The organism is Corynebacterium sp. MSK073 (assembly GCF_030232085.1).
Classification (GTDB): domain Bacteria; phylum Actinomycetota; class Actinomycetes; order Mycobacteriales; family Mycobacteriaceae; genus Corynebacterium.
In genome coordinates this window covers 1-109,883 of record NZ_JASPIY010000009.1, presented here as the reverse complement: position 1 = coordinate 109,883, position 109,883 = coordinate 1, and the positions used below count along the sequence as shown (strand labels likewise).

Annotated in this window: 98 protein-coding genes, 2 tRNA genes and 1 other RNA gene; 34 read left to right on the top strand and 67 right to left on the bottom strand. The window is 59.1% G+C overall.

The genetic code is table 11. The features are described 5' to 3' along the window. Nucleotides 1-231 precede the first annotated feature (231 nt). The 3 genes from QP970_RS07720 to ileS form a co-directional block, all read right to left on the bottom strand. A complete protein-coding gene (locus tag QP970_RS07720; protein WP_239269920.1) occupies nucleotides 232-942 on the bottom strand; it encodes a hypothetical protein in 711 nt (236 codons plus the stop codon). 142 nt (nucleotides 943-1,084) lie between these two features. Continuing rightward, nucleotides 1,085-1,594 (bottom strand): hypothetical protein, encoded by a 510-nt coding sequence (locus tag QP970_RS07715; protein WP_239269921.1) that lies wholly within the window; start codon nucleotides 1,592-1,594, stop codon nucleotides 1,085-1,087. A gap of 439 nt (nucleotides 1,595-2,033) precedes the next feature. Continuing rightward, nucleotides 2,034-5,198, bottom strand: a complete 3,165-nt coding sequence (gene ileS, locus QP970_RS07710; RefSeq protein ID WP_284869841.1) for an isoleucine--tRNA ligase — start codon at nucleotides 5,196-5,198, stop codon at nucleotides 2,034-2,036. A gap of 285 nt (nucleotides 5,199-5,483) precedes the next feature. Here ileS and QP970_RS07705 point away from each other — a divergent pair, with 285 nt between their 5' ends. Beyond that, entirely contained in the window at nucleotides 5,484-6,482 is a 999-nt protein-coding gene (locus QP970_RS07705) for an HNH endonuclease signature motif containing protein (protein WP_239269923.1), read from the top strand. A gap of 336 nt (nucleotides 6,483-6,818) precedes the next feature. On the opposite strand, the gene QP970_RS07700 is transcribed toward QP970_RS07705, so the two are convergent. The 21 genes from QP970_RS07700 to QP970_RS07600 form a co-directional block, all read right to left on the bottom strand. After that, nucleotides 6,819-7,025: a hypothetical protein gene (locus tag QP970_RS07700; RefSeq protein ID WP_005278448.1), complete on the bottom strand. Its 207-nt coding sequence runs from the start codon at nucleotides 7,023-7,025 to the stop codon at nucleotides 6,819-6,821. 139 nt (nucleotides 7,026-7,164) lie between these two features. After that, nucleotides 7,165-8,361, bottom strand: coding sequence for a DivIVA domain-containing protein (locus QP970_RS07695; protein ID WP_239269924.1), 1,197 nt, complete (start codon nucleotides 8,359-8,361; stop codon nucleotides 7,165-7,167). Between the two features lie 208 nt (nucleotides 8,362-8,569). Continuing rightward, entirely contained in the window at nucleotides 8,570-8,860 is a 291-nt protein-coding gene (locus QP970_RS07690; protein ID WP_005278444.1) for a YggT family protein, read from the bottom strand. A 94-nt stretch (nucleotides 8,861-8,954) separates the two neighbouring features. Continuing rightward, the gene (locus QP970_RS07685; RefSeq protein ID WP_239269925.1) at nucleotides 8,955-9,428 is read right to left on the bottom strand and encodes a cell division protein SepF; all 474 of its coding nucleotides are present in this window, start codon (nucleotides 9,426-9,428) and stop codon (nucleotides 8,955-8,957) included. Between the two features lie 102 nt (nucleotides 9,429-9,530). Next, entirely contained in the window at nucleotides 9,531-10,229 is a 699-nt protein-coding gene (locus QP970_RS07680; RefSeq protein WP_239269926.1) for a YggS family pyridoxal phosphate-dependent enzyme, read from the bottom strand. Next, the gene (gene pgeF / locus QP970_RS07675; protein ID WP_239269927.1) at nucleotides 10,222-10,959 is read right to left on the bottom strand and encodes a peptidoglycan editing factor PgeF; all 738 of its coding nucleotides are present in this window, start codon (nucleotides 10,957-10,959) and stop codon (nucleotides 10,222-10,224) included. Before pgeF ends, QP970_RS07680 begins: the two co-directional genes overlap by 8 nt. Before the next feature lie 24 nt (nucleotides 10,960-10,983). Then, nucleotides 10,984-12,336: a cell division protein FtsZ gene (gene ftsZ, locus QP970_RS07670; RefSeq protein WP_239269928.1), complete on the bottom strand. Its 1,353-nt coding sequence runs from the start codon at nucleotides 12,334-12,336 to the stop codon at nucleotides 10,984-10,986. A gap of 310 nt (nucleotides 12,337-12,646) precedes the next feature. After that, the gene (locus tag QP970_RS07665) at nucleotides 12,647-13,318 is read right to left on the bottom strand and encodes a cell division protein FtsQ/DivIB (RefSeq protein WP_349819903.1); all 672 of its coding nucleotides are present in this window, start codon (nucleotides 13,316-13,318) and stop codon (nucleotides 12,647-12,649) included. Beyond that, nucleotides 13,318-14,781: a UDP-N-acetylmuramate--L-alanine ligase gene (murC, locus tag QP970_RS07660; RefSeq protein WP_284869840.1), complete on the bottom strand. Its 1,464-nt coding sequence runs from the start codon at nucleotides 14,779-14,781 to the stop codon at nucleotides 13,318-13,320. Before murC ends, QP970_RS07665 begins: the two co-directional genes overlap by 1 nt. Next, nucleotides 14,782-15,891 carry an undecaprenyldiphospho-muramoylpentapeptide beta-N-acetylglucosaminyltransferase gene (gene murG / locus QP970_RS07655; RefSeq protein WP_239269931.1) on the bottom strand — a complete coding sequence of 370 codons (1,110 nt, stop codon included), beginning with the start codon at nucleotides 15,889-15,891 and terminating at the stop codon, nucleotides 14,782-14,784. A 20-nt stretch (nucleotides 15,892-15,911) separates the two neighbouring features. Continuing rightward, the gene (locus QP970_RS07650) at nucleotides 15,912-17,315 is read right to left on the bottom strand and encodes an FtsW/RodA/SpoVE family cell cycle protein (RefSeq protein WP_239269932.1); all 1,404 of its coding nucleotides are present in this window, start codon (nucleotides 17,313-17,315) and stop codon (nucleotides 15,912-15,914) included. Nucleotides 17,316-17,339: 24 nt separating this feature from the next. After that, on the bottom strand, nucleotides 17,340-18,737 hold the full coding sequence (murD, locus tag QP970_RS07645) for a UDP-N-acetylmuramoyl-L-alanine--D-glutamate ligase (protein WP_284849663.1): 1,398 nt from the start codon (nucleotides 18,735-18,737) through the stop codon (nucleotides 17,340-17,342). Between the two features lie 39 nt (nucleotides 18,738-18,776). Then, on the bottom strand, nucleotides 18,777-19,889 hold the full coding sequence (mraY, locus tag QP970_RS07640; RefSeq protein ID WP_284869839.1) for a phospho-N-acetylmuramoyl-pentapeptide-transferase: 1,113 nt from the start codon (nucleotides 19,887-19,889) through the stop codon (nucleotides 18,777-18,779). A 30-nt stretch (nucleotides 19,890-19,919) separates the two neighbouring features. Then, complete coding sequence (locus QP970_RS07635; protein WP_284869838.1) at nucleotides 19,920-21,449, bottom strand: UDP-N-acetylmuramoyl-tripeptide--D-alanyl-D-alanine ligase; 1,530 nt, start codon at nucleotides 21,447-21,449, stop codon at nucleotides 19,920-19,922. Nucleotides 21,450-21,451: 2 nt separating this feature from the next. Next, nucleotides 21,452-22,987: a UDP-N-acetylmuramoyl-L-alanyl-D-glutamate--2,6-diaminopimelate ligase gene (locus QP970_RS07630; protein WP_239269936.1), complete on the bottom strand. Its 1,536-nt coding sequence runs from the start codon at nucleotides 22,985-22,987 to the stop codon at nucleotides 21,452-21,454. A 9-nt stretch (nucleotides 22,988-22,996) separates the two neighbouring features. Then, entirely contained in the window at nucleotides 22,997-24,865 is a 1,869-nt protein-coding gene (locus tag QP970_RS07625; RefSeq protein WP_239269955.1) for a peptidoglycan D,D-transpeptidase FtsI family protein, read from the bottom strand. A 211-nt stretch (nucleotides 24,866-25,076) separates the two neighbouring features. Then, nucleotides 25,077-25,907 carry a cell division protein FtsL gene (gene ftsL / locus QP970_RS07620; RefSeq protein ID WP_239269937.1) on the bottom strand — a complete coding sequence of 277 codons (831 nt, stop codon included), beginning with the start codon at nucleotides 25,905-25,907 and terminating at the stop codon, nucleotides 25,077-25,079. Next, a complete protein-coding gene (gene rsmH, locus QP970_RS07615) occupies nucleotides 25,904-26,944 on the bottom strand; it encodes a 16S rRNA (cytosine(1402)-N(4))-methyltransferase RsmH (protein WP_239269938.1) in 1,041 nt (346 codons plus the stop codon). Before rsmH ends, ftsL begins: the two co-directional genes overlap by 4 nt. Before the next feature lie 168 nt (nucleotides 26,945-27,112). After that, complete coding sequence (gene mraZ, locus QP970_RS07610) at nucleotides 27,113-27,547, bottom strand: division/cell wall cluster transcriptional repressor MraZ (RefSeq protein WP_034654127.1); 435 nt, start codon at nucleotides 27,545-27,547, stop codon at nucleotides 27,113-27,115. A 440-nt stretch (nucleotides 27,548-27,987) separates the two neighbouring features. After that, nucleotides 27,988-28,389 carry a DUF3040 domain-containing protein gene (locus QP970_RS07605; protein ID WP_239269939.1) on the bottom strand — a complete coding sequence of 134 codons (402 nt, stop codon included), beginning with the start codon at nucleotides 28,387-28,389 and terminating at the stop codon, nucleotides 27,988-27,990. A gap of 130 nt (nucleotides 28,390-28,519) precedes the next feature. Then, on the bottom strand, nucleotides 28,520-28,963 hold the full coding sequence (locus QP970_RS07600) for an SAV_6107 family HEPN domain-containing protein (protein ID WP_239269940.1): 444 nt from the start codon (nucleotides 28,961-28,963) through the stop codon (nucleotides 28,520-28,522). 235 nt (nucleotides 28,964-29,198) lie between these two features. Between QP970_RS07600 and QP970_RS07595 the strand changes: the two genes are divergently transcribed. The 3 genes from QP970_RS07595 to QP970_RS07585 are packed head-to-tail and all read left to right on the top strand — an operon-like array spanning nucleotide 29,199 to nucleotide 32,416. Further along, nucleotides 29,199-29,753 (top strand): GNAT family N-acetyltransferase, encoded by a 555-nt coding sequence (locus QP970_RS07595; RefSeq protein ID WP_239269941.1) that lies wholly within the window; start codon nucleotides 29,199-29,201, stop codon nucleotides 29,751-29,753. Between the two features lie 51 nt (nucleotides 29,754-29,804). After that, the gene (locus tag QP970_RS07590) at nucleotides 29,805-30,884 is read left to right on the top strand and encodes a polyprenyl synthetase family protein (RefSeq protein WP_239269942.1); all 1,080 of its coding nucleotides are present in this window, start codon (nucleotides 29,805-29,807) and stop codon (nucleotides 30,882-30,884) included. Nucleotides 30,885-30,892: 8 nt separating this feature from the next. Continuing rightward, nucleotides 30,893-32,416 carry an alpha-(1->6)-mannopyranosyltransferase A gene (locus QP970_RS07585; protein WP_239269943.1) on the top strand — a complete coding sequence of 508 codons (1,524 nt, stop codon included), beginning with the start codon at nucleotides 30,893-30,895 and terminating at the stop codon, nucleotides 32,414-32,416. On the opposite strand, the gene QP970_RS07580 is transcribed toward QP970_RS07585, so the two are convergent. Beyond that, nucleotides 32,385-32,789: an Rv2175c family DNA-binding protein gene (locus QP970_RS07580; protein WP_284772040.1), complete on the bottom strand. Its 405-nt coding sequence runs from the start codon at nucleotides 32,787-32,789 to the stop codon at nucleotides 32,385-32,387. The two genes, QP970_RS07585 and QP970_RS07580, sit on opposite strands and share 32 nt — an antisense overlap. Before the next feature lie 10 nt (nucleotides 32,790-32,799). Here QP970_RS07580 and QP970_RS07575 point away from each other — a divergent pair, with 10 nt between their 5' ends. After that, a complete protein-coding gene (locus QP970_RS07575; protein ID WP_284772039.1) occupies nucleotides 32,800-34,155 on the top strand; it encodes a protein kinase domain-containing protein in 1,356 nt (451 codons plus the stop codon). An 8-nt stretch (nucleotides 34,156-34,163) separates the two neighbouring features. Here QP970_RS07575 and QP970_RS07570 read toward each other — a convergent pair whose 3' ends face one another. Together QP970_RS07570 and QP970_RS07565 are read right to left on the bottom strand one after the other, a co-directional pair. Then, nucleotides 34,164-35,552: a class II 3-deoxy-7-phosphoheptulonate synthase gene (locus QP970_RS07570; RefSeq protein ID WP_239269946.1), complete on the bottom strand. Its 1,389-nt coding sequence runs from the start codon at nucleotides 35,550-35,552 to the stop codon at nucleotides 34,164-34,166. A 44-nt stretch (nucleotides 35,553-35,596) separates the two neighbouring features. Continuing rightward, complete coding sequence (locus tag QP970_RS07565; RefSeq protein ID WP_239269947.1) at nucleotides 35,597-36,106, bottom strand: polyadenylate-specific 3'-exoribonuclease AS; 510 nt, start codon at nucleotides 36,104-36,106, stop codon at nucleotides 35,597-35,599. Nucleotides 36,107-36,181: 75 nt separating this feature from the next. On the opposite strand from QP970_RS07565, the gene QP970_RS07560 reads away from it, so the two are divergent. After that, nucleotides 36,182-37,369, top strand: a complete 1,188-nt coding sequence (locus QP970_RS07560) for a glycosyltransferase 87 family protein (protein WP_284869837.1) — start codon at nucleotides 36,182-36,184, stop codon at nucleotides 37,367-37,369. On the opposite strand, the gene QP970_RS07555 is transcribed toward QP970_RS07560, so the two are convergent. The 12 genes from QP970_RS07555 to ctaC form a co-directional block, all read right to left on the bottom strand. Further along, entirely contained in the window at nucleotides 37,275-38,369 is a 1,095-nt protein-coding gene (locus tag QP970_RS07555) for an acyltransferase family protein (RefSeq protein ID WP_239269949.1), read from the bottom strand. The genes QP970_RS07560 and QP970_RS07555 overlap by 95 nt on opposite strands. A gap of 62 nt (nucleotides 38,370-38,431) precedes the next feature. Further along, nucleotides 38,432-39,172 (bottom strand): lysophospholipid acyltransferase family protein, encoded by a 741-nt coding sequence (locus QP970_RS07550; protein WP_239269950.1) that lies wholly within the window; start codon nucleotides 39,170-39,172, stop codon nucleotides 38,432-38,434. 23 nt (nucleotides 39,173-39,195) lie between these two features. Then, nucleotides 39,196-40,128, bottom strand: a complete 933-nt coding sequence (locus tag QP970_RS07545) for an ROK family protein (RefSeq protein ID WP_239269951.1) — start codon at nucleotides 40,126-40,128, stop codon at nucleotides 39,196-39,198. A 38-nt stretch (nucleotides 40,129-40,166) separates the two neighbouring features. After that, on the bottom strand, nucleotides 40,167-41,270 hold the full coding sequence (locus QP970_RS07540) for a glycosyltransferase family 4 protein (protein ID WP_239269952.1): 1,104 nt from the start codon (nucleotides 41,268-41,270) through the stop codon (nucleotides 40,167-40,169). Continuing rightward, nucleotides 41,271-42,314 (bottom strand): C40 family peptidase, encoded by a 1,044-nt coding sequence (locus tag QP970_RS07535; RefSeq protein WP_284869836.1) that lies wholly within the window; start codon nucleotides 42,312-42,314, stop codon nucleotides 41,271-41,273. A gap of 121 nt (nucleotides 42,315-42,435) precedes the next feature. Further along, complete coding sequence (locus QP970_RS07530; RefSeq protein WP_239269954.1) at nucleotides 42,436-43,065, bottom strand: C40 family peptidase; 630 nt, start codon at nucleotides 43,063-43,065, stop codon at nucleotides 42,436-42,438. A 1,632-nt stretch (nucleotides 43,066-44,697) separates the two neighbouring features. After that, nucleotides 44,698-46,320 (bottom strand): cytochrome bc1 complex cytochrome b subunit, encoded by a 1,623-nt coding sequence (gene qcrB / locus QP970_RS07525; RefSeq protein WP_005278357.1) that lies wholly within the window; start codon nucleotides 46,318-46,320, stop codon nucleotides 44,698-44,700. After that, nucleotides 46,320-47,540 carry a cytochrome bc1 complex Rieske iron-sulfur subunit gene (qcrA, locus tag QP970_RS07520; RefSeq protein WP_239269748.1) on the bottom strand — a complete coding sequence of 407 codons (1,221 nt, stop codon included), beginning with the start codon at nucleotides 47,538-47,540 and terminating at the stop codon, nucleotides 46,320-46,322. Before qcrA ends, qcrB begins: the two co-directional genes overlap by 1 nt. After that, nucleotides 47,537-48,424 carry a cytochrome bc1 complex diheme cytochrome c subunit gene (qcrC, locus tag QP970_RS07515; RefSeq protein WP_239269747.1) on the bottom strand — a complete coding sequence of 296 codons (888 nt, stop codon included), beginning with the start codon at nucleotides 48,422-48,424 and terminating at the stop codon, nucleotides 47,537-47,539. The genes qcrA and qcrC overlap by 4 nt, the downstream gene beginning before the upstream one ends. A 56-nt stretch (nucleotides 48,425-48,480) precedes the next feature. Next, complete coding sequence (ctaE, locus tag QP970_RS07510; protein ID WP_502870063.1) at nucleotides 48,481-49,092, bottom strand: aa3-type cytochrome oxidase subunit III; 612 nt, start codon at nucleotides 49,090-49,092, stop codon at nucleotides 48,481-48,483. 539 nt (nucleotides 49,093-49,631) lie between these two features. Then, the gene (gene ctaF, locus QP970_RS07505) at nucleotides 49,632-50,063 is read right to left on the bottom strand and encodes an aa3-type cytochrome oxidase subunit IV (protein WP_023023132.1); all 432 of its coding nucleotides are present in this window, start codon (nucleotides 50,061-50,063) and stop codon (nucleotides 49,632-49,634) included. A 19-nt stretch (nucleotides 50,064-50,082) separates the two neighbouring features. Beyond that, the gene (gene ctaC, locus QP970_RS07500; RefSeq protein WP_239269746.1) at nucleotides 50,083-51,156 is read right to left on the bottom strand and encodes an aa3-type cytochrome oxidase subunit II; all 1,074 of its coding nucleotides are present in this window, start codon (nucleotides 51,154-51,156) and stop codon (nucleotides 50,083-50,085) included. A 388-nt stretch (nucleotides 51,157-51,544) separates the two neighbouring features. Here ctaC and asnB point away from each other — a divergent pair, with 388 nt between their 5' ends. Further along, a complete protein-coding gene (gene asnB / locus QP970_RS07495) occupies nucleotides 51,545-53,467 on the top strand; it encodes an asparagine synthase (glutamine-hydrolyzing) (RefSeq protein WP_284772037.1) in 1,923 nt (640 codons plus the stop codon). Nucleotides 53,468-53,559: 92 nt separating this feature from the next. Here the strand turns inward: asnB and QP970_RS07490 are convergent, their stop codons facing one another. Beyond that, nucleotides 53,560-53,904 carry a HesB/IscA family protein gene (locus QP970_RS07490; protein ID WP_005283948.1) on the bottom strand — a complete coding sequence of 115 codons (345 nt, stop codon included), beginning with the start codon at nucleotides 53,902-53,904 and terminating at the stop codon, nucleotides 53,560-53,562. 142 nt (nucleotides 53,905-54,046) lie between these two features. On the opposite strand from QP970_RS07490, the gene QP970_RS07485 reads away from it, so the two are divergent. Continuing rightward, nucleotides 54,047-54,727 carry a DUF3043 domain-containing protein gene (locus QP970_RS07485; RefSeq protein ID WP_239269744.1) on the top strand — a complete coding sequence of 227 codons (681 nt, stop codon included), beginning with the start codon at nucleotides 54,047-54,049 and terminating at the stop codon, nucleotides 54,725-54,727. Nucleotides 54,728-54,739: 12 nt separating this feature from the next. Beyond that, a complete protein-coding gene (locus QP970_RS07480; protein ID WP_284869835.1) occupies nucleotides 54,740-55,516 on the top strand; it encodes a nicotinate-nucleotide--dimethylbenzimidazole phosphoribosyltransferase in 777 nt (258 codons plus the stop codon). 45 nt (nucleotides 55,517-55,561) lie between these two features. Here QP970_RS07480 and QP970_RS07475 read toward each other — a convergent pair whose 3' ends face one another. Continuing rightward, nucleotides 55,562-56,656, bottom strand: a complete 1,095-nt coding sequence (locus QP970_RS07475) for a branched-chain amino acid aminotransferase (protein ID WP_239269742.1) — start codon at nucleotides 56,654-56,656, stop codon at nucleotides 55,562-55,564. A gap of 105 nt (nucleotides 56,657-56,761) precedes the next feature. On the opposite strand from QP970_RS07475, the gene QP970_RS07470 reads away from it, so the two are divergent. Next, nucleotides 56,762-58,258 carry a leucyl aminopeptidase gene (locus QP970_RS07470; RefSeq protein ID WP_239269741.1) on the top strand — a complete coding sequence of 499 codons (1,497 nt, stop codon included), beginning with the start codon at nucleotides 56,762-56,764 and terminating at the stop codon, nucleotides 58,256-58,258. 38 nt (nucleotides 58,259-58,296) lie between these two features. Beyond that, complete coding sequence (locus QP970_RS07465; RefSeq protein ID WP_239269740.1) at nucleotides 58,297-58,833, top strand: isochorismatase family protein; 537 nt, start codon at nucleotides 58,297-58,299, stop codon at nucleotides 58,831-58,833. A gap of 5 nt (nucleotides 58,834-58,838) precedes the next feature. Here QP970_RS07465 and QP970_RS07460 read toward each other — a convergent pair whose 3' ends face one another. Further along, the gene (locus QP970_RS07460) at nucleotides 58,839-59,249 is read right to left on the bottom strand and encodes a hypothetical protein (RefSeq protein WP_005283964.1); all 411 of its coding nucleotides are present in this window, start codon (nucleotides 59,247-59,249) and stop codon (nucleotides 58,839-58,841) included. 125 nt (nucleotides 59,250-59,374) lie between these two features. On the opposite strand from QP970_RS07460, the gene sucB reads away from it, so the two are divergent. From sucB to QP970_RS07425, 7 genes are all read left to right on the top strand, one after another. Continuing rightward, nucleotides 59,375-61,099, top strand: coding sequence for a 2-oxoglutarate dehydrogenase, E2 component, dihydrolipoamide succinyltransferase (gene sucB, locus QP970_RS07455; protein ID WP_239269739.1), 1,725 nt, complete (start codon nucleotides 59,375-59,377; stop codon nucleotides 61,097-61,099). A gap of 297 nt (nucleotides 61,100-61,396) precedes the next feature. Then, nucleotides 61,397-64,240, top strand: a complete 2,844-nt coding sequence (gene gcvP, locus QP970_RS07450; RefSeq protein WP_284869834.1) for an aminomethyl-transferring glycine dehydrogenase — start codon at nucleotides 61,397-61,399, stop codon at nucleotides 64,238-64,240. Nucleotides 64,241-64,242: 2 nt separating this feature from the next. Then, the gene (gcvT, locus tag QP970_RS07445; protein WP_284869833.1) at nucleotides 64,243-65,355 is read left to right on the top strand and encodes a glycine cleavage system aminomethyltransferase GcvT; all 1,113 of its coding nucleotides are present in this window, start codon (nucleotides 64,243-64,245) and stop codon (nucleotides 65,353-65,355) included. Between the two features lie 45 nt (nucleotides 65,356-65,400). Continuing rightward, nucleotides 65,401-65,793, top strand: coding sequence for a glycine cleavage system protein GcvH (gene gcvH / locus QP970_RS07440; RefSeq protein ID WP_284869832.1), 393 nt, complete (start codon nucleotides 65,401-65,403; stop codon nucleotides 65,791-65,793). 118 nt (nucleotides 65,794-65,911) lie between these two features. Next, nucleotides 65,912-66,715 carry a lipoyl(octanoyl) transferase LipB gene (gene lipB, locus QP970_RS07435; protein WP_239269735.1) on the top strand — a complete coding sequence of 268 codons (804 nt, stop codon included), beginning with the start codon at nucleotides 65,912-65,914 and terminating at the stop codon, nucleotides 66,713-66,715. A 136-nt stretch (nucleotides 66,716-66,851) separates the two neighbouring features. Continuing rightward, nucleotides 66,852-67,916: a lipoyl synthase gene (gene lipA, locus QP970_RS07430; RefSeq protein ID WP_023023160.1), complete on the top strand. Its 1,065-nt coding sequence runs from the start codon at nucleotides 66,852-66,854 to the stop codon at nucleotides 67,914-67,916. A gap of 83 nt (nucleotides 67,917-67,999) precedes the next feature. Continuing rightward, the gene (locus tag QP970_RS07425) at nucleotides 68,000-68,785 is read left to right on the top strand and encodes a DUF4191 domain-containing protein (RefSeq protein ID WP_023023162.1); all 786 of its coding nucleotides are present in this window, start codon (nucleotides 68,000-68,002) and stop codon (nucleotides 68,783-68,785) included. 153 nt (nucleotides 68,786-68,938) lie between these two features. Here the strand turns inward: QP970_RS07425 and QP970_RS07420 are convergent, their stop codons facing one another. Continuing rightward, entirely contained in the window at nucleotides 68,939-69,412 is a 474-nt protein-coding gene (locus QP970_RS07420; protein WP_023023164.1) for an RDD family protein, read from the bottom strand. Nucleotides 69,413-69,530: 118 nt separating this feature from the next. Here QP970_RS07420 and glnA point away from each other — a divergent pair, with 118 nt between their 5' ends. From glnA to QP970_RS07400, 4 genes are all read left to right on the top strand, one after another. Continuing rightward, entirely contained in the window at nucleotides 69,531-70,964 is a 1,434-nt protein-coding gene (gene glnA, locus QP970_RS07415; protein ID WP_284869831.1) for a type I glutamate--ammonia ligase, read from the top strand. A 57-nt stretch (nucleotides 70,965-71,021) separates the two neighbouring features. Continuing rightward, nucleotides 71,022-71,780, top strand: coding sequence for a hypothetical protein (locus tag QP970_RS07410; RefSeq protein ID WP_284869830.1), 759 nt, complete (start codon nucleotides 71,022-71,024; stop codon nucleotides 71,778-71,780). 150 nt (nucleotides 71,781-71,930) lie between these two features. Then, nucleotides 71,931-72,875, top strand: a complete 945-nt coding sequence (locus QP970_RS07405) for an SLAC1 family transporter (RefSeq protein WP_284869829.1) — start codon at nucleotides 71,931-71,933, stop codon at nucleotides 72,873-72,875. A 30-nt stretch (nucleotides 72,876-72,905) separates the two neighbouring features. Beyond that, nucleotides 72,906-73,280 (top strand): hypothetical protein, encoded by a 375-nt coding sequence (locus tag QP970_RS07400; RefSeq protein ID WP_284869828.1) that lies wholly within the window; start codon nucleotides 72,906-72,908, stop codon nucleotides 73,278-73,280. Here the strand turns inward: QP970_RS07400 and QP970_RS07395 are convergent. Genes QP970_RS07395 through thrC form a run of 4 tightly spaced genes read right to left on the bottom strand, consistent with a single transcriptional unit; the run spans nucleotide 73,277 to nucleotide 76,269 of the window. After that, entirely contained in the window at nucleotides 73,277-73,822 is a 546-nt protein-coding gene (locus QP970_RS07395; protein ID WP_284769471.1) for an NUDIX hydrolase, read from the bottom strand. The genes QP970_RS07400 and QP970_RS07395 overlap by 4 nt on opposite strands. A gap of 30 nt (nucleotides 73,823-73,852) precedes the next feature. After that, complete coding sequence (locus tag QP970_RS07390; RefSeq protein ID WP_284849667.1) at nucleotides 73,853-74,647, bottom strand: trypsin-like serine protease; 795 nt, start codon at nucleotides 74,645-74,647, stop codon at nucleotides 73,853-73,855. A 25-nt stretch (nucleotides 74,648-74,672) separates the two neighbouring features. Then, on the bottom strand, nucleotides 74,673-74,819 hold the full coding sequence (locus tag QP970_RS07385; protein WP_005278279.1) for a hypothetical protein: 147 nt from the start codon (nucleotides 74,817-74,819) through the stop codon (nucleotides 74,673-74,675). A gap of 7 nt (nucleotides 74,820-74,826) precedes the next feature. Then, on the bottom strand, nucleotides 74,827-76,269 hold the full coding sequence (gene thrC / locus QP970_RS07380; RefSeq protein ID WP_239269727.1) for a threonine synthase: 1,443 nt from the start codon (nucleotides 76,267-76,269) through the stop codon (nucleotides 74,827-74,829). Between the two features lie 38 nt (nucleotides 76,270-76,307). On the opposite strand from thrC, the gene QP970_RS07375 reads away from it, so the two are divergent. Then, on the top strand, nucleotides 76,308-77,615 hold the full coding sequence (locus QP970_RS07375; protein WP_284869827.1) for an MFS transporter: 1,308 nt from the start codon (nucleotides 76,308-76,310) through the stop codon (nucleotides 77,613-77,615). A gap of 6 nt (nucleotides 77,616-77,621) precedes the next feature. Here the strand turns inward: QP970_RS07375 and QP970_RS07370 are convergent, their stop codons facing one another. The 5 genes from QP970_RS07370 to QP970_RS07350 all read right to left on the bottom strand — a co-directional run bounded on the left by QP970_RS07370 (nucleotide 77,622) and on the right by QP970_RS07350 (nucleotide 84,134). Further along, a complete protein-coding gene (locus QP970_RS07370) occupies nucleotides 77,622-78,398 on the bottom strand; it encodes an AAA family ATPase (RefSeq protein ID WP_284869826.1) in 777 nt (258 codons plus the stop codon). Nucleotides 78,399-78,800: 402 nt separating this feature from the next. Then, nucleotides 78,801-79,268: a hypothetical protein gene (locus tag QP970_RS07365; protein WP_284869825.1), complete on the bottom strand. Its 468-nt coding sequence runs from the start codon at nucleotides 79,266-79,268 to the stop codon at nucleotides 78,801-78,803. Next, the gene (locus tag QP970_RS07360) at nucleotides 79,261-79,632 is read right to left on the bottom strand and encodes a Cgl2226 family protein (RefSeq protein ID WP_284869824.1); all 372 of its coding nucleotides are present in this window, start codon (nucleotides 79,630-79,632) and stop codon (nucleotides 79,261-79,263) included. The genes QP970_RS07365 and QP970_RS07360 overlap by 8 nt, the downstream gene beginning before the upstream one ends. Nucleotides 79,633-79,729: 97 nt before the next feature. Beyond that, nucleotides 79,730-82,789 carry a bifunctional [glutamine synthetase] adenylyltransferase/[glutamine synthetase]-adenylyl-L-tyrosine phosphorylase gene (locus tag QP970_RS07355; RefSeq protein WP_284869823.1) on the bottom strand — a complete coding sequence of 1,020 codons (3,060 nt, stop codon included), beginning with the start codon at nucleotides 82,787-82,789 and terminating at the stop codon, nucleotides 79,730-79,732. 7 nt (nucleotides 82,790-82,796) lie between these two features. Next, the gene (locus QP970_RS07350) at nucleotides 82,797-84,134 is read right to left on the bottom strand and encodes a glutamine synthetase family protein (protein WP_284869822.1); all 1,338 of its coding nucleotides are present in this window, start codon (nucleotides 84,132-84,134) and stop codon (nucleotides 82,797-82,799) included. Nucleotides 84,135-84,329: 195 nt separating this feature from the next. Here QP970_RS07350 and QP970_RS07345 point away from each other — a divergent pair, with 195 nt between their 5' ends. Next, nucleotides 84,330-85,370 carry a DUF2786 domain-containing protein gene (locus QP970_RS07345; protein WP_284869821.1) on the top strand — a complete coding sequence of 347 codons (1,041 nt, stop codon included), beginning with the start codon at nucleotides 84,330-84,332 and terminating at the stop codon, nucleotides 85,368-85,370. 174 nt (nucleotides 85,371-85,544) lie between these two features. Continuing rightward, entirely contained in the window at nucleotides 85,545-87,308 is a 1,764-nt protein-coding gene (locus tag QP970_RS07340; RefSeq protein WP_284869820.1) for a CYTH and CHAD domain-containing protein, read from the top strand. Between the two features lie 72 nt (nucleotides 87,309-87,380). Here the strand turns inward: QP970_RS07340 and QP970_RS07335 are convergent, their stop codons facing one another. Then, on the bottom strand, nucleotides 87,381-87,575 hold the full coding sequence (locus tag QP970_RS07335) for a hypothetical protein (RefSeq protein ID WP_023023202.1): 195 nt from the start codon (nucleotides 87,573-87,575) through the stop codon (nucleotides 87,381-87,383). 251 nt (nucleotides 87,576-87,826) lie between these two features. Here QP970_RS07335 and QP970_RS07330 point away from each other — a divergent pair, with 251 nt between their 5' ends. Next, nucleotides 87,827-89,101: a galactokinase family protein gene (locus QP970_RS07330; protein ID WP_284869819.1), complete on the top strand. Its 1,275-nt coding sequence runs from the start codon at nucleotides 87,827-87,829 to the stop codon at nucleotides 89,099-89,101. Between the two features lie 3 nt (nucleotides 89,102-89,104). Here the strand turns inward: QP970_RS07330 and rnpB are convergent. The 4 genes from rnpB to QP970_RS07310 form a co-directional block, all read right to left on the bottom strand. Then, nucleotides 89,105-89,558, bottom strand: an RNA gene (rnpB, locus tag QP970_RS07325) — RNase P RNA component class A. A gap of 15 nt (nucleotides 89,559-89,573) precedes the next feature. Beyond that, nucleotides 89,574-90,734 carry a bifunctional RNase H/acid phosphatase gene (locus QP970_RS07320; protein WP_284869842.1) on the bottom strand — a complete coding sequence of 387 codons (1,161 nt, stop codon included), beginning with the start codon at nucleotides 90,732-90,734 and terminating at the stop codon, nucleotides 89,574-89,576. Next, nucleotides 90,731-91,450: a zinc ribbon domain-containing protein gene (locus tag QP970_RS07315; protein WP_284869818.1), complete on the bottom strand. Its 720-nt coding sequence runs from the start codon at nucleotides 91,448-91,450 to the stop codon at nucleotides 90,731-90,733. Before QP970_RS07315 ends, QP970_RS07320 begins: the two co-directional genes overlap by 4 nt. Then, nucleotides 91,451-92,593, bottom strand: a complete 1,143-nt coding sequence (locus QP970_RS07310; protein WP_284869817.1) for a Nif3-like dinuclear metal center hexameric protein — start codon at nucleotides 92,591-92,593, stop codon at nucleotides 91,451-91,453. It abuts the gene before it with no gap. A 93-nt stretch (nucleotides 92,594-92,686) separates the two neighbouring features. Here QP970_RS07310 and QP970_RS07305 point away from each other — a divergent pair, with 93 nt between their 5' ends. After that, nucleotides 92,687-93,178 carry a low molecular weight protein-tyrosine-phosphatase gene (locus QP970_RS07305; protein ID WP_284869816.1) on the top strand — a complete coding sequence of 164 codons (492 nt, stop codon included), beginning with the start codon at nucleotides 92,687-92,689 and terminating at the stop codon, nucleotides 93,176-93,178. Between the two features lie 10 nt (nucleotides 93,179-93,188). After that, the gene (locus QP970_RS07300) at nucleotides 93,189-94,148 is read left to right on the top strand and encodes an SURF1 family cytochrome oxidase biogenesis protein (RefSeq protein ID WP_284869815.1); all 960 of its coding nucleotides are present in this window, start codon (nucleotides 93,189-93,191) and stop codon (nucleotides 94,146-94,148) included. Here the strand turns inward: QP970_RS07300 and QP970_RS07295 are convergent. From QP970_RS07295 to QP970_RS07280, 4 genes are all read right to left on the bottom strand, one after another. Further along, nucleotides 94,145-94,513, bottom strand: coding sequence for a hypothetical protein (locus tag QP970_RS07295; RefSeq protein WP_284869814.1), 369 nt, complete (start codon nucleotides 94,511-94,513; stop codon nucleotides 94,145-94,147). The genes QP970_RS07300 and QP970_RS07295 overlap by 4 nt on opposite strands. 95 nt (nucleotides 94,514-94,608) lie before the next feature. Beyond that, the gene (locus tag QP970_RS07290) at nucleotides 94,609-94,938 is read right to left on the bottom strand and encodes a hypothetical protein (RefSeq protein ID WP_284869813.1); all 330 of its coding nucleotides are present in this window, start codon (nucleotides 94,936-94,938) and stop codon (nucleotides 94,609-94,611) included. Nucleotides 94,939-95,248: 310 nt separating this feature from the next. After that, nucleotides 95,249-95,324 (bottom strand) — tRNA-Val (locus QP970_RS07285). 67 nt (nucleotides 95,325-95,391) lie between these two features. Continuing rightward, nucleotides 95,392-95,790 (bottom strand): DUF3052 domain-containing protein, encoded by a 399-nt coding sequence (locus QP970_RS07280; RefSeq protein WP_023029051.1) that lies wholly within the window; start codon nucleotides 95,788-95,790, stop codon nucleotides 95,392-95,394. Between the two features lie 360 nt (nucleotides 95,791-96,150). Between QP970_RS07280 and aceE the strand changes: the two genes are divergently transcribed. From aceE to QP970_RS07265, 3 genes are all read left to right on the top strand, one after another. After that, on the top strand, nucleotides 96,151-98,895 hold the full coding sequence (aceE, locus tag QP970_RS07275; protein WP_284869812.1) for a pyruvate dehydrogenase (acetyl-transferring), homodimeric type: 2,745 nt from the start codon (nucleotides 96,151-96,153) through the stop codon (nucleotides 98,893-98,895). Nucleotides 98,896-99,048: 153 nt separating this feature from the next. Then, the gene (locus QP970_RS07270) at nucleotides 99,049-99,348 is read left to right on the top strand and encodes an acyl carrier protein (RefSeq protein WP_284869811.1); all 300 of its coding nucleotides are present in this window, start codon (nucleotides 99,049-99,051) and stop codon (nucleotides 99,346-99,348) included. Further along, nucleotides 99,345-100,133, top strand: coding sequence for an HAD-IIA family hydrolase (locus tag QP970_RS07265; RefSeq protein WP_239269712.1), 789 nt, complete (start codon nucleotides 99,345-99,347; stop codon nucleotides 100,131-100,133). The genes QP970_RS07270 and QP970_RS07265 overlap by 4 nt, the downstream gene beginning before the upstream one ends. Nucleotides 100,134-100,211: 78 nt before the next feature. Here QP970_RS07265 and QP970_RS07260 read toward each other — a convergent pair whose 3' ends face one another. Both QP970_RS07260 and QP970_RS07255 read right to left on the bottom strand, forming a co-directional pair. Next, on the bottom strand, nucleotides 100,212-100,628 hold the full coding sequence (locus tag QP970_RS07260) for a hypothetical protein (RefSeq protein ID WP_284869810.1): 417 nt from the start codon (nucleotides 100,626-100,628) through the stop codon (nucleotides 100,212-100,214). A gap of 804 nt (nucleotides 100,629-101,432) precedes the next feature. Then, nucleotides 101,433-102,227: a serine hydrolase domain-containing protein gene (locus tag QP970_RS07255; RefSeq protein WP_284869809.1), complete on the bottom strand. Its 795-nt coding sequence runs from the start codon at nucleotides 102,225-102,227 to the stop codon at nucleotides 101,433-101,435. 145 nt (nucleotides 102,228-102,372) lie between these two features. Between QP970_RS07255 and QP970_RS07250 the strand changes: the two genes are divergently transcribed. After that, complete coding sequence (locus QP970_RS07250; protein ID WP_284869808.1) at nucleotides 102,373-104,073, top strand: alkaline phosphatase D family protein; 1,701 nt, start codon at nucleotides 102,373-102,375, stop codon at nucleotides 104,071-104,073. A 125-nt stretch (nucleotides 104,074-104,198) separates the two neighbouring features. Here the strand turns inward: QP970_RS07250 and QP970_RS07245 are convergent, their stop codons facing one another. Continuing rightward, nucleotides 104,199-105,287 carry an alkene reductase gene (locus QP970_RS07245; protein WP_284869807.1) on the bottom strand — a complete coding sequence of 363 codons (1,089 nt, stop codon included), beginning with the start codon at nucleotides 105,285-105,287 and terminating at the stop codon, nucleotides 104,199-104,201. A gap of 155 nt (nucleotides 105,288-105,442) precedes the next feature. Here QP970_RS07245 and QP970_RS07240 point away from each other — a divergent pair, with 155 nt between their 5' ends. After that, on the top strand, nucleotides 105,443-106,030 hold the full coding sequence (locus QP970_RS07240) for a hypothetical protein (RefSeq protein WP_284869806.1): 588 nt from the start codon (nucleotides 105,443-105,445) through the stop codon (nucleotides 106,028-106,030). Between the two features lie 3 nt (nucleotides 106,031-106,033). Here the strand turns inward: QP970_RS07240 and QP970_RS07235 are convergent, their stop codons facing one another. Together QP970_RS07235 and QP970_RS07230 are read right to left on the bottom strand one after the other, a co-directional pair. After that, the gene (locus QP970_RS07235; protein WP_284869805.1) at nucleotides 106,034-107,632 is read right to left on the bottom strand and encodes a mechanosensitive ion channel family protein; all 1,599 of its coding nucleotides are present in this window, start codon (nucleotides 107,630-107,632) and stop codon (nucleotides 106,034-106,036) included. Between the two features lie 101 nt (nucleotides 107,633-107,733). Further along, nucleotides 107,734-108,789 carry a trimeric intracellular cation channel family protein gene (locus tag QP970_RS07230; RefSeq protein WP_284869804.1) on the bottom strand — a complete coding sequence of 352 codons (1,056 nt, stop codon included), beginning with the start codon at nucleotides 108,787-108,789 and terminating at the stop codon, nucleotides 107,734-107,736. Between the two features lie 112 nt (nucleotides 108,790-108,901). On the opposite strand from QP970_RS07230, the gene QP970_RS07225 reads away from it, so the two are divergent. Continuing rightward, nucleotides 108,902-109,294, top strand: a complete 393-nt coding sequence (locus QP970_RS07225) for a hypothetical protein (protein WP_284869803.1) — start codon at nucleotides 108,902-108,904, stop codon at nucleotides 109,292-109,294. 200 nt (nucleotides 109,295-109,494) lie between these two features. Here QP970_RS07225 and QP970_RS07220 read toward each other — a convergent pair. Then, nucleotides 109,495-109,568 (bottom strand) — tRNA-Ile (locus QP970_RS07220). Between the last annotated feature and the right edge of the window lie 315 nt (nucleotides 109,569-109,883).

Here is a 109,883-nt window from a genome sequence, read left to right as displayed (position 1 = left end):
AAACCGGCTACCGGGCGGCTACCGCCACCCCGGTACCTGGTACCGCCTTACCGGTCCCTAAAACAAGCCCGCGTCACACCTGCCCGGCCCAGTGCGCTAGGCCAAGTCCCGCAACATTTGGCCAGACAACACAGAAACCGGAGCACCTCCTCATGGAGGGCTCCGGTTCAGTCACTGTCGGTAGCCTAGTCCGCGCATCAAGCCCGCACTAATCCACTAACTCAGACGAGATTAGAACTTAAACAGTGAGAAGAAGTTACGCAGCGGTTGCAAGAGGCGAGCGAGGCCTGAGTTCTTGTTGAAGAACTTGGCAACACCTTCCACCAAAGCACCCAAACCAGGAATTACTTCAAAGACCTTGCCAAACTTAGAGCTGCCTTCTCCAGCACCAGGGCTATCATCAGCGCCCGGAACCGATGGCTGTGCCGGCTTTGTGGAACCGCTGCCTCCCTCTTTGCCCTTGCCATTACCGTTACCAGAGGTCTGGTCGGGTTGCGACTCGCTGCCCTTATCAGCAGCCTTCACAATGAGCCCTACGCTGTTGCTTTCACCGGTTTTCGGATCCGTGACATGAGGGATCGGAGAAACGGATACCTTGTCACCTGCCATTAACTTGACGTCTGCAGGTACATCGATTTCAAACGGGACAAACTCACCTTCAGGAACTTGGCCCTTCTGTGCAGACTTTTTCTCCAGCTTCACGACGGTTGTCTGAATCCTTCCGCCGGGGAAATAAGCCTCAATTTCCACCTCTTGGCCTGGGTACAAACGAACCTTACCGGTAACCTTTTTGTCTCCTGCCTTGATGTCATTTACTTCCGCGGAAACAGCGAACGGGAATTCGCCTTCAGAGTCCCCAGAATCTGGGCCTTCCTCCTCGGCCACATCCGCAGGTTTAACAACTACTGGTATGGCTTTGCTCTTGCTATCGTCCGGAGCCAAGGAATCATATAGCGAACTAAAGAGTAGTGTTTCACCTGCCTTTAGGTTAATCCCTTCAGGAACGTCGAATTTAAAGGTGACAGCTTTACCATTAGAGGCTCCACCTTCCTCAGCAGATTTTCCTTAAGATGTAGGTCCGTAGTTAATGCCCTGAAGTTTGGGAAAGTAACTTGAACTGTCTTCTTTTGACCTGGGAGCAAAACACCGAGCCAGTGATTTCCCTGTCCCCTGCTTTGACATCATTCACCATTAGAGGAGCCTCTGACTGCTGTCCGCCTTCAGCAGGACCCTTGCCATCATCGTCGGAAGAAATGCCATTGATCCGCGCTTCCCTGACAACCTCAGAATGTGACAAACGCTTCAACTCTTCTTCAGAATAAAGAGGCGTGTTGTCTTTCCCCAAGAGTTCCCTAGCTGTCTGTGCCATTTCGCTAACACTTAGCTCAGTGATCTGACCCACACTCAACTTGCAGTTACGCTGCAGATGCTCCGCAACGTTGGCATTGATGCCAGCATCGAAATCGACGCCGGCTCGGAAGTTCTGTGCACAGTTAAGATGCTCACCAGTAGCCCAAGCAACTGGGGTAACTGCGGTAGCCACGAGAGATGCAGAGATAGCTGCAGAAGCGAGAACACGCTTATTGAGTTTCATACGAACCTTCCAAGGGGTACTTCGAACTACGGGCCCTGTATGCCACGATGTGCTTTCAAAAATGTAAAGCGCGGGCGGACACCGCAGAAAGCGGAATAACACGATCTCTATCGTGCTATTTACGTTTTTAAACGCAAGATTAGTAAACCATATTGCTTTTTACCCAAAAGTGTATACCCGAAAAAGTGTGCGAGATCACTTAATGAACACGGCTTTCGTACATGATGTCAAGGCTGACAATGGCGTCCTCGCTAAACAGAGACCACCGATTACTTCAGCTTCTCCAGCAAGCCCCACAACAAAGTCCACATCCCCATTTCTTCTTTTATTTTAATTCTTACGCATATTGAACCCACCGATTGATAAGTGCGCAAAGCGGCCCAGTCGAACGCTGTAGATAGCATCCGGCCGGGCCGCTTAACGTTTAGCCTGTGTGCTCTTAGTTCTTGGCTACGGTGGCGGTGACTCCGGTGAGGATATCGTGGGCATCGGCAAGCTGCTCGGTGACTACGGAGAACTCCGTAGCCAGCACCTCGCCAGCGATGGTGTCAGCGTGACGCAGCGCCCACTCCTTCTTTTCTTCGGGCACGGAAAGGACCACGGAGATGCGGTCAGATACGTCGAAGCCGGAGTTCTTGCGGGCATCCTGCAAGCCACGGATGACATCGGCGGCCCAGCCTTCGGCCTCGAGCTCTTCGGTAACCTCGGTATCCAGGACGACGAGGCCATCCAGGCCCTCGATGCGGGCCGTGGAGTCCGGGTTCGCCGCCTGCAAACGCTCGGTGTATTCCTCAGGGCTCAAGACGATGTCCCCGTCAACCACGACCTCATCGCCGCGACGCTCGTAGTTGCCCGCCTTAAGATTCTTGATGGCCCGCTGGACATCCTTGCCCAAGCGCGGGCCGGCAACCTTGGCGTTGCAGACCACCTGGAAGGTACCGACGGAATCGACATCGTCAGTAAGCTCAACCTCTTTGACATTGACCTCGTCGCGGATGATGTCGGCGAAGTCCGCTAGGCTCTGCGAACCCGCGAAGGCCACGGTGAGCTTCGGCAGCGGCAGGCGGTTGCGCAGCTTATTGGCCTTGCGCACCGAGGACGCAGCCGATGCCACCGCGCGGGTAGCGTCCATGGCAGACACCAGGTCCGCATCCGCGGGGTAGTCCTCGGCCTTGGGGAAATCAGCCAGGTGGACGGAGCGCTCACCGGTCAGGCCGCGGTAGATGACCTCGGCGACGTGCGGAAGCAACGGGGCAACCACGCACGTGGTGGTCTCCAACACGGTGTAGAGGGTATTGAAGGCCTCCGGGTTGGCATCCTCGCCGCCCCAGAAGCGATCGCGGGAGCGGCGGACGTACCAGTTGGTCAGCACGTCAGCGAAAAGGCGCACCTCTTCGGTGGCGGTGGCGATATCGGTCCCCGCCAGCGCTGCATCGACGTTGGCCACAAGGTCGTGGGTCTTAGCCAGGATGTAGCGGTCGAGCACGTGCGTGGAGCTCGTATCGAACTTCGCCTCCTGCTCGGCGTAGAGCTGCAGGAAGGTGTACGCATTCCAGATGGGAAGCAGCGCCTGGCGCACGCCCTCGCGGATACCCTGCTCGGTAACGATGAGGTTGCCGCCGCGCAGGATGGGCGAGGACATCAGGAACCAGCGCATGGCATCGGAACCATCGCGGTCAAAGACCTCGTTGACATCCGGGTAGTTGCCCTTGGACTTGGACATCTTAAGCCCGTCATTGCCCAAGACGATGCCGTGGGCCACGACCTTCTTGAATGCCGGGCGATCAAAGAGCGCAGTGGACAGCACGTGCAGCAGGTAGAACCAACCGCGGGTTTGCCCGGAGTACTCCACGATGAAGTCCGCCGGCGAGTGGGTTTCAAACCACTCCTTATTTTCAAACGGGTAGTGCTTTTGCGCAAACGGCATGGAGCCGGATTCGAACCAGCAGTCCAGCACGTCCGGCACGCGGCGCATCGTGGACTTACCGGTGGGATCATCCGGGTTGGGGCGGGTCAGCTCATCGATGTGCGGGCGGTGCAGCGACTCCGGGCGCTTGCCGAAGTCCCTCTCCAGCTCATCCAAAGAGCCGTAGACGTCCATGCGCGGGTACTCGTCATTATCGGACATCCACACTGGGATGGGCGCGCCCCAGTAGCGGGTGCGGGAGATATTCCAGTCGCGGGCGCCTTCCAGCCACTTGCCAAATTGGCCATCGCGGATGTGCTCCGGCAGCCACTCGATCTTGTTGTGGTTAAGCTCCACCATGCGATCGCGGAATTCGGTGACCTTCACAAACCATGCGGGCAGCGCCATGTAGATAAGCGGCTCGCCCGAGCGCCAAGAGTGCGGGTAGGAGTGCTCGATGGTGACGTGGCGCACCACTCGCCCAGCGGCCTTGAGGTCCTTGATGATGGACTTATTCGCATCGAAGACCAGCTGACCCTCGTACGGCGGCACCTGGGAGGTGAACTTACCGTCCTCATCCACTGGGACCACCAACTCGATGTCGTACTCGTTGGTGGTATTCATATCGTCTTCACCAAAGGCGGGCGACTGGTGGACAACACCCGTACCGTCTTCGGTGGTGACGTAGTCCGCCAACAGTACCTGGTAGGCATTGCGCAGGTCTGGGAAAAATCCGAAGCTCGGCTCGTACTTAAAGCCCTCAAGCTGCGCGCCGGTGAAGGTGCCCAGCACCTGCGCCTCACCCAGCTCCTTTTCCAGGGTACCCAGCAGGTTTTCAGCCATGATGAACGTGCGGCCAGCGAATTCGCCGTCGGTGGCCTTAAATAGTGCGTAAGAGACCTCCGGGTGAACCGCCAGCGCCTCGTTGGACGGCAGGGTCCAGGGGGTGGTGGTCCAGGCGAGGAAGGAGGCATCGGCAAGCGCGGGGTAATCCGCCAATGTCTTCTCCGCCGCGGTGCCCTCGCGAGCACCTGCGACCGGGAAAGTCACAGTCAAGGTGGGATCCTGGCGCATCTTATAGGAATCATCCAAGCGCGTTTCCTGGTTGGACAAGGAGGTATGCTCCGCCCAAGAGTAAGGCAGAACGCGGAAGCCCTTGTAGATTAGGCCCTTGTCATACAGCTCCTTGAAGGCCCACATGACCGATTCCATGAAGTTGATATCCATGGTCTTGTAGCCATTATCAAAGTCCACCCAGCGCGCCTGGCGGTTAACGTAATCTTCCCACTCATCGGTGTATTCCAGCACCGACTTAGCGCAGTACTCGTTGAACTTGTCCAGGCCCATGTCCTCGATCTGGGCTTTATCGGTGATCCCGAGCTGCTTTTCTGCCTCCAGCTCCGCGGGCAAGCCGTGGGTATCCCAGCCGAAGACGCGGGGGACGTAATTTCCGGCCATCGTGCGGTAACGCGGCACGATATCCTTCACGTATCCGGTCAACAGGTGGCCGTAGTGCGGCAGGCCATTGGCAAAGGGAGGGCCGTCATAAAAGATGTATTCGGGGCAGTCCTTGGTCTTTTCCAAAGAAGCCTGGAACGTATCGTCCTGCTTCCAGTACTTCTGGACTTCTTCTTCCATGTCCGGGAAGCGGCTCGAGCCGCCGGTCATATCGACCTTGGGGTAAATCTTTTTCACCATTGTCTTCCTTCACGCTATAACTTGATGCAGGGACGGGCCAGTGGCTCGCGGTACCACCCTGCTTGAGCTGAAAGCTCCGCTTCATTTCGGTGAAGGAGATAACGGTCCCACCCGTTCAGTTCTACTGAGCCTTATGACCGTTCTTCTGAATTGCTCCCCCGGTGATGGCCGGATCATCGCATGTGCCCGCCAGTATAGCGCCACACGAACGCTGTGCACAAAAGTTATCCACAGGTAGAAATTTTCCTGTTGTACGCGGTTGTGCGTGGCCATAGATTATGAAGCATGACCGCGCTCGAGAATTACTTAGCAGCTATGGCCCCGGGGATGGATATTGTCGCCGGGTGCACTGGCCTGTCTGAGGACGATCTGCGGGCGCATGGCGCGCCGGAGCACACGGCGCGGGAGCTTATCCTGCTCAAAGAGGCTTATTGCGGAAACACCAAATTCACCGGCCGGCGCCGGCGAGCCATGGACGGTGCCCGGCGCAATGGCCATTCCATCGTGGCGTTGTCCATCATCGAAAAGTATGCCCGCAAGATGCCCACGCTTTTCGATGCCTGGCTTCTCCGCGAGCAGCTCTGCACCACCAACGCCGGCACGGCGGATCTAGAAAAACTGGCAAAATCCAAGCTACCTGCGAAAAAGAAGAAGGTTAAGCCTGGGGTGCGCATCATTCGCCGCAAGAACGCGCCGTGGACCCTGGCCATCGATGCGCGTTCCTCGCTTATTGCGGATCTTCATGCCGCGCTAAAAGAGAGCGGCAAGGAGCCGCTCGAGGCAGTGGAACAGACCTTTTTCGGCGGCGGCTCCGCCGTAAAGACCACGGTGATGACCAATGTCCTGGTCAACCTGGATGACTACGTGCGCATCATCAACGGCGATGGCGAGGAAATCCAGCTCCAAATGACCAATGGCGCTACTCTTACCGGCGCCGAGTACCTCGAGCGCGCGCTGAAGGAACGCGGGCTGATTACCCTCATTAGTCCCTATGAGGGAGCGGTGAACCTGTACCGCACGGAGCGCTTCGCCAATGCGAAACAACGCCTGATGGCCGCGGCAGAAAACCCAATCTGCCCGTGGCCGCGGTGCAACAAGCCCGCAGACGAATGTCAGATTCATCATTTGGAGCCGTGGTTGCACGGTGGGTTGACCAACATAGGTAACTTATCCACAGCCTGCGCCTACCACAACGGGGTCAACGACGATGACCCCAATGCCCCGCCACTGCGCGGGCACCTCGTTCGCCGGAATGGGACGATCAGGTGGGAGCCCCCAGATTAGTTAGATCTTTTACGGGGGTTCGTGGCGGGTCCCCGGAGGGGACCGCCGCAGGAACGGGATTCAGGAACCGGACGCGGGTTCCGAGGGATCCGAGGAAACCGCGATCCGGTAAACCGCAGATGGTGCGGATGATTGCGGGCGGTGCGGGCAGTTGGGGTGGTGCGGTTAGTGCGGCTGGCACTGGCGTTGGACCCCACCGGCTAGACGAGGCGCCGCCGTGCGCCTAATTTGGCATGCCGCAATGGCGGGAGCTGATACTTCTGACGGAACATGGCCGAATCTACCCCAGCCTGACCCAGCCGGATCAAGGCTGAGCGATCCTGGACGGCTCTGGGCCTAGTTCTGTTTCCAGCCTTGGGACAGGTCTTCTTCAAGGGCGTTATTATCCGCACGGTACTTGCGCGCCCAGTCGATAATAAACAACACGATGCCGGAGCCCGCTGCGATGAAGACAAGGTACAACGCCCAATCGGCGGTGTTTAAGACATACATCACCAAAGCCACGAAGGCCACAAGGGCAAGGACGAGGGCAGCAACGAGCATGTCAGTTCCTCTCAGAGGGGGTAAAAGTAGCTATGGGAACAATCATAGCGAGGTGGATAAAACCACAATAGCGCCCACTCCCCTAGAGGCGTGGGCGCTACGGGTAACTATTTTGGCTTAGTTACTGCCAACCGGCTACTTAGTTCTTGCCGGCATCGCCGTTTGGTGCGGCGGTTCCGCGGGTCTCGAGCTCTTCCAGCTGGGACTCGAGGAGGGTCTTCAAGCGGGTACGGTACTCGCGCTCGAAGGTGCGCAGCTCGGAGATGCGCGCCTCCAAGGCGGTCTGCTGCTGCTTGACGGTGTTCATGACTTCGGTGTGCTTCTTCTCGGCATCGGCCTGCAGCGATGCGGCCTTCTCCTCCGCCTGGCGAATCTGCGCCTCGGCGCGGGAGGAAGCATCGGACTCGGTCTGCTGAGCCTTCTCCTCTGCCTCAGAAACCAGCTTCTTGGAGCGGGTTTCTGCATCCTGCACCTGAGCGTCGTACTTCTTCTGCGCCTCGGCAAGCTGTGCCTTAGAACGAGAGTCGGCATCAGAAAGCTGCTTTTCTGCGGCCGTGCGGGCCTCGGTCAGCATGGACTCAGACTCGGCGCGAGCCTCAGAGGTCAGGCGATCCGCCATCTCCTGGGCCAAGCCCAGCACACGCGCTGCCTGCATGTGGGTATCAGGGGTAGCCAGGCCGTCTGCACCCTGTGCTGCACCAGCACCTGCGGCGGCCGCTGCGGCGCTGGAGGCGGCCGAGTTGGAGGAACCAGCGGCAGAAGCGGACTTCTTCAGGTTCTCATTCTCGCGCTGGGAAGACTCCAGCTTCTCCTTGGCCTGCTTAGCCTCTGCGCGAGCCTCCTCGGCTTCCTTCTTGGCCTTTGCTGCCTCGTCGCGAGCAGCCTTAAGCTCGGCGGTATTAGCGGCGGCGGTAGCACCCGCTGCGGTGGCATCGGCACCGCTTTCCTTGACCTTTGCGGCCTCGGCCTGGGCGGCCTTTACCTGCTCCTGGGCCTTCTTGGTTTCTTCCTTAGCGCGAGAGACCTCGGACTTGGAATCTGCCAACTTGGTTTCATATTCAGCACGCAGCTTGGCCTCAATCTCCTTGCGCAGAGCTTCTTCATCTGCACCGGAGGTTGCGGCGGCTGCGGCACCAGCCCCTGCTCCGCCGGCCTTGGCGCCTGAGCTAAGATCGCTCACCTGCGCCTGCAGGTCTTCGTTCTCATCCTGCAGTTGGGCAAGGGCGTCCTCAACGAGGTCGAGGAACTGATCTACCTCATCCTCGTTGTAGCCACGCTTGCCAATCGGCGGCTTGCTGAACGCGACGTTGTGTACATCAGCTGGTGACAGTGGCATGACTTGTCTTCCCCTTCGAGTTGATAGAACCCCGGAGGTTCCAGGGCCTTAGGAGCTGCGGTTCCAGTTTATCTAAACCTTCCCCACAAAGTTATATGTGGTTCATGATACGGATTATCGCATTTTATTGTAACCGAAAGTCCACAATAATGGACGTAACGCTGACTCTCAATGTCTACCACAGGTTACGGGGTGATGCGGGGTCGTCCTACAAGAAAATTACCTGCAGGAAAAGCGTCAGGAACGACAGGATGAAAAACAGCACTAAGACGGAAACATCTAGCGCGATTCCACCCATCTGCAGCGGAGGAATGACCCGGCGCAGCGCCTTGACCGGCGGATCCGTGATGGCGAAAAGGGGCTCAGCGATGATCATGAACCAGCGCGGCGGGTTGAATTGCCGCGAGAAAGATTGAATCATCTCAATAATAATCCGGGCGATCAATACCCATGTATAAACCCTCACCAAGAAGATGAGAATAATTCCAATTTCAGTCACGATTACTCAGCCTATCGAATAGTCCCCCGCACGTGCGCATTGCGCACCGTACGGGGGTTAATGGGATGTGCGTCGTTTTACCTAGCCCGCGAACCTAGCGCAGACCGGCGGCGCGCTCTAGTTCAGGCTTGGCAATATCAGCGGACTTAGGCACGACGGCGAATACCTTGCGCTGGGTGTCCATGCCCTTCGACAGGTTGAGCATGCGGCCTTCCAGGCCGAAGCAGAGGCCTGCGGCGAAGTCGATGAAGCGCTTGGCGGTTCCGCGCTCGGCATCGGTAAGCTCAAAGACCACTGCATCGCCATCGCGGAAGGGTTCGCCCACCTTGGCGGCATCGTTGAACGAGGTCAAGGAGATTGCCACGATAGTCGGAACGAACTTCTCCTCGACGGGCGCAGGCGCTGGGGTTGGCTCATAGGCCTGCGGGGCGCGGCGTGGGGCGTAGGCCGCAGAAGTGGCAGCTCCGTTGCCCGCGTAACGCGGCTCGTCGTTGTAGTAGGCGTCGTCTTCTTCGAAATCCATCGGACCAAGCCCGAAGAAATTCTTCGTCCTATCAATGAATGACATTTTGGGTCTCCCTCTGACCTAAATTTGTTCAAGTTCAAGCGCGCAAATGTGAATGATGTGACTCATGTGATTTACGCTGTGAAATGCGCTTTTGCGATATTTTTAACCTACTGGGCGCTTTCCCATGATGCTGGTTCCGACACGCACAATATCGGTGCCCGCAGCAATCGCCGCATCCATATCTGCACTCATCCCGGCTGATAGTTTGAGCTGCCGGCCAAGGCGTTCGGACAGGCGATCCACGTCTGCGCGCACCGTGGAAAATACTTCCCGCGCATCGGCATCGAGAGGAGGAACCACCATGAGCCCGGCGAATTCTAGGTGCTCCGCCGCCTCGACGGACTCGATCACCTCATCCAATTCCTCGCGGATTACTCCCCCGCGCGACGTATCGCCATCGGCAGAAACCTGAATGAATATTGGGAGGTTGTTCTCTCGCTGGCCGCGTTCTTTTGCCAGGCTCACGCCGCGGTCCAGCGCGTTGGCCAGCTTCACCGAATCCACCGAATGCACACTAGTAGCCCACCGCGCGACGTGGTTGGCCTTCTTGGTTTGAATCTGGCCAATCATGTGAAAGCGCAGCTGCTCTAGCTCCTGTGCCTTTGCCCGGGCTTCTTGCTCGCGGTTTTCCGCGACGTCTTCCACCCCGAGCTCAGCCAAAAGGGCGATGTCCTCTGCGGGATGGAACTTGGTCACGACCAGCAATTGCGGTGCCGGGCGCTCATGCTCGGCGGCGATGGCGCTAATGTGTTCCTTTGTTGCGGCGAGGTTATCTGCCAGTTCTTGTTTCCGGTTACTCATGATTAGCCTCCAACCAAATCACACCGGCCTGGCGGCCAGTGGTTCCTTCGCGGCGATAAGAAAAGAAATCCGTGTCCTCAATGGTGCAGCGCGGATCAGAATCGATATTGGTAATGCCCAGGCCCATCAATTGGCGGATAAGCCCAGCGCGCACGTCGATGCCCCACGTCCCTTTCGAGGTCTTGCACTTCGAGCCGGGAAGGCGCCGTTCGACATCGTTGGCCATTTCTTCCGGAACCTCGTAGCTTTTCCCAGATGCGGCCGGGCCCATGACCACCTGGATTCGCTCCGGCTGAGCGCCTAGTTTCTGCATCTCGCGCACGGTATTGACCACGATGCCGTTGCGGGCGCCGAGCCGGCCGGCGTGCACGGCGGCGATGACGCCGGCGGGGACATCGACAAGCAGCACGGGCGTGCAATCGGCGACGAGGACGCCGAGGCCAAGCCGGCGCTGCGTGGTCACCACCGCATCCGTGGCTGGAACCGGGGTATCGCGCGGGCCGTCGATGACGGTGACCGTATTGGTGTGGAGCTGTTCCATCCACACGATATTCTCGAGCCCGGTCACGCGCAGGAGGCGCTCGCGGTTGGCCGCGACGTTGGCTGGTTCGTCGCCGACGTGCCCGCCAAGATTGAAAGACTCATATGGATATGCAGACGCCCCGCCTGCACGGCTGGTAAAAACCATGCGGACGGGGCGGCTGGTGCGATGTTCCTCGTTTACTGGCATGCACACCAGCGTAGCGGTTTGCGCTTAGCGCATGAAGGACGGCACATCGAGATCATCATCGCCATCATCATCGCGGCGCTGACTTGGCCGAGACAGGCGGTAGTCTTCGCGACGCTCCTCGCGGAAGCGATCGGAGTTGGTGAACAGGCCGCCAGACTCGCTGCGGCGCTCCTCGGGGCGGCGTTCTTCCACGCGGCGGTCGTCGTAGCGGCGATCGTCCACGCGGCGCTCATCAGCGCGGCGTTCTTCTACGCCACGGTCCTGGCCGGCGCGCGGCTCATAGGAGTGGCGCGGTGCGTAGTCATCGGCGGCGGGTTGGGTAGGTGCCGGGGTGGCGGAGTTGCCGGACTCGCGGTCGCGGTTATCAAAGAGCGAGCCGGGCTTGCGCTGCTCGGGAGCACGCTGTGAAGATGCTGCCTGGGCGGCATTGGCCTCGGCATCGAAACCGGTGGCGATGATGGTGATGCGGATTTCATCGCCCAAGGTGTCATCGATGATGGTGCCGAAGATGAGGTTGACGTCTTCGTCGGCACGCTCTTCGACCATGGAGGCCGCGGAGTTAACCTCGTGCAGGCCCAGGTCAGAGCCGCCGGCGATGGACAGCAGCACGCCCTTGGCGCCTTCCATCGTGGATTCCAATAGCGGCGAATTGATGGCCTGCTCGGCGGCAGTCATGGCGCGGTTATCGCCCCGTGCGGAGCCGATGCCCATCAGGGCGGAGCCGGCATCAGACATGACGGAGCGAACGTCAGCAAAGTCGACGTTGATCATGCCCGGGATGGTGATCAGGTTGGTAATACCCTGGACACCATTGTGCAGAACCTCATCGGCCGCGCGGAAGGCTTCCACGATGGAAAGCTCTTCCCCACCGAGCTGCATCAGGCGGTCATTTGGAATAACGATGAGGGTATCGCAAACCTCGCGCAGCTCCTCGATGCCGGCCATGGCCTGGCGGGTACGGCGCGCGCCCTCGAACTTGAAGGGGCGGGTGACAACGCCCACGGTCAGCGCGCCCATCTTCTTCGCGATGGAAGCGACTACGGGTGCAGCGCCCGTACCGGTGCCGCCGCCCTCGCCGGCGGTAACGAAGACCATATCGGAGCCCTGCAAGGCGTCCTCGATTTCGGACTTGTGGTCTTCCGCGGAGGTCTTGCCCACCTCAGGGTTAGCGCCTGCGCCCAATCCGCGGGTGGCCTCGCGGCCGATGTCGAGCTTGGTATCGGCATCGGAGAAAATCAGCGCCTGGGAGTCGGTGTTTATGGCGACGAATTGGACGCCCTTTAAGCCTTCTTCGATCATGCGGTTCACGGCGTTGACGCCGCCACCGCCGACGCCGACGACCTTGATATCCGCGAGATTGTTGTTGGAAGAGATCATGTGAGCAGGTCTCACCTTTCGCTACTTTAAGTCTGCACGTGCATTAAACGAGGATTGTATGCGCTTCACGAGCGTGAATCGCGTTCCCCTCCATCTTTAACGACACACCTGTAATTTTCATGCTCATTTTACGCGTGTCGGGACTCTCAAGTACCACTTTAGGGTTGTTGGCCTGCGGTTTTGTCCGCCACTTCCACACCATTGACACCACCTAAAAGAGAAAATAAAAGACCCTGCAGCGCATACGCTTCGGGCGCGGCGCGGCAGGGGATTTTTCGGGTCTATCGAGGCCTCCGCCTAGGTATCTACCCTATCCGCGGGTAGTGACCAGTTCGGGGTTAGAGATATTCCATTCTCGGCCCTCCATCTTCAGCACGGTGGCGAAGGCGCGGGCCTTATCGTCGTTATTTTTATCGCTCGCACCCCAGAAAATGCGGCGATCATCCTTCATGGTGAACTGCAGTGAGTAGGAATCGGTGACTTCGAGGGTGGCGACTTGGTGGCGCACGTCATCGGAAAGCGCGGCGATGGCAGCTACCGCGTCTTGGGCCTCGGTGGAGCCACTGTCGATGTCCCCGGTAAGTTCCACCGCACCTTCGGGCGGCTCGGCGGAGGTAAATTCCTCGCCCTTGTCATCGATGAGGTAGGTGGTGTCATCTCGCTTCACGAAGGCGACGGGTTTATGTTCCTGCACAGAGATGGTCAAGGTCGATGGCAGGTCGCGCGAAACCGTCACCGAATCCGCCCAGTCCAGGCTGGCAACGCCACTGGCGGCCTCGTGTGCATCCACCCGCAAGAGGTTTTCGCCCTCGGGCACGCCCGCGGCCTCCTGGACCTGGGCGGAATCGAGCTGGTGCACGCCCTCGACCTCAAAGTTTTTCACCTTGAAAATGGGCAACGCCCATACCGCGGCGCCCACCACCAGCACGAGGGCGAGCAGGCCGCCAACGATGCCGAAAATGAGCTTCTTCGACACCCGCACTAGTGGGCCCGCAATTCATCGAGGATTTCCGCGGCAACAAGGGTGATGGAACCGGCGCCGATGGTCAAGATGATATCGCCCGGCTGTGCGATGGAGACCACGTCCTTGGCCGCGGCGGAAAAGTCTGGTTCAAAGATAACCTCCATCTCCTCCGGCATCTTATTGGTGATAATGCGGGAGGTAATGCCTTCCACGGGTTGCTCGCGGGCACCGTAGATGTCGAGTACAACGGCGGCATCGGCAAGCGCAAGCGCCTGCGCGAACTCGGCGTCGAATTCCATGGTGCGCGAGTACAGGTGCGGCTGGAAACAGGCGATAACACGCCCGCCATTGCCTTCGGCAGCAACCTTGGCGCGCGCGGCCCGCAGCACCGCGGCGACCTCGGTGGGATGGTGGGCATAATCGTCGAAGACACGGACGCTGCCGCCCTGCCAGTCCACGCTGCCCCGGTACTCAAAGCGGCGGCGCACGCCGCTGAAATCCGCAAGGCCCTCCGCGATGGTGCTGGGATCGCCGCCCGATAGCACGCCGGCGATTAGCGCCGCCATGGAGTTGAGCACCATGTGGTGGCCGGGAATCTGCAGCTGGTAGCTCACGGATTCCTCCACGCCGGGCAGGGACAGCTGCACGGTACACGCCATGCCAGCGGCGGTGGTCTCCTCCGCGGTCAGCGTCGCGGCGAGCGGAACGGAGGTGGTGCGGGCCTTCTCTGCGCCGCCATAGCCGATGACGTTGATGCCGCGGCTGAGCGCCTGCTCACCGATCTCAGCCGCGTGCTCGTCCTCCGCGCACACAACGAGGTAGCCGGTATCCGGGGTGACCAGGTCCGCGAAGTCCGCAAAGACCTTGAAGTAGGCGTCCGCGGAGTGGAAATAGTCAAGGTGGTCCGGCTCCGCGTTGGTGATGACGGCGATATCGGGGCTATAGCGCAAGAGCGAGGCATCGGACTCATCGGCCTCGGCAACGAAGGCCTCACCGGTGCCGCCATGCGCGTTGGTGCCGGCGCGGTTGAGTTGGCCGCCGATGGCAAAGGAGGGATCCAGGCCTGCGTGCTGCATGGCGCTCACGGCCATCGAGGTTGTCGAGGTCTTGCCGTGCGTGCCCGCCAGCAGCACCTGGGTGTGGCCCTCCATCAGCGCGGCGAGCAGATCCGAGCGGCGAATGAGCGGAATATTATTCTCCCGCGCGGCGACGAGCTCCGGGTTATCTTGCGGAATCGCCGCGAAGGAGGTGACGACGGTGGTGGGCAGCTCGCCGGAAAGCTTGAGGTTGTCCGCAGCGTGGCCGATGGCCACCTTGGCACCCATCGAGCGCAAAACCTCCACCGGGGTGGAGTCCTTCACATCGGAGCCGGTAACGACGGCGCCGCGTGCGGCGAGGATGCGGGCAAGACCCGACATCCCGGAACCACCGATGCCAATGAGGTGGACGCGGCTGAGATCGTACTGTGCGGGATCGGTCATTTACTTATCCTTCTTTCCGGCCTGCAATTCTGCGTCCTGCACGCGGGTGGCGATGCGGTCAGCGATGATATTCGCCGCATCCCCCGCCTTAGACTGGGCGGCGGCCTGCGTCATGGATTTCAGGCGCTCTGGATCATCAAGAATGGCGCGGACCTCTTCGATGAGGCGATCGGAGCCCAATTCGGCATCGGGAATCTGCACCGCAGCACCGGCTTCTACCAATTCGCGCGAGTTCAGCGCTTGCTCGCCATTGCCGTGTGGCAACGGGACGTAGATGGCGGGAAGGCCCGCGGCGGAAACCTCTGCCACCGTCATCGCGCCCGAACGGCACACCACGAGGTCCGCCGCGGCGAGCGCACCGGCCATGTCGTCGATATACGGCAGAGCGGCGTAGTTGGGATACGGCTTGGGCGAATCGTTTTTCTTGCCATAGGCGTGCAAGAGCTGGAAGTCCTTAGTGAGGTCCTCCGCTGCGCCCGCTACGGCGCCGTTGATGCTGGCCGCTCCTTGGGAGCCGCCGGTAATGAGGATGGTGGGCAGCTGCGCTAAATCCCACTTCGTGCGGGCATCCGCAGCGGTATTCCCGTCCTTATCCCCGGCAGCCGCGGCCAGGCTGGGGCGCACTGGGATGCCGATGACCTCGCCCTCCATGCCGGAATTGGCGTGGGCATTAAGGCCGATGCCGCCGAGCTTCACGCCCAGCTTATTGGCCATACCTGCCAAGGCATTGGTCTCGAGGACGTAAAACGGAATACCTAAGGTCTTCGCCGCTATATAGGCGGGCCCAGAGACGTATCCGCCGGTGCCGAAGACGACATCGGCCTCCACGTCCTTTAAGACCTTCCGCGCCTGGCGGACGGACCGCGCAAGCTTGACGGGTAACTTGGCCAGGTTGGTGCTCACCTTGCGGGGAATCGGCACGGGCGTAATTAGGCGCAGGTCCACGCCGCGGGCGGGAATAATATCGCTTTCCAGCCCCTTTTCGGTCCCTAATGCGGTAATCCTGGCGCCGTAGCGCTCGCGTAAAGCTTCACCGACGGCAAGGGCGGGCTCAATATGTCCTGCAGTGCCGCCACCTGCAAGGACGACGGAAAATGGCGTGGAATTCATAGCCTAAAGGCTACCAGCGCCTACCGCCTCGGGCGGTGCTCGGCGCGCGGATACCTCCGCCCACTTCCGGTCACCGGCCGGCCGTAGCGCTCGTCGCGCACCCGCGGACGGGTCTCCTGCGGCTGGGCGTGCCGGCCCCGCTTTTTCTGCTTCCTCGCCGTCAGCGGTTGCGGCTCGCCAATGAAAAAGAGGCGATCAAATAGCGGGCGCCCAAAGTTCTGCATGGCAGAAATCTGCATCGGCTCGTGGCGGGCCACGTTGCACAAAATGCCCATCGAGCCAATCGTAATAATCGCGGCCGTACCACCCGCGGAAATCATCGGCAGCTGAATACCGGTCACCGGCAGCAAGCCGACGACATAGGCGATATTGATAAACGCCTGGGTCACCACGCCAATGGTCAGCGTCGCGGCCAGCAGGGATTGGTACTGGTTCTGCGCGCGGGTTGCGGTGCGCAGCCCCACATAGCCCAAGGCTGCAAACAGGAAAATCACCAGCGCGCCGCCCCACAGGCCGAGCTCCTCACCCACGATGGCGAAGATGAAGTCATTCTTGGCTTCTGGCAGGTAGAACCACTTGGCACGCGATTGGCCGAGGCCAACGCCCCAGAAGCCGCCATCGGCAAGCGAGAGAAAGCCCTGGTAAGACTGGAAACCCGTGCCCTGGGTATCGGAGATATTGCCAAAGAGGGCATCGAAATAGGTGTGGAAACGGTGGGAGCGGAAGCCGCCGATGAGGAAGACAGCGACCAGGCCCAGCGCACAGAGGATGCCGATGATGATGGGCACGCGCCTGTTAACGCCGGCGAAAAAGAGCGTGAAGACCACAACGAGGGCAAAGGACAGGGCCATGCCCAAGTCACCCTGCCCCACGATGAGCAGGAACATGAGGCCCGCGATGAGCGAGTACATCATGAACGGGTCCGAGAGCTTGAGGGAATGGTGTTCCTTATCCGCGAGCACCGAGGCACCGAACATGCCCACCGTGATGCGTGCTAGCTCGGAAGGCTGCAGGGAAATCGGGCCAATGTAGATCCACGACTGGGAGCCCACCTCCTCGCGGCCGGTACCGATGCCGGGGATGAGCACCGCGATCAACAGCAAAATGGAAAGGGCCAATAGCCACGGGATGAATTTGCGCAGCGTGTGCGGGGAAACTTTGAGGCCGAGCCAGAATGCACCCAAGCCGATAATAACCATCGCGGTTTGCCGCAGCGCCTGATTCCACACGCCACCATCTTCTGTCAGCGACGTAGCCATGGACGAGGAAAAGACCATGACCACGCCAATACCAATGAGCGAGAAGATAATCAGGCGCAGCAGCTGATAATCTAGCCCGGCTTGCTGGCGGGCTTGTTCGCGCACATCACGAATGCGCTCGCGCATGCTCTTTGCGCGGGGGCGCTGCGGGGAGGTGGCCGTCATGAAGTCTCCTAGATTGAAAAAGGTCTAATGCGCGCGGGCGATATCCCGCGCCGCCGCGGCAAAAAGGTCGCCGCGTTGGGCCATTCCGGTGTACATATCCAACGATGCCGCAGCCGGTGCCAAGAGGACGGTATCGCCCGCTTCGGCGTGTTGCACGGCGGTGCGCACTGCAGCGTCCATCGCCACCTGTGGGTCGGTATCCTCGATGAGCTCAACCGGGGTTTGCGGGGCGCGGCGGGCCAAGGCTTCGGCGATGATGCTCTTGTCGATGCCCACCAGCACCGCCGCCTTCAACCGCGCGGCGTGGGTGGCGATGAGCTCATCCACGTCCGCTCCCTTGAGCTGGCCGCCGGCGACCCAGACCACCGAATCGAAGCCTTCTAGAGCGGCATCGGCCGCGTGCGGGTTGGTGGCCTTGGAGTTATCGATATAGGAAATCCCGCCGTGCTCGTGCACCACGGCGCCGCGGTGACCGGCCACCGCGTAGGCGGCTAGGCCTTCCTGTATGGCGGCGGGGCTGGCACCTGCCAAGCGGGCCACGCTCGCGGCCGCCGCCGCGTCGAGGACTCCCGCAAGGCCCGCCGGCTCGATGCCCTCGGCGGGGGCGAGATCTATGGCGTCCTCCCCGTCCAGCCTGGAGACCAAGCGCCCGGCGCTCACCCCTACCTCACCAGTGGCCGGCTCGCCGGCGGTAAAGCCATACACGCCGTCGATTCCCTCAGCGTAGCAGCCCGCCGCGGCATCGTCCTTGCCCACCACGGCGCGCGTGCCGTGCAGGGCCTTGGCCTTGGCGCGGGCATAAGCGTCAAAGGAACCGTGCCAATCCAGGTGGTCTTCGGCCACGTTGAGCAGCACGCCTACATCGGGGCGAAGCTCGCTGGACCAGTGCAATTGGAAGGACGAGAGTTCGGCGCACAGGACGTCGACCCGCGGGGAGGCGGTCAGGGCATCAAATAGCGAGACGCCAATATTGCCCACGGCTTGCGCGCGCAGACCGCTGCGAGCGGTATCGGCCTGCATGATTTTGGTCAGCATTCCCGTGGTGGTGGTCTTACCGTTCGTGCCGGTGACAACCAGCCAAGTCCGCTGCGGGCCGAAGACCTCGGCGCGGTCGAGGCGATAGGCCAGCTCGACATCGCCGATGACCTCCACGCCGGCGGCCTGGAAGGAATCTAAGAGGGCGGAATTGGGCCGCCACCCCGGCGAGGTCACCACCAGGTCATACTCGCCCGGTGCTGGGTCGTCTGTCGAAACCGTCGCCACGCCGAACTCTTCCGCCAGGGCCGCTAGGGCCGCGGCGTTGGAATCGGCGACGGTGGTATCCACGCCGAGGCGCGCGAGCATCGCCACGCACCCGCGGCCAGAGACGCCGGCTCCTGCGACGAGGACGCGCCCGCGCAGAAAAGGTGGTAGCTCAGCCATGATGAGTGCCTCAATCCTTAAGTATCTAGTGCCAAAACTTTATTGCAGGTTTCCAAAGCTGGCTGCAGAGAGCCAATCGCCGTAGAAGATGCAGATGCCCGCCATCGCGGCCATCGCGCTTAATAGCCAGAAACGCGTGACAACCGCGGTTTCGGCCCAGCCGCCGTTTTCAAAGTGGTGGTGGATGGGCGCCATGCGGAAAAAGCGCTTGCCCGTCGTGCGGAAGACCACGATCTGGATGACCACGGAGACCGTTTCAATGACGAAGATGGCGCCGATGACGATCATCAGCAGCTCGGTGCGGGTGGTCACAGAAAGGCCGGCGACGAGGCCGCCAAGCGCGAGCGATCCGGTATCGCCCATGAAGATCTTCGCCGGTGCGGCATTCCACCACAGGAAGCCGAGGCAGCCGCCCAGGCCCGCGGCTGCGAGCACTGCGAGATCCAAGGGATCGCGGACCTCGTAGCAGCCGGCGGCCGGGGAAATCGAGCACGAGTTGCGGAACTGCCAGAAGCTAATGAGCGTATAGGCACCCATCACCATGGCGGTGGTACCGGCGGCGAGGCCGTCCAGCCCATCGGTCAGGTTGACCGCATTCGACCACGCGGCGATGAGCAGGTATAAAAAGACCAAGAAAATGATCGTGCCAATCACGGCGCCGCCAACGGCGATATCGAACGTATCGAAATCGCGGACGAAGGACAGGTTGGTCAAGGCAGGGGTTAGCCCATTGGCATCCGGGAATTGTAGGGCGAGGATGCCGAAGATGAGCGCGATGGCCAGCTGGCCTACCAGCTTGGCTGTTTTATTAAGGCCGAGGTTGCGCTTTTTGAACAGCTTGATGAAGTCATCGGCAAAACCCAGGCCGCCGAGTCCCATGGTCAAGAAGTAGACCAATAACCCCGAGGGGCTAAATCCACCGTTGCCGGTTGCGCGGGCATAGATGCCCACGATGAGGTAGGCCACCGTGATGGCCAGCAAGATCGCCAGACCGCCCATCGTCGGGGTGCCCCGCTTGCGCAGGTGAAGCTGCGGGCCGTCTTCGCGGATTTCTTGGCCTTTTCCGACGCCAGAAAAATACCGAACCAAAACTGGGGTGGTAAAAATCGCGACGAGGAAACTAACGACGCCCGCGATAATGATCTGAGTCATTGCTAGAGATCTTTCTCCTTGAGATAGGGACTAACGGCGATTGAGCTGTTCTGCCACGCGCCACAAGCGCTGGGCATTCGAGGATTTCACGAGGACGACGTCCTTGGCCGCGCGCGTGGACCAGTCCTCCACCCCGGCAGGGGCTACCCGCAGGATATTTTCTACGGCCGTCGTCGCGGCCTCAATATCGGGGCAAAGTTCGGTCTGGATGCCGTGCGCGTGCGCGGCCTCCACCATGGCTACGGTATGCGCGCCTTCTCCTACCGCAACGAGGTGATCCACGTGGTATTTCGAGAGCACCGATCCTAGGATGCGGTGAGCTTCGACGGCTTCGCCGCCAAGCTCGCCCATCTCCCCCAGCACCGCGATGGAGCGGGCATCCGGGCGGGCCGCGGAGGTATAGGCCAAGGCGGCAATCGCCGCGTGCATCGAATCCGGGTTGGCATTATAGGAGTCATCGATGACGGTGACGCCATCGCGGCGGGTGCGCACGTCCATGCGGTGCGCCGAGCTCGTCTGGTGTCCGCTGAGCGCCCGCGCGGCAACGGCGGGTTCCACGCCCGATTCGATGGCCGCTGCGGCCGCGGCCAGGGCATTAGAGACCTGGTGCTTGCCAAAGACCTGTAGCTTAATGCTCATCGGCTCGACGCCGGGGGCGTGGAAGGTAAAGGACGGGCGGGCGACATCGTCAAGCTCAATATCGGTGGCATAGTACTGCGCATCCGCGGCCTGCGGGCGGTTGGCGGAATAATAGACCACCTTAGCCTGCGTGCGCGGTGCCATCGAGGCGACGAAGGGATCGTCCGCATTCAGGACCGCTACCCCGCCGTCTGCCGCGGCGGGCAGGGACTCGATAAGCTCGCCCTTGGCCTGGGCGATATTCTCCCGCGAGCCAAACTCGCCTAGGTGGGCGGTGCCCACGTTGAGCACCACGCCCACCGTCGGGGCCGTGATCTCGGTCAGGTGGCGAATATGGCCGATGCCGCGCGCGGACATTTCCGCCACGAGGAAGCGGGTGTGCTCATCGCAGCGCAGGGCGGTATAGGGAAGGCCTACCTCGTTATTGAAGGAGCCGGGCGGGGCGACGGTTTCGCCCTCGGCGCGGAAAATGGTAGCCAGCAAATCCTTGGTAGAAGTCTTGCCCGCAGAGCCAGTAACGCCGACGATATCCAAGCCCTGTTCCGCGGCGAGGCGGGAGGTCACCTCGCGCGCGAGATCGGATAATGCCCCGATCACAGCGGCGGCGGAGCCATCCTCATCGTTGGCATAAATATCGGCATTGGCGGCGTTACCGGTCACGCGGCCTTGGGGCTTGACGATGATCGCCGGTACCCCCACCGGCCGAGCGGCCAGCACGGCCACGGCGCCTTGCTCTATGGCTTTTTCTGCAAAATCATGGCCATCGACGCGGGCACCGGGCAGGACTACGAACAAGCTGCCGGTGGTGACCTTGCGCGAATCAAACTCCACGAAGCCGGTCACGCGTTCATCGGGATCATCAACGCCATCCAGGCTACCGCCGGTTATCGCGGCGATATCTCCAATAGAAAGTGGAATCATTACTACTCCTTCGTATCCCTAAGAGTATCGCGATGCGCCGTTCCTGCCAGCTTTTCCTCAATGGCGCGCGCCATTTCCTCTCGGTCATCAAAGTGCAGCGTGCGCTCGCCGACGAGCTGGCCTACCTCATGGCCCTTGCCGACGACGATGATGGCATCGCCCGGCTCCGCCCAATCCACCACTTCATCGATGGCGTGTGCGCGCGAGCCCTGCTCCCGAATATCGGCGTCCGGTGCGGCCTGGCGAGCGCCCTCAATGACCGCTGCGCGAATCGCGGCTGGGTCCTCGGTGCGCGGATTATCATCGGTCACCACCGTGAGATCCGCCCGGGTGGCCGCAGCCTCTCCCATAATCGGGCGCTTGGTGCTATCGCGGTCACCGCCGGCGCCCACGACGACGCCGACGCGACCGGTAGTGCCCTCCAATTGCAGGCGCAGGGTATCGAGCACCGCCGCGATGGCCGCGGGCTTGTGGGCATAATCCACCACGGCCACGAAGTCCTGACCGCGGTCGATCCTTTCCATGCGCCCCGGAACGGCGACGTTTTCCACGCCGGTCAAAAAGACCTGCGGGTCTTCGCCCACCGCAGTAGCCATCCCTAGGGCGAGCGCAGCATTGGCGATATTGAATTCGCCGGGCAGCGGTAGCCGGAAGGAATAGTCGGTGCCGTCTAGGTTGAGGTCAACCTCCTGTGCACCGGTCGCCTCGGTAGCCGTCTGCCGGGCGGAGATCGTGGCATCGCCTGTACGCGTTGCCACCGTCGTAACCGGAGAACCGGCGTCTTCTATCTTTCCGCGGAGGCGCTCGCCCCACTCATCATCAACACAGATGACCGCGCGCTGGGCGGCCTGCTCCCCTAGGAATAGCCGGGACTTGGCCGAAAAGTACTCCTCCATCGTGGGATGGAAATCCAAGTGGTCTTGGCTGAGGTTGCTGAACCCGGCCACAGCAAAGTTGGTTCCGCGCACGCGGCCGAGCTCCAAAGCATGGGAGGAGACCTCCATGACCACGTGAGTCACGCCCTCGTCCTTCATGCGGGCGAAAAGTTCTTGCAGCCGTGGGGCTTCCGGCGTGGTCAAAGAGGTGGGCACCGGCGTGCGATTGATGCGGGTGCCGGTGGTTCCGATAAGGCCGACGGAGTGCCCGGCCTGCAAGAGGCCAGCCTCCAGCAAGTAACTAGTCGTGGTCTTGCCGGAGGTGCCGGTAATACCCAAGACCGTGAGATCGCGGGTGGGGTGTCCGTAGATTTCTGCTGCAATCGGACCTAGGACTGCGCGGATATCTTCTACCACGATGATCGGCCGGGTTTCGTTAGCCTGGCGAAGGTGATCGAGCCCGGGGGCATCGGTAAGCACCGCGCCCGCCTTGGTATCGCCGACGAACTGGGCGCCGTGCACGCGCGTGCCCGGAAGGGCGGCAAATAATGCGCCTTCGGGAAGGCTCGCGGAATCCAAGCCGCACGCGCTGACCTCAACGGTGCCATCACCGATGACGCGTCCGTGCGAAAGCTGCGCAAGTTTTTCTAAGGAAACAGACATTTCAAGCTCCTATTGTTCCCGCAGGGTCATCCGCGGCGCTGGTGTCGAGGTAGGAATATTATCGCGGTTAAGCAGCCAGGAAGAGATATCCCGGAAGATTGGGGCCGCAGACTGGCCGCCGCCGCCATTGTCTTCCACGCCGGATTTGGGCTCATCGAGCATGACTGCGACGACGAATCGTGGGTCATCGGCAGGCGCAATGCCCGCAAAGGTGATCCAGTAGGCAGAATTAGAATACGCCCCGGAATTCGGGTCCACCTTCTGCGCGGTACCGGTCTTACCGGAGAGCTGGTAGCCATCCAATTGGGCGTTGGCGGCCGTACCGTTTTGCACCCCGGCATCGTCATCTTGGAAGACGGCGCGGAACATATCCACCGCAGTCTTGGCGGTTTCCTTGTCCACTACCTGGGTCTTCTTAGGCTCGGGTAGCTTTTCCGTCTCGCCATCGGGGTCTTTGATCTCGTCGATGATGCGCGGTTCGATGCGCTCGCCGCCGTTGGCCAATGCTTGATACACGCTAGCCATCTGCAGCGTCGTCCACGCCTGGCCCTGGCCGATGGGCAAGTTGGCAAAGGTGCCGCCGGACCATTGCTCTTGGTCTGGCACCGTGCCGGCGGATTCATTCGGAAGCTCAACGCCCGTGTTAGCGCCCAAGCCAAACTTCTTCAGGTACTCGGCATATTTCTCGGGGCCAAGCTTATCCGCGATCATCAAGGTGCCCACGTTGGAGGACTTACCAAAGATGCCGGTGGTGGTATACGGCTCGGTGCCGTGATTCCAGGCATCGTTGACGGTCACGCCAGCCATGTCGATGGAGCCCGGAACCTGGTGCACCTCATCCGGAGTGGTAATACCCTCCTGCAATGCGGCTGCCGCCGTCACTATCTTGGCAACGGAACCCGGCTCATAGGGGTGGGAGATGCTACGGTTCTCGAAGTCCTTGCCCTCTTTAAGCTGGTCTTCGATATTCTTATTCGGATCCACCGTGTCGGTATTAGCCATGGCGAGCACCTGGCCCGTCGCGGCATCAAGCACAACGGCCTCGGCACCCTCCGCCTGGGAATTGGCCTTGGCCTTTTCCAGCTTTTGCTGGACGTAAGTCTGCAGGTCCAAATCCAGGGTGAGGGTGACATCGCGACCATCGACGGCATCCACAACATCGCGCAGCGTGCCGGGGATGACCTGCCCATCGGCGGAGACATCCTCCGTTGACTGCCCATCAATGCCGGTCAGCTCGGTATCGCGGGCCGCCTCAAAGCCGAATTGGCCGTGGCCATCCATAGAGACCTTGCCCACAGCGTTTTCTGCAATCGCCCCATTTGGGTACTGGCGGATATCTTGCCGGTCGGCCGCCACGCCGTGGTACTTATTGGAAATCTCTACGGCGACATCTGGGTCCACATTGCGGACCAAGACCTCGTACTGGGTATCGGCCTTGAGCTTGTTTTTAATATCGCTCGCATCAACCTTGGAGGCAGAGGCACCCGAATCCTCAATCATCTTCGGGATGCCCTCAGCCATCTCCTTGAGCTTGTCTTCCATTTGTTTGGTGAGGTACTCGTCCTTCTTGCCCTCATCCATGCCCTCGAGTTTTCCCTCGGAGGTGGCTTCCATCTTGGCCTGCTCTTTGAGCTCATCGCGCAGGCGCGTGGGAGAGACAGTCAAGGAACGAGACTTCATTGTATAGGCCAAACGCTGGCCATCCCGGTCCAGGATCTCTCCCCGGCGGGCCGGGTCGATATAGACGCGTTCGCGCTGGGTAACAGCCTTTGCCGCAAGATCTGGGCCCCAGACCAATTGGACCCACGCAAGGCGCCCGCCCAAGGCGACGGTGGCGACGACAACACAGGTCAAAATGATGCGCAGGCGCTGGCGCATGATCGCTTTTTGGGGCACAACAGAGCTAGCGGTGCGGCGCGGCCGCGGACGGTATCCACGGTTGCCACCATTATTCGGTGCAGTCACGGTGCTCAGTCACCTTCCCTTCGCCGCCACAGGTTCTTGCGTGTATCGATTGTGCCCTACAAGATGGGCAGTGCCCGCGCTACCACGCGCGAGCACAGAGAATTTCACCACTTATTCTGTCCGTTTAATCGGCCTGGCTGGTGTACGGCGCGCGGGCGGGAAGGTTGGGGCGATTATCGCTGGCGTCATCGCGATTATCGTCGTTATCGCTGCCGCGGTGCTCATCCCGATCCTCGTCCGCATCATTACCGCGCGCATGTTGCTGCTGCCCGCGCGGCACAGCGTTAAGGGAATCAGACATTCCCTCCGTATCCTTCGGGTCGCTCGAGGCTTGGCCCGGGCGGATGGGTTCACCGTTAACATCGATAAGCTTTTCCGTATCAGGAGTGCCTTCGCGCTTGGCGATGATCTCGCCATCCCCGCCGACCTCAGTCACGCCGGGTTGCTTGGGTACGGCCAAGCCCAGCTCATCCGCGCGGCGGGCAATATCCGCCGAGGAGCTTAAGTTCTCTGCATCACGGTTCAGCGACTCAATCTGATTATCCAACTGCGATTCCTGCACCGTTAGCTGCTGGATCTTAAACGTCTGCGAGGTGGACAAACCAGATAGCCACATGGCCAGCACTACCCCGCCAATCAGCAAGGTAACGGCTAAGACAGCAACGCGGGTAAAAGCATTATTCTGCTTCGTCTGCTGTTGCACCCGCCGGCCGCGGAAGCTGACGACCTGCTTCGAACCAAGCCGCTTCGCCCCGCGGTGCGGAACCCGGGTACGGCTAGGAGCCGTCCGGCGCGCCGTTTTCCCGGTAACCCTAGGGGCGGTGCGCTCGCGCACAGCGGTAGGCACTCCGGTGTCGATTCCGGTGGTGAAGTCTCGGCTGGCGCCCATGCTGCGAGTGGCCTCTCTGTCGCGGCTGTCCGTCAAGTGCTGGTTTCGGCGTGGGATGGTGCTCATTTCTTGCCTCCCGGGGGTAAAAATTCTGGCGTGCCTTCGAGCCGTTCTAGAGCCCGCACGCGCACCGACGCGGCGCGGGAATTTTCTTCTACTTCCGCCGCAGATGCTTTTTCGGCCCCACGGGTAACCGTGGCGAATTCCGGTGCGGTGCCCGGCAGGTCCATCGGTAGACCGACAGGCGTGGTGGACGTAGATAGCTCCTTGAATGCTGCCTTTACGAGGCGGTCCTCTAAGGACTGGTAGCTCATAAAGACCGCGCGCGCCCCAATGGAAAGCGCACTGGTGATTACGGGAAGCACATTTTCAATGGCCTCCAACTCGCGGTTGACCTCTACTCGCAGCGCCTGGAACGTGCGCTTTGCGGGATGCCCACCCGTGCGGCGCGTTGCCGCAGGGATGGTCGAGTATAGAAGCTCAACCAAGCGGCCCGAGGTGCTAAACGGTTCCTTCTCGCGCTCCTTGAGCACAGCGGAGGCAATCTTGCCCGCAAAGCGCTCGTCACCATAGGTCTTGAGAATCCGCGCCAGGTCCCCGTGCGAATACGTATTGAGCACGTCAGCGGCGGTAAGCCCGTGGCTCGGATCCATCCGCATATCCAGCGGTGCGTCCGTCTTATAGGCAAAGCCGCGCTCTGCCTGATCCAGCTGCATGGAAGAAACGCCCAAATCGAAGAGGGCTCCCGCGATTCCGTGGGCGCGGGCAGCATCAAAGATATCACCCTCGCCCTGGGCAATGGCGGTACCCAACTCATCGAAGCGAGCATTAACCGCGCAAAAACGCGGGCCGAAGGGCTCTAGCCTGGCCGAAGCATTGCGCAATGCCTGCTCATCGCGGTCCACACCGATAACGCGTGCCTGCGGGAAGGTCTGGAGGAAGTACTCGCTGTGGCCGCCGGCACCCAAGGTGGCATCGACAAGCACAGCCTGCGAGCCCGCAGCCTCCACTCCGGGGCGCAGGAGCTCTGCCATGCGCTCGCGCATGACCGGCACATGGCCGTGGTTATCCGCCACATTGTAATTAAGGTCAGTTGTAGCCATTACTCCCCGCGTCCCCCTTTCTTATTTCCGCTGTGCAGGACTTCCTATCGTGGAAAGCACGACGAGTGCATATAGGGCCCTGTCCGAGGCAGGTTTCTGATATCGGGGAAGTACACCAGAATCATCCGCCTCGGACAGAGTCCTTACACGCACTCGAGATGCGGGCTTTTACAGCAAGCCCGCAAGTACGTCATCGGCATCTGCTGCCGAATAAGCATCTTCAGTTTGCGATTGATACTCAGCCCACGCGGCTGCATCCCAAATTTCGAGGAAATCTACTGAGCCAACCACCACGCACTCTTTGGACAAGCCCGCGTACTCACGGTGGCCTGCGGACAAGGTGATGCGACCATGCCCGTCGGGCCGCTGTTCGTCCGCACTTGCCGCCAAGTTACGAATGAAAGCGCGCGCTTCCGGGTTGGTTCGAGAAACCGCCGCAGCCTTCCGTGCGCGTTCGGCGAACTCTTCGCGCGGGTACACGGCCAAAGAATGGTCCTGCCCCTTGGTAACCATCAGGCCACCGGCGAGCTCGTCGCGAAATTTTGCAGGAAGCGTTAAGCGCCCTTTGTCATCAAGCTTCGGAGTGTAGGTTCCGAGAAACATCCCGGCGTCCACCTTCCTCACTCGACAACTCCGGATTCCCTCACGTCAGAAGAGAGTTTTTCAACCCCATTCCTCCGCTGCGCCCCACTCTACCCCACGTTCCCCCACATACCCCACTTAAATCGCCATATTCTTAATAACTCAAAAAATATGTGCAGTTAAAAGGGTATTTTTACGGTGGGGAGAAATCCCGCGCCCCACCTTGACAACCCCGAAAATCCACCCCTTTAGCCCCATTTACAACATCGAGATCGCCCCACCTCATACACCACTTACAGCGCAATGCCTGCATATCCGACCTGCTACCACCCTCTGCCACCCACAAGCCCCCACCGCGCCGCGGTTTTGGTCAGAAGGTGGGGCAAAGTGGGAAATTTTGGTAAGGCGTAAAAAATCCCCAGCCACCCTTCTTGGTGACTGGGGAAATGAAGAGTTCGCAGCTAGCTTTCCTCAAAGCGCCGACGGAAGTTTTCTTCCAACTTGCTGCCTACCCCACTGTTACGAGACGAGGCTGCTTTCTTTGACCGCCCATTGGTGGACTTTTTCTTTCCTGCACTAGCGGGCTGGTCGCCGCGGAGCATCCACACGCCAGCGGCGAACATGACGAGGAATCCGGCGATGGAGAGCGCAATAAACCACAAGCTTTGCTGCGCCAAGGCCACGCCGCCAACAAGCATGCACAAACCAACCACGATGAGCGCGACCCCACGTAGGGTAACTGCGCCGCCGGATCCGCCGATCGAGGTAGATTCAGACACAGAAGCGCCAAATTTAGGATCGTCCGCTAATAACGATTCCTCTATTTCACGGAGCGTGCGTTGCTCCTGCTCAGAAAGAGACACTTTTCCTCCAACTAGGGACTGGGCTTCGGCCGATATATCTTCTACCAATACTAACGCCCAGAGTAACCAGTATGTTCCCCAAAAGGTAGTTATTCCCCTCAACAGTGATTATGGCGCCGCAATGCTGCTGCTATGCCGCAAAGGATCCCAGAATCGTCTCGGTTTCACTCTCATCTAAAAATTGCGCCGCCTGCTCCATTAGCCCGTAGACATACTCCTCATCCGGAGTTGCATCCAAGCCAGATCCCACCCGGGCGCGAGTACGAGAATAGGTCTTAAAAGCTTCCGCCCACTGCTTTTCTTCGGCCCCGACCAGAGCCAAGCGGTCCCACGCGCTCGTTGGCAGGCGCCGGCGGCGAGAGACCACCGACACGGCTACTCGCGCACCCGCCGTACGCAATGCGGACTGATAAGCCACCTCTAGCGCTTGGTCAAAGCGACCATCCGCCGCGTAGCTTCTGGCCTGATCTAGAAGCTCGCGGGCCTGGAAAAGAAAGTGGGCCCGCTTTGCGCCCTGCTTGCCAGCGAAGCGACCGGTAGAGCGGGACTGCGTTGCCGAAATAATCTGTGCCATTGTTTTTCTCCTGTACTGCGCTAATAACTAACCGTGTTCGATTGCCGTTGACTTTAAGTAGCCAACCGGACATCTACCCCCTATTCTAGTTCACCTGTTCGAATTACTCAAGAGTTTTACCAGCCATAAATCGATGCATATCGAACAACGTTCGATAGTTTTCTTTGTTCGACTGAATAACCCCGCCCCCACCCTCGTCCGCCGGTAGCCACACGTATCTGGTGTGATAGATACCGTGAGTTTCGAAATCCGCCGCTTAACCCCGCAAGAGTTCTCTATGCTGGCTCCCCAACTCGTGGAGATCTACATCGAGGCCATGGGATATGACCCGGTCACGTTTTCGCGCAGCGTGGACAATTGGCAGTCGGATTCCATGCGGCCCGGGTTTACAGCGCTTATCGCTGCGCATGACAACGGCGTCGTGGGAGTGGCCTATGGATTTTTAGGCTCACCAGATACTTGGTGGGATTCCGAACTGCGCCGCGCCCTGCGCCGCAATGGCGGGATAACTGAGTCCGAATGGGGCATGCTGCGCAGCTACTTTGAGGTGGCCGAAGTACACGTGCTGCCTTCCTTTCAAGGACACGGTTTAGGCAGGCAGCTACTAAAAGGGCTGCTGTGGAATATCCCTGCCCAATATGCTTTATTATCAACGCCGGAATCGCCACGGGAAGCCAACGGGGCTTTTCGCCTCTACCGGTCTGTGGGCTTCTTTGATGTCGTGCGCCACCATCGCTACCCGGCGGATCCCCGGCCCTTTGCCATTTTAGGAGTGGGCCTGCCGCTATAAACCTGCGTTATTTCTTCTCGGCTCTAGGCGGTATCGTGTGAAAGTGTGACTATGACGAATATTCCTGAGCTTGCGGATATCCCCGGCGCGGTGCGCGAAAAACTGGCCATCTTCTTGGATCAGCGCCGGGAACACGTGGCAGAAATCGGTGCCCCGGTCAGTACCGCCATGAGCTTTTTGGAATCATTCGTCCTCGATGGCGGGAAAAGGGTGCGCCCCATGTACGCGTGGGCGGGTTACCTTGCCGCCGGGCGCGGTTCGGAATCCCCAGAGGCGATGCTGCGCGCGGCATCCTCGCTGGAGTTCATCCAAGCCTGCGCGCTTATCCACGATGACATCATTGACGCGTCGAATACGAGGCGCGGGAAACCGACGGTGCATCGGGAAGCAGAGCGCCTTCACCGGGAGTCCGATTTCTTAGGGGATCCGGAATTCTTTGGCACGTCCGTGGCCATCTTGGTGGGCGATTTTGCGCTGGTCTACGCCGAGGATATGTTTCAGGATTCTGGGCTCAGCCCAGAGGCTTTGCAGCGTGCGCGCGAGCCCTGGCGGGGAATGCGCACCGAGGTTTTGGGCGGCCAATTGCTCGATATTTCCCTCGAGGCAGCCGGTTCGGAATCGGTGGCGCTGAGCAATTCCGTCAATCGCTATAAAACCGCCGCCTATACCATCGAGCGGCCCCTGCATTTGGGCGCTGCCATCGCGGGAGCAAGCGAAGAATTAATCTCGGCTTTCCGCGGCTATGGGCACGATATCGGCATCGCGTATCAGCTCCGCGATGACCAACTGGGGGTCTTTGGGGACCCCGAAATTACGGGCAAGCCCGCCGGCGACGATCTGCGAGAGGGCAAGCGCACGGAGCTTCTTGCCTTAGCGCTACAGCGCGCCGATGAACGCGACCCCAGTGCCGCCGCTACCCTGCGGAAATTCATCGGCCGCACCTCCGATACGCAGGACTTGCTGCGCCTGTCCCAAATCATTGCGGATTCCGGCGCCCCGGATGAGATTGAGCGCCGCATTACCGCGTTGACGGAATCCGGGTTAGCCCATCTGCGTGCGGCGAACGTGGATCCGCAGATCACGGAAACGCTAGAGCACTTGGCCATTCAGGCGACGACGCGCCAAAAGTAGGTATCACCGTGGCCAAAACCTACTCCTTGCCAGTCCCCCGCGCGCTCCCGCTGGGCCTCGTGGCCTCGTGTGTGCTCCTTTTCTCGTCCTTTTCCGGCGGCTCGACCCGCAATCGCGGCGGCGTGCTCGAAGCGCTCAATATCGGCTTCTTCTCCTATGGTCACGGGCGCAACCTTGGGTTGGTGCTGTATTGGGTGGGCATTTTCCTCCTCGCCGCCGCCTGGGTGCTTGCCGGGCGCATGATTATCCGCCGGCAGCTTAAAAACCCGCGCCCAGAGGGAGGGGTGCGCGAGCTACGACGCATCCTTATCGCTTGGGTCACCCCACTGCTTTTCGCCGGCCCCATGGCTTCTAGGGACGTGTATTCCTACCTCATGCAGGGCGCCATGGTCCGCGATGGGTTCGACCCTTATACCGAGGGCGCCGCCATCAACCCCGGCCCCTTCCTGCTGGAGGTCTCCCAAGACTGGCGCAATACCACCACCCCGTACGGTCCGCTGCACCTGTGGATAGGCAAGATCGTGACCACCGTTGTGGGCGATAACGTCACCGCCGGGATCATCATCTATAAGCTGCTTTCGCTCTCGGGCTTTGTCCTCATTGCGTGGACGGTCCCGCGCATCGCCAGAAAGCTCGGCGCGGACCCGGCGGTCGCGCTGTGGATTGGCGTTGCCAACCCGGTCATCATCTTGCACCTCATTGGCGGCATGCATAATGAATCCCTCATGGTCGGCCTGGTGTCCTTGGGGCTTTTGGCCGCGCTGCACCAGCGCTTCCACGCCGCGCTACTGCTAGTCGGCACGGCGGTGGCGATGAAGGCTACCGCGATCTTTGCAGCCCCCTTCATCGTCTGGCTGATGCTGCACCGCTACGCGCCCAAGGGTTCTACCGCGGCGCGCACGGCGGTAGTTTTCGTCTGCTCAGGGCTCATCGCTGCCGTGGAAATCATCGCCTCCGTGGCGCTTATTACCTGGGCCTCCGGCACCTCATGGGGCTGGCTATCCCAGGTCAGCGGAAATTCTAAGGTGATTAACCCCTTGGCGGGCCCGACATTGGCCGCAGACATCATCGTCCCAGCGGTCCACATTTTTGACCCGGACGCATCCTATAACGCCATCCTGGGCGTCCTGCGCACCATCGCGATGGTGTGCATGCTCATCGGGCTGGTCATCGTGTGGTGGCTAAGCCGGCACACGGCCCGCGATGCGATTATGGGCACCGCGGCGGCCTACCAGGTTGCCTTCGTCTTCAACTCGGTGACCCTGCCGTGGTACTACGCCTCCATCTTTACGCTCATGGGCACCTTCCGCCCGCCGCTGTGGCTGCTGAAGTTTACCTCTGGCGTAGCGCTATTTATCAGCTTGAGCTTTTCCGGCGATGGCAACCACCAGCTCTATAACTGGTTCTGGGTCATTGGCGTCATCGTTTTGTCCTGGTCCGCAACGCAGTGGATGTTCGATGGCGTGAGCCAAAAAGGCCCTCAACTCCCCAAGCGCTGGGCTAAAAAGCAGACGCCTGAGCCCGCCGAATGACCTCGCGCGCCAGGTGCCCGTGCAGGGCGTCGATTGGCCGGCCAGGCAGGGAATCATCTGCGGTAAAAAGGTGGCGCAGGATTTCTTCGTCGTCATAGCCGCCATCGGTAAGCACGGTGATAACGCCAGTGATATGCTTGGCGATGCTCCCCTTGTCATTGAAAAATGCGAGCGGCACGCGCTTGCCTTCGGGCGAGTCCCAGACAATGAATTTGCGGTCCTGGAGCAGGTCATAGGCGCGCGTGATGGGAAGGCCTAGCTTGTCTGCCACCTGCTGCATGCTGAGCAGCTCTTCGCCGGCCAATAAGGAATTCAGGGAGTTTTCTGCGTTAGTCACGCCACCTACTTTAACGCGGCCTAGGGGATCGGCCATACTGGGAGGTATGACTAGGTTGGAAATTGGTGACGTGTTGGAAGACCGTTACCGCATCGATCGCCCCATCGCCCGCGGCGGTATGTCTACCGTCTATCGCTGCGTGGATATGCGCTTGGGCCGCCAAGTGGCCGCAAAGGTCATGGATGAGCGCTATGACGATGACCCGGTTTTTATCAAGCGTTTTTCCCGCGAGGCCCGCGCGATGGCGCGTTTGCAGCACCCCAACCTCGTGGCCATTCATGATTTTTCCGCCGATGGCGAGCCCATTTACCTCATCATGGAGCTTATCGATGGCGGCACTTTGCGGGAGCTGCTTGCCGAAGGCGGCCCGCTTACCGTTCCTGCCGCATTATCGACGCTGCGCAGCGTGCTCCAAGGCTTAACCGAGGTGCACTCCACGGGGCTTATCCACCGCGATATTAAGCCGGATAACGTGCTCATTACCTCGCATCACCGGGTGAAATTGGGCGATTTCGGCTTGGTCCGTGCGACGAATGCGCAGGCCACCTCGAATATGATCGTCGGCACCGTCTCGTACTTGGCACCGGAACAGGTCACCGGCGAGGATATAACCCCCGCTACCGACGTGTATTCGGCCGGCATCGTGCTTTTTGAGCTCCTGACCGGAACCGTGCCCTTCTCCGGGGATACCCCGATCGCGCACGCCACCGCGCGCCTCTACGATGATGTTCCCGCCCCATCCACGCGCGCTGAGGGCGTGCCCAAGCTTGTCGATGCCCTCGTGGCCACCGCCACCGCCCGCGATCCCCGCGAGCGCTTTGCCGATGCCGGGGAGTTCCTCGATGCCATCGAAGATATTTGCCGGGAGTTGGATCTGCCCACGGTGACCATCCCGGTTCCCCGCAATGCGGCCGCCGCGCGCACCGCGCAAACGCCGACGGATTATTCCGGCATCGGCGCCACGGATGTATTTGAGCCCACGCGGACCATCCCGCAAGGCGCTACCGAGCATTTAGACGGCGGGCCCACCGAGGTCATTCCCCCTGAGCCCGAGCCGGATCCGCCGCAGCCAGACTTTGAAACGCGCCTCGATGTCCCCCAGGCGCCCGCCGACGATTCCCCCGAGCCGCCGCTGGCTCCTGCTCCAGCACCAGCGCCGGCCCCGGCTCCTGTCCCCGCCCCAGCACCCGCTGCGGGCGTGGGTGCAGCAGCACATTCTCCCGCGCAGCCGCCGGCACAGGCGGCAGAAGAAGAACCCGCCGAGCGGCCCCTGACCAATCGCCATCCCGCCTCACTGCTGGTCTTTCTCCTCGCAGTGGCGGTGGCTACCGGTGCGGTCGCTATCAGCGGGTGGTGGTTTGGTTCCTCCTACTACGAAGGAACCCCTTCCCTCTGGGTCTAGGTGGTGCCCTAGTTCCGCAGCATCTCAGCGATGAGGAACGAGAGCTCGAGGGACTGCTGCGTATTCAGGCGCGGATCCACGGCGGATTCATAGCGGCCCGGCAGGTCCAGGTCGGTGATGTCCTCGGCGCCACCGAGGCATTCCGTCACGTCTTCGCCGGTGAACTCGAGGTGCACGCCGCCCGGGTGGGTGCCCAAATCGCGGTGTACCTCGAAAAAGCCCTGCACCTCGTCGACGATCTTGTCGAAGTGGCGGGTCTTGTACCCGTTGGACGAGGTAAAGGTATTGCCGTGCATGGGGTCGGACTGCCAGACCACGGTGTGCCCAGAATCTTCGACGGCCTTGATGATGGGCGGCAAGACGCTACGAACCTTGTCGTGGCCCATGCGGGAGATGATGGTCAGGCGGCCAGGCTCGCGGTTGGGATCTAGCTTTTCGGCGTATTCCACGGCCTGCTCAGGCGTGGCTCCAGGTCCGAGCTTGATGCCCACTGGGTTGCCGATCATGGCGGCGAAATTAACGTGGAAGTCATCCAGCCCACGGGTGCGCTCACCAATCCACACCTGGTGCGCGGAGAGGTCATAGAGCTTGGTATCGCCATTATCATCTTGGCCCAAGCGCAGCATGGAACGCTCATAATCCTTGAGCAGCGCCTCGTGCGAGCAGTAAATATCCGCCGAGTGCAGGGTGGAGTCCTGCACGCCGCACGCATTCATGAACTTCAAGCCATTTTCAATCTCGCGGGCCAAGTCTTGGTAGCGGGCACCGGCGCGCGATTTCCGGACGAACTCGCGGTTCCATTCGTGCAGGCGGTAGAGATCCGCGGTGCCGGAGGAGGTCAAAGAGCGCACCAAGTTCATGGCGGCAGAAGAGTTAGCGTAAGCACGGATCATGCGGGCAGGATCGTGGCGGCGATCCTCATCGGTGGGGTCCACGCCATTGACGATGTCCCCGCGGTAATTCAACAGGCCATTCGCGTCCGTATCCGAGGAACGCGGCTTGGCGTACTGCCCAGCAATGCGCCCCAGCTTCACCACTGGAACGGACGCGCCATAGGTCAATACGACGGCCATCTGCAGCAGGGTCTTAACGTTGCCGCGAATATGCGGTTCGGTATTCGATTCAAAGGTCTCGGCGCAATCGCCGCCTTGCAACAGGAAGGCGTTGCCTAGTGCGACATCGGCAAGCTGCAGCTTGAGCTTCTCAATCTCTGGGGCAACCACGATGGGTGGCACCGACTCGAGAATCTTGCGCACGTTATCGGCTTGGGTGGGATCCCAACTGGGCTGTTGCTTTGCATCGCGCTTGATGACGTCCTGGAAGACCTCCTCAATGCCCTCAGGCAAGGGCGGAAGATCAGGCAGAACACTTTGGGGAATATCTACTGTCCAACTCACTCTTCCATTTAACCATTTAATGCCTGTCGCTTGGTAGTTAACTGCTAGAAATTGATTCTATTACCCTTGGACAAGGGCAAGACCTCGGTGCAGGCGCGGAATTTGACGAGGTTATGGCGGGCATCGACAAGCGCATCGTGGTTGCCCTTAGGCACGGCCGGCAAGCTAGGACGCCCGGCGAACTCCCACAGCTGCTTTAGCTCGCGAGTATAGCGCGGCAGGCGCTTGGGAAAACTCGCCATGTCGCCCCACAGCTGCGCCAATACCACGTGGTCATACGCGCCGACCCACGCCCACAATTCAATGGGCGTAGAGCTGCGCGTTAGAAACTCCAGGATTTCCGTGCGGATGGTGCTCGCCGGCTTCCATGCGGAATCCTGGGGACTGGGCAGTTTGGCCAAGACGTTTTCCTTAACCCAAGAGTTGGCCTTGGACGGGTCAAAATCCGTGGATACGGCATAATATTCACTTCCGTTCTCACCGACGATGCCGATGGAGACCAATTCAATGGTCTTGCCATCCTCGATAAATTCGGTGTCATAGAAGTAACGCACGTTGTACAAGCCTAGCGCTGCGGCGATGGGCGCGGGAAATTGGCCCCACGATCGCGCCGCTGTAAAATTTTGCAGGTGAGCCGAACCGATAATAAATCCCTGTGGACCACCGCCCTCCCCCTAATCCTGTCAGCGCTTGCCGCCCTGTGGTGGATTATCGATATTCCTGCCTTATTCTCCGGTGATTTTCGCGCCTTTTACCACATTGACCTCGATGTTTACCGCGAAGGCGGGGCCGGATTCGGCAGCGACCTTTATAACCGCGACTATTTCGTAGGCACCGACCGCAACGTCTCTCTCCCATTTACCTACCCACCGTTTGCGGCCCTGCTCTTCGCCCCGCTCCAGTGGATCCCCCTCACCGCTGCCGCCGTGGTGATCACGGTCCTCTCCGTGCTCGCCTTGTGGGGCTGCATTGCGCTGGTATTGCGTACCCTCAACTGCCAACAATGGGCGGCGTGGTGGCTTTTTGCCGCCATGCTGGCCGAGCCAATTACGCAGACCTTTAGCTTTGGCCAAATCAATATCCTGCTCACCGCACTCGTGGTCATTGATTTGCTATGGGTGAAAAAGACCCGCGGCATCCTGACCGGCATCGCCATCGCCATCAAGCTCACCCCGGCGGTCTTTTTGGCTGTCTTCTTCGTCCGACGCGAATGGAAGGCCTTCTTTACCACCCTGGGTTCCTTCGTGGCCGCCGGCCTCATCGCCTTTGTTGCCAATCCACATAGCTCGATTGAGTATTGGACCTCTACCCTGCGCGATTCCGAGCGCATCGGCGGCCTAGCCTATAGCGCCAACCAATCCTTGCGCGGCTTGTTTACCCGCCTCAGCCCCAATAACGCAGAAACCCTGTGGCTCGTTGGCGTCATCGTCGTCATCGCGATCGTGTGGTTTGCCATGGAGCGCCTGTCTCACGGTAACCAGGTTGTGCTCATGCTCCTGGCAGCCTCCGTATCGCTGCTGTGCTCCCCCGTATCGTGGTCGCACCACTTCACCTGGCTGGTTTTAGTGGGCATCTACCTAGTGGCCAGCCGCCGCTGGATTCTCGCCGCTCTCACCTGGCTGGCGCTTTTCGCCCGCGGCCACTGGCAGGTTCCGCATACCGAGGACCAAGAGCTGGATTGGACGTGGTGGCAGCACATCGTTGGCAATGACTACGTCATCATCACCGTGTTGTTGGTTGCTTGTTCGCTACCATTGGCTCTACGGCGGGGCGGCGCCTACCGATCCGCGGCGGAACCAGCGTCCAGCCAAGGATAGGGACCTTCCCCAGCGCCCACAGCGCCAGGGAAGAAATGGCCGTAAAGATAAAGCACATGGCGATCCAGAACCACGTATTTTCCAGCGGCCACGACCCGGCCAAAGACACAGCATAGTCATGATGCGCCATGTAGTACCCATAGCCCACGGTCAAGCCGATGGGGTGCGAGAGATAAATCGGCAGCGTGTGCCGGCCGACGAACTTCACGCCTTCTGCAATCCACGGAATGTGGCTAATGAGCACGGCCCCAATAATGCCCGCGGGCACCTCTAGCACCTGTTCCACAAAGCGCACTAATAGGTTTATATCTCCCCAACCCAAAAAGTCCGCGCCCAGCAGGGGCCAGTTAAAAGCAATGTCTGCTTCGTTGCCGTCCCACGCGTGGCGCAGGGCCAGGCCTGCACAATAAGCGCCGATGGCCGCGGCATACGCTCCAACACTGCGCACGGTCCACGAGCCGTGGAATACTTCTTCTGCCGCGGCCGCAAAACGGGTAATCGGTTCGCGAAGGTAGGCGGCGCCTACAAAGATGGGAAGGAACATAATGGCCTTGCCAATAAACTGAAACTGTTCCTGCCAGGCAATAAAAATAACGGGGGTAAAGCTCAGCCCGATGCCCGCCCACGCAGGCAATTTGCGCACGCACCACAGAAATAGGTTGAACAAAATGAGCGCGTGGATAAACCACGCCATCGTATGGCCAAGTAAAAGATTTTGCAGCATCTCGGTCATACCCATGGAGGAGTCACCGAAAACCCACTGGTATTCCAGCTGTTTGGTCATATGCTCCACGGACATCCACACCAAATAAGGAATGAGGAAAAACCAGAGCCGGCGGGTAAATAACTCCGCGAAACTGTAACGAAAGACTTTATAAGAGAAGTAGCCGGAGACCAGAAAGAACAGGGGAAGGCGCAGGGGGTCGAGATAGGTATTGAGACTTGCTAGCCACGTTTGTTCGGCTCCTGGCACCTTCAGCGTGATGTGTAGGAGCACCACGCCGATGATAGAAATTCCTTTTGCGGTATCCGGCCACGCTAAGCGGGCCTGAGGAATTGTAATTACCTCCCTTTAATCTCCGCACCGGCGGGGTACCCGTGGCCGGCCTTTAATGATTCCTTTACATCAGCCGCATAGACATCCACATAGGGGTTGCCGGAGAGCTCGGCTAATGTCCCCATGACCATGTCCGTGAACGCGCGTATGGTCTCGTGCTGCTGCGGATCCAGGCCGTGTTCGCGCGCCCAGTCATGCGGGTAAATGGGGTCTCCCACTCGCACTCCCACCTTGGCGGGGCGGACAATCCACGAACCGATCGGGTTAGCCTTGCGGGAATTGATCATAGCGATGGGATAGACCGGCTGATTGGTCTCCATGGCAATGCGCCCCATCCCGGTACGCCCCTTGTACACACGTCCATCTGGGGACCGAGTGCCCTCTGGGTAGATACCAAAGAGATCACCGCGCCCCAAAATCTTTCGCGCGGTCTCGAGCATGGCCTGGCTGGCTGATTCATGATCCCGTTCAATGGGAACTTGCCCGACGGAGCTAAAAAACCATTTCTGCATGCCGCCCACGAGGCCGGGGGTGGTGAAGTACTCTGACTTGGCCAAAAAAGTAATTTGGCGCGGGCACAGCAGGGGGAAGAAGAAGGAATCCATCACCGCTTGATGGTTGGATACCAAAATCGCGGGACCTTCAGCAGGGATTTTTTCCATTCCTTCTGACCAAGGGCGGTTCCATACACGCAGGGCGGGCCCGAAAAAGATGTGCTTAAACGCCCAGTACCATTTGTTTTTCATCTCCAGCTCGTCCTTCGCTCATTCTAGTGGCCGCGGCGGGCCAGGTCAGCTACGCCAATCATACCTGCTGCCGAACCCAATTCCGCGGTTGCAACGCGAGCAAGGGGGCGATGTCCAGCGCCGACTATATCCCGGCCCATGGCAGCGGTGGCTTCCTCTAAGTACATATCCGCATCTTGGGACACCCCGCCGCCAATGACAATGAGCTCCGGATCGAGCACATCAGACACGATGGATAAGCCTTGGCCCAACCACTGTCCAAAGTTCTCCATTACCGCAATACCGAGTGGGTCTCCCCCACGTGCCGCGCGTGCAACCTGCTCACCGGTGGGATACGGCGGCAAGGAGGTCTCATAGTCTGGCCGCAGTTCGCGCGCGGTATCCGGCAGGGCCGTGCCTGAGGCATAGCGCTCCAAGCAGCCTCGTTTGCCGCACGAGCACTGCCTGCCATTCGGCACCACGACGATATGACCAAATTCCGGAGCAGTGCCAAAGGCGCCTCGGTAGATGGTGTCGTGAGTCATCAAGGTAGCGCCAATGCCGGTGCCAACGGCAAAAAACACCCAATCCTTCGCGCCGCGCCCCGCGCCAAAGCGCCATTCTCCCCAAGCAGCGGAGTTGGCATCATGCTCCAGCCGGACATGCAGCCCCAAGCGTTCCGCGAGGTTTCTCCGGACCGGGGCATTCCGCCACGGCAGGTGCGGGGCGAAGCGGACTGTCTCACACTCTGGGTCTAAAAATCCCGCCACGGCAAGGCCCACCGCGCCCACGGGGTAGTCCGCGCGCAGCTCCTCGACGATCGCTACCAGGTCATCATTAAGCTGGCGCGGATCCCCCGAGGTTGGCATGGTGCGACTCGCAAGGATTTCCCCGTCTCGAGTGATTACTCCACCGCGCACATTGGTGCCACCGACATCGAAGCCGATAGTAAGATCGGCGGAGTTGTTTTCAAGCATGGATATCAGAATATACCGACAACCGGGCCAGGGTCACATCAAGCCATAAGCTTTCTCAGCCGCTGCCCCATGATCTCCCAGCTCCAGTGCTTTTCAACGTCCCTGCGCCCCGCCTGCCCCATACGATCACGCATTTCTGGCGAGCGCAAGAGCTGCTTCAAGGCCTCCACGAGCTCATCGACGGACGCGCCCTTGACGACGATCCCCGTCTCTTCCGTAATGGTCTCCGGCGCTCCCCCAGAATCACCGGCAACGACCGGCAGCCCGCAGGCTTGTGCTTCCAGATAGACGATGCCCAGGCCTTCCACATCCAAGCCGCCGCCCCGGGTGCGGGCCGGCATGGCAAAAATATCTGCGGCATGAAGCGCGGTCTCAATGCTGGGGGCAGGCTGAATCACTGCATCGGGACAGTACACCTCTGCCAATTCTTGCAGTACGTCGTGATAGCGCCCGCGACCAATCAACATTAGCTGCGCATCGGGGAATTCTTCTCTGACCTGCGGCATCGCCCGCAATAATTGGTCTTGCCCCTTGCGCGGGACCAACCTGGAAATACAGACGATGGTTGGCCCGCTCACCTCGAACTCCGCTTTCGCGGCCGCGCGCTGCGCAGGGGTTGCGGGGGAAAGTGAATCTAGGCTGACCCCAGAAGGCAGGTGAGCCCACTCCGGGTGCGGACCAAACGGCCCGCGCAGGCGCCGTAGAGTGTAATCCGAGATATACGTAATGACATCGGCGTTATTGCCAATCAGCCGCAGGCATTGCCGGGCCAGTGGAACCATAGACCACCCCACCTCGTGGCCATGCGTCGTTGCCACCACGCGGCGCGCCCCCGCCTGCCGCGCGGCTTTTCCCATCAGCGCCAGCGGTGCCGCTGCACCAAACCACACAACCTCAATGGCCTCTTGCCGGATGATTTCCTGCATGCGGCGCATGGTGGCCGGGGTGGGCAGCATCACGCGGTGTGGCCACCGAATGACTTTGTAGGCGACAGAGGCGTCATAGTCCTCAGGTGGCTCTTGGGTCGAAGCGAATACTACGACATCGTCTGGGTTGAGCGCTTCTAGGTAGTCCCGCAGGTAGGACTGGATTCCTCCGACTTTGGGAGGAAAGTCATTCGTTACCAGCAGTATGCGGGCCACTTAGAATCGCGCAGTCCCCGAAATAGGCATCGAGTTGAGTGGCACGACCTGAACTGGCACGCCATAGGTCGAGGCGTGTACTACCTGGCCGTTGCCAATGTACATTCCGACGTGGGTAACTCCTGGGTAGTAGCCCACGATATCGCCGGGCTGCAGCTGATCCACCGGCACGGACGTGCCACCTGCAATTTGTGCTTGCGAGGTACGCGGAATGGTCTTTCCAATCTGCTGGTATGCCCAGTACATCAGGCCAGAGCAGTCGAACTGGTTCGGACCGGCAGAACCCCAGCCGTAGGGCGAACCCAACTTGGACAGAGCCGCAGAGCTAGCGCCATCGGCGATCTCTCCCAAGTCGAAATCCAGCTTATCCGTGCCGCCGAATTGTCCTTCCCAAGCTTCGCGCTGCTCATCGCTCAGCGCATCCACCTGAGCTTCGATATCTGCCTGCTGCTCTTCCAGCGCATCCTTTTGCTTTACCAGTTCATCGCGCTGCTTTTCGAGGTCCTTCTTTTCCTCGCGGACCTTTTTCGCAGCGTCAGCGGCTTCTTGCTGAACCGCTTCAGCCATTGAGGCTGCATCTGCCTTGGCATCGAGGGTGCGTTGCGCCTTGCGCGAAAGCGCGCCCAAGTATCCCATGCGCTCTACGGCGTCTGCTGGGTCTTCCGCAGCCAGCGCACCCGAAACGGCGGAACGGGAGTCTCCCCGGTAGCGAGACTGTGCCAAGTCGTCCACGCGGCCTTGCTGCGTGGAGACATCGCCCTGCGCGTCATGTACGCGTTTTTGGGCCTCTGCGGAGTCTTGCTCCGCTTGAGCGACCTCTTCTTCCTTGGCCGCGAGCTTATCTTCTAGCTCTTTGACTTCCTCATTCTTCGCCGAGACCTTTCGAGCAACCTCTCCGACGCGATCGACCAGATCATCGACGTTTTCAGAAACAGACTCTTGGTTCGGTTCCGCCTCCTGCGCAATAACTTGCGGGAGGCCAGAAAGTGAAGTGACAGCGAGGACTGCGGTTAATGCGGCAGCTGGGAGCACACGTTTAGACACGAAAAGACCTTCAACTCAAAATTTTCAAAAATCGAATTTACTATAGCGGGTTTTAGCCGCCGTTGCACAACAAAACCCTTCCCTTTTTCACAAAGGGAAGGGCATGTCATATCACTGCCAATTAGAAGCGCACGGCATTGTTAATCGGCATGTAGTTCAAGTCGCGCTCCTGCACAGGGGTGCCGGAGTTAAGCGCGTCAATGATGGTCCCGTTGCCGGTGTAGATACCGACGTGGGAAGCGCCACCGTAGTAGGAAATGATGTCACCAGGCTGGAGCTGGTCCAAGGAAACAGGGGTACCGCCAGCAGCCTGAGCCTGGGAGGTACGCGGAATCTGAACGCCAGCCTGGGAGTAAGCCCAGCTGGTCAAACCGGAGCAGTCGAAAGCGTTCGGGCCAGCAGCGCCATAAACGTACGGCGAGCCAAGGACGGAGCGTGCAGCTTCCAGAGCCTTCTGACCAACGGTGGACGGGGCCGGAGCAGCCTGCTGCTCTGCAGCAGCGACGAAGTCGTCGCCACCCTGGTTGGAAACCTGGCCCAAGGACGGGACGTACTTGTCAATGTTTGGGACCTGGTCAATGTTCGGGACGTTTTCCAGACCGGCAACCTCGAAACGGTAGTCGGTATTAGGAACAACGACCTCGGCAGCCTGAGCGACGCCCGGGGCGGCGACAGCTGCGGTTGCAGCGATAGCTGCAGTAGATGCGATACGACGGGTATTTACAGTGCCCTGACGACGGTGCTTTGCCACGAGAAAAACTCCAAATCTTCCTACGCGTCTACTTTCCTTGTAGAAAAGGTCTGACCCTAGGGCCTAGTGTTCATTAGAAGACCGTTCCTTTAGGCCTTCCTCCACTCGGCCCCTCACTAGGAGGAGCCAGATGCGACGCTTTAAATTTTCATTTCCTATTGAGCACCTTTCGGGCGGTAACTCAATGTCTCGAATAGGTTACGAAATCATCACAATCAATGTCCATTCACTACCCCGGATCTAGCTTTGTTACACGTTCGTTATCTTATTTTGACCAAGCCGAGACAAACCGGACCTGTCGAAGATTCAATAAAGCTATTACTGATTTTTAAGGCCCCTACACTGGGACAATAGCCTAGGCGTACCCCACCTCCGGCGGTTACTCGTTCCATAAACGAGGGCTTCAACAAGTTCAAAAATTATATTTGGTGACTTTCGACACATACTATGTGTGACAATCACTTTCGTACCATCAGCCCCGTCCTTTAACGCCCTCTGATCGCGTAAAACCGGCCGCCCTATGCAGCGGTACCCCCTCCGGGGTTTTACTGAACCCGCGAGCCTATTGCGCGTTAAACCTAGGGGCCCATCCCCCGGCTTGTTGCCAAGCACTGGGCCCTGTTAGGTAACGCCGCTTCCACTACCCACCGGGCAAAGGAGGATGAGTCTAGCCCGGTCCCTCGCTTTACGGCGTGCGCCCCTATAGAAAGGCCTTGGTCCGCCTAGTCATTGCAGCGGCCGGCAATACTTGTTTTAAAGGTCCGGCACGAACGAAAACCTCACTGCAGTATCTAAGGGCGGAGAATAACGCCTACTCTTCGCGCTCCGAGGAACGGTCGCCTGCCGGCTCCCGACGAGTCTCAAGCCAAGTGTCTGCACAGAGCACGGTGCTCTTAAATTACCCAGGCGAAATGGCGAAGAGGATACGAACGTGGATCCTGCGACTGCTCATGGAGACGATACGCTCGAAGAGTCCTGGCATCGGCAAAAAGCTGTAGCAAAGGACCTAGGTAAGTCTCACGCTTCTAGTGGTGATGACTACAGCAGAAAAGCTGCCAATAAGAACTGTGCTAACTGTGTCCAAAAGTGAAGCAACGGGAAAAGAACACATGAGGGCTGGAGGGTGTGCAATAGCTATTCCGAAGCCCTGAAGACCACGTTTAAAGGCAAATGCCGGCTATGGACTCGTTTGAAGGCCCTCATTACGGAAATCTTCCATCCCAGGCTCAGTGGCAACCTCATGCTCCTAGGACGGCTACCCTACTGCTAACTAACAGGGCTGGCGCTATTGCCCACCGCTAGACAAGGCGTTTCCGCGTGAGCCGGCGTTTGTCGGTACTTCCATTCCCGTATGTGAAGGACGACGAAGTTCTTACCTCCTAGGTTGACCCCGCGTTTGTGCGAGGCCATCTACCAAGTTATTTCAGGCAAATATCCGGTTTTCGCCCAAAAGAGACAGTCCCAGGATGTCTGCATTATGTGCCGACTCCTAGCTCGATAGCCCAGCAACAGTAAGCCGCGATTCCTTAAAAAGCGACGGTCCCAAAACTGAAACGAGCCCGCTTACCACCAAGTATTGGTGGCTTAGCGGGCTCGTTTAGTGAGCGTGTATCGAGCTAACCCAAGGAAAGGTTAGATGCGACCGTTTTCCTCGTCATCACGGCGGTTGGCCTCGTTGAGGCGACGGAACATCTCCGCTTCCTCTTCGTGGTTCTCCTCGTGAATCTCGTGAACGCGGCGCATGAGTTCCGGATCGTCCGGGCTGAAGGTGCCCTGAATCTCGGAGTCAGCGTAACCGAGGTGGTTAAGCTGCTTCGGCACCTGAGCGCCTGCGTACTCAAGCGGTACTGCGTGGCCGTGCTCATCAACCGGGCCGAGCGGCTGGTGGACCTCAATGAAGGCACCGTTAGGCAGCTGCTTGATGACACCGGTAGCAATACCGTGCTCGAGCACCTCGCGGTCAGAGCGCTGGAGACCAACGCAAATGCGGTAGGTCATAAAGTAAGCAATCGGCGGCAGGACAATCAGGCCGATACGTCCGACCCAGGTCATCGCATTCAACGAAATCTGGAAGAAGTGCGCAACGTGGTCGTTACCACCGGAGAGAGTAACCAGCAGGAAGAACACGATTGCTGCTGCACCGATTGCAGAACGCGTAGGAACGTCACGCGGTCGCTGCAGAAGGTTGTGGTGCGCATCGTCACCAGTGAACTTCTTCTCCAGGAACGGGTAGGTGATAAGCAGCACGACCATCAGGCCACACAACAGCGCGACCCAGAAGGCGGAAGGAATCGTGTAGTTACCCAGGTACAGCTCCCAAGCAGGCATGACACGAGCCACACCGTCTGTCCAGAGCATGTAGATATCGGGCTGAGAACCTGCAGAAACCTGAGATGGGTTGTACGGACCAAGCAACCAGATGGCGTTGATGGTCAGCACACCGGACATCAGAGCCAGGACACCAGCGACCATCATGCCCATACCAATTGCCTTGGTGGCGAAGACCGGCATAATGCGGACGCCGACAACGTTATTCTCTGCGCGACCCGGTCCAGGGAACTGGGTGTGCTTCTGGAACCAAACCATGATCAAGTGGGCTGCAATGAGGCCCAGGATGATGCCTGGGATAACCAGAACGTGGAGGATGTAGAAGCGGTCCAGCATCAGGTCGGACGGGAAGTCGCCGTTGAAGATGGCCCAGTGCAGCCAGGTACCGATAATCGGCAGACCCAGGATGATGGCGGACATAATGCGCAGACCGACACCGGAAAGCAGGTCATCCGGCAGGGAGTAACCGAGGAAGCCCTCGATCATGCCCAGCAGGATAAGGGTGCAACCAATAATCCAGTTGGCTTCGCGCGGGCGACGGAAAGCACCGGTGAAGAAGATGCGCAGCATGTGCGCAACCATCGACATCATGAACAGCAGGGCTGCCCAGTGGTGCATCTGGCGAACAAAGAGACCGCCACGCACCTCGAAGGAAATATCGAGTGCGGTTGCATAGGCGCGCGACATCTCAACACCGTTCAGCGGTGCGTAGGTGCCGTCGTAGATGACCTTCGTAATGGAAGGATCGAAGAAAAGCGCTAGGTATGTACCGGTTAGTAGAAGAATGATGAAGCTGTACAGCGCCATCTCACCGAGCATGAAGGACCAGTGGGTCGGAAAGACCTTGTTTAGCTGCGTCCTTAGCACGCCGGCGGCGCTGTAGCGCTCGTCCATGTTGTTGCCCATTTGGGCGAGTTTATTGCTCATTATGACTTACGCTCCCAGAATGCCGGACCGACAGGCTCAATGAAGTTGCCCTCTGCAACAAGGTAGCCCTCATCGTCCACCGTGATAGGCAGCTGTGGCAGAGCACGGGCGGCCGGGCCGAAGACCGGCTTACCGTAGTGCAATGCGTCGAACTGCGACTGGTGGCAGGGGCACAGGATTCGGTTGGTTTGTGCCTCGTACAAGGAAGTTGGGCAACCAATGTGAGTACAAATCTTGGAGTAGGCGTAGTAATCGCCGTGGTGGAAGTCTTCCTGTCCCTCACGCTCGATTGCCTTCTGCGCATCGGAGTGGCGCAGACGAATCAACATCACCGCGTTGCGGTTGCCGTGGATGGAGTGCATGTGGTGTTCGTACACGTCGCGCTTAGCGTCGTACTGGTCACCGTCGTTGACGTCTTCTTCCGCAAGCGGGAAGACGGTCTCCATGCCACCGGCGGCCAAGTCCTCAGGGCGAACGCGCACAAGGCGGGTAACGCCTTCGGTGGTGTAGTGCTCTCCGGACTCACCAGAGTGCTTCTCAGCGATGGTGCCGGTGTCACGAGCGAGGTAAAGCTTTACGCCCTTCTCGTACATGGTCCAACCGGAGGTCCACAGCGTGCCGTCACCGGCGTAGTTCACCTCGTGGCGAACCTTCCATGGATTACGGATTGCGCCGCCCAGCGGAGCAATAACAGTCAAGCCGAAGAGTACGCCCGCACCACCGAGCAGACCTTGGATGGTCTTACGGCGGCCAAGAGTGGAGGTCTTCCACGAGTCGTTCAAGAGAGCGGTAAGAGTACGACGGTCAACTTCTTCCGAAGGGCCATCGTGGCGACGCTGCACGGAAATCTCTTCCGGCAGAATCTTTTTGACGTACTGCACGATGGCAAAGCCGAGTCCAAAAATGGACAGTGCGGCGGTAATGCCAAGCAGCGGGGTGTAGAGAGTATGCCAAACAAGGCCGTCCTCCCCTAGCTGCTTGTACTGCCAAGGCCAGAAGAGGTAAACAGCCAAGAAGCCCAATCCGCCGATAGCGGAGATTGCCAACCAGATGGCGACATTGCGCCCCGCGCGCTTATCTGCGGGGTCACCTTCAACCGGGTAGCGCTCCTTGCGGAACGCTACGGTGACATCATCGAGCTCGGTACCAAGTGCAGCAAGTTCATCATTGCTCATCTTATCGAGCTCTGCGTCAGTGTAATTCTTTTTCACATTGCTCATGAGCGCGATCCAATCCACATAGCAGCGGCGCACAGGGCGCTGATACCGATAATCCACATTGCCAGGCCTTCAGCCACTGGGCCGAGACCGCCAAGATCCCAACCGGCAGGAGACGGAGTCTCTTCCGCAGACTTCAAGTAGGCGATGATGTCCTTCTTTTCGTCTGCAGTCAGCTGGCGGTCAGAGAACTTTGGCATGTTCTGCGGACCGGTCAACATTGCCTGGTAGATCTCCTGCTCGTTAGCGGGCGCGAGCTCAGGAGCGTATTTACCGGAGGACAGCGCGCCGCCCTGGCCGGTGAAGTTGTGGCAGGATGCACAGTTCATGCGGAACAGCTCGGAGCCCTTAGCAACGTCTTCGGCCTGAATCTGACCATTGTAGTTAGCGCCACGAAGGGATTCCTGAGCAATGCTTCCATCATCGTTGTAGACGATGTCCGAGCCGCCGCCGTTAGCTGCAACATAAGCGGCCAGCGCCAAGGTCTGCTGCTCGGTGTAACGAGGAGCCTTGCGCTCTGCCTGAGCGTCGTTGGACATCATCGGCATACGCCCAGAGTGAACTTGGAAGTACACAGAGCCGGCTCCGATACCTACGAGAGAGGGGCCACGGCCTTCGATGCCCTGCAGATTGGCACCGTGGCAGGTGATACAAGCGGTGTCGTAGATGTCCTTACCCTCTTGCACGAGGGCTTGATCATCTTTTTCCGCCGTAGCGACCTGAGCGTCGGGCGTCAAGGCAGAGGCCAAGACGCCAGCGCCAGTCAAACCGATGGCCAAAGCAAAGCCACCTGCAAGGGTGCGCTTCGCCTTGCGGCGACGGCGGGTCTTCTTAGCCGCGACAGTGGTCTGCTCCACTGACTCGGACTGCGAATTGTTATCCATCATTTTCCTTTAGATAACTCGAACACGGGAGGACTGTTTTGGGGAGAGGTTCGCCGACACTACTGAATCAAGTAGATAACGGTGAACACACCGATCCACACAACGTCAACGAAGTGCCAGTAGTAGGACACTGCCATGGCGGCAGTTGCCTGTGCCGGCGTGAATTTAGATTTAGCGATACGGGCCAGGATGATTGCAAAGGAAATCAAACCGGCGGTTACGTGCGCAGCGTGGAAGCCGGTGATGATGTAGAACACCGAACCAAAGACGCTGGACTGTACCGTCACGCCTGCGTGAATCAACTCAGCCCACTCAAACGCCATGATGCCCAAGAAGACAACACCCAATACCAGCGTGATGGTGTACCAGAGTCGAAGCTTGTAAACGTCACCCCTTTCTGCGGCAAACAAGCCGAACTGCGAGGTCACGGAGGAAGAAATCAACACTGCAGTAATGAGAAAACCCATTGGCAGGTTGATATGGGCAGTGTGCTCCGCCCAATCGCCTTCCTGGCCGTTCGCTCGCGAGGTGAACCACATCGCGAACAGTCCGGCAAAGAACATCAATTCCTGAGACAGGAACACGATGGTGCCCACGCTGACCATATTGGGTCGGTTCAGCGAGGCAACACGTGGTGCTGTCATACCTTGGTTAGAAACTACGCTCGTCACAGTGGTAATTATGGCCGTTCCGGACCCTAAAGTCACTTCAATTCCCCCCGCCTTCGCTAATCGTTTTTTACCGAATTGCCAGCCACCAATAAGGAAGCGTGTGGAACTCGCTATTAATAATTACCTGGGAACTTTTTCTATTCTCATCCGACGAGACATCAATGCAGGTGACGCCTGCAAACTTGAAGTTCTGTCACAATCCACTCCGCTGTAGCCGTCTCGGCCGCGACGGTTCAGCTCTCGTCCGCAACCGGTTTCGGCAATTTTCTTAGAGAGATAAATCACATGGTGGTTTTCGGGAAAAATGGCCCATTTGCAACTTTCGGTTGACCCCCACAGAAATAGCCGTTTACGTGCTGGTATGCACTTTTGCTGCCCACTTAAAACCTGGGCACAACCCCTCTCCCCCTCCTCTAAAAAAATTGGGCACCGCGGGAACTTTGCCCGTCGATTTCCGACGCAGATCGCCAAAGCCCTCCCCACCGAGGAATGGTGAGGAGGGCTGAGAAGTTTAGGCAGTGGCTGCGACTAGATGATTTCTAGTGCTTTTCCTTAGGCAGACCGTATTGCAAGGACAGGCCGGCGCAGGCAGCAATCAAGCACACGGCACCCAAGGCGATGAGCCAGTAGTACAGGAAGATGACGCCGAGGCCCAAGAAGCCGATGGAGCCTGCCATGGCCAGTGGCCAGATGGAGCTTGGGGAGAAGAAGCCCAAGATACCGGCGGAGTCCTCGGTCTCTGCTTCTTCCCAGTCTTCCGGCAGAACGTCGCTGCGGTTATCGGTGAAGTGCAGGTAGCCGCCCAGCATGAGGCAGAGCACGACGGAGAGAAACATACCCACGATGCCCACCCACTCGGCGCCGTAGAGGTAACCATCATCCTTCACGAGGGTGACGCCAAAGATATAAACAATCAGCGAGACGAAAAGGTAGGTCGCGATTGAGTAAAAGACTTTCGATGTTGCACGCATTGTGTAATGTCCTTATCTCTTATGCCGCGGTCTTAACGTAGTTGTCACCATCGGCGGTGTCACGCTCACCGGAGAACGGGTGGGTGGTAACTGCGTACGGATCCTGGCCGATTTCCTTCAGCGCCTCGGCGTTGGTGGCGTTCGGGTTCTTCTCACGGAAGTCCATGTAGGCATTGAAGTCCTCTGGGGACACAACGCGAACCTCGAAGTTCATCATGGAGTGGTAGGTACCGCACATCTCAGCACAGCGGCCGACAAAGGCGCCTTGCTTATCAATCGATTCGATCTGGAAGCTGCGTTCCTGGGCGTTGGCCTCAGGGTGTGCATAGACGTCGCGCTTGAACAAGAACTCCGGCACCCAGAACGCGTGAGAAACGTCAGCGGAAGCCAAACGGAACTCGATTGCGGTATCGGAAGGAAGTACCAGAACCGGAACCTCTTCGGTGGAGCCTACGGTCTCAATCTTGTTGTAGTTGAGGTAGGAAAGGTCACCCTTGGACTTACCGTGAATTGGGTTGGGATTGTCCACACCCTCAGGGTCATGGGCGGTCTTTTCCGCTTCAGCCTGACGTGCTTCGTCCGCACCGTTGTAGTTCTCACCGTTGACGTGGTTCTCGGCGTAGCCGAACTTCCAGTTCCACTGGAATGCCGTGACATCAACGGTGACCTTTGGATCCTTATCCAATGCGGTGACCTTCTGCTGGGTCTGCACCGTGAAGAAGAACAAGGTCATGATGATCAGGATTGGAACGATGGTCAATACCATTTCCAATGGCACGTTGTACTGCGTCTGGCGCGGGAATTCACCCTTTCCATCACGCTTTGCCTTCTTCGCGCTCCAGCGGAAAATTGCAGTAAGGAATAGGCCCCACATGATGAAGCCGACAATCCAAGCTGCAACCCAGACCCAGATCCAGAAGTTGTACATTGCTTCAGCCTCAGGGGTAACACCCTTTGGCCAACCGAATCCCAGGAGGTTCTCTACAGCAGTTGGCGCCTGAACGTCACAACCAGCCAGGGCGAGACCGCCTAGGGCAAGTGCGCCAGCTACGCCCGCCTTACGGGCGAAGGTGCGCTTATTACGCTGTCCCACGTGTGTTCTGCCTTTCTGTCCACACAAACTTCTCGAATACTCACAGAGCACCCTTACCCAATCAGAATAATGGATAAATGCTTGGTTCCCAGCCATTTTGAAACTTTAAAAGAAACCCAGCGCGCTCAATTTATATCCACGTTTCAGTAGGTTACCGCCCCACCTGCCTAATGTTCCAACCGTACCCCCAGTCTGCGCTTTCACCATGTGCCTTAACTCACAAGGAACTATTCCGACCATCATACGAAAGTTCGCACCCTTACGGGGAAGCTTAATTTAAGCTTTTCTGCAGCTTCCTCCAAGCCGTGGCGCTTTCTGGTTTCCACCCCACGCACCGTAAAGTAGAACAACGAGCACCAGTCGCTTAATTAAAAGGAGCTATCTTTACATGTGCGGACTTCTTGGCATGCTCGCGGCCACCGGTGACGTGGACAAATATGTCGACGCGTTGGAGCGGTCGCTTCCTTGCATGCACCACCGCGGACCGGACGCAGCCGGTACTTGGCATGATGGCGACGCCGCCTTCGGCTTTAACCGCCTGTCCATTATTGACTTGGAACATTCCCACCAGCCCCTGCGCTGGGGCCCTGAGGACGAGCCAGAGCGGTATGCCCTTACCTTTAACGGCGAGATCTACAACTACGTTGAGCTCCGCGAAGAACTCAAGGCCTTGGGCTATACCTTCTATACGGAAGGCGATGGCGAACCCATTGCGGTGGGCTACCACCACTGGGGCAAGGACGTTGTCGAGCACCTCCGCGGCATGTTTGGCATCGTCATTTGGGATACCAAGACCAAGACCATGTTTGCCGCGCGCGACCATTTTGGCATCAAGCCGCTTTACTATGCCACCACGGACGCCGGCACGGTCTTTGCCTCCGAGATGAAGTGCATCTTGGACATGGCCGAGGACATTGGTCTAGAACTCAACCTTGACCGCCGCGCCATCGAGCACTACGTGGACCTGCAATACGTGCCGGAACCGGAATCTTTGCACGCCAATATTCGGCGCGTGGAATCCGGCTGCACGGTGACCTTGAAGCCGGGCGAGGAGGTCGTATCCGAGCGCTACTTCAAGCCGCGTTTCCCGGTCCAGCAGGTTCCAGAAGGCGAGGAACAACAGCTCTTTGACCGGATTGCAGAAGCGCTGGAGGATTCCGTCGCTAAGCACATGCGTGCCGATGTCACCGTGGGTTCCTTCCTCTCTGGTGGCATCGACTCCACCGCCATCGCTACCCTGGCCAAGCGCCACAACCCAGATCTGCTGACCTTTACTACTGGCTTCGAGCGCGAAGGCTATTCCGAGGTGGACGTGGCCGCGGAATCGGCGGCCGCCATCGGCGTGGAGCACATCGTCAAGATCGTCTCGCCGGAAGAATACGCCGAGTCGATTCCTAAAATCATGTGGTACCTGGATAACCCGGTGGCCGATCCTTCCCTCGTGCCGCTGTACTTCGTGGCCCAAGAAGCCCGCAAGCACGTCAAGGTGGTCTTGTCCGGTGAGGGTGCCGATGAGCTCTTCGGTGGCTACACCATCTATAAGGAACCGCTGTCCCTCGCGCCATTTGAGAAGATCCCTTCTCCCCTGCGCCAAGGCCTGGGCAAGCTCTCCCGCGTGCTGCCGGATGGTATGAAGGGTAAGTCCCTGCTTAACCGCGGCTCCATGACCATGGAGGAGCGCTACTACGGCAACGCACGCTCCTTTAACTTTGAACAGATGCAGCGCGTTATCCCATGGGCCAAGCGCGAATGGGATCACCGCGAGGTCACCGCGCCCATCTATGCGCAGTCGGAAGACTTTGACCCAGTAGCCCGCATGCAGCACCTTGACCTATTTACCTGGATGCGCGGTGACATCCTAGTCAAGGCCGATAAGATCAACATGGCCAACTCCTTGGAGCTGCGCGTGCCATTCCTAGATAAGGAAGTATTCAAGGTCGCAGAATCCATCCCGCATAACCTGAAAATCTCCCACGGCACCACTAAGTATGCGCTGCGCAAGGCCATGGAACAGATCGTTCCCGCGCACGTGCTCAACCGCAAGAAGCTGGGCTTTCCGGTTCCCATGCGCCACTGGCTGGCCGGCGACGAGCTCTACGGCTGGGCACAAGACACCATCAAGGATTCCCAGACCGAGGACATCTTCAATAAGAAGGAAGTCCTGGAGATGCTCAAGGAGCACCGCGATGGCGTCTCCGATCACTCCCGCCGCCTATGGACCGTGCTTTCAGTTATGATCTGGCACGGTATCTTTGTGGAAAAGCGCATCGACCCGCAGATCGAGCAGCGCGACTACCCGGTCAAGCTTTAAGCCGAACTGGGCAAAGTTCCACGCTGAGCTTTAAAGACATAAAAAGAGGGTGAGCGCCGCGAAGCGCTCACCCTCTTTCTTTATCCTTCTGTTTAGTTGAAGGAATCGCCACACGCGCAGGAGCCGGTAGCGTTCGGGTTATCGATGGTAAATCCCTGAGACTCGATGGTGTCAGCAAAGTCGATCTTGGCGCCGGTAAGGTATGGCACGGACATCTTGTCCACGACGAGCTTGATGCCACCCACCTCGTCGACCTTGTCGCCATCAAGGCTGCGGTCATCGAAGTAGAGCTGGTAGCGCAGGCCAGCGCAGCCGCCGGGCTGTACTGCGATGCGCAGGGAGAGATCGTCGCGGCCTTCCTGATCAAGCAGGCCCTTTGCCTTTGCGGCTGCGGCCTCGGTCAGAATGACGCCGGTTTCGGAAACTGGAGCGGTCATCACTTCTCCTCAAATGTGTCTTGGTTGCGTAGCCACTACCCTACCCGCATCTACAAGGAGGGAAAAGGTAGCCCATAGTAATAACAACGCCGTGGGCGGGCCTATTCCCCTCTTGGGGCCGAAACCTTGTAGTCTGATCAGCGTGAAACTTCCGTGGCAAAAAGATGACAAGACCTCCCCTGAACCCGCTCCCGTGCAGGAAGAAGTTCAGGAAAATACCCACCGCAAGGGGTATACCCCGCCGAAGGGTCGTCCCACGCCAAAGCGCCAGGAACAAGAAATCGCGCGCGGTGTGAAGCGCGATCCACATGGGGTATCCGATGCGCAGCGCTATAAGCGCCGCAAGGAACTCAAAAAGTCCATGAGCAAGGACGAATGGAAAGAATATAAAAAGCAAGAGCGCAAGGAGCGCAACCAGCGCAACCGCGAAAGCCAAGAGCGCATGGCCGAAGGCGATCCACGCTTCCTCCCAGCCCGCGATCAGGGCGAAGAGCGCGCCTACGTGCGCGATTGGATCGATGCCCGCCGTACGCTTTCGGAATGGGTAATGCCGATGGCGCTTGCCCTTATCGTCGTGGTCTTTGTGACCTATGCAGCTCCAAGCATCGCCGGCCTCATCAATGCTATTGCCATGGTGGTTATCCTCATCTTCGCCATCGACGGCATCTGGCTGGGTCGCCGCGCTAATAATGCTGTCCGCAAGAAGTTCCCCGGAACCACCGCCACCGGTTTTGGCCTGGGATTCTACGCGTTTTCCCGCGCCAGCCAGCCCCGCAAGTGGCGCATTCCTCGCCCGCGCGTAGAGCGCGGGGCCGACGTTTAAGGAAGCACACTGATGGCTGATTCCCTGCAGCTTTATCCCTATGGCCGGCTAAGCGATGCCGCACAGTGGCTCGCCGCCTGCCAAGATCGATCCCCCGCTTCCGAGCCACAGCGGGTGCGGGCCGTAATTTTCGCCGAGGACGGTGAAGGGATCCCCCTGGCCACGGAGACCGCGGCGCGGCGGGTTGGGGCCAGCATTAATTCTGTCACGGTGACGGATTGCTCCACCGCCTATGACTTAGGAGTGCAGGCGGCGGATGCGGAAATCGATGGCGGTGCGGATCTGCTTATTCCGGGCGGCATCGACAGCACGCAGGTTGCCGCAGCCGTCATGGGTGTCTTGGCTCAGGAGGAGCCGGTGGTGGTCGTCGGCAAGCAGCCGAGCGTCGAGGACTGGAAGACGAAGGTTGCGGCCATTCGCGATTCCATGTTTCGGATGCGCGATCTGACTGGGCGGGAGCTCATTAAGGCCTGCGGCTCCCCCGTATTGGCCGCGCTGGTGGGCTTTATGTCCCAGGCGGCTAGGCGGCGCACGCCCCTGCTTGTCGATGCCCCCTTAACCGCCACCGCCGCCGTATCCGCCGCCGCAGACACGCGGATCCATGACTGGCTCCTAGCTACCAACATCTCGCCGCAGCCGGCTCACCGGTTGGCCTTAAAGAAGCTGCGGCTGGATCCCCTGCTGGCTCTGCAGATGGAGCCGGTGCCGGCGCTTGGCGCCTTGGCTGCCCTACCCCTTTTATTGCTGGGCGTAGAAATTACTGCGGACGCCGCGCAGGCAGAGGCCTAACTGCGCGGCGCAGGTCCTCCTCGCGCCGCGTTACACCGTGGCGTGCTAGACCAAAGTCTGCAACCAGCCGTGGGCATCCTCCACAGCACCGCGCTGGATACCGGTCAGGCGCTCGCGCAAGGCCATGGAGACCTCGCCGGCCTCGTTATTATTGACACTGAAGTCGATATCCTCACCAAGCACGCGCCCCACCGGCGTAATGACTGCGGCGGTACCGCAGGCAAAGGCCTCGGTCATCTTCCCTGATTCCACATCTCGCTGCCATTCTTCGGCGGTGATGCGCCGCTCGATTACCTTGTACCCCATGTCTTCGGCGACCTGCAGCAGGGACTGGCGGGTAATGCCGGGCAAAAGGGAGCCGGACAGCGCCGGGGTAACGATCTCGGCGTCGTCGCCGGTGCCGTAGACGAACATGAGGTTCATCCCGCCCATCTCTTCGATGTAGCGGCGTTCGATGGCATCCAGCCAGACCACTTGGTCACAGCCCTTTTCTTCGGCCTGGGCCTGCGCCAATAAAGAGCCGGCGTAATTGCCAGCGAATTTCGCGGCACCGGTTCCGCCCGGCGCGGAGCGGACATAGTCGGTAGACAGCCACACCGAAACAGGCTTAATGCCGCCACTGAAATACGCACCGGCGGGCGAGGCCAAGAGAATGAAACGATACGCATTAGCCGGGTGAACTCCTAGTGATACCTCGGTAGAAATCATAAAGGGGCGCAGGTAGAGCGATGCTTCCCCGCCGGCCTCTGGAACCCAGCTCTTATCGATGTCCACCAGCTGGCGCAGCGCCTCGATGAACTCTTCTTGCGGTAGCTCGGGCATCGCCAAGCGCTGCGCCGAATTAATAAAGCGTTGCGCGTTTTGATCGGGGCGGAAGGTCACGATGGAGTCATCGGGCTGGCGGTAGGCCTTAATGCCCTCGAATACGGCCTGGCCGTAGTGGAAGACGTTGCTCGCCGGGTCCATCGTGAGTGGGCCGTAGGGGCGGACTTGCGCGTCGTGCCAGCCCTTGTCCGTGGACCAATCAATGGTAACCATGTGGTCCGTAAAGTGCTGGCCAAAGCCGGGATTGGCCAGGATTTTATCTAAATCTGCTGCCGCCGTTGGTTGATTCGTACGGGTAATCGTGTAATCAAGCATGACCACAATCTACTCCTTTTATCTATAGCTGGGTAGGAATATGTTCACTTTAGCGCGGTATCATGGGCAGAAGTTTCATTAGTACCAATTAAAAAGGAGGATTTTATGTCTCAGCACGATGGACCCGCACGTGGGGCGTTTCCGGAACTTAAGCTAGAAAAGAAGGCCCCGAAGAATGCCCAGGCGCTACTCATCGCGGCATTCGAAGGTGAAGACAACATTGAACTTCCAGGGACTTCGCTGCTCAAGCCGGCCGCGCTGCGCGAAGCATACGAGTCCTTCATTGCCGTGGGGGCAACCGGTAAGGCCAATGAGGTCACCCGCATCCCGGCGCCTGAGAAGGCAGAGGTCGATTCCATCATCGCCGTCGGCCTAGGCGATGCCGAGGACCTCGATGCAGAAACCTTGCGCCGCGCCGCCGGCAGCGCCGCACGTTCGATTTCCAAGCTGGAAAAGGTGGCCACCTCCTTGGGCGATTTTGGCATCGCACCCACGGTAGAGGGCCTTACCTTGGGCGGCTACAAGTTCAAGGGGCTTCGTTCTAAGTCCGGCAAGGATTCCGAGCAGCCCGCCGCCTTTACCGTGGTGGCAGAAAAGTCCGCCCGCGAGGAGTTCGAGGCGGCCAAGATCACAGCGGAGTCCGTGGTGATTGCCCGCGATCTGGTCAATACCCCGTCCAACCTGCTGTACCCAGAGTCTTATGCAGACTTCCTCTCCGACCAGGCTAAAGAGGTTGGCCTCGAGGTAGAAATCCTGGATGAAAAGGCGCTGCAGAAGCAGGGCTTTGGCGGCATTACCGCCGTTGGCCGCGGTTCCGCTCGCCCGCCGCGCCTGGTGCGCCTGAGCTGGAACCCGAAGAAAGCGAAGAAGCACGTGGCGCTCGTGGGCAAGGGCATTACCTTCGATACCGGCGGCATTTCCTTGAAGCCGGGTTCTGGCATGTGGGACATGATTTCCGATATGGGCGGTTCCGCCGCCATGGCCGCCTCCATCATCGCTGCGGCCAAGCTCAACCTGCCGGTGAAGATCACCGCTACCCTGCCGCTGGCAGAAAACATGCCGGGCGATAACGCCACCCGCCCGGGCGATGTCATCACCCACTACGGCGGCATCACCTCTGAGGTTCTCAATACCGATGCGGAGGGCCGCCTCGTGCTTGCCGATGCCATCGCGCGCGCCAGCGAGGATAAGCCCGACTTCCTCATCGAAACCGCCACGCTAACCGGCGCCCAGATGGTCGCCCTAGGCGAGCGCACCGCCGGCGTCATGGGTTCAGAAGACTTCCGCGACCGGATGGCGGGCATCGGCCGCGAGGTCGGCGAAAATGCCTGGGCCATGCCGCTATTGGAAGAGCACGAAGAATCCGTGAAATCCGCCAGCGCCGATATCCGCAATATCAACGCCAAGCGCGAGGGAGGCATGGAATACGCCGGCACCTACTTAAAGCAGTTCGTGGGCGAGGGCATCGAATGGGCACATATCGATGTCGCTGGGCCTTCCTTCAATACCACCGGCGCTTATGGCTATACGCCAAAGATGGGTACGGGCGTTCCCACCCGCACCGTCATTGCTGCCCTGCGCGAGATTGCTGAATCAAAGTAATACCCCGCGCAGCCGCCTGAGCATAAAATGGCGGAGTTATGAACACTGCTTTAATCATCGTTGATGTCCAACACGATTTTTGCCCAGGCGGCGCGCTTGGCACCGATCGCGGCAACGAGGTTGCAGAGAAGATCTCTTCTTTGCAGACCGAGTATGACACCGTCGTTGCCACGCAGGACTGGCACATCGATCCGGGTTCCCACTTTGCTAAGGACCCGGATTTTATCGATTCTTGGCCGGTGCACTGCGTCGCCGATTCCTATGGGGCGCAGATGCACGAGACGATCGGTCCTGCGCAAGCATATTTCCGAAAGGGCGAATACACCGCCGCGTATTCCGGATTCGAGGGCGCGGCACACGGCGTTTTGCTGGCGGAGTGGCTGCGCGAGCACGATATCGACGCAGTAGATATCGTCGGCATTGCCACGGATCACTGCGTGCAGGCAACCGCGGCGGATGCTTTAAAGGAAGGCTTTTCCGTCCGCGTCTTAAGCGAGTATTGCTCTCCCGTTGATCCGGACCGCGGGGATGCCGCCTTGGCTAAGTTAGAAAAGGCCGGCGCCACCATCGTCTAGGCCGATTAACTTAAGTCCTGCCCCGAATCAGGGTTTTCGCCGCGCTCAAAGCGCGCGCGGCGAAGGCGCTGTTCTTCCCTTTTACGCAAGATACGTTGGCGTTCCATGCGCTCGCGCATGCGTTGGGGGTACCCGGTTTCTTCGACATCAAAAACGTCGCACTGCAATAGTTTTCCTACCGCGTCAATCCCCTTCGGCCCGCCGATGCGTCGGCGAATAAACTCACCCTTTTCATCCACAACGACCACGGACATTTCATTGACCACGGTCTCTGGCTCGATAAATGCCTCAATAAAAGCCTTATCGGCGGCCCACATTTTGAGTTCTTGTTCGTCTTCTGGGCGGATAGTTTCTCCCGGACCGCGGGGCGGTCGCAGTGGCGATCGGGACTTATTGCGGCGGAAGAGGTTGAACATAACCCACTAGTTTACCCGCATGGAGGGTATTACTAACCCCACTACTGCACGATGACGGTCATCACGCTGTAAGATTGTGCGGTAGCGATAGAATACTTCCAACTTTTCGAGGAGTCTTAAAACTCATGGCGAACTCCGTTGAGATGCCCGAGCTGGGCGAGTCCGTAACCGAAGGCACCATTACCCAGTGGCTTAAGTCCGTCGGCGACACCGTCGAGGTGGACGAGCCTTTGCTCGAGGTCTCCACCGACAAGGTCGACACCGAAATCCCCTCCCCCGTTGCAGGCACCATCCTAGAAATCAAGGCCGAAGAAGACGACACCATCGAGGTCGGCGAGGTCATCGCACTCATCGGTGATGAAGACGAGGCTGATTCCTCTTCCGATGACTCTGACGACTCCGACGATGACAAGTCCGAAGACAAGGAAGAATCCAAGTCCGAGGAGAAGGAAGACAAGGACGAGAAGAAGTCCGGCTCCAGCTCCAAGGCTTCCGGCGAGACCACCGATGTCGAAATGCCAGAGCTCGGCGAATCCGTCACCGAAGGCACCATCACCCAGTGGCTCAAGTCCGTCGGCGACACCGTCGAGGTAGACGAACCACTACTCGAAGTCTCCACCGACAAGGTCGACACCGAAATTCCTTCCCCCGTTGCCGGCACCCTGGTAGAAATCCTCGCCGAAGAAGACGAAACCATCGAGGTCGGCGAAGCCATCGCCCGCGTCGGCGACGAAAACGCCGCACCATCCTCCGACGACTCTGACGACTCCGACGATGACAAGTCCGAAGACAAGGAAGAAACCAAGTCCGAGGACAAGAAGGAAGAGTCCAAGTCTGACGAGAAGAAGGAAGAGCCGAAGCAGGATTCTTCCCTGAACACCTCCGCCAAGGTCAACAACGGCGATAACGTTCCATACGTCACCCCGTTGGTGCGCAAGCTGGCTGATAAGCACGGCGTGGACCTCAACTCCATTGAGGGCACCGGTGTAGGCGGACGCATCCGCAAGCAGGACGTCTTGGCCGCTGCTGGCGAGGGCGATGCGAAGGCATCGGAAGGCGACGATAAGAAGGCTGCTGACTCCCCACGCGCACGCTGGTCCACCAAGTCCGTAGATCCGGAAAAGCAGGAGCTTATCGGCACCACCAAGAAGGTCAATCGCATCCGCGAAATCACCGCTACCAAGATGGTGGAAGCGCTGCAGATTTCCGCACAGCTTACCCACGTGCAGGAAGTCGACATGACTCCTATCTGGGATATGCGCAAGAAGAGCAAGCAGGCGTTCATTGATAAGTACGGCGCCAACCTGTCCTTCCTGCCGTTCATTGTGAAGGCCACCACTGAGGCTCTGGTTTCCCACCCGAACGTCAACGCCTCCTATGACCCAGAGACCAAGGAGATGACCTACCACGAGGATGTCAACGTCGCCATCGCCGTAGACACCCCGAAGGGTCTGCTCACCCCGGTCATCCACAAGGCACAGAACCTGTCCTTGCCGGAAATCGCGCAGCAGATTGCGGAGCTGGCTGATAAGGCCCGCAATAACAAGCTGAAGCCGAATGACCTGACCGGTGCCACCTTCACCGTGACCAATATCGGTTCCGAGGGCGCCCTGCTCGATACCCCGATCCTGGTTCCGCCACAGGCCGGAATCCTGGGTACCGCGGCTATCCAGAAGCGCGCCGTCGTGGTCAACGAGAACGGCCAGGATGCCATCGCCATCCGCCAGATGTGCTTCCTGCCATTCACCTACGACCACCAGGTCATCGATGGTGCAGACGCTGGTCGCTTCATCACCACCATCAAGGACCGCCTGGAGACTGCAGACTTCGAGGCTGACCTCGATATCTAAAGCAGTTAGCTAACTGGCATACCTCCCGCTCCTTCCACGCGAAGGGGACGGGAGGTTTTGTCGTGCCTGGGGTACTCCGCGGGGGTGTAGCGGGAGAACTTCCGGCACAAATATCAGAGGAGTTTTATCCCGGCACTACAGGACATATTTCACTAAGTGGGAGGTAAGCAGGCTACAACACATTTTCATCGGTGAGTTACTGCATAAAAGTTTGTCAAGGGCGCTGTTTTTACCGGTTATTAAACATATACTTAGGGGCGGTTAAGACCATTGCACCCGATGAAGGAGACCTCACAGATGGATTACATCTCCCGCCACCTAGGGCCGGATTCTGCCGAGCAGTCCGCCATGCTCGGGACGGTGGGCTACGACAGCGTGCAAGCGCTTGTCGATGCCGCCATTCCACCCAAGATCCGCGCTAAGGAACTTCCCCACCTGCCAGAAGCGCTCTCTGAAGACGGGGCACAGGCCGCTTTGCGGGAGTTCGCCAACCAAAACACTGTACTGAAGCCCTTCTATGGCCAGGGCTACTCGGACACCCTGACCCCGGCCGTCATCCGCCGCGGCCTGCTTGAGGATGCCGGCTGGTATACCGCGTATACCCCCTACCAGCCCGAGATTTCCCAGGGCCGCTTGGAGGCCTTGCTCAACTTCCAGACCATGATCGAGTCTTTGACGGGGCTGCCCATCGCGAATGCTTCCTTATTGGATGAGGCTTCCGCCACCGCCGAGGCGGTCGGTTTGATGTCGCGCGCGGTAAAGAAGGGCCGCCGCGTCGTGCTGGACTCCCGCCTCCACCCGCAGGTGCTTACCGTTGCCGCTGAGCGCGCCCGCGCCATTGACCTCGAAGTAGAGATCGTGGACGTGCGCGAGGGCTTGGTGGGCGAAGACCTCATCGGTGCTGTCATCGCCTACACCGGCACCGAAGGCGAGATTTTAGATCCCTCTGCCCTGATTGAAGAGCTGCACACCCGCGGCGCGCTGGCCTCCGTGGTCACTGACCCGCTGTCCCTGCTGCTTCTGGAAGGCCCCGGAAACTTGGGTGCCGATATCGTCTTGGGCTCGTCCCAGCGCTTTGGTGTGCCCCTCTTCTTCGGCGGCCCGCACGCTGCCTACATGGCGGTAACGGATAAGCTCAAGCGCCAGATGCCGGGACGCATCGTCGGCGTCTCCAAGGATGCAGACGGCCGCCCGGCCTACCGCTTGGCGCTGCAGACCCGCGAGCAGCACATCCGCCGCGAGCGCGCGACCTCCAATATCTGTACTGCACAGGCACTTTTGGCCAATGTGGCCTCGATGTACGCCGTTTACCACGGGCCGAAGGGCCTGAAGGACATCGCCGATCGCGTGCACGGCTTGGCCTCTTCCTTCGCCCAGTCCATCGTGGATGCTGGCCTGGAGATTACGGCACGGGACTTCTTCGATACCGTTACCGTCAGCGGCGTTGACGCACAGAAGATCAAGGCCGACTTGCAGGATGCGGGCTACTTGGTGCGCGCAATTGGCACCGACAAGGTATCCGTATCCTTCGGTGAATCCGCCACGCAGCGCGATGTCGCGCACCTGGCAGAGGCCTTCGGCGCCAGCCCGGCTGAAGCGAACTTTGACCTGCCGGAGAATCTGCAGCGCGCCGAGGAACCGCTGGAGCACGAGATTTTCCACTCCATCCATTCTGAGACCCAGATGCTGCGCTACCTGCGCAAGCTCGCGGACAAGGACTTGGCGCTGGACCGCTCCATGATTCCGCTGGGTTCGTGCACCATGAAGCTCAACCCCACCGCGGCTATGGAGCCCATCTCCTGGCCAGAATTTGCCGGCATCCACCCATATGCCCCGGAAGAAACCACGACGGGCTGGCGCGCACTGGTGGAAGAAATCGAAGGCTGGCTCGCCGAGCTTACCGGCTATGCCAAGGTCTCCATCCAGCCCAATGCCGGCTCCCAGGGCGAGTTGGCGGGCTTGCTGGCCATCCGCCGCTACCACGTGGCCAATGGCGATAATGAGCGCGATGTCGTGCTCATCCCGGCCTCCGCGCACGGCACCAACGCTGCCTCTGCGACCCTCGCAAACCTGCGCGTCGCCGTAGTCAAGACCGCCGAGGACGGCTCCATTGACGTCGCGGACCTGGAAGAAAAGATCGAAAAGCACGGCAACCACATCGCCGGCATCATGGTCACCTACCCCTCCACCCACGGCGTCTTCGACCCCGAGGTGCGCGATGTCTGCGATAAGGTGCACGCGGTCGGCGGCCAAGTCTACATCGATGGTGCCAACATGAACGCGCTGACCGGCTGGGCACGCCCGGGCGATTTCGGCGGCGATGTCTCCCACCTCAACCTGCACAAGACCTTCACCATTCCCCACGGTGGCGGCGGCCCGGGCGTTGGCCCGGTAGCGGTGGCAGAGCACCTCATCCCGTTCCTGCCCAGCGATGCCGCATCCCCTGAGCTGGACGCCACCGCGGAAACCCCGGTGAGCCAGGGCGTTCCCATTACCGGTAGCAAGTACGGCTCCGCCGGCGTCCTTCCCATTTCGTGGGCCTACCTGGCCATGACTGGCGCCGAGGGCCTTGCCGCCGCATCCGGCCACGCCGTATTGGGCGCTAACTACCTGGCAGCCTCGCTCAACGAGTACTTCCCCGTCCTCTACACCGGCAACGAGGGCTTGGTGGCGCACGAGTGCATCATCGATTTGCGCGAGCTTACCGATGCCTCCGGGGTCACCGCCGCCGATGTGGCCAAGCGCCTCATCGACTTCGGCTTCCACGCCCCCACCCTGGCCTTCCCTGTGGCCGGCACCTTGATGATTGAGCCCACCGAGTCTGAAGACAAGGGCGAGCTGGATCGCTTCGTCGAAGCCATGCGCACCATCCGCGCCGAAATCCAGGAGATCATCGACGGTGAGGTGGCCTACGAGGACTCCGTTATCCACCACGCACCGTTTACGGCTGAGTCGGTAGCAACCGATAACTGGGAGTACTCCTTCGGCCGCGACAAGGCCGCGTGGCCAGTCAAGTCCCTATTGCATAGCTACAAGTATTTCCCACCGGTTCGCCGCCTCGATGAGGCTTACGGTGACCGCAACCTGGTGTGCAGCTGCCCGCCGCCAGAAGCATTCGAGATCGACGATTCCGAGGAGTAACAATGACCGAACTTCTAACCTCCCCGCTCAATGCCAAGCACGAGGAACTCGGCGCTACCTTCACGGCCTTTGGGCCGTGGAATATGCCGCTGAAGTACAACAGCGAACTGGAAGAACACCGCGCCGTTCGCACCAGCGCCGGCCTGTTTGATCTCTCCCATATGGGAGAAATCTGGGTCAATGGACCCGATGCCGGCAAGTTCTTGTCCTACTCCTTCATCTCTAATCTAGATTCGCTGAAGGTGGGCAAGGCCAAGTACTCCATGATCACCGCTGAAGACGGCGGTATCATCGATGACCTGATTTCCTATCGCTTCGAGGAGAAAAAGTTCCTCGTTGTGCCCAATGCTGGCAATGCCGATACCGTCTGGGACGAGCTCAATAAGCATGCCGAGGGTTTTGACGTTGAGCTCAAAAACGAGTCCCGCGACGTCGCCATGATCGCCGTGCAGGGCCCCAAGGCCGCGGAAATCCTCGTCCCGCTGGTAGAGGACAATAAGCAAGACACCGTCTACGAGCTGGGCTACTACGCCGCCACGATGGGCAAGGTGGCGCGCACCTTCGCCATCATCGCGCGCACCGGTTATACCGGTGAGGACGGCTTCGAGCTCATCATCTATAACTCCGATGCCCCGCAGCTGTGGGAAGAATTGCTCAAGGCGGGCGCGGAATATGACATCAAGCCGTGCGGCCTAGCCGCGCGCGATTCGCTGCGATTGGAGGCTGGCATGCCGCTCTACGGCAACGAGCTCTCCCGCGATATCACCCCGGTAGAGGCGGGCATGTCGCGCGCCTTTGCTAAGAAGGAAGCGGACTTCGTCGGCGCAGAGGTCATCCGCAAGCGCGCCGAGGAGGGCCCACAGGTCGTTATCTCCGGGCTCACCTCGGATCAGCGCCGCGCCGCGCGCGCCGGCGCCGAGGTTTTCCTCAATGACACCAAGGTCGGCACCGTCACCTCTGGCCAGCCCTCCCCCACGCTCGGCCACCCGGTGGCGATCGCGCTGCTCGATACCAGCGCGGATCTCGAACCGGGCACCGCAGTCGAGGTAGAAATCCGCGGCAAGCGTTATCCTTTTGAGGTAACCGCGTTGCCGTTCTACAAGCGCGATAAGTAAACCATCCGCACACCCTAAATATTCAGCCCGAAAGGACTACATACTATGTCTAACCTGCCCCAAGACTTTTCCTACTCCGAAGACCACGAATGGGTAAACGCCGCCAAGGACGCCGTAGAAGGCAAGACCGTTCGCATCGGTATCACCTCCGTTGCCGCAGACCGCCTGGGTGAGGTCGTCTTCGCAGAGCTGCCTGAGGTTGGCGATACCATCACCGCCGGCGATTCCTGTGGCGAGGTCGAATCCACCAAGTCCGTATCTGACCTGTTCTCCCCGGTCACCGGCACCGTGAAGGCCGTCAACGATGCCGTACACGATGACTACGCCGTCATCAACAACGACCCCTTCGGCGAAGGCTGGCTCATCGAAGTCGAGGTGGATGAAGCAGGCGAGCTCATGGAGGCAGAGGAATACGCCTCCGCGAACGGCCTCGACTAAAGGCGTCTAATTCGAGACCCCCTCGAGCATAAAATTGGCGGGAGGATGCTATGGCATTCTCCCGCTTTACTTTTCCTCGCTTTGCTTTTCCCTACCAAAGAAGACGACACTAGAGATTATGACTGCACCACGCGATCCTTTCTTTCCCGCTGAACGCTCCATTCGCGCCTCGGACAATCCCCTTGAAATACGCCACTTGGGCCGCATGGATTACCAAGAGGCGTGGGATTATCAGGCGGAGGTGGCGGCGGCGCGCGCGCAGGGCACGCAGGACGATGTGGTCTTAGTGGTCGAACACCCCAATATCTATACTGCGGGCAAGCGCACGCAGCCGGAGGATATGCCGGATAACGATCTGCCGGTTATCACCGTGGACCGCGGCGGGCGCATCACCTGGCACGGGGAAGGGCAGTTGGTGCTCTACCCCATCATCAAGCTGGCGGAGCCTGTCGATGTCGTCGATTATGTCCGCCGCCTCGAGGAGGCCACCATCCAGGCGGTGCGCGAGCTGGGCGTGACTACCGCAGGCCGCATCGATGGTCGCTCTGGGGTATGGGTTCCCTCTACCACCCAGGCCAAAGATCCTTCCGCCTCGCAGCGCGATCGCAAGATTGCCGCGCTGGGGATCCGCATCACCCGCGGGGTGACCATGCACGGCCTAGCGCTTAACTGCAGCAATACGCTGGAGTACTACGACCACATCGTGGCCTGTGGCATCGATGATGCTGATATCACCACGCTTTCGCTGGAACTCGGCCGCGAGGTCACGATGGAAGAAGCCTCACAGCCGCTATTACGGGCGCTTGATGATGCCCTCTCCGGCCGCCTCATCGTCGCCGATCACAGTTTCGGTTCCGCACCCGATCCCACAAAGATTGCGAATGAGAAGGCGCGGGAGCGGCGTCGGCAAGCGCAGGCTTAAGCCCCGTGGCCCTAGTTTGGGGCTAGCGTGGAATAGTTGTGTGCCCGCGCGCCTTGAAGCTAGAAGAGCTATTAGCCATCACCATCTTTGATCGATAAAGTGAGTATTTGTGACTGTAAAGCCTGAAGGACGCAAGATGCTCCGCATTGAGAAGAAAAATGCGGAGTCGCCCATCGAACAAAAGCCGCGGTGGATCCGCAACCAGGTACGCACCGGACCGGGCTATGAGGACATGAAGTCCCGCGTGGCCGGCGCCTCCCTGCACACCGTCTGCCAAGAAGCCGGTTGTCCGAATATCCACGAATGCTGGGAATCCCGCGAGGCAACCTTCCTCATCGGCGGCGATAAGTGCACGCGCCGTTGCGACTTCTGCGATATCGCTACCGGCAAGCCGGAGCCGCTCGACCGCGACGAGCCGCGCCGCGTGGCCGAAAACATCCAGGAAATGGACCTCAACTACACCACCATTACCGGTGTGACCCGCGATGACCTCCCGGATGAGGGCGCATGGCTGTATGCGGAGATCGTGCGCAAGATCCACGAGCTCAACCCGCACACCGGCGTAGAGAACCTCACCCCAGATTTCTCTGGCAAGCCGGACCTGCTCGAAGAGGTCTTCGAGGCGCAGCCCGAGGTCTTCGCCCACAACCTGGAGACCGTGCCGCGCATCTTCAAGCGCATCCGCCCGGCCTTCCGCTACGAGCGCTCCCTCGATGTTATCCGCCAGGCCCACGACTACGGCCTTATTACCAAGTCCAACCTGATTTTGGGCATGGGCGAGACCGAGGACGAGGTCGAGGAAGCATTGCGCGACCTGCGCGAGGCTGGCTGCGACATCATCACCATCACCCAGTACCTGCGCCCCGGCCCGCGCTTCCACCCCATCGAGCGCTGGGTGCGCCCGGAGGAATTCGTGGCTCACTCCAAGCTGGCTAAGGAACTGGGCTTCGGCGGCGTCATGTCCGGCCCGCTGGTTCGCTCTTCCTACCGCGCCGGCCGCCTGTACGTGCAGGCCATGGAAAAGCGCGGCCTGGAGCTGCCGGAGAACCTCAAGCACCTTAAGGAGACCTCCCAGGGCGCTACCGCTCAAGAGGCATCCACCTTGCTGGATAAGTACGGTCCTTCGGAAGAAACCCCGGTAACCACCCGCATGGCCAAGACTCCGGCCAATGCTAATTCGGTCGCGGCAACCGTGCGCTAAAATCCCGGAATATTCTTACTCGGCCCTCGCCATCTGCGGGGGCCGTTTAACATTTTTGTCACCTGACCCTTAAAGTAGGAACTATGGCGAAAGATGACAAAGCAGCCATGAAAGCTGCCAAGAAGCAAGAACGCGCGGCCAAGCGCCAAAAGCGTAAGCAAACCTGGTCACAGTTGTGGCAGGCCTTCAATTTGCAACGCAAGCAGGATAAGGCGCTCATTCCTATCATGCTGGCCGCCTTCCTCGGCGTCGGCCTTTTGTTCTTCCTCATTGGTACGCTCTTTAACGGTCAATGGTTCATGCTGATTATCGGCCTGGGCTTGGGCGCGCTTTTGGCGATGTTCCTTTTTACCCGCCGCCTAGAACGCGATATGTACAAGCGCGTCGAAGACCAACCCGGCGCCGCCGGTTGGGCCTTGGAGCAGCAGCTGCGCAATACCGTCGGCATCGTATGGTCCGTAAAATCTGGCATCGCCGCTACCCGCCAGCAGGACCTTATCCACAGGGTCATCGGTAATGCGGGCGTCATCTTCGTGTGCGAGGGCAATAAGAACCGCCTTCGCCCCTCCCTTAACCAGCTAAAGAAACGCGTGGACAAGATTGCCGGCGGCGTGCCGGTCTATGAGGTCTACGTCGGCACCGGCGAGGACGAGGTGCCGGTTTCCAAGCTGCGCAACCACCTCATGAAGCTGCCGCGCAACTACAATAAGAACGCTACCTACGAAAATATCCGCCGCATTGAGGCCATGGACTCCATGCCGGGAACAATGCCCGGCATGCCTAAGGGCCCAATGCCGCAACAGGCGCAGAACATGTCCGGTATGAACCGCCGCATGCGCCGCGCGCAACAGCGCAAAGGCAAGGGCTAAATACTGCTTTAGCCACTCACCCCGGCTAGGCTTTCGGCTCTCGCCTTGCTCTTAAGCAGAAACAGTCCCTGCAACCACCCGATTGGGAAAGGTTGCAGGGACTGTCGTGGTTTTCGTAATTTTACGGTGCGCGGGACTTATCCCCGCGCGCCGCTAAGAGTTAATAACGATGGTGCCAGTTGCGCGGTCGTGCATGCCGCGGCCGTCCGCGTCCACCATGGCGGCGGGAAAGATGACGCCGGTAAGCAACGTGCGCACTGCCGCGCGCCACAGGCCCACCTGCGCGCCAGGCACATCTAGGCGGGCCACGCCCATGCCGAGGATGAGCATGCCCGGGGTGCGTGCGAATAGCCAGCCGCACACGATGCCCATTAACGCCCAGAGCGCGTAGCCTAAAAAGGATACGCCTCCGAGCTGCGTGGTGAACATGTGGATGAGATTGGCCAGCAGCATGCAAATGATCCAGTCAATGGCTACGGCGCCTGCGCGGCGGCCTACCGACGCCATGGACCCAGGCCCAGATTCCGGCAAGCCCAAGTTTTCACCTGGCCACCGGCCGGGGGTTCCTGCATCGTCATATTCGCCCGGAATATTGGGCCCATCGAGCCACGTGCGCTTGTCTGCCATGCTCACCAATTTAGTTGCCCCTCACCCAGAAGTGAAACGAGGCCAATGGCCATGCCGGGTGGATAAAACTAGTAGGCTATAGGCAGATAATTCATCGGCCAACAAACAGGAGGCAATCTTGTCTTTCGAGACAGTGCAGGACATCGTCCAATTTATTCAGGATGAGGACGTAAAGTTCGTGGATGTCCGCTTTACGGACGTCCCCGGCACCGAGCACCACTTTTCCATCCCTGCCAGCGAATTTACTGAAGAAGATGCCGAAAATGGCTTGGCCTTTGATGGTTCTTCCATTCGTGGTTTTACCACCATCGAAGAATCCGATATGACGCTGCTGCCGGATCCGGCAACCGCGCATATCGATCCCTTCCGTTCGGCGAAGACCCTGAATATCAAGTTCTTCGTCCACGATCCCTTTACCTTTGAGCCATTTACCCGTGACTCCCGCAATATTGCCCGCAAGGCCGAGGAATACTTGCAGTCCACGGGCATCGCCGATACCTGTAACTTCGGCGCCGAGGCCGAGTTCTACCTCTTCGATTCCGTGCGCTATGGCACCGATATGCAGCACGGTTTCTATGAGGTGGACTCCGATGAAGGCTGGTGGAACCGCGATAACGAGACCAACCTGGACGGCACTCCCAATACCGGTTACAAGACCCGCGTGAAGGGTGGCTACTTCCCCACCCCGCCGTACGATAAGCACAGCGAAGTCCGCGATGACATCGTGGCCAACCTGCAGGAAGTCGGCTTCCAGATCGAGCGCTTCCACCACGAGGTGGGCGCAGCGCAAAACGAGATCAACTACCGCTTCAACTCCTTGCTGCATGCCGGCGATGACATTCAGACCTTCAAGTACGTGGTCAAGCGCACCGCCCAGGAGTGGGGCAAGGCCGCGACCTTCATGCCTAAGCCGCTGGCTGGCGATAATGGTTCTGGCATGCACGCCCACATGTCCCTGTGGAAGGACGGCGAGCCTCTCTTCCACGATGAGGCTGGCTACGCAGGGCTTTCCGATATCGCCCGCTACTTCATCGGCGGTATCCTGCACCACGCCGGCGCCGTGCTTGCCTTTACCAACCCAACGCTGAATTCCTACCACCGCTTGGTTCCTGGCTTCGAGGCGCCGATCAACCTGGTGTACTCCCAGCGCAACCGTTCGGCCGCGATCCGCATCCCGATTACTGGTTCCAACCCGAAGGCTAAGCGCATCGAGTTCCGCGCACCGGACCCATCCAGCAACCCATACCTGGCCTTTGCCGCCATGATGATGGCCGGTGTGGATGGCGTGAAGAACCGCATCGAGCCGCACGCCCCAGTGGATAAGGACCTCTATGAGCTGCCGCCAGCAGAGGCCGAGTCCATCCCGCAGGCACCAACCTCCCTGGAGGCTTCCCTGGAGGCGTTGAAGGAAGACATGGACTTCCTGACCGAGGGTGATGTCTTTACCGAGGATCTCCTCGAGACCTACATCAACTACAAGTACGAAAACGAGATCAACCCAGCGCGCCTGCGTCCTACCCCGCAGGAGTTCGAGCTCTACTTCGATTGCTAAGGAGACGCTAGCTCTCAGCTAGCTTCCGTTACAGGCAGCCACCTAAACAATGCTTAGGTGGCTGCTTTCTTTTGCTTGGCGCTATTTCCCCTTCATCCCTTTTCAAGCCAGCCACTCTCTCTATCGAAAGACAACACAATGAAAAAGCTATTCCCTGTTCTGGCGGCAGTCCTTATTCTTACTGGGTGCTCCACTAACACTGAGGAGGCGGCTCCCACCGAGAACACTACTTCTGAATCCACCTCCAGCGCTGACTCCTCGACTTCAAGCAGCACAGCACAATCAAGTGATAGGCCCTCGTCCGAAGAAACCGTCAGTGCCGAGTCACAATCACCCGTTAGCGCAGATCAGCTAACGGTGACACAGCAAAATATCAACGGCCACGGTGTCTACCTCAATCCAGACAATGGCAGTTACTACTATTGCAATACCACGCAGGCCACCTGGGGAAATGTGGCCCCAGGCGTGTGCGACGGACCCTACGATTACAACGGCGCCAACCAAAAATTCCGGGCAGTTACTGAAGAGTGGTATTCCCAAGCAGCCGAAGAATTAGGAATGGAAGACACCACACCACCTACCGGTAATGCCACCACTAACGGTTACCCAGATTCTCCCGAGGGCGCCGTTTTCAACTCGTGCTGGGAAAATGGCTTTGCCCAATTCACCGACGGAAGCGTTCGCCCGTACCCGGATTGTGCCTTAAAGCAGCCAGAGGCACGCACACCCTCGCCATGGGTGCAGGGACAGATTGATTGGCACAATTGTATTGAGTCTGGAAAATCAGAGGAAGAATGCCGGGCTGAGCTAAGCTAACCTCGTGTTTGCAAAACCAAATGAGGGCTCCGTCATATCCACTGCCCACTTTGAGGGCGGACGCTCCCCAGCGCGCACATGAGGGTTTTCACCAGGTAAAAAGCGGCTCGGTCTTAGTATGCGGCTTCGGGTGAAATTAGACTCTGAGTAGTGACTGATAAATTCCGCCACCTTCCCCCGCCTGGTCCGGCTTGGGCCGGCAGCCTTATGGGTACCTCCATCATCTCGCGCATGTTGGTTGAAGAAGACATGTTTGTTGCCGCTGGTGTATTCGCGGCACTTGCGTGCACCATTTTCGTCGTGTTGACCGCCGGTTACGCCCGCTACCGCAGTCCGCGGTTTGAGCGGACCACTATGGCGGAGTGGTCCATGTTTTTCATCGGCGTCCTCGCGCTTGGGGCGGCATTATCAGGGTTGACGGGCATTGGAATATTCCGCCTCGTCGGCTTTTGGGTGGGTGGCCCCGTCACCGTCATTACGTGGGGTATTCAGCTCACCCGCTTCGATGGAGAGCCGCGCTTTACCTGGGGTCTTCCTTTGGTGGGGCCGATGATTTCGGCATCGGTGGCTGGATGGCTTGCCCTCGATTACGGGCAGATCTACCACATCATGGGCACCGTGCTCTTCGCTATGTCCTTGCTGACGGCAGTCCCGGTATTTGTCTACGTCTACTGGGCAGCCTGGCACGGCAAAGTGGATTTTAGTGGTGGAAAATCCGCCACCGCGTGGGTGCCATTAGGCGTGGTAGGGCAATCTACTACCGCAATGCAGGTCCTCTACCCCGGCAGTATCTCCGTGTACTACGGGCTTATAGCCCTAGCTATTGCCATCCCGCTATCGCTTTATGCAATGGTGACTTTTTATCCGCGAGCTGCCCGCTGGGTCCCCTACTCTCCCGCGTGGTGGGCGTGCACCTTCCCGCCTGGCACCGTGAGCATGGGCGGGCATCAAACGGCATTGGTCAATGGATCGCAATGGCTTGACGTTATCGCGCTGAGCATTCCCTTGCTCCTTGTTGCGCACTGGTGCCTGTGTTCGGCGCGGTTCTTAGGCTGGCTCTGGGAAGGCCGCACGCGCAAAGAATTGATTCACTAGGAGATGTCTTCCCTCATCTATCATCGGGCCATGAGCTCTTCTCCTATTACCTTCATCGCCTGGGATGCTGCGCACCTCGCTGGGGTGCGGGAGGTGCTCGCCGGCTTGCGTCGCGACGGAGTCTACTTATGCCGAGCAGGCCTAACGCTTGAAACTTCTTGGCTTGGCGATGGCGCCCGGGATTTCTATGGCACCGCCTGGGAATGGGGACCAGAAGATAGCGAGTTATTTTTTGAGCTGGCGCGGCGGGGCAAGCTGCTGATAACGATCGATGCCACGGTCATATGCTGCGGATCCGATAAAGACGCGGCGGAGGCTCAGGAGTGTATTGCCCAAGAGTTGGTCGTAGCGAACAGCGCGGAGGAGCTACAACTTCTGCTCATCGACGCGCAGGAAACGCGCTAGAGGCCGGGCTGCTCGCTGCGCTTCATCCAGCCCATGCGGGGAGAAAAGCCTTGCGGGTGCTTGAGATGCGCCACGGCATCCGCGATCATCAGGCGATGGCGGCGCGACAAGCTATCCGGAAGGTGTGCCACCGAGAACCACTGCGCTTCGGTGTTTTCTTCATCGCTGATGACGGGCTCAGCACCGTCGGCGACAGACAGGCGAAGTGCGGTGCCCATGAACATGCATTCATCGCCATTGGGATAGGTCACTGGGCCGGACTGGCCAACGCCGAGGAGCGCTTCCACCTTGGCATCGAGGCCTACCTCTTCCTTGACCTCGCGCAAGGCGGTGGTCGTAATCTCCTCGCCCGGCTCACAGATGCCTTCCACAGGGGTCCACACGGCATTATCAGCGCGCTTTACTAAAAGTACGGACGGCACCTCCCACAAGGCCGCACCGGTAGGTACATCGCGGAGAATGATGGCACTGCACGCGGGGACGAAGATCTGATCGTGGCCGATAGATTCACGCAGCTTCACAATATAATCAGGCGTTGGCATACCACCTAGCGTAGCCAATCTTGGCTGGTCTTATGCCACGGGGCCGAGGACCTTCAGCGCCAGTTCCTGGATATCCGGTGCGGTGGTAAAGGCCACGTCGATGTTTTGTTGCGTGTCTTCACAGCTATGCCCCTCGTCCAAGGGCTCGGTGATTCCAGAGACCAGCCCCACGATGGTCTGCCGGCCGTCTACATCGCCGTAGACGGGCCCGCCGGAATCCCCGACCGCGCTGCACATCTCCGCCAGGGCCGCATTGGAATCATGTTCTAGACCCTGGTAATTTAGTTGTGTGGAATCCACCGCGTTTTTCACGTTCCCACAGGTCACAATGGTGGAACTGCCCAGCTTGCATACCGCATCCGGCAGCTTGTCCAGCTGCGTCGCTACGGTGGTGGCTACCTCGCCTGGGGTGTAGTAGTCCGCGTCGCGGTACAGCTCGATGAAGGCAACGTCCAAGTGATTAGTCTCCTCGGCAAAGAAATCCGAATAGATCACCTCGCCTACCGGATCGGCTGGGTATACAAAATCGCCCTCTTGGGTTCCGGCCCAGACCTTATCGCCAGGTTTGCCGCAATGGGAGGCCGTCACGGCGATGGTGCGGCCATCGGCAAGCGCGAAGGACCACGCCGCCGTGCAGGACTGGAAGTTAAAGTACTCGCCCGGCTGTGGGTCGCTCGTGGTTAAGTTCAGCGCGGCGCCTGGGGGCACCGGCACCACCGCGGGCTCATAAAACTCGTTCGGCGGCGCCGGCGGTGGCGTGTCGGTGGATTGCGCAACCACCCCATCCTGCTGCTGGGTGGCATCGGTGCTACACGATGCCACCATAAACAGCCCTGCTGCTGCCAGCAGACTACTGGCTATCCGTACCCGCGTCACCTGCAGAGTCCTTGTCCTGTTCTTCCTTATCCGCCTCTGCTTGTGCTTTTAAGTCGCGGATGAATTTTTCCGGATCGAATTCGGTATAGTGCTCCGGCCCTGCGAAGTTTTCTAATGCCATGTGTTTGCTACACCTCCGTGTTCTTGATGCTCGAGGTAATAAAGTCCTTGACCGCTGCGGCATCGTTGGGCAGATCCGCCACGTGGCGCTCCGCGTTCAAGATGTCAGCAAACCGCTCCGGTGGCTGCGGCGCGCTCCCGATGGCCTCGGTGATGGTTTCGCTGAACTTTACCGGCAGTGCCGTCTCCAAGCAGACGATAGGCGTCGTCACGCCCTCTTTTTGGGCCGCACGCGCCACCTTGATGCCATCGGCCGTGTGCGGATCCGCCAGGTAACCATAACGCTCGTTCACGTCCTTGATGGTGGCGAGGCGGTCTTCATGGGTGGAGGAACCGGACAAGAAACCGTAGTCTTCACGCGCGGCCGTAATGAGATCTTCTTCAAGGTTAAACCCGCCTTCTTTGACCTTGGTGCCAAAGAGATCCGCAACGCGGGTGACATCGCGGCCTAAAAGATCAAAGGCGAAGCGCTCGAAGTTGGAGGCGCGGGAAATATCCATAGACGGCGACGAGGTGGCCATGGTTTCCGCGGCCGGACGCGGGCGGTAGTTGCCGGTGCGGAAGAACTCATCCAATACGTTATTCTCGTTCGTCGCCACGATGAGGCGATCGATGGGAAGGCCCATGCTGCGCGCGATATGCCCGGCGCAGATATCGCCAAAGTTACCGGTGGGAACGCTAAAGGATACCTTTTGTTCGTTATTATCGGTGACCTTGATCCAGCAGGAAATATAGTAAACCACTTGGGCCAACAGGCGGGCCCAGTTAATGGAGTTGACCGCACCGATGCGGTAGTTGGCCTTAAATTCCGCATCGCTGGAGACGGCCTTTACCACGTCCTGGCAATCATCAAAGACACCATCGAGGGCGATATTGAAAATATTCGGATCATCCAAGCCGAACATTTGCGCCTGTTGGAAGGCGGTCATGCGCCCAGCCGGAGTCAACATGAAAACGCGGATGCCATCGCGCCCGCGCATGGCGTACTCAGCAGAAGAGCCGGTATCGCCAGAGGTAGCGCCCAAAATATTCAGCGTCTCCCCGCGGCGGGCGAGCTCGTATTCAAAAAGCTCGCCCAAAAGCTGCATGGCCATGTCTTTAAATGCAGCGGTGGGGCCCTCGGAAAGGTGGCCTATAAAGAGGTCATCGCCAAGCTCAGTGACCGGGACGATCTCAGGGGAGGCAAACTTCGGGCTGGTATATGCTCGGGCGGCGATTTTATCCAGATCTTCCTCTGGAATATCATCGATAAACAGCTTGATTACCTCAGCCGCAAGGGCGGCATAGCCGTCAGTTTTGACCACTGTGCGCCACGTATCCAGCGTGGCGGAGTCCAGTTGCGGGTAGGTTTCAGGCAGGTATAGGCCACCATCGGGCGCTAGCCCTCCTAAGAGGATATCCGTAAAGGATGCGGGCTGGCCGGTGGTATCACGGGTCGAAATATACTTCACAAGATGAATCCTAGTAGTTAACGCGTAAGGTATCAGCCATGTCGCAGCCAAATCCAAGAGAAGTTATCACAACCCAGGCGTTAATGATTTGGGTCGCGGCCATGGCGGTCTATCTCGTAGCCATTACCGGGCGGTCTTCCTTCGGCGTAGCCGGCCTCGATGCCATCGAGCGCTTCGGCGTCGATGCCGGGCGCATCGCGGTATTTACCTCCGTGCAATTGGGCGTCTATGCCATCGCACAAATCCCCACCGGCATGCTGATCGATAAATTTGGCCCCCGCATCCTGCTCGTCGTGGGCGCGGTCATTATGGGCGTCGGCCAGGTCATACTCGGCTTTACCAGCAATTACGGGGTAGCCATCTTCGCGCGCGTGCTCATCGGCGCCGGCGATGCCACGGGATTCTTATCGGTAATGCGCATCCTGCCCTACTGGTTCCCGCTGCACCGCACACCGATGTTTACCCAGGTGACCTCCTCCATTGGCCAGATGGGTCAATTCATTTCCGCCGTCCCGTTCCTCTGGTTACTAGGAACAGCCGGATGGACCGCGGCATTCGTGACCTTGGGTGCAGGGGGCATCCTCGTCGCCATTGCCGCCGCAGTCGCGGTCGCTGACTCCCCAGAAAAGCTCGGGGTTATTCCGCTGGAGAAGGAACCACCAAACTCCCAGGGCAGCAGCATCGGCGCGCGCTTAAAGGCGGTCTTTACCTCGCCTATTGCCTGGCAGGCATACTTTATCCACTACAGCGGCATGTTGCCGCTGATTGTCTTTGTCATGCTGTGGGGCATGCCCATGATGACCCAAGGCATGGAGTTGTCCAAGGGCAAGGCCAGCCTCGTACTGACCCTCTTGGCCGTGTTTTTGGTTCTGGTCGGGCCCCTGCACGGCCGGATTTCTTCCCGCGCGCAGAATATCCGCCCCTGGGTCGCGCTCGGGTTCGTCAGCCTGCACGTGCTGACTTGGGTGCTATTCTTCGCCTTCGGCACCGGCGGGGGCCTCGCTGCCATCACCGCGGTCTCCTTCATCCTGGCGCTGTGCACGCCGACGTCAAATTATGGCTTCGACATCATCCGCGAGAACATGGACCGCTCTGTCGTCGCTACCGCCACCGGCTTGGGCAATATGGGCGGGTTTACCTCCGGCATGTTGGGCGCGCAATTATTCGGCATGGTCTTGGACCACTCTGCCGATGCCCCCAATTACTCCATGCCCGATTTCACCTCCGCCTCCCTCGCTGTCTTGGCCGTATGGTTGTGCGGCATGGTCGGAGTCGTCATCACCCACATCCTGCGCCGACGCGGTGGCTACGCGGGGCCCTCCGTGAGGATCGTGGAGGTAACCTAACGCTGCTTATTCGGTCCTTTCGGCCTCATCGACAGCCGCTATCTCCGTGGCTTCCGTCTCTTCTTCCGCTTCTTCTGCCTTTGGATCCAAGATAAAGTTGATGGTTCCCTCTGGATCCGCGAGGAACTCCTTGGTCGCTGCCACGGCTTCGGCCTCATCAAAGGAAATGCGCTGGAAGCCGGTGTCATTTAATTCCACGATATCGGCATTGGGGCAGCCCAGCAAGATCGGTGAATGCGTGGCGATAAATACCTGTGCACCGCGGTCAACGGCTTGGGCGATTTCCGCTATCAATGCCAATTGCCGGACGACGGACAAGCCCGATTCTGGTTCATCCAGAATATAGACCCCAGCGCCATCGACTCGCTCATAGAGCACATCGAAAACGGACTCGCCGTGCGAGCGGGCCTGCACATCCACCTGCGTGGGCAGGGTGGAACGCCCGCCGGTTTCCTCGGGGGATTGCTCGCGCGATAGCAGGTATTCGTGGGTTTCCGCCCTCAGGAAATAAGCGCGCTGGATAAGCTCCGTGCACTCGCAGGCCACCGGGCTTACTGGCAAGATTGCTTCCGGATCCCCCATCCGGCCGCCCTTGGGAGAGCACCCAAGATCCGTTGCCATGGCGGCCAAGAGGCTGGATTTTCCTATGCCGTTATCGCCGACGAAAATCGTCACCGGGCGGGTAAAGGAAAATCTCCTTAAATCTGCTAGGTAATCGAAGGCAGGCAGGCTGCGGCGATAATCTCGCGGCAGGGACTTCAGGCGAATGGCATCAACCAACATGCCTGGCACTTTAGCAGCAGCGGCGCTTGGATGGGGTCTTCACGTTATCGCCACGCTATTGCTGCTGCTACCTCGAGTACGGACTTGAGGTGCAGGATTAAAGGATCCCCGGTTGCTGCTTGGGCAATGGTCTCTGCTGGCACCGCATTTACCGCAAACGCTATCGCCAATCCCCCGCTAATAGGAAATACTATGGCTGCGGCCACCGCCAAGGTTGTAGATAACTTATTCTTGATTGTCATCGTCTCCTCCATTCCCTCGGTAACGCACACCTTTATTCGTTACCGTTTCGTTATGGGATAACTCTAGGGAGACGAGCTGTTAAGGCCATGCCGTCAGTCTGCCGGTTTCCTGAAACTTCGCGGGGACCATTCGCAGGCAATCCGGGGCCACGGCACTGGTCTAATTCGCCGGGGTGCTTTCAGCCACGATGCCATCGCTGGCTGGGATGACAATCCCTTTCTCAAAGGCACCAATGATGGCCTTTTCATCGTCTTCATCCAGCTCACCAGAGGCCACGGCGCTCTTTAACTCGCGCTCTAGATACTGCCGGACATCAGACTTTCCGGATTTATTCTGGGTAATATCGCGCGGCACCGATTCCAAGGGAATCCCCAACGCCTTCGCCAGCGACATCACGCGATTGGCCTCTGAGGACGCATCGCCTCCCACTGCACCATTAACCTGGGCGGGCGCTTCTTCCTGCACCACTCCCCCGGCTACGGCATCACCCACGGTCATCGTCCCTTTAGGCGGGTGATGGCGGTTGGTTGCCCACGTGCCAACAACGACGGCGATTAAGGCCGCCACGGCGATACAGCCCCAGAGGTAGATAAGCTTTCTGCGGTGGGCTCCCGGTGATTTAGCCATGGTAATCCGAACTTCCCCCGAAGAATCCGTATCCATTACCGCGCGAGGAATTGCCAGTGCCGCGTTCATTCAAGATATCGATGAGCGAGCGGATCGTGGCCTCCCCAATGCGGTCGCCGCGCCCGCGCGAGCGGGAGTCCGTGCCGCCCTCGCGGCCAAGGTCGTCTTGGTGATGCGGCGCATCAACGTTCTGCCCGGCGCGGGACGCGCCCGTCTGTGGGGCCGAGACCTCAATGGTCAAGGTGGTGCCATCTAACTCTAGGACGTCATCATCACGGACCCCAGCCGCGCGAGCGGCAGAAAGCAACGCGGCCAATTCTCCAACCGTGGCGGAGTCCACATCGAGCTGCAGCTGAAATGACATAACCAAAGATCCTTTCTCTAACTTGTTCCTACTTTAGAGTCCGATACTTTAAAAGTTAAGGGAATTAGCGCTGCATAGACCAAGTTATGCGGCAACTTTAAGAATGCTCGAAGGATTCCTCCTCTCCCCAAAAGACTTCATCGACCACCTTGCGCGCGTGCCGGGTCAATTTCAGGTACGTATCTAAGAAATCCTGGTTATTCTCCGGCGTCCAGCCGGCCGCACCGGCCACCTGTGCCAGTTGCGGTCCGGGCCCAGGCAATTGATCCACGCGCTTGCCGCGCACCAGCACCAACGCATTGCGGGCATCCGTTGCCATCAACCACGCATCTCGCAGGTCACCGGTTTGATCGGCGCTTAATATTCCGCTTTCTTCCAGCGCATCCAATACCGGCAAGGTCCCTGGCTGCCGCAGCTTGGGATGTTCGTGCCCGTGCATCATAATCAGCAGCTGCACCGTCCACTCAATATCGGTCAGGGCGCCGCGCCCCAACTTCGTGTGAGTGGTGCGGTCAGCTCCCCGCGGCAAGCGCTCGTTATCCACCCGAGCCTTCATGCGCCGGATGGCGCGAATGGTGGACTGGCTCGCGCCGCTATCCGGGTAGCGGTATTCATCGATCATCTCCATAAAGCGCTGGCCCACTTCCTCGTCCCCAGCGATGAAGGCCGCGCGCAGCAGCGCCTGCATTTCCCAGGCCTCGCCCCACTCGCGGTAATAGCGCTTGTAGGAGGCAATGCTGCGCACCACCGCACCAGATCGCCCTTCCGGGCGCAGGCCCAGGTCGACGTCCAAGGGCGGATCCCCAGAGGGCTTGGCAAGGCGGCGTCGCAGCTTATCGACGATCCCGATGGCCCACCGCATGGCCTCGCCTTCATCGTCTGCAGCCTCAGGCTCTGCCACAAAAAGAACATCTGCATCGGAGCCGAACCCAAGCTCACGGCCACCGAGCCGGCCCATACCAATAACCGCAATGCGCGCCGGCGGTTCCGCATCCTCGTGGTCATTCCGCCAGGCCCGTACCTCCGCGCGGAGGGCGGCTTCCAATACCGCGTTCCAGATAGTCGACAGCTCTTGGCATACCTGCTCAACGGGGATAATCCCTAAGAGATCGCCACTGGCGATGCGCGCCAGCTCCACCCTGCGCAGCGAGCGCGCGACCGCCACCGCCTTATCCGGGTGCGCATGGCGCTTGCTGGAATTAACCAGCGCCTTAGACACCTGCTCCGGCTTAGTTTCGAGCAACTTGGGACCGGTCGCGCCATCGGAAAGCTGCTTCACCGAATCCGGGGCGCTGATGATAAGGTCCGCGGTAAATGGCGAGGTTCCCAGAATATGCATCAAGCGCTGGCCGACGATCCCCTCATCCCGCAGGATGCGCAGGAACCACGACTTATCCCGGGCGGCCTCAGATAGCTTGCGGTAATTGAGCAACCCCATATCTGGATCGGCGGTGTCTGCCAGCCATTCCATCAAGGTCGGCAGCAAGATGGCTTGAATGCGTGCCTTGCGGGAGGTACCGGATGCCAAAGAGGTCAGGTGCTCGAAGGCACGTACCGGCGAGCTATACCCCAATGCCGCAAGCTGCAGCTTTGCCGCCTCCGGCGAAAGTTTGAGCTCATCGGCGGACATGGTCACCACGGAATTGAGCAGCGGGCGATAAAACAGGCGCGAGTGCAACTCAGAAATGCGCATTCTGATGCGCCGCAAATGCGCAAGCATGCCCTGCACTGCAGACTTAGTGCCCTGCGGGGAAAACCCTGAAATTACCGCGAGCCAGTTCAGGCCCGCTTCATCATCGTCTGCCGGCAGCGTGTGCGTGCGGCGGAAGCGCTCCAATTGCAGGCGGTGTTCTAAAAGGCGCAAGAATTCATAAGCCTCAATGAGCTGCGTGCCGTCTTCGCGGCCCACGTAGCCGGCGGAGATAAGCGCGTCGAGGGCATCCACTGTCGACAGCGCGCGCAGAGATTCATCGGAACGCCCGTGCACCAATTGGAGCAATTGCACCGCGAATTCAATATCGCGCAGCCCACCGACGCCCAACTTGAGCTCGCGATGTTTGAGCTCATCCGGCACATTATCCAATACGCGCCGGCGCATGGCTTGGACGTCTTCCACGAAGGAATCGCGCTGCGAGGCCGTCCAGACCATCGGCCGGATTTGCTCCAAGTAATCCTCTCCCAGCGGCAGGTAACCGGTCATCGCCCGCGCCTTGAGCAGCGCCTGGAATTCCCAGGTTTCTGCCCACCGGCGGTAGTAGGTCACGTGCGAATCCAACGTGCGCACCAGCGCCCCAGACTTACCCTCTGGCCGCAGGTTCGCATCGACATCAAAAAATGTCGTCGACCCAATCCGGTTAAACTCCGCGGCGAGCCGGGTGGCCTTGGGAGTTGCCTCGCTGCCGACGAAGATGACGTCCACGTCGGAGATATAGTTCAGCTCCCCGGCACCGCACTTGCCCATCGCCATTACCGCAAGCTGTGCATCGAGCGGATCGTCGCCGTAGATCTTGCGCACCGCAACGGCAAGGGAGGCCGTGAGGGCGGCATCGGCAAGCGCCGTAGTCAGCGTGGTGACCTGCCGGAAGCTTACCTCCGGCTGCGGGCGGGATTGCCCCTTGCGGGAGTGGAAGGTACCCGCCACATCGTGCGCGGCAAGCCGCATCATCAGCGTGCGGTACTGGGTCCGCATCTCCTTTTTATGCTCGCCCTCGCTCGCGCGGTACGTACCCGGCGCGCTGAGATCGTCCCTCGCTGGATCCGGAGCATCGAGCTCTGCGGCAAACGTTGCCGGCTGCGCCCCCACCGTTTCAAGCAAGCTGGTGAGCATCTCTTCTGGCTCCGGGAGCGGCTTTTTCAGCTCCTCCCACAGCTCCGGGTGGGCGGCAAGGTGATCCCCAAACGCCGTCGACGCACCCAAGAGGGCGAGGAGGCGCACCCTCACTTGCTCATTGCTGCGGATTTCCGCATCGAGCTCCGGGGCCTGTTCGTAAATGCGCACGAGGTTATTAAGGGCCAAATCTGGATCACCGACCGCAGCCAGCGTCCATAAAAGGTCAACGGACTCCGGGGTATTCCATCCCAGTTGTTCTAAGTCTTGTGCGGCATGGGACCGGCTAAGGCCCAGCGACGCCGGCGAAGGCACCGTGGCAGGACGCATTATTCTCCTAGAAGTTCAGGTTGTTGCGCAGCTCGACTGTCGTAATTTGGCGCTGGTAATCGCGCCATTCTTCCCATTTGGCGCGCAAGAAGAACTCGAAGACATGCTCTCCCAAGACCTCCGCCATAAATTCGGACTTTTCAAACTCGCGCAGGGCCTGATCCATGCTGGAGGGCAGATCCTTATACCCCATGGCGCGGCGTTCCCGGTGGGTGAGCTGGTGGACATCGTCTTCTGCAGGCTCGTCTAATTCATAACCCTCCCGGATGCCCCGCAGCCCTGCGGCAAGGATGACGGCATAGCCCAGGTATGGGTTCATGGAGGCATCGATGGAGCGGATTTCCACCCGGCGCGATTCTTCCTTGGTCAGGCGGTATGTAGGCACGCGCACCAGGGCGGAACGGTTCTGCACGCCCCACGTGACCGAGCCCGGCGCCTCATTGCCAAACATCAGCCGCTTATAGGAGTTGGGCCACTGGTTGATAATGGGGCTCATCTCCGTAGAGTGCTCCAAAATCCCGGAAATAAACTGCTTGGCGGTGTGCGAGAGCGAAAATTCATCGTCCGGATCGTGGAAGGCGTTGGACTGGCCTTCAAACAGGCTAAAGTGCGTGTGCATTCCTGAGCCCGGGAGATCCTCAAAGGGCTTGGGCATAAACGTTGCCCGCACATTGGAATCCGTGGCCACCTGCTTAATAACCCGCCGGAAGGTCATAATATTATCCGCCATGGTCAGCACGTCGGCGTGGCGGAGATCGATTTCCTGCTGGCCCGGCGCGGTTTCGTGGTGGCTAAATTCGGTGGCGATGCCGAGTGATTCCAGCGCCAGCATAGCGCGGCGGCGAAATAGCGGCGCGGTATCGTGCGTCGCTTGGTCGAAATACCCGCCATTATCGGTGGGGACCAGGTCTGTCAGTTCCTTGCTGTGCTCCAGCAGGTAGAACTCAATTTCTGGCGAGGCCATGCAGGTAAATCCATCATTGGCGGCCTCGGTGACCTGGCGGCGCAGGATATGGCGCGGATCTACCACGGAGGGCTGGCCGTCTGGCTGCGCAATATCGCAGAACATGCGCGCCGTTTGCAGGTCCGGCTCGTTGTCATCAAAGGGCAGGATTTGGAAGGTGGAGGGATCCGGCAGCGCAATGGTGTCTGATTCAGAGATGCGGGAAAATCCCTCTACCGACGAGCCATCAAAGCCAATCCCCTCCTCAAAGGCGGATTCGAGTTCGGAGGGGCTCATCACTACGGATTTGAGGGCGCCCATGATATCCGTAAACCACAAGCGGATAAAGCGGATATCGCGTTCCTCAACGGTGCGTAAGACGAATTCGTGTTGGCTATTCATGCCCTAAACCTTACCGGCTCACCGCTAGCCAGTGTGCAGTTCATTAGTCAATTTCCACATGGTCAGATTCGCAGGTCGGCAGAGTATTCAGGGGGTAGCAAGCGGGGGTTAATGCAGCAGGTACGGCTTCGTGCACGTGCTTTGCTAGTGGGGCAAGCGAACACCTGTACAAGCTTTCTGAAGGAAGAAACTAGTATGACCTCCCACGTTGATGAACTTTCTGCCAGCGTTATCGATGCCGTAGTTACTGCCGCCCAATACGGGTGGTCCCCGGACGATTTACGCCACGTCCTGGGCGCTTATTCCTATCCCCTCATCTACCGCGCTAGCCCGCACGTACCTGCCCGCATCACCTCACCCGCGCTGCGCAAAGCGTGGCTGCAATTAGAAGCACCGCAAGAAAATTTCATTCCCCGCGATAAGCTGCGCGCCATCGTGAAAGAGCTGGTGCACCTGCCGCGTTTGCGCGATACCGAGCTTTTGGCCGGCGGCGAGCTCAGTCAAGCCGATGGCTCTAGCGACAAGCAGGATAAAATCCGCCACAAGGTCTTGGGGCTATTGCGCAAGGCCGAATCCACGACCTTTGCAGAAGAGGCAGAGGTGCTTATTTCTAAGGCCCAGTCGCTGCAGCAGAAATACCGCATCGAGGATCTCTTAACCGTGGACCAGCCCCGCCTCATTTCCCACCGCGTGCACGTTCACCCGCCATATATCAAGCATCAGGTCACCTTGTTAGGCACCATCGCCAATGCCAATGGATGCACCACCCTCCTCATCCACGAAAAGGGCCTTGCCTGCATCATCGGCGCGCCCGAAGACGCCGCCCACTGCGCCGCTCTGTTTTCCTCGCTGAACCGCCAATGCGATTGGTACATGCGCAATAGCGAGGGTGCCGAGTTTGCACGCGCGACACAGACCACCGCGTCCTATCGCCGTAGCTTCCGGCTTTCCTATGCCGCTCGGATCGGGGAACTGCTGGAGCTGGCCAATGAAGACGGCATCGAAGAAAAACTCGATGAGTCTCCCTATTGCAGCCATCACGCTGAGCTCATCGCCACCCAGACGCTACCTGCACTCCAGGCCCGCACCGATCATGCCGAGGAAACCCGAGACCGCCTATTTCCCAACCTGACCACATCCTCGCTATCCATGAATAGTCTGCATGGCATCACTGATGGCATCACGGCTGCGGATAAGTCTCACTTGGGTGGGCCTGCCACTGGCATCGATTCTTAATACCGGCAGCCCTTGCTCCGTGGCCTCCCCTGTCTGCTTTCAGCCTCATGGTGTCGGCGGCACATTTCTACCCGTGCGCACAGCAAACGCTGCGAAATTTTTCAGGCGCATGCTGCTCGTCACGGGTAGGATCACAGGTGAAATTAATTGTTGTAAAAGCTTAAGGGTATGTGAATGTCAACACAGACTTTTCTGGAAGTAGAAGCGAAATTCGCCGTAGCAGAATCGACTCAACTGCCTGAACTCACTCGACTCGAATCCGTTGACCATGTTGCAGAAACGCGCCACCACGCTCTATCCGCCATTTATTACGACACGGAAGATTTGCGCCTAACTCACGCCAAAATCACCTTACGCCGCCGCACCGGCGGCAATGACGATGGCTGGCACATCAAAATCCCCAGCGAGGGTGGCCGGACCGAGATCCATGCCGAATTAGGAGACCCAGTAGACGGCAAGTACGAGGTACCCCAAGAGTTGGTACAGCAGGTGCGCTCCATCGTTCGCCACAACGAGTTAAGCCCCATTGCGCAGGTGGATAATAACCGCACCGAGATGCTGCTTGCGGACGAGCACAATAATCCGGTCGCGGAATTCTGCGATGACCATGTCACCGCCTTTTCTTTCTTGCCCGGCGGGCAGCAGCAATCCTGGCGCGAATGGGAAGTGGAGCTGGCCGGTGAGCTTCCAGGCACTGAAGAAGGAAGCCAGTTCATCCGCCGCGCGACCTCTCTTCTCATCGGCGCCGGGGCTCGCGTTTCTTCGTCCCCGTCTAAGTTGAAGTCAGCTTTGGGAGATTCCTACAACAACGCTCCCCTCCCTCCCGCTCTCGTTACCCCAGACGTTGACGAGGATTCCCCGGCAGCCGCAGTGATTGCAGCTCTGCAGGCTAACCGCGACAAGCTCATTGATTATGATCCGCGCGTTCGCCGCGATGAGTGGGACTCGGTGCACCAAATGCGCGTGGCCACTCGCGAACTGCGCAGCCACCTGCAGACTTTTCACGGCATTGTTGTCGGCCCGCAGATTGAGAAGATCGAAGCTGATCTCAAAGAGCTCGCCGGCATTTTGGGCGTAGCCCGCGATGCAGAGGTCGTGGAAGAGCGCTGGCAAGAGCTCTTGGAGTCCGAGGACTCCGATACCTTAGATGCCGCCACCCGCGAACACATCTCCCGCGACATGGGCACCGCCTACCGCCGGGCGCACCGCAGGGTTATCGCCGCGCTAAATTCTGAGGAATACCTCGAATTGCTCGAGTCTCTCGACCGCCTACTGGCTGATCCCCCAACGGCCGGTGCCCAATCTGCAGAAGATGCCGACGGCGAGGACGATTCCGCTACCGTGGACGCGGACGGGGACGGGGATACGTCTGAGGTTGCAGCCGAAAGTTCAGCCGATGAATCCGCGGAAACGCACCCCGCAGAGGAAGAATCGACCGCTGAAAAGAAGACGGAAAAGTCACCTTCCACCGGCGATGCGGAAGCCGAGGACGTCGATGCCGTCATGGCACGCCACTTGGAAAAGGCCTATAAGAAGCTAGTCAAGCGGCATAAGAAGGCCGTGGACAATTGGGATAACGCGGAGCTTTCGCTGCACGAGCGCGAGGATTATTTCCACGATATGCGCAAGGCTGCCAAGAAACTGCGTTACGCAGCAGAAGCAGCCGGTTCCGCAACGAAGCTAAAGACCAAGCGCCTATACAAGGCCTGCAAGAAGATGCAATCGGTCTTGGGGGATTTCCAAGACTCGGTTACCTCGCGGGATAAATTGCTAGAACTGGCCCACACTTCGCACCGCCGCGGGGAAGATACCTTTGGTTACGGCCTGCTGTACCAGCGCGAACGCGCCATCGGCCTAGCCGCCTTGGATGATTACAACGAGTCTTTCAAAGACATCAAGGCCGCGTTTAAGCCGCTGCGCAAGAAGCTGAAGAAGTAGCGCGCGTCAGCGGCACCAGTTATGGCGCGTTAGGCCGTATTGGTAGCTGCTAGATGGTGGTTGGGAAGTTAACTAGTCCCAGCCATCATCTTCTTTATCTGCAGCATCGGCTGCCTTGGTGCGGGCGCGCGCGATTTCTATGGCGTGCTCGGCCTCTTCGCGGGTGTCATAAGGCCCCATGCGGTTTTCCCAGCCGGATACTTTGCCCTTGCTGACTTCCTTGGTGGAAGGGTCGTAATACCACTTCTCATCTGCTGTAGTCGCCACGGTAGTCCCTTTCGTCTATATACTTTGGACAGCACGTGTGCGCTGCCCGCCTGTGGTTGGTGCCCACACTACCCATGCATGAAAACACGCGCCCGCTAGAATATGAGGGCAGTATTTCTTTTCATGCCTCCCTTGCACCGTCAAGCAGAGCAAGGGAGCCGCTTTATCGGCTACTTTGTCCATGGCGCTAGCCCGCGCCACGTAGCCGCGTGATTTTTATCCGCCGAATTGGAAAAGGAGCTTTTGCCTTCATGCCACTGTGGTCGACGCCTAAGTCCCCTATCGCTGAGCGCGTTGCACAACAACACGCCTCTATTGTGGGAACGGAGCCCACCCATGTCGCCAGCGCGCCCGCGACCTGGCCGCTCATTGGTGAGCATATCGATCATTATGGAGGCATCGTCGCCGCAAGCCTGTCGGATCTCCGCGCGGCTGCGGCCGTCAGTTCGCGCACGGATGGTATCGTTTCCGTCCACTACGTGCCGGCAATTGGGGAGCCTGCGCACGATTCCATTGGCCTCCAGGAGGTGGCTGCGCTCGCTGCGGCGCAACAGCCCACGACGGATTCGGAGGGGCAACCGGTCATTCCGCCCGCACCAGAAGGTGGGCTGGCCGCGCGCATCGGCGGCATCGTACACACCATGGTCAACCGCCAGTTACTGTCCAGGGAGACGGCTGGGGCGGATATCACCATCGTGAGCGATATCCCCAACGATATCGGCTTAGGCGCTGCATCGGCGGCGGATGTTGCCGTAGCGCTTGCCTTAATGGGCCCAACAGACAACCTCGACGCTCCCTTGCGCGTGCGCGTTGCGGATGTCTGCACCCAGGCGGTAACCACCTTTGCCCATAAGCCCGCCCTACGCGCGCGCCACACCGCCGCGCTGCGCAGCAGTGGCGACGGTGTGTGCATCATCGACTATGCCGATGGCTCGGTCACCCATGCGCCCCACGTCGTGGACCAAGACGTGGTGGCCTTCGCGGTGGCGGTGCCCGGGAACACTGCGGAAGAGCAGTCGCAGGCAATTGACGCCATCCGCCAACGCCAGCAATTTATCGATGATGCCTGTCATTCCTTCGGCACAGAGTCGCTGCGCTTATTGCCCGATGCACAACAGCGCGTGGTGGAGTGGCTCAAGGCGGTGCACAAGGTCTACGGCGAGGAGGGCCGCCCCAGCATCAATGCGGCTACCGAGTGGATGGCATTTTATGAGGAAGAGACCTCCCGCGTGGAGAACTTTGTGCGCTACCTGCGCTCGCACCGCCGCAACGAGCTTTTCCCCATTGTCTTGCAATCGCAGGCCTCGCTGACCAATATTTATGGCTTCGATTCCGCAGAAAAACTCGCGGAGCTAGTCACGGTCCGCGGCGCGGTGGCCGCGCGCTCGGCGCACGCGGGGCTATCTGGAGCCGTTATTGCTTATGTCCCCAGCAACCGCGCGGAAAACTTCGCGGCGGATCTAGCAGACGATGGCTTCCTGCTGGTGAAGCTGGCCGCAGGCGAGCCAGCCAAAGTAGAAGATTAAGGGCGAATGAGCCGGCCTATAAGCCGGATTCTGTCTAACCACGGCGCCCCATTAAACGGAACGCCGCGCGGCGAACATCCATCTAGACCAACCGTTGCCAGTTGGTTCCAGCAGCTACCTTCAGGCTCGAGCGAGCAGCCTTAAAACGCCTGATCGGGCCCTGCAACGTGGCAGGGCCGTGATGCCTTGCTCCCGGTGGGGTTTACCCAGCCACCGCCATCGCTGACGATGCTGGTGCGCTCTTAACGCACCGTTTCACCCTTACCTTGTGTCCCCAACTTGGGCCGAAGCATAAGTGGAGGCACAAGGCGGTCTACTTTCTGTTGCACTTGCCCGCGGGTCACCCCGGGTTGCCGTTAGCAACCACCGTGCTCTGTGGAGTCCGGACTTTCCTCGGCGCCCACGTAGCAGCACCAACGCTGCCCGTTTGCGGCGACGCGATCGCCCGGCCGGCTCATTCGCGCTCCTTAGTCTAGCGCAGCCCCTCCAGGTGTCCCACATCGTTGAATCCATGCACCATAGAGCCGCCGTCCCAGAACTCGACATCCGATAGCGCCGCCAGATCCAAAAACAGGTGTTGGAAGGTGGCAGGTCCTGCGTTTAGGGCCTGGCAGAGGAAGGATTTGATGGGGTTGACGTGGCTGACAATCAGCACCGTCTTGCCGCTATAGCGCCGCTGCAATTCCTTGCGGGCAGCCCGCACGCGGCGGTTGACGGCCTGCAGCGACTCCCCGCCGGGGCACGGTGTAGCGGCATCGTGGAGCCATTGCTCGTGGATCTCAGGGTCGCGCCGGTGCGCTTCGGCCGCGGTCTTTCCTTCCCACTCGCCAAAGTCCACCTCGCTCAGGCCCTCTTCGGTCACTACGCCGATATCGCGGCCATGCGCGACTGCGGCCGCCGTTTCTTGGCAGCGCTTAAGCGGCGAGCACACGATGGCGTCGATGGTGGTACCGGCAAGGGCCTGCGCGGCGGCCAGCGCCTGCTTTTTACCCAGTTCCGTAAGCTCCGGATTGGCGCGGCCAGAGTATTGCTTGGCGGCAGACATTTCGGTTTGGCCATGGCGCAGCAGAATGAACCGGGTTGTATCGCCGCGCTCGCCCAGCCAGTCGGAAGGGTGCGGCGCGGAGGTATCCCATTCCTGCTCGCCCTTAGCTGGCGCGGCATCGGACAAGGATTCGGCGGCAGGCTCGTCGGTCTCGCTCTTGACGATGCCCACCTTGTGCCCCGCCGCGGCCGCGTCCATCGCGTCATTGGATAGCGCATCCGCCACCTTGTTTTTCGCGCGCGGGACCCACTCGAGGCTGAAGGAAGAAAAGCCGTCGATAAGCGTGCGGGCCTTAAGGGCCAGCTTTTGCATATCCGGATGCTTGATTTTCCAGCGCCCGTTGATCTGTTCCACGACGAGCTTGGAATCCATATAGAACTCCACCTCACTGGCACCGAGCTCGGAGGCGGCCTCGAGCCCGCGCAATAAGCCGTGGTACTCGGCCACATTATTGGTGGCCTTGGTGCCTACCACATAGACGATTTCGCGCAGGATGGTTGTGCCATCCGCGGCATAAACGACGGTGCCTGAACCGGCTACTCCAGGATTGCCGCGGGAGCCGCCATCGGCGTAGACGATGACTTTCATGATGCCAGGCGCACCAGGTAGGAACCGCAGTCGCTGCATTGCGGCAACTCATCGGCAGGCGCATTGCGTACGGCATTTTTATCGGCGGGTGGCAAGACGATAAAGCAGCCACCGCAGGCCCGGTTGGCCTTAAACTGCGCTGCGCCGACGCCGTTTTCTTGCCGCTGCGCGTCGTATTCCTCGAGGACATCGGAGGGCAACTGCTCGCGCAAATCCGCAATGCGCACGGCGGGGTCGGGCTGGTTATCCGCGGCCTCTTGGGCGGCGTCGGCGGCGCGGCGCAGCATGTCCAGCTTGCGCTCGGAATCCGAGACGCGCGCGCCGTGGACGTCCAAGTTGGAGCGCAGCGCGTGGATCTCGTTGTGGGCTTCTTGCAGCTCACTCATCAAATCCGCGATGCGGGACTTGGTGGCGTAGAGATCGTGCTCGATGTCCTTGCGCTTTTCGGTATCCAATTCGGCGCCGAGCTGGCGCTTGTCATCGCGTTCGCGCCGACGCAGCTTGCGCTCATCGGCCTGGATGCGCAGGATTTCATTTTCCATGTCATCGACTGCCATCTGCGCGGAACCGGAGGCATCGAGCAAGCGCTTGTGTTCCTGTTGTGCCTTGTCATACTCGACCTTTTCTGGCAGCTCTTTTTCCCCGCCAATGCCTTGCGAGCGTTCCAGGTTGGCCAATTCCAGCAGTACCGGCTGTAGTTCTTGCGATAGTTTCACTTATGACTCCTTTGGGTGCGCGGAGATAGTCCACGGATCAGTTCGCAGGCTAATAATTTCCGTATCTAGTTCTAATGCTGCTTCTACGATATCGCTTGCTTGCGCCGTCCAGGGAAATTCGCTGGCCCAGTGGGCCGTATCGATGACGGCCGGTCCCCCGGCGCGCAAATGCTCGTCCACTGGGTGGTGGCGCAGATCGGAGGTGACATAGACATCGACGCCCAGCTTTGACGCAGCTGCCAGGAAGGAATCCCCGGCGCCGGACGAAACCGCCACGGTGCGCACAGTCTGTTCTGGGTCGCCGGCGGCCCGGATGCCCCACGCGGTCTCGGGCAGGGCATTGGCCACCTGCTGCGTAAACTCCCGCAGGGTCATCTCGCGGGGCAGCTCGCCCAAGCGCCCCAGGCCCAGCGCGGTATCAAGGTTGCCGCTTCCGGCCGTTTCCACGATGTCATAGGCGGGCACCTCATACGGGTGCGCCTCGTGCAGCGCCGCAATCAGCGTGGCCCGCAAGGAGGCGGGAGCCACAAATTCCACCCGTACCTCGTCGCCGCGATGCAGCTTGCCGATGTCCCCTTCTACCGGGTCCGCGCCCTCCTCCGGCTTGAATTGGCCTGCTCCCGAGATATCAAAGGAGCAGTGAGAATAGGCGCCGATGTGGCCCGCGCCGGCATCGAAAAGCGCCTGCTTTACCTGCTCCGCACTGCCTGCAGGAATATGCACTCCCCACTTATCGATAGTCTCTGGGGCCTCCGGCACGATGGGCCGCCCCGGAGTAATGCCCACGAGTTCCGCGAGTTTATCGTTAACCCCTGGCCGGGCCTTATCGGCGTTGGTGTGGGCGGCAAAAAGCGCCACGCCATTTTTAATCAGGGTATGGACAACCTTGCCCTTGGGCGTATCGGCCGCCACTGATTCCACGCCGCGCAGTAGCAGCGGGTGGTGGACTACCAACATATCCGCGCCGAGCTCAACCGCGCGGTCCGCAACCTCTTGGGTGCAGTCCAAAGCAAAGGCAACGGTGCGCACCTCGTCTGCGGGATCGCCGCAAATAAGGCCTACGGCATCCCACTTTTCGGCCAAATGGGGCGGATAGGCCTTGTCCAAAACGCGGCGCACATCGCCCACTCGCACAGCAGACATGGGGATACTCCTTTATGCTCGATTCTTGTAAATTACGCTAGTGCTATATCCTGTCTCCCGCACTACAGTACTATCTGCGCAAAGGGTTTTCGCATGACTGAATCTTCTTCTCACTCGGGTCTCTACCTCGTCTTTGTGTGCACCGGCAATATTTGCCGCTCGCCCATGGCCGAAATCATCGTTCGCGATGAAATGGAAGATGACATGCTCGATCTCCTCGCCACCGTGGATTCCTGCGGGCTCGGCGGCTGGCACGTGGGGCAAGGCGCGGATGAGCGGGCCGTGGCAGAATTACGCCGCGCCGGACACGATGGGGCCTCCCACCGCGCATCCAAATTGGGCGAAGAGCACATGGACGCCGATCTCTTCATCGCGATGGACTCCGGGCACTATGATTCGCTCATCGATCTGGGCATCGACCCCGCCAAGGTTCGGCTGATGCGCAGCTTCGATCCCAATTCTCCGGAAGGCGCAGAGGTCGCAGACCCCTACTACGGCACCGAAGAAGACTTCGAAACCGCGCGCAAGAATATCGAAGCCGCCGTCCCCGGCCTGCTGGATTGGATTCGCGAAAACCACGACTAGACTTGGGGGCATGCTAAAGACGTTCCTCAAGCCTGGCTGGGTGCTCATGCTGCTTTTCGTGGTGGCATTTTCCTACCTGGCCTTTAGTGTCCTTGCCCCATGGCAATTGGGAAAGGACGATGACATTGTGGAACGCAATGAAAACATCACCCACGCCTACGAAGCCGATCCGCAGCCGATTGACCAGGTCGTGGACGCTGATGGAGCCATCTCTGGCGATGAATGGTCCCGCACCACTCTGAAGGGCCACTACCTGCCCGAGGATGAGGTGCTGCTTCGCCTGCGCCCCGCCGGTTCCGGCCCGTCCTATCAGTCCTTGGTTCCTTTCCGCACCGATGCGGGCCTGACCATGCTGGTTAACCGCGGATGGGTCAGCGCTGAGGAGGGCAATGCGGTGCCGGATATTCCGCCTGCCCCCTCCGAAGAGATAACGATTACCGGCATGGTGCGCTCGAATGAGGCCGAGCACAAAACCGCCCCCATCACGCAGGAGGGCTACCAGCAAGTCTATTCCATCCACACCGAGCAGGTGGGCTCGCTTATCGGTGCTGACTTAGGCCAAGACTATATCCAGCTCTCCGAGGATCAGCCGGGCGTCCTCAACGCCATGCCCATCCCGCAGCTCGACCGCGGCAACCACCTCTCCTACGGCTACCAGTGGATTGCCTTTGGCATCATGGCCCCGCTGGGTTTGGGCTACTTTATTTGGTCCGAGATCCGCGAGCGCCGCCGCCTGCGCGAAGAAGAAGCCGCCATGCAGGCCCTCGATGCGGATGCGGAATCGCTTGCCGATGCCCCCACCTCCAGCCCCTCCGCCAACGGCGAACCTGGCTCCGACGCCGATACCACTGCCGCTGCCAACACCGATCCCGCACCTCTTGCCACCGAGCTGCGCAGCCGCTCCCGCTACGGCGATTCCAAGCCGGACCACTACGCCAAGCTGAAAAAGCGCCGCCGCGAGCGCTACTAACTTTCCGAGCTCACCTGGCCCGCACTCGATTCTGTAGCGCTGGCAGACCGGTCCCACATGAGTAATGCGAAGCCTACGGCGATCCAGGCCGCGAATACCCACCACGCGTGTCCTGCGCCTTGGCCATCAAAATAAGACAAGGAACGCACGAGGTACCCCGTAGCGCCAATGGGCATCCACTGCCCCAAGGTAGCCCAGCCAGCAGGGAGCAACCATGGTCCGGTGGCTAGGCCCGAGAGTGGGTTGCCAAGGAAGATAGTAAGCACCGCGCCAATTCCCACACCTGCGGTACCGATCACCGCAGCTAGGCCTGCCGTGAGCAATGAGGTGGAAAGAATACCCAGCGCGATGGCCAACCATTCCATGCCAAAATTGAAGTCCCCCGAGTTTGAGAGTGTCTAATGGTTTGTGTGTAGGTTCCCAACCTGCATAAGGACATAAGCCGAGCAGGAACCTTCCGTTAGTAGGCATTTGACTCTGCAACTACTTCATCAGAATCGGGACCAAACAAAACAATTTTTTGTTCTATGGAGCTAGCAACTACTTCAAAAAGTCGCGCAGCCGCTCCAGTATCAGTTTGTTCATAAACATCGACAACCGTTTCATATTCGTCGATATCTGGTTTCAAATCCCAAAAAGCAGTTACATAAGCACCACTCGGAGTGTTGAATCTGTAAGTTTCCTGGGAATCATCATCAGATTTTAGGTTAAGGCACTCCCCAGCTGTATCGAGAATCTTAATTACTCTAGCCAGCCGAGCATCAGTAACAAAAGCTATACTTTCCGCCACGTTTCCGTTTCACCGCCTTATTATCCTGTGAAACAGTAATTATTTCCTAAACGCGATCATACGGTCCTGACCCCGGAAAGTGGACACACCAAGCAGCACAAGCCACCAACGGCCATGGAGACGACCGACCAGCATGTTTCAACAGCGGCATCGACTCTAGCTACAACCACTCTATGGGAATATACAAAGGTCACATGCTCTAAACCACACACCCCACCAACACAAAATGTCATTTAGGCCGGATGCCGCATGGTTGTAGTAAAAATATTAAAGATCCCCTCTTCGATTTTTCGAAAAGCGGGGTCTAATTTGGTGCGGCCTGAGGGGATCGAACCCCCGACCTATTGGGTGTAAACCAATTGCTCTTCCAGCTGAGCTAAAGCCGCATGCGCCCTTGCGCTGTTATGTACAGTAGCGCAGGATTGTGAAGCTACACAAATCAGCTGGTGAAGGCTATTTTTTGGTGTAGCCGCGCTGTACCAGGCAGGAACCCTGCCACTCGCCAAAGCGCTCAGCTTTGGTCTGCACCAAGCCGGCTAGCTGCGCCGATTCGGAGATGAGACCAGGCTCGACGGTGCCCGGCTTGCCGGCACCCGGAGTCAGCAACCACACGGAGCCATTATCCGCGAGGGGGCGGCTGGCATCCACCAAACCGTCCACGAGGTCGCCGTCTTCCTCGCGCCACCAAAGAAGGACTACATCGCACAGCTCATCATTTTCCTCTTCGAGGAAATCCTCACCGAGTACGGCTTCGATAGATTCAGAGATTGTGGTATCACAATCCTCGTCCCAACCAAGCTCTAGAGCGATTTGCCCTTCCTTGATTCCGAGCTTGACTGCAGCGTCAGCCACTATGCATTTCCTTCCTTATTCGGTGAATTCTTGCTCACGCCCGGCCCGTGCTTGGCAGGGAGGGCGTGTGTTATTACATGTAGTTTAACGCCCCAGGGCGTCTTTTACTTGCTATAGCACCCCTTTCCCCCCCAATTTGCAGGCCCTTTTCTGCTCACACCGGCGTCTGTTTTGTGGGACAACTAGCGCCGTTTAGGGGCCTACTACCCACGTTTGCACGCTGGGTGAGAGAAGCAAACCGCAGGTTATAGGGGGTGCATCGGAAAGCGCCGCGATTTAGACAGCCTAGACTCCCACTCGCGATCTGGGAACGCGTATCGTAGGAGATAAACTCTGCAGACCCTTAACTAGGAGGTTTACATGGCCGAGAAGGACCCCGCCAAGGGCGATTCCAACTTCCCGCTTATCCGCGATGGTGTTGCATCGTACCTTCACGACAGCGACCCAGAAGAAACTCGCGAGTGGATGGATTCCCTCGATGGTCTGCTGGACCATTCTGACCAAGAGCGCGCGCGTTACCTGATGCTGCGCCTTCTGGAGCGCGCCACCGCCAAGCGCGTGGAGCTTCCCTCGTTGACGTCGACGGACTTCGTCAACACCATTCCCACCAACATGGAGCCGGAATTTCCTGGCGATGAAGAACTAGAAAAGCGCTACCGCCGCTGGATCCGCTGGAACGCTGCCATCATGGTGCACCGCGCGCAGCGCCCCGGCATCGGCGTCGGTGGCCATATCTCTACCTATGCGGGTGCCGCCCCACTGTACGAGGTCGGCCTCAACCACTTCTTCAAGGGTAAGGACGATCCTTCAGGCGGCGACCAGGTCTTCTTCCAAGGCCACGCCTCCCCGGGCATGTACGCCCGCGCCTACATGGAAGGCCGCCTCTCTGAAGAAGACCTCGACGGCTTCCGCCAGGAAGTTTCCCTCGGTGAAGGCAAGGGTCTGCCCTCCTACCCGCACCCGCGCCTGATGCCATGGTTCTGGGAGTTCCCCACCGTGTCCATGGGTCTCGGGCCTATTAACGCCATTTACCAGGCACGCTTTAATAAGTACCTGGAAACTCGCGGCATCAAGGACACCTCCAAGCAGCACGTCTGGGCCTTCTTGGGTGATGGCGAGATGGACGAACCAGAGTCCCGCGGCCTGCTGCAAACCGCCGCTCTGTATGAGCTGGATAACCTCACCTTCGTGGTCAACTGCAACCTGCAGCGCCTCGACGGCCCCGTGCGCGGTAATACCCAGATCATCCAGGAGCTGGAGTCCTTCTTCCGCGGCGCCGGCTGGGATGTCATCAAGGTCATTTGGGGCCGCGGCTGGGACAAGCTGCTGGAAAAGGACACCGAAGGTGCCCTCGTCAACGTCATGAATACCACCTCTGACGGTGACTACCAGACCTTCAAGGCAAACGACGGCGCTTATGTGCGCGAGCACTTCTTCGGCCGCGATGAGCGCACCGCAAAGCTGGTAGAAGACGTCTCCGATGAGGAAATCTGGGCGCTGCGCCGCGGCGGCCACGACTACCGCAAGGTCTACGCAGCGTATACCCGCGCCCTGGAGAACAAGGGCTCCGGCAAGCCGACCGTCATCTTGGCCCACACCATTAAGGGCTACGGCTTGGGCCACAACTTCGAGGGCCGCAACGCTACCCACCAGATGAAGAAGCTGACGCTGGAGGATCTCAAGAACTTCCGCGATAAGCAGGAGATCCCCTTCTCTGATGAAGAGCTGGAAAAGGATCCTTACCTGCCGCCGTACTACCACCCGGGCAAGGATTCCCCGGAGATCAAGTACATGCTGGAGCGCCGTAAAGAACTCGGCGGCTTCCTGCCTGAGCGCCGTGCGGACTTCACCCCGCTGGAAGCACCTGCCTTGGACAAGCTGCGCTCCGTGCGCAAGGGCTCTGGCAAGCAAGAAGTCGCTACCACCATGGCCTTGGTGCGCACCTTCAAGGAGGTCATGCGCAATAAGGAACTGGGCAAGCGCGTCGTGCCCATCATCCCAGATGAGGCTCGCACCTTCGGTATGGACTCCTGGTTCCCAACCATGAAGATCTGGAACCCCCGCGGCCAGAACTATGTGCCGGTGGACCACGACCTGATGTTGTCCTACCGCGAGGCTACCGATGGTCAGATCCTGCACGAGGGTATTTCTGAGGCCGGTGCGGCAGCATCCTTTACCGCCGCCGCTACCTCCTATGCCACCCAGGGTGAGGCAATGATCCCGCTGTACATCTTCTACTCGATGTTCGGCTTCCAGCGCACTGGCGATGCCTTCTGGGCTGCCGGCGACCAGATGGGCCGCGGCTTCATCATCGGCGCTACCGCCGGCCGCACCACCCTGACCGGTGAGGGCCTGCAGCACATGGATGGCCACTCCCCTGTCTTGGCAGCCACCAACCCGGCGGTCATTTCTTATGACCCAGCCTTCGGTTTCGAGGTTGCTCACTTGGTAGCGCGCGGTATCGAGCGCATGTACGGCGAAGACAACGAGCCGGTCATGTACTACCTCACCGTGTACAACGAGCCGGTCCACCAGCCGGCCGAGCCGGAGAACTTGGACGTGGAGGGCCTGCACAAGGGCATCTACCACTTCAATACCGCCGAGAATGGCTCCACCCCGGCCAATATCCTGGCTTCGGGCGTCGGCGTGCACGAAGCTCTTCGCGCACAGGAGATGCTGGCTGAGGACTACGATGTCAAGGCATCGCTGTTCTCCGTGACCTCTTGGAATGAGCTGGCCCGCGACGGTGCCCGCCGAAATAAGGAAGCGCTGCGCAAGGGCGAGGAGCCCTCCGAGGCATTTGCTACCTCCCAGCTCAAGGACTTCGAGGGCCCATTCGTTGGTGTCTCGGACTTCACCACCGAGCTGCAGGAGCAGATTCGCCCCTACGTCCCAGGTACCTACATCACCTTGGGCACAGACGGCTTCGGCTTCTCCGATACACGCGAGGGTGCCCGCCGCTTCTTCAACAACGATGCGGAATCCATCGTCGTCGCCGTGCTCGATGGCCTTGCCCGCGATGGCAAGATTGAGCGCTCCGTCGTAGAAAAGGCGGCCTCCGAGCTGAAGTTGGATGATCCAACTGCACCTAATAGCGGCGAGTAATATCGCCCGCACCTCCACCATGGAGATGTAGCTCAGGCGCTTCCGGCTTAATGCTGGAAGCGCCTAAATTATTTTTCGCCCAATCCCCCTAACCAGTACCGCGTGAACCTATTTCTCCTATGTCACGCACCAATCGCTACTACACTGGTCACTATGGCAAATGACCTCAGCGCCCAATTGCAGGCAAAGTTTCAGGGTTCTGACCCGGATAAGGACCACGACCCAGATCGGGATACGCTGGGCGAGCTCATCGCCCTCATCGTCAAAGTCACCGGAACCGAGGCCGAACTTGGCAGGGACACCGCGCTTTCCGATGTCGGCGTGGAATCCCTCGAGCTTATAGAGCTCACCGTGCGTGCAGAAGAGCTCTTTAAGGTGCGACTTACTGAGGAAACAATGCTTAACTGCGAGACCATCGGCGATATCGTTGACTATTTGGAGGACCACCAATGATTTCTTACCTATCCGATATGGACGGCGTACTCATCAAGGAAGGGGAAATGATCCCCGGCGCCGATAAATTTATTCAAACGCTGAAAGATAACGACATTGAGTACATGGTGCTCACCAATAATTCCATGTCCACCCCGCGCGACTTGGCGGCACGGCTGCGCAATACCGGACTGGATATTCCGGCCGAGCGTATCTGGACCTCCGCCACGGCGACGGCAAACTTCTTGGCCACCCAGGCCAGCTCCAGCAAGGCCTACGTCGTGGGAGAGTCCGGTCTGACTACTGCGCTACACGAGGCCGGTTGGATCCTCACCAACGATGACGCCGATTTTGTGGTCCTTGGTGAAACCCGCACCTACTCCTTTGAGGCGATTACCACCGCTATCAACCTCATCCGTAATGGCGCCCGTTTCATCGCCACGAACCCAGACGTTACGGGTCCTGCTCCCGAGGGCGTGCTCCCAGCAACCGGCGCGGTGGCCGCATTGATCACCGCCGCTACCCACCGCGAGCCCTACTACGTGGGAAAGCCCAACCCTGTCATGATGCGCTCAGCGCTCAACCACATCGGCGCTCACTCTGAAAACACCATCATGATTGGTGATCGCATGGATACCGATGTCAAGGCGGGCCTAGAGGCCGGCATGCGCTCCATATTGGTGCGCTCCGGCATTTCCGATGACCGCGAAATCTCCCGCTATCCTTACCGCCCAACCGCCGTGTTTAAGTCGGTTGCAGATATTCCCGATAAGATCATGGATCCCTTCGCCGACGAGGAATCCTAAAACGGAGCCCTGCTGCGCGACCAACCTCGTGCGGCGGGGCTCAATTTGGCCGCGCTCGCGCCGATTCGCTCGTGCGTCTTAGCTAAAACGCACGGTGGCGCTAAAGCCATAGCGCTGCGCAAGGTAGCACACCGCGCTCTCAAGCGCGGCAAGCTCCACCTCGGTTCCGGTAAGCACCTGGTGGCAGCCAATGCCGATGCCAGAATCCATTCCAGAACCCGTCGCCTCACCGCGCACGAGCGCCTCCATAGAGATCTCGTCGCGGTACCACCGAGTACACCACTGGGCGGTCAGCGGGTCATCGCCTGGGACGATGAACTCCGATTCGGTGCGAATGCACCGATCCATGGCGCGTTCTACCTCTGGGCGCAACGCACGCGGCATCCCAGAAATTTTCAGCACACCAGTGACCACGACGGCCGCACCATTGCGGCTGGGCCACGTGTAGTTGGAGGCCGGTTGATCAACCGGCACTGGATTGACGCAAGTATTCATAGCCGATATCTCCCTCGACAAATCACCACTGCTATCCACACGCGTGGCGTGCGGCGCAGTGCAAGACGAGCTTCGTCTTCCCCAACGAACTGTCTTTTGCGTCTGCACCCAATTTTCCTGCGCCACACCACCCTCTACAACCCTCAACTTTCACTTCAACCCCCAAGATCTAAACCTCAACATAAAGTCCAGACTGTAATTAAAGTGACTAAAGAAATTGAAGTTACAACAGTGAAATTTGTGAAATTTACCCCTTGAACCGCTTTCTCTAAAACAACGTCCCGGTACGAGTCGCTCACAAGGCAGTTAGCAGCGGAAACACTTGCCCAATAGCGCTCACCCCCTAGGGCCTCGGCCGAAAACTACCCCAGTCCCCCTAGGGGCTAAGCTCTCCAAAAAGTCCCAAGTGGTAAACCCACGGCGGGGGTAGCCGGGCGCCAACCCCACTCTCATCCCCTGATTTGAAAAAGAGACGCACGCCCCATCAGTAGAACGGTCGATATTCATTTATTTTGTGTTAAGAAACAGTTTGACACGATCCACGCACTCTGCTTATACTGAGATAAATTCAAGCAATCCAGTTTGAATTCTCCCTATTGAAAGGAACCCCCTATGTTTGATCTTTCTTCTGCTCTCGGATTCCAGATTCTCTCCCTCGTTGACGGCATCTTCACCCAATTCGCCATGTTCCTCGAAGGCCTCGGTCTGCAGGTGTTCTAAAAAGAGCAGCTTTAAGCTCCCCACTCCACTGGAATGGGGAGCTTTTTTCGTTTTCCTATTAAGGAAAATCTGCGACGGAGCTCCTTACAGCGCCTCCCAGATCTTTGTATTGGTTTCATTCCACAGTGGCTTTGCCCAATCACCAAAATCTCGGTCTGTCAATGCCACCATGGCGTAGTCGCCGGCCAGCCAGAGGTAGGTTCCGGACATACCGAAGTGCCCGGTGGCATCGGCAGGCAGGGCTCCCATCCAGTGGTCTTTCTCACCGCGGATCTCAAATCCAAGCCCCCAGGTGCAATCCTTAAAGCTCCCGTAACCGGGTACGATGCCGCGCAAACCAGGAAAGTGAACGCGGCGCATATCGGCCACGGTACTGGGGTGCAGGAGCTGCGGGTCGTGGACCTCGGCAGCAAATGCAGCGAGATCCTCCACGGTAGAAACCAAGCCGTGCCCTGCCGAGTCCTCTAAGCGGGTAGAGGACATTCCAAGCGGCTCGCACACGCCTTCGCGCAGGTACTCTGCAAATTCGATGCCGGTGGCACCTTCAACGATCTCTGCACCCCACTCATAACCGGCAGAGGAATAGATGCGCCGCTCGCCCACTGGTTTTTGTTGTTCACGCGAATCGAACTTCACACCCGAGGCGTGCGCGAGCAGATGCTCGAGGGTCGAACCCTCCGGACCAGCGGGCTGCTTCAAATCCACCGCGCCTTCCTCCACGGCCATCATCACCGCGTACGCCGATACCAGCTTGGTAACGGAGGCAACCGGAAATTGGCGCGAAGTATCGCCTGCCTTGTCTATCACCTCACCGCTGTGGATCAATGCTCCGGCCACGGTATCTACGGGCCATTGATTTATCTGCTGCAACTCGCTCATATCTTCCAGCCTACTGTGCTCTAGACCTCTGAATAAGGCGTGCCGATCGGTGCGGAGGTAAACCCGTGGTTACTGATAAAGGAATTTCTGGTGTAATGCGGCCTGAGCGGTTGCAAGCCCTTTCAATCTTAGAAAACTTATGAATATGACTAGCAGAAACCACAGCATGCAATCAGAGATGTCTCATGTCAACCGCCGCAAATTCCTCCAAACCAGCGGCACAGTCGGCGCCGCCTTGGCGCTGACCACCACTGCCAGCACGGCTAACGCCAGCACTGCTCATGCACAAAGCAGCCTCTCCTCGCGCCCAGAACCACACATGGTAGAGCCCACGCTCGGTGAACGCCCCTTCCTGCACGGGGTAGCCTCCGGAGATCCCATTCCAGATTCTGTTGTCTTGTGGACGCGCGTGACCCCAGATGCAGATGCGATGCCTGGCTCCGGTGCAGGCGCGCCTACCACCGTGGAATGGGAGATTGCGCGGGATGAGGAGTTTAGGGACATCGTCAAGCGCGGCGAAGTCACCACCGATCCCGCACAAGATCACACGGTCCACGTGGATCCTCACGGCCTCGAACCAGAATCCGTGTATTACTTCCGCTTTCGTGCCCAAGATAAAATCTCCCCCGTAGGCCGCACCAAAACCGCACCAGCGGTTACTGCATCCCCAGAAGAACTAACCTTCGGTGTAGCCAGCTGTGCCAACTGGGAGTCCGGTTTCTTTCAAGCCTATGGCGATATCGCTCAGCGCGGACGAGCCGGGCAACTAGATTATATGGTTTTTCTGGGAGACTATATTTACGAATACCCACAGCGCGAGTACGCCGGTTTCGGTCCAGTACGCCTGCACCACCCCGCGCACGAGATTACGACACTGGAAGATTATCGCACGCGCCTCGGCCGCTACCGCACCGATGAAAATCTCCAAGCAGCACATGCTGCCCTGCCGTGGATCGCGGTCTGGGACGACCACGAAACCGCAGACAATTCTTGGAGGGACGGCGCCCATAACCACACGGAGGGAAAGGAAGGCGCTTGGATCGATCGCCGCAATGCCGCGATGCAGGCCTACTTTGAATGGATGCCGGTACGGGCAAGCAATCCATCCGATAATGGCCATCTCTACCGGTGTTTGACCTTTGGCGATCTCGTGGAACTGACCATGATGGATCTGCGCACATACCGCGATAAGCAAATTCTCTTTGGCCCTGCCAGGATGGCCGCCGAGGGGCGAAGCATGCTCGGTTCGGAGCAGTACGACTGGCTGGTCAACAAGATCGACACCTCCGCCGCCGCGTGGAATATGCTGGGCAACTCCGTCATGTTCTCCCCCATGAACCTGGCTACCCTGCAGCGCGACGACAAGCTAGCACCCGTATCGTCCTCACTGTCATCCAATATCACCGGCATTCCCGTCAACGGCGACCAATGGGATGGCTATTCGGCAGAACGCCGGATGCTTATCGATGCCCTTGCCAAGCACGACTCCCACGCCCTCTTTGTTACCGGGGATATTCACTCCGAATGGGCACACAATATCAGCAAGGATGGGCGCATCTTCGGAGCCGAAATGGTGTGCTCATCTATCTCCGCCCCCAATGTCAACGAACAGCTCCACCTTCCCGAGGACAACGGGCTTTCCACGTTGGCAGAGCGCTACCTTTTGGAGGCAAACCCCCATACACGCCACGTAAACCTCGATCACCACGGATATAGCTATGTCACCATCCGCCCGGATTCTGCGGAAATGCACTGGCTGCGCGTTGAGGACCTGCTCAACCCCACCGCAGCAGTAAACGAAGCCATTACGCTGACATGGCGCCCGGATGAGGGATTTAGTTCTTAATTTTTAGCGGGCAGTTGTTAACGCTCGCTGGGTGCACGTTCGATATAGAGAGTGAAAGATCCTCTCTGGGATATTTCACTCTCTATCACTCGCGCTCTCTTCCCCTACCTGCCGCGGACTACGCGTTAGTCCGCGGCAGTTTCATAATCAATGTAGCCGCGCTCGCCGCCGACGTAGAACGTGGCCTGATCTGGCTCATTAAGGGCCAGGCCTTCTTCCCACCGGCGTACCAAGTCCGGGTTAGCAATGAGCTGACGGCCCACTACAACGGCATCCACGTGGTCCAATTCCAGCTCGCTCTCGGCATCTTCCTTGGTGGTGACAGTGCCGAAACCATCATTCATCAAGACCTTGGTTTCGCCATTGGCACGGGCCTTCTTTGCCAAGGCCGAGATGAGCTCGCCTTCCGGCTCGGCGTGCAGGAAGGAGACATAAGCCAGGTTCAGCGGGGCAATGGCGTCCAAAAGTCCGCCGTAGGTGGCCAACATATCCGCCTCGTCATCTTCAACAATGCCTTGTACAACGTGGGCCGGGGAGAAACGCACGCCCACGCGGTCAGCACCAATTTCATCTACGACAGCACGAATGACCATCTCTGGCAGGCGCCACCGGTTTTCTGGGCTGCCACCAAATTCATCGTCGCGCTGGTTGGCAGACGGTGCCATGAATTCGTGCAGCAGGTAGCCATTCGCATTGTGGATCTCTACACCATCAACGCCGGCATCGACGGCCCGGCGTGCGGCAGCGCGAAATTCCTCAACGATGCGCGGGAGCTCATCAGCCTCTAGTGCGCGCGGCACCGGCGCATCCATCTTGCCTGCAAAACCGCGAACCTGGCCGTCCCAATCCAACGCGCTTGGGGCCTCTGCCTGGGCGCCATCAATGAGATCTGGGTGGCTGGTACGGCCGCCGTGCATGATCTGCATGAACAGCACGCCGTCCTTATCATGTACCTCATTGGCTACCTCGCGCCAACCAGCGGCTTGCTCGTCATCGACGATGCCCGCCTGACCCGGGAACGCGCGGTTAGTCCATGCGGGGAAGGTTCCCTCCGTCACCACGAGACCGGCGCTAGCGCGCTGGGAATAGTACTTTTTGTGTAGCTCGCTGGGGACACCGCTGTGACCTGCACGCTGACGCGTCAGCGGCGCCATGGTCACGCGGTTATTCAACGTATAACGGCCAAGTTCCAAAGGTGTAAATAATGATGTCATGTCTACTGAAACAGCCCGGGTATCAAATTTGTTCCGCCTTTCGCCGCATTTCCTATAAATCCACAGCTAGATGCTGGTTTAAATGCTAAAGTTTTCACCGTTCACACCGCCGATTTTTACCCGTTCTTATGATGTTGAAACGCCACACTTCCTTAATGCTTGCCGCCTTGTCCCTTACCATGCTGAGCGCCTGCGGTACCTCCGATGATTCCGATTCTGCCGAACCCGAACCTGCTTTTGTGCCCAGCGAGGCTTCCACGGCCCCTACGACCGTGACGGAAACCCTGGAGAATACTCCAGACTCCACCGCGGAAAAAGGCGATGAAGAAGGTGCCGAACATGGCGATGCCGGCTCGAATGATGACGCTCCCCCAGCTGGAAATCACACGATTTACGCTGGGAAAATTGGCGGCCACTGCGGATATACCGACCAGGGAGACACCATCGAAGCCGGCGAGCATACATCGTGCGAGTTTACCGGTGCTATTTTTGATGAGGCGATCAAGCACTCCTATCCATTCCGGCAGTCCGATCCGAAGGCCAACGGCGCGTATAGCACCGAGATTTCCGTCGCCAGCCCCACCACCGGTAAGACCTATGACCTTTACTGTTTTATCGGATCAGATGGTCGCGCACTCATATGTGGAAAACATGGCGACAATACCTTAAGAGTCACCTACCAAGACGAGAAGAACGATCGCCGTTGGCCCGACCGCCTCGAGGTATACGGCGGCTTGCACTAGCGTCTAGTGGGGTTCTGAAGGAATCGCGGTCTGCTGGCTATTTGCCGCGCCGCTATTTCCGTCTGCATCCGAGGCTCCATCTCCATTCCCTTGGCCATCGCCAGAATCGCTGTTCGAGTCAGCGGGTCCATCCTGATTGCTGCCGTGCCCATGCCCAGAATTAGGAGTCGAATTGGGGTCCTGGCTGGGGTAGCTAGGAACGGTCGGCGTATTGGTGGTCGTCGGTGTTGAATCAGCATCCGTCGGCTCAGTTGGGGTGCCGGTAGTAAGGGGGTCTTCCGAAGGCACAGTCTCTTCAGATTCCGTTGGTTGCTCGGAGGAAGATTGCGTATCGCGATCCTTCCAATAGTCCGGCGACAACCAGCCAGCCTCCCCTTCCTCTGGGTTGCTTGCCGCGAGGATGAGCAGGCCAACGACGATCAGGGCCGCCACGAGGCCTGTGGTGGAGGCACGCACGCGCCCGCCGATGGTGGCGAGCTTCTGGAATTGGGTATTGGTCTGAATCGTGCGCCAGATCTTTCGGCGTGATTTATCATCGTCTTCCGCGGCGTCTTCGCCCGCTTCATCCGTGACTGCTTGTTCGTCGACCTTGGTCTGAGCAAGCTCGACTTCCTCTGGGGCCATTTCCTCTTCCACCGTGGGGTCATCTACTGGCGTATTGGGGCGGGAGCCTTCCCCGGCATCCAAGGCGTCTTTGGCAGACTGCGCCGCGGCATGCTTTGGGCTCTCCGGCTTCTTCTTTTTCTGTTCCTGCAGCTCATCAAAATCGATGGCGGAACCGTAGTGGTCCCAGAATTCCGAAAGCAACGCCGAGCGGATAGCGCGCTCCACGGACCACTGGCGGGCGGGATTAACCGTCACCATGATGCGGTAGCCCACCTGCCACGGCTGGCCGGCAACCTGCGGGCTGACCAATTGCGTGGCGGGAAGAACCGTGAGCTCGCCGGCCACATCGACAGAGATCTCTGGGGCTTCAATAGCGCGCTCCGAAATCTCTTTGACGCGGCTCGTAATCTCCGGCAAGGATTCGCCCTCGTGCACCGGGACGTTGATATTGACCACCGCGCGGGACCATTCCTTGGAATAGTTGGTCACCACGCCCGCGGAACTATTGGGGATGGTCACCAGCTCACCAGTTGGGGTGCGCACCTTCGTGGTGCGCAGGGTCAGCGTCACCACATCGCCTTCCACCCCAGGAATGCCGGCAAAGGAGACATAGTCACCCACGCCGAATTGCTTTTCCGTCAGGATGAAAAATCCGGAGAGGAAATCCGAAATCACGGACTGGGCACCAAAACCAACCGCGGCAGAAACTATCGTCGCAGGCACCGCAGCACCCAGCGCCGGAACGCCGAGATTGGTCAGTGCGGCCGCGACCAATAGGAAGTACGCAACCGCTTGGACGATGTAGACCAATGCTCCGGTCAGTGCCAGCCGCGCCTTCGTGGATTCTTCTTGCTCATCCAAATTATGTTCGATGATCCGGATGGCTAGGCGCCCCATGCGGGGCAAAAGAATGCCGATTATCACGAATGCGATGAGCGGCAAGCCATGGTCAACGATGAGGCCCCACAGCTCAAAAAAGAAATACCTCAGGTTCATGGTTCTAGGATATGGCACCTAGCTGAAAAATTGATGCCAGTTTTCTGCCAGAAATCCAGACCCGGAATTTAGGGGGCATCGGCAAGCAGCTGCTTAGAAACCTAGTCGCGCGATTGATAACGGTCCATCAGGCGATCAATCAACTCATCGGTAAGTTTGTCATCTTCCAGAATCGTATCGAGCAGCCGCTGGGATTCCTCGCTGGAGGTCTGCTCCTCCGCCTCATAGGAATCGCCGCTAAAGTCCACTCCAAAATCCATGTCCTCGGACTCAGCTGAGACACTACTCAACTGGTCGACATCAGATTCGAAGGACTGCAAAAACTCGCTGGCCTCCTCCGCCGCATCCTGGCGGCGCTTTCCGGAACGCACTTGCTTTTCGATGCGCCGCTGCAGCGCCTCTTCCATCTGCCGGTGGCGCCAAGAGCGCACGCGGTGCGGCTCCAGCTTGCGCCCGACCGCGCGGCTTTTATTCTCAGCCTTTTTCGCCAGCGCCTTAACCTGCGCAGCCGTATCATTTATCGGCGCCCACTCCTGGTTCGCGGGCACGCGCCACCCGGCCCAAATGCCCAGCAGCGCCAAGAAAATAGACACCAATGGCCCCACGATCATGCCGACGGCCAACATATCGAAGTGGTTTCCCACGAGCACGATCACCGCACAAGCGATGGCCGGAATTACCGTCGGCTGATTATCGCCAAAGACCGCGGGCTCGCGCCCCATAGCAATATCGCGAATCATGGAACCGCCAGTAGCGGTAAACACACCCATCATGATGCACGGAATCGGCGGAAGCCCATAGGTAATGGCTTTCACCGCGCCAGTGCCGGCCCACAGGCCAGAAACGACGGCATCACCATGCGCCTGGATATAATCCCAGGTCTTTCCCTTGAAATAGACAAAGCGCGCGATCAACGCGCCAGTAAACGCCAGGTACAGGTACTCCGGCTCGCTCATCGCCGCTACCGTGCCGCGATTGATAAGCACGTCGCGCACCATGCCCCCGCCCAGGGAAGAAAACATCGCGATGAAGAAAAACCCGATGATGTCGTATCCGCGCTTGCGCGCAATGGTGCCGCCGATAATTCCCATCAGCAATACACCGCTGACATCGGACCAGCGATAGAGGGACTCAATGAGCGGATCTACTTCTGTCATGCCGTTTATTAGACTGCACTGCTCACCCGTGCGCAATTCGCCTGCCCACATGAGCTGCGGTGCTGCACTTTTCCTGTTCTACTGCCCCTTCTGTTTATCCCCTATATTCCGCATGAAAAAGATTCTCTCGCTCTTACCGGCGCTCCTGCTGGTTGGGTGCTCGTCCACCCCCGCTGACGACGAGCCCAATTTCACCGATACTAGCCCGCACAGCGCCAGTTCAGACAGCGGTGCGCTTGCCGATGCCGATTCCGATACCGATTCCGCACCTTCCGCAACTGCCAAGCTTTCTAAGCCGCAGAAAGCGGAGAAAGACGACGATTCCGCACTCGCTGCGCAGGTAGGCGGCATGTGCGGCATTCGTGACTACGCACAAATCATCGCCGACGATGCCACCGATTGCGCCTTTGCCCTGGACATTTATAAGCATGCAATGGATGCCACATACAGGCTCGAACCCCCAATCCGACCGTTACTGCAGCCTGGCAGAGCGACATTACTGTAAAGAACCCGAGCTCTGGTGAGAGCTACGATCTCCACTGCATCATGGCCACGAATCAAAAATCCGTCCATTGCAGAAACCCAGAAAACACAAATATCGGCACCCGCATCGAGCTGACCGCCAGACCGATTTTCTCCGAGCGTGTGCACACCGAATACTAAAAAGGAGGCGCCAGCATTGCTTGCCGACGCCTCCTTCTACCGTGGGGCCACCGGGGCTCGAACCCGGGACCGACGGATTATGAGTCCGGAGCTCTAACCGACTGAGCTATAGCCCCACACGGATGTCATGTCGTATATTACGACACTCCGCTCCCAAAAGATTAGTCAATAGCCCGCGAAAGACCAATTCTCGGCCCCTCATAAAATAACCCCAGTTGAGTGCGCGACGCCCAACCGTGGATGTCCGCGCTGCGACTGGATCCCACGTTAGAGCCTCAGTGAAGTTGAATTCGGGCCTGACCCCCGGAAAGTGGACACGTCGGGGGTTAGCTATGCTGCTTTAGTCAGTGTAGCTGAAGTCTCGGCTTCAAAGACATCAGGCGCTACAAGATTGCACCAGGAGTGCCGCCGGCGCGTGTTGTAGCGCATGC

Bases quoted from the DNA above. Each gene is read 5' to 3' on its own strand.
- QP970_RS07715 (WP_239269921.1), bottom strand. From the start codon at position 1,594: ATGAAACTCAATAAGCGTGTTCTCGCTTCTGCAGCTATCTCTGCATCT.
- ileS (WP_284869841.1), bottom strand. From the start codon at position 5,198: ATGGTGAAAAAGATTTACCCCAAGGTCGATATGACCGGCGGCTCGAGC.
- QP970_RS07705 (WP_239269923.1), top strand. From the start codon at position 5,484: ATGACCGCGCTCGAGAATTACTTAGCAGCTATGGCCCCGGGGATGGAT.
- QP970_RS07700 (WP_005278448.1), bottom strand. From the start codon at position 7,025: ATGCTCGTTGCTGCCCTCGTCCTTGCCCTTGTGGCCTTCGTGGCTTTG.
- QP970_RS07695 (WP_239269924.1), bottom strand. From the start codon at position 8,361: ATGCCACTGTCACCAGCTGATGTACACAACGTCGCGTTCAGCAAGCCG.
- QP970_RS07685 (WP_239269925.1), bottom strand. From the start codon at position 9,428: ATGTCATTCATTGATAGGACGAAGAATTTCTTCGGGCTTGGTCCGATG.
- QP970_RS07680 (WP_239269926.1), bottom strand. From the start codon at position 10,229: ATGAGTAACCGGAAACAAGAACTGGCAGATAACCTCGCCGCAACAAAG.
- pgeF (WP_239269927.1), bottom strand. From the start codon at position 10,959: ATGCCAGTAAACGAGGAACATCGCACCAGCCGCCCCGTCCGCATGGTT.
- ftsZ (WP_239269928.1), bottom strand. From the start codon at position 12,336: ATGATCTCTTCCAACAACAATCTCGCGGATATCAAGGTCGTCGGCGTC.
- murC (WP_284869840.1), bottom strand. From the start codon at position 14,781: ATGACCGATCCCGCACAGTACGATCTCAGCCGCGTCCACCTCATTGGC.
- murG (WP_239269931.1), bottom strand. From the start codon at position 15,891: ATGAATTCCACGCCATTTTCCGTCGTCCTTGCAGGTGGCGGCACTGCA.
- QP970_RS07650 (WP_239269932.1), bottom strand. From the start codon at position 17,315: ATGACGGCCACCTCCCCGCAGCGCCCCCGCGCAAAGAGCATGCGCGAG.
- murD (WP_284849663.1), bottom strand. From the start codon at position 18,737: ATGGCTGAGCTACCACCTTTTCTGCGCGGGCGCGTCCTCGTCGCAGGA.
- mraY (WP_284869839.1), bottom strand. From the start codon at position 19,889: ATGACTCAGATCATTATCGCGGGCGTCGTTAGTTTCCTCGTCGCGATT.
- QP970_RS07635 (WP_284869838.1), bottom strand. From the start codon at position 21,449: ATGATTCCACTTTCTATTGGAGATATCGCCGCGATAACCGGCGGTAGC.
- QP970_RS07630 (WP_239269936.1), bottom strand. From the start codon at position 22,987: ATGTCTGTTTCCTTAGAAAAACTTGCGCAGCTTTCGCACGGACGCGTC.
- QP970_RS07625 (WP_239269955.1), bottom strand. From the start codon at position 24,865: ATGCGCCAGCGCCTGCGCATCATTTTGACCTGTGTTGTCGTCGCCACC.
- ftsL (WP_239269937.1), bottom strand. From the start codon at position 25,907: ATGAGCACCATCCCACGCCGAAACCAGCACTTGACGGACAGCCGCGAC.
- rsmH (WP_239269938.1), bottom strand. From the start codon at position 26,944: ATGGCTACAACTGACCTTAATTACAATGTGGCGGATAACCACGGCCAT.
- mraZ (WP_034654127.1), bottom strand. From the start codon at position 27,547: ATGTTTCTCGGAACCTACACTCCGAAGCTTGATGACAAAGGGCGCTTA.
- QP970_RS07600 (WP_239269940.1), bottom strand. From the start codon at position 28,963: ATGGCACAGATTATTTCGGCAACGCAGTCCCGCTCTACCGGTCGCTTC.
- QP970_RS07590 (WP_239269942.1), top strand. From the start codon at position 29,805: ATGACGAATATTCCTGAGCTTGCGGATATCCCCGGCGCGGTGCGCGAA.
- QP970_RS07580 (WP_284772040.1), bottom strand. From the start codon at position 32,789: ATGGCCGATCCCCTAGGCCGCGTTAAAGTAGGTGGCGTGACTAACGCA.
- QP970_RS07575 (WP_284772039.1), top strand. From the start codon at position 32,800: ATGACTAGGTTGGAAATTGGTGACGTGTTGGAAGACCGTTACCGCATC.
- QP970_RS07550 (WP_239269950.1), bottom strand. From the start codon at position 39,172: ATGAAAAACAAATGGTACTGGGCGTTTAAGCACATCTTTTTCGGGCCC.
- QP970_RS07545 (WP_239269951.1), bottom strand. From the start codon at position 40,128: ATGCTTGAAAACAACTCCGCCGATCTTACTATCGGCTTCGATGTCGGT.
- qcrB (WP_005278357.1), bottom strand. From the start codon at position 46,320: ATGAGCAATAAACTCGCCCAAATGGGCAACAACATGGACGAGCGCTAC.
- qcrA (WP_239269748.1), bottom strand. From the start codon at position 47,540: ATGAGCAATGTGAAAAAGAATTACACTGACGCAGAGCTCGATAAGATG.
- qcrC (WP_239269747.1), bottom strand. From the start codon at position 48,424: ATGATGGATAACAATTCGCAGTCCGAGTCAGTGGAGCAGACCACTGTC.
- ctaF (WP_023023132.1), bottom strand. From the start codon at position 50,063: ATGCGTGCAACATCGAAAGTCTTTTACTCAATCGCGACCTACCTTTTC.
- asnB (WP_284772037.1), top strand. From the start codon at position 51,545: ATGTGCGGACTTCTTGGCATGCTCGCGGCCACCGGTGACGTGGACAAA.
- QP970_RS07490 (WP_005283948.1), bottom strand. From the start codon at position 53,904: ATGACCGCTCCAGTTTCCGAAACCGGCGTCATTCTGACCGAGGCCGCA.
- QP970_RS07480 (WP_284869835.1), top strand. From the start codon at position 54,740: ATGGCTGATTCCCTGCAGCTTTATCCCTATGGCCGGCTAAGCGATGCC.
- QP970_RS07475 (WP_239269742.1), bottom strand. From the start codon at position 56,656: ATGCTTGATTACACGATTACCCGTACGAATCAACCAACGGCGGCAGCA.
- QP970_RS07470 (WP_239269741.1), top strand. From the start codon at position 56,762: ATGTCTCAGCACGATGGACCCGCACGTGGGGCGTTTCCGGAACTTAAG.
- QP970_RS07465 (WP_239269740.1), top strand. From the start codon at position 58,297: ATGAACACTGCTTTAATCATCGTTGATGTCCAACACGATTTTTGCCCA.
- QP970_RS07460 (WP_005283964.1), bottom strand. From the start codon at position 59,249: ATGTTCAACCTCTTCCGCCGCAATAAGTCCCGATCGCCACTGCGACCG.
- sucB (WP_239269739.1), top strand. From the start codon at position 59,375: ATGGCGAACTCCGTTGAGATGCCCGAGCTGGGCGAGTCCGTAACCGAA.
- gcvP (WP_284869834.1), top strand. From the start codon at position 61,397: ATGGATTACATCTCCCGCCACCTAGGGCCGGATTCTGCCGAGCAGTCC.
- gcvT (WP_284869833.1), top strand. From the start codon at position 64,243: ATGACCGAACTTCTAACCTCCCCGCTCAATGCCAAGCACGAGGAACTC.
- gcvH (WP_284869832.1), top strand. From the start codon at position 65,401: ATGTCTAACCTGCCCCAAGACTTTTCCTACTCCGAAGACCACGAATGG.
- lipB (WP_239269735.1), top strand. From the start codon at position 65,912: ATGACTGCACCACGCGATCCTTTCTTTCCCGCTGAACGCTCCATTCGC.
- lipA (WP_023023160.1), top strand. From the start codon at position 66,852: ATGCTCCGCATTGAGAAGAAAAATGCGGAGTCGCCCATCGAACAAAAG.
- QP970_RS07425 (WP_023023162.1), top strand. From the start codon at position 68,000: ATGGCGAAAGATGACAAAGCAGCCATGAAAGCTGCCAAGAAGCAAGAA.
- QP970_RS07420 (WP_023023164.1), bottom strand. From the start codon at position 69,412: ATGGCAGACAAGCGCACGTGGCTCGATGGGCCCAATATTCCGGGCGAA.
- QP970_RS07400 (WP_284869828.1), top strand. From the start codon at position 72,906: ATGAGCTCTTCTCCTATTACCTTCATCGCCTGGGATGCTGCGCACCTC.
- QP970_RS07395 (WP_284769471.1), bottom strand. From the start codon at position 73,822: ATGCCAACGCCTGATTATATTGTGAAGCTGCGTGAATCTATCGGCCAC.
- QP970_RS07390 (WP_284849667.1), bottom strand. From the start codon at position 74,647: ATGGTGGCATCGTGTAGCACCGATGCCACCCAGCAGCAGGATGGGGTG.
- QP970_RS07385 (WP_005278279.1), bottom strand. From the start codon at position 74,819: ATGGCATTAGAAAACTTCGCAGGGCCGGAGCACTATACCGAATTCGAT.
- QP970_RS07375 (WP_284869827.1), top strand. From the start codon at position 76,308: ATGTCGCAGCCAAATCCAAGAGAAGTTATCACAACCCAGGCGTTAATG.
- QP970_RS07370 (WP_284869826.1), bottom strand. From the start codon at position 78,398: ATGTTGGTTGATGCCATTCGCCTGAAGTCCCTGCCGCGAGATTATCGC.
- QP970_RS07365 (WP_284869825.1), bottom strand. From the start codon at position 79,268: ATGGCTAAATCACCGGGAGCCCACCGCAGAAAGCTTATCTACCTCTGG.
- QP970_RS07360 (WP_284869824.1), bottom strand. From the start codon at position 79,632: ATGTCATTTCAGCTGCAGCTCGATGTGGACTCCGCCACGGTTGGAGAA.
- QP970_RS07355 (WP_284869823.1), bottom strand. From the start codon at position 82,789: ATGCGTCCTGCCACGGTGCCTTCGCCGGCGTCGCTGGGCCTTAGCCGG.
- QP970_RS07350 (WP_284869822.1), bottom strand. From the start codon at position 84,134: ATGAATAGCCAACACGAATTCGTCTTACGCACCGTTGAGGAACGCGAT.
- QP970_RS07345 (WP_284869821.1), top strand. From the start codon at position 84,330: ATGACCTCCCACGTTGATGAACTTTCTGCCAGCGTTATCGATGCCGTA.
- QP970_RS07340 (WP_284869820.1), top strand. From the start codon at position 85,545: ATGTCAACACAGACTTTTCTGGAAGTAGAAGCGAAATTCGCCGTAGCA.
- QP970_RS07330 (WP_284869819.1), top strand. From the start codon at position 87,827: ATGCCACTGTGGTCGACGCCTAAGTCCCCTATCGCTGAGCGCGTTGCA.
- QP970_RS07320 (WP_284869842.1), bottom strand. From the start codon at position 90,734: ATGAAAGTCATCGTCTACGCCGATGGCGGCTCCCGCGGCAATCCTGGA.
- QP970_RS07310 (WP_284869817.1), bottom strand. From the start codon at position 92,593: ATGTCTGCTGTGCGAGTGGGCGATGTGCGCCGCGTTTTGGACAAGGCC.
- QP970_RS07305 (WP_284869816.1), top strand. From the start codon at position 92,687: ATGACTGAATCTTCTTCTCACTCGGGTCTCTACCTCGTCTTTGTGTGC.
- QP970_RS07300 (WP_284869815.1), top strand. From the start codon at position 93,189: ATGCTAAAGACGTTCCTCAAGCCTGGCTGGGTGCTCATGCTGCTTTTC.
- QP970_RS07295 (WP_284869814.1), bottom strand. From the start codon at position 94,513: ATGGAATGGTTGGCCATCGCGCTGGGTATTCTTTCCACCTCATTGCTC.
- aceE (WP_284869812.1), top strand. From the start codon at position 96,151: ATGGCCGAGAAGGACCCCGCCAAGGGCGATTCCAACTTCCCGCTTATC.
- QP970_RS07270 (WP_284869811.1), top strand. From the start codon at position 99,049: ATGGCAAATGACCTCAGCGCCCAATTGCAGGCAAAGTTTCAGGGTTCT.
- QP970_RS07265 (WP_239269712.1), top strand. From the start codon at position 99,345: ATGATTTCTTACCTATCCGATATGGACGGCGTACTCATCAAGGAAGGG.
- QP970_RS07260 (WP_284869810.1), bottom strand. From the start codon at position 100,628: ATGAATACTTGCGTCAATCCAGTGCCGGTTGATCAACCGGCCTCCAAC.
- QP970_RS07255 (WP_284869809.1), bottom strand. From the start codon at position 102,227: ATGAGCGAGTTGCAGCAGATAAATCAATGGCCCGTAGATACCGTGGCC.
- QP970_RS07250 (WP_284869808.1), top strand. From the start codon at position 102,373: ATGACTAGCAGAAACCACAGCATGCAATCAGAGATGTCTCATGTCAAC.
- QP970_RS07245 (WP_284869807.1), bottom strand. From the start codon at position 105,287: ATGACATCATTATTTACACCTTTGGAACTTGGCCGTTATACGTTGAAT.
- QP970_RS07240 (WP_284869806.1), top strand. From the start codon at position 105,443: ATGCTTGCCGCCTTGTCCCTTACCATGCTGAGCGCCTGCGGTACCTCC.
- QP970_RS07235 (WP_284869805.1), bottom strand. From the start codon at position 107,632: ATGAACCTGAGGTATTTCTTTTTTGAGCTGTGGGGCCTCATCGTTGAC.
- QP970_RS07230 (WP_284869804.1), bottom strand. From the start codon at position 108,789: ATGACAGAAGTAGATCCGCTCATTGAGTCCCTCTATCGCTGGTCCGAT.
- QP970_RS07225 (WP_284869803.1), top strand. From the start codon at position 108,902: ATGAAAAAGATTCTCTCGCTCTTACCGGCGCTCCTGCTGGTTGGGTGC.